114 protein-coding genes, 3 pseudogenes and 1 riboswitch (2 of these 118 only partly in view) are annotated in these 111,408 nt (G+C 66.8%); of the genes and pseudogenes, 56 read left to right on the forward strand and 61 right to left on the reverse strand.

The window, feature by feature from the left end:
• Positions 1-510: the 5' portion of a precorrin-8X methylmutase gene (locus CFB46_RS12815; protein ID WP_027784449.1), read on the reverse strand. The gene continues 117 nt to the left of window position 1, outside the view; the window shows 510 of its 627 coding nt (coding positions 1-510); its start codon is at positions 508-510; its stop codon lies off the left edge, out of view.
• Positions 503-1,873 (reverse strand): precorrin-3B synthase, encoded by a 1,371-nt coding sequence (cobG, locus tag CFB46_RS12820; RefSeq protein WP_027784450.1) that lies wholly within the window; start codon positions 1,871-1,873, stop codon positions 503-505. Before cobG ends, CFB46_RS12815 begins: the two co-directional genes overlap by 8 nt.
• Before the next feature lie 107 nt (positions 1,874-1,980).
• Positions 1,981-2,169, reverse strand: a riboswitch (cobalamin riboswitch).
• A 217-nt stretch (positions 2,170-2,386) separates the two neighbouring features.
• Between cobG and cbiE the strand changes: the two genes are divergently transcribed.
• The 4 genes from cbiE to cobM are packed head-to-tail and all read left to right on the forward strand — an operon-like array spanning position 2,387 to position 6,236.
• Positions 2,387-3,649, forward strand: coding sequence for a precorrin-6y C5,15-methyltransferase (decarboxylating) subunit CbiE (gene cbiE, locus CFB46_RS12825; RefSeq protein ID WP_089500421.1), 1,263 nt, complete (start codon positions 2,387-2,389; stop codon positions 3,647-3,649).
• Positions 3,649-4,737 carry a cobalt-precorrin-5B (C(1))-methyltransferase gene (locus tag CFB46_RS12830; RefSeq protein ID WP_089500173.1) on the forward strand — a complete coding sequence of 363 codons (1,089 nt, stop codon included), beginning with the start codon at positions 3,649-3,651 and terminating at the stop codon, positions 4,735-4,737. Before cbiE ends, CFB46_RS12830 begins: the two co-directional genes overlap by 1 nt.
• Positions 4,734-5,465 (forward strand): cobalt-precorrin-6A reductase, encoded by a 732-nt coding sequence (locus tag CFB46_RS12835; RefSeq protein WP_089500174.1) that lies wholly within the window; start codon positions 4,734-4,736, stop codon positions 5,463-5,465. The genes CFB46_RS12830 and CFB46_RS12835 overlap by 4 nt, the downstream gene beginning before the upstream one ends.
• A 42-nt stretch (positions 5,466-5,507) precedes the next feature.
• Positions 5,508-6,236 carry a precorrin-4 C(11)-methyltransferase gene (gene cobM, locus CFB46_RS12840; RefSeq protein WP_089500175.1) on the forward strand — a complete coding sequence of 243 codons (729 nt, stop codon included), beginning with the start codon at positions 5,508-5,510 and terminating at the stop codon, positions 6,234-6,236.
• A 389-nt stretch (positions 6,237-6,625) separates the two neighbouring features.
• On the opposite strand, the gene CFB46_RS12850 is transcribed toward cobM, so the two are convergent.
• Positions 6,626-7,330, reverse strand: a complete 705-nt coding sequence (locus tag CFB46_RS12850; RefSeq protein WP_089500176.1) for a glutathione S-transferase N-terminal domain-containing protein — start codon at positions 7,328-7,330, stop codon at positions 6,626-6,628.
• Between the two features lie 472 nt (positions 7,331-7,802).
• Between CFB46_RS12850 and CFB46_RS12855 the strand changes: the two genes are divergently transcribed.
• The 6 genes from CFB46_RS12855 (at position 7,803) to CFB46_RS12880 (ending at position 12,918) form a co-directional block, all read left to right on the forward strand.
• Entirely contained in the window at positions 7,803-8,969 is a 1,167-nt protein-coding gene (locus tag CFB46_RS12855) for an ABC transporter substrate-binding protein (RefSeq protein WP_089500177.1), read from the forward strand.
• Between the two features lie 49 nt (positions 8,970-9,018).
• Positions 9,019-10,098, forward strand: a complete 1,080-nt coding sequence (locus CFB46_RS12860; protein ID WP_089500178.1) for an ABC transporter ATP-binding protein — start codon at positions 9,019-9,021, stop codon at positions 10,096-10,098.
• 49 nt (positions 10,099-10,147) lie between these two features.
• Positions 10,148-11,020: an ABC transporter permease gene (locus CFB46_RS12865; protein ID WP_027784458.1), complete on the forward strand. Its 873-nt coding sequence runs from the start codon at positions 10,148-10,150 to the stop codon at positions 11,018-11,020.
• A complete protein-coding gene (locus CFB46_RS12870; protein ID WP_089500179.1) occupies positions 11,020-11,943 on the forward strand; it encodes an ABC transporter permease in 924 nt (307 codons plus the stop codon). The genes CFB46_RS12865 and CFB46_RS12870 overlap by 1 nt, the downstream gene beginning before the upstream one ends.
• A gap of 126 nt (positions 11,944-12,069) precedes the next feature.
• Positions 12,070-12,507: a hypothetical protein gene (locus tag CFB46_RS12875; protein WP_059234165.1), complete on the forward strand. Its 438-nt coding sequence runs from the start codon at positions 12,070-12,072 to the stop codon at positions 12,505-12,507.
• Positions 12,508-12,705: 198 nt separating this feature from the next.
• Positions 12,706-12,918, forward strand: coding sequence for a hypothetical protein (locus CFB46_RS12880; protein ID WP_027784461.1), 213 nt, complete (start codon positions 12,706-12,708; stop codon positions 12,916-12,918).
• A gap of 213 nt (positions 12,919-13,131) precedes the next feature.
• Here CFB46_RS12880 and CFB46_RS36400 read toward each other — a convergent pair whose 3' ends face one another.
• A complete protein-coding gene (locus CFB46_RS36400) occupies positions 13,132-13,260 on the reverse strand; it encodes a hypothetical protein (protein WP_256980656.1) in 129 nt (42 codons plus the stop codon).
• A gap of 28 nt (positions 13,261-13,288) precedes the next feature.
• Here CFB46_RS36400 and CFB46_RS12885 point away from each other — a divergent pair, with 28 nt between their 5' ends.
• The 5 genes from CFB46_RS12885 (at position 13,289) to CFB46_RS12905 (ending at position 17,910) form a co-directional block, all read left to right on the forward strand.
• Positions 13,289-14,479: a CaiB/BaiF CoA transferase family protein gene (locus tag CFB46_RS12885; protein WP_089500422.1), complete on the forward strand. Its 1,191-nt coding sequence runs from the start codon at positions 13,289-13,291 to the stop codon at positions 14,477-14,479.
• 21 nt (positions 14,480-14,500) lie between these two features.
• Complete coding sequence (locus tag CFB46_RS12890) at positions 14,501-15,466, forward strand: hydroxymethylglutaryl-CoA lyase (RefSeq protein ID WP_089500180.1); 966 nt, start codon at positions 14,501-14,503, stop codon at positions 15,464-15,466.
• A gap of 21 nt (positions 15,467-15,487) precedes the next feature.
• Complete coding sequence (locus CFB46_RS12895; RefSeq protein ID WP_089500181.1) at positions 15,488-15,871, forward strand: VOC family protein; 384 nt, start codon at positions 15,488-15,490, stop codon at positions 15,869-15,871.
• Between the two features lie 224 nt (positions 15,872-16,095).
• Positions 16,096-16,923, forward strand: a complete 828-nt coding sequence (locus CFB46_RS12900) for an alpha/beta hydrolase (protein WP_089500182.1) — start codon at positions 16,096-16,098, stop codon at positions 16,921-16,923.
• 93 nt (positions 16,924-17,016) lie between these two features.
• On the forward strand, positions 17,017-17,910 hold the full coding sequence (locus tag CFB46_RS12905; RefSeq protein ID WP_089500183.1) for a LysR family transcriptional regulator: 894 nt from the start codon (positions 17,017-17,019) through the stop codon (positions 17,908-17,910).
• 60 nt (positions 17,911-17,970) lie between these two features.
• Here the strand turns inward: CFB46_RS12905 and CFB46_RS12910 are convergent, their stop codons facing one another.
• The 4 genes from CFB46_RS12910 to CFB46_RS12925 all read right to left on the reverse strand — a co-directional run bounded on the left by CFB46_RS12910 (position 17,971) and on the right by CFB46_RS12925 (position 21,348).
• Complete coding sequence (locus CFB46_RS12910) at positions 17,971-19,440, reverse strand: MFS transporter (RefSeq protein ID WP_089500184.1); 1,470 nt, start codon at positions 19,438-19,440, stop codon at positions 17,971-17,973.
• Between the two features lie 446 nt (positions 19,441-19,886).
• The gene (locus CFB46_RS36405; RefSeq protein ID WP_227789494.1) at positions 19,887-20,081 is read right to left on the reverse strand and encodes a hypothetical protein; all 195 of its coding nucleotides are present in this window, start codon (positions 20,079-20,081) and stop codon (positions 19,887-19,889) included.
• A 3-nt stretch (positions 20,082-20,084) separates the two neighbouring features.
• Complete coding sequence (locus tag CFB46_RS12920; RefSeq protein ID WP_227789493.1) at positions 20,085-20,573, reverse strand: hypothetical protein; 489 nt, start codon at positions 20,571-20,573, stop codon at positions 20,085-20,087.
• Positions 20,574-20,583: 10 nt separating this feature from the next.
• Complete coding sequence (locus tag CFB46_RS12925) at positions 20,584-21,348, reverse strand: 5-formyltetrahydrofolate cyclo-ligase (RefSeq protein ID WP_227789492.1); 765 nt, start codon at positions 21,346-21,348, stop codon at positions 20,584-20,586.
• Between the two features lie 47 nt (positions 21,349-21,395).
• On the opposite strand from CFB46_RS12925, the gene CFB46_RS12930 reads away from it, so the two are divergent.
• The 4 genes from CFB46_RS12930 (at position 21,396) to CFB46_RS12940 (ending at position 23,673) form a co-directional block, all read left to right on the forward strand.
• A complete protein-coding gene (locus CFB46_RS12930) occupies positions 21,396-22,499 on the forward strand; it encodes an NAD(P)H-dependent flavin oxidoreductase (RefSeq protein ID WP_089500187.1) in 1,104 nt (367 codons plus the stop codon).
• A 114-nt stretch (positions 22,500-22,613) separates the two neighbouring features.
• Entirely contained in the window at positions 22,614-22,985 is a 372-nt protein-coding gene (locus CFB46_RS12935; protein WP_089500188.1) for a GFA family protein, read from the forward strand.
• Positions 22,982-23,110 (forward strand): hypothetical protein, encoded by a 129-nt coding sequence (locus CFB46_RS36410; protein WP_256122098.1) that lies wholly within the window; start codon positions 22,982-22,984, stop codon positions 23,108-23,110. The genes CFB46_RS12935 and CFB46_RS36410 overlap by 4 nt, the downstream gene beginning before the upstream one ends.
• Positions 23,111-23,217: 107 nt before the next feature.
• On the forward strand, positions 23,218-23,673 hold the full coding sequence (locus tag CFB46_RS12940) for a MarR family winged helix-turn-helix transcriptional regulator (protein ID WP_089500189.1): 456 nt from the start codon (positions 23,218-23,220) through the stop codon (positions 23,671-23,673).
• Positions 23,674-23,725: 52 nt separating this feature from the next.
• Here CFB46_RS12940 and CFB46_RS12945 read toward each other — a convergent pair whose 3' ends face one another.
• From CFB46_RS12945 to CFB46_RS12965, 5 genes are all read right to left on the reverse strand, one after another.
• Positions 23,726-24,442: a GNAT family N-acetyltransferase gene (locus tag CFB46_RS12945; RefSeq protein WP_089500190.1), complete on the reverse strand. Its 717-nt coding sequence runs from the start codon at positions 24,440-24,442 to the stop codon at positions 23,726-23,728.
• A 168-nt stretch (positions 24,443-24,610) separates the two neighbouring features.
• On the reverse strand, positions 24,611-24,940 hold the full coding sequence (locus tag CFB46_RS12950) for a DUF4148 domain-containing protein (protein ID WP_089500191.1): 330 nt from the start codon (positions 24,938-24,940) through the stop codon (positions 24,611-24,613).
• A 73-nt stretch (positions 24,941-25,013) separates the two neighbouring features.
• Positions 25,014-25,340: a DUF4148 domain-containing protein gene (locus CFB46_RS12955; protein ID WP_089500423.1), complete on the reverse strand. Its 327-nt coding sequence runs from the start codon at positions 25,338-25,340 to the stop codon at positions 25,014-25,016.
• A gap of 65 nt (positions 25,341-25,405) precedes the next feature.
• Positions 25,406-25,732: a DUF4148 domain-containing protein gene (locus tag CFB46_RS12960; protein WP_089500192.1), complete on the reverse strand. Its 327-nt coding sequence runs from the start codon at positions 25,730-25,732 to the stop codon at positions 25,406-25,408.
• Between the two features lie 64 nt (positions 25,733-25,796).
• Positions 25,797-26,216, reverse strand: a complete 420-nt coding sequence (locus CFB46_RS12965) for an organic hydroperoxide resistance protein (protein ID WP_027784477.1) — start codon at positions 26,214-26,216, stop codon at positions 25,797-25,799.
• A gap of 782 nt (positions 26,217-26,998) precedes the next feature.
• On the opposite strand from CFB46_RS12965, the gene CFB46_RS36415 reads away from it, so the two are divergent.
• The 3 genes from CFB46_RS36415 to CFB46_RS12980 all read left to right on the forward strand — a co-directional run bounded on the left by CFB46_RS36415 (position 26,999) and on the right by CFB46_RS12980 (position 28,619).
• Positions 26,999-27,496, forward strand: coding sequence for an LD-carboxypeptidase (locus CFB46_RS36415; protein ID WP_256980657.1), 498 nt, complete (start codon positions 26,999-27,001; stop codon positions 27,494-27,496).
• Positions 27,466-27,846, forward strand: coding sequence for a hypothetical protein (locus CFB46_RS36420; RefSeq protein ID WP_256980658.1), 381 nt, complete (start codon positions 27,466-27,468; stop codon positions 27,844-27,846). Before CFB46_RS36415 ends, CFB46_RS36420 begins: the two co-directional genes overlap by 31 nt.
• A gap of 69 nt (positions 27,847-27,915) precedes the next feature.
• A protein-coding gene (locus tag CFB46_RS12980; RefSeq protein ID WP_089500194.1) for an IS6 family transposase occupies positions 27,916-28,619 on the forward strand; the annotation gives its coding sequence in 2 pieces (ribosomal slippage) (positions 27,916-28,089 and positions 28,092-28,619; 702 coding nt in all).
• Positions 28,620-28,908: 289 nt separating this feature from the next.
• On the opposite strand, the gene CFB46_RS12985 is transcribed toward CFB46_RS12980, so the two are convergent.
• Entirely contained in the window at positions 28,909-29,826 is a 918-nt protein-coding gene (locus tag CFB46_RS12985) for a LysR family transcriptional regulator (protein WP_089500195.1), read from the reverse strand.
• Positions 29,827-29,961: 135 nt separating this feature from the next.
• Here CFB46_RS12985 and CFB46_RS12990 point away from each other — a divergent pair, with 135 nt between their 5' ends.
• The gene (locus CFB46_RS12990) at positions 29,962-30,804 is read left to right on the forward strand and encodes an oxidoreductase (RefSeq protein WP_089500424.1); all 843 of its coding nucleotides are present in this window, start codon (positions 29,962-29,964) and stop codon (positions 30,802-30,804) included.
• Between the two features lie 91 nt (positions 30,805-30,895).
• On the opposite strand, the gene CFB46_RS12995 is transcribed toward CFB46_RS12990, so the two are convergent.
• Positions 30,896-31,846, reverse strand: a complete 951-nt coding sequence (locus tag CFB46_RS12995) for an AraC family transcriptional regulator (protein ID WP_089500196.1) — start codon at positions 31,844-31,846, stop codon at positions 30,896-30,898.
• A gap of 101 nt (positions 31,847-31,947) precedes the next feature.
• On the opposite strand from CFB46_RS12995, the gene CFB46_RS13000 reads away from it, so the two are divergent.
• Together CFB46_RS13000 and CFB46_RS13005 are read left to right on the forward strand one after the other, a co-directional pair.
• The gene (locus CFB46_RS13000; protein WP_089500197.1) at positions 31,948-32,913 is read left to right on the forward strand and encodes an SDR family oxidoreductase; all 966 of its coding nucleotides are present in this window, start codon (positions 31,948-31,950) and stop codon (positions 32,911-32,913) included.
• Positions 32,914-33,030: 117 nt separating this feature from the next.
• Entirely contained in the window at positions 33,031-34,836 is a 1,806-nt protein-coding gene (locus CFB46_RS13005) for a CocE/NonD family hydrolase (RefSeq protein ID WP_227789490.1), read from the forward strand.
• 163 nt (positions 34,837-34,999) lie between these two features.
• Here CFB46_RS13005 and CFB46_RS13010 read toward each other — a convergent pair whose 3' ends face one another.
• Positions 35,000-35,884 (reverse strand): LysR family transcriptional regulator, encoded by an 885-nt coding sequence (locus CFB46_RS13010; protein ID WP_089500198.1) that lies wholly within the window; start codon positions 35,882-35,884, stop codon positions 35,000-35,002.
• A gap of 135 nt (positions 35,885-36,019) precedes the next feature.
• On the opposite strand from CFB46_RS13010, the gene CFB46_RS13015 reads away from it, so the two are divergent.
• Positions 36,020-37,021, forward strand: a complete 1,002-nt coding sequence (locus CFB46_RS13015) for a zinc-binding dehydrogenase (RefSeq protein WP_089500199.1) — start codon at positions 36,020-36,022, stop codon at positions 37,019-37,021.
• A 1-nt stretch (position 37,022) separates the two neighbouring features.
• On the opposite strand, the pseudogene CFB46_RS13020 reads toward CFB46_RS13015, so the two are convergent.
• The 3 genes and pseudogenes from CFB46_RS13020 to CFB46_RS13030 form a co-directional block, all read right to left on the reverse strand.
• Positions 37,023-37,208, reverse strand: a pseudogene (locus CFB46_RS13020) (helix-turn-helix domain-containing protein); the annotation flags it as partial.
• Positions 37,209-37,433: 225 nt separating this feature from the next.
• Positions 37,434-38,849: an ISNCY family transposase gene (locus CFB46_RS13025; protein WP_089500200.1), complete on the reverse strand. Its 1,416-nt coding sequence runs from the start codon at positions 38,847-38,849 to the stop codon at positions 37,434-37,436.
• Positions 38,850-39,090: 241 nt separating this feature from the next.
• On the reverse strand, positions 39,091-39,579 hold the full coding sequence (locus tag CFB46_RS13030) for an aminoacyl-tRNA deacylase (protein WP_027784485.1): 489 nt from the start codon (positions 39,577-39,579) through the stop codon (positions 39,091-39,093).
• 456 nt (positions 39,580-40,035) lie between these two features.
• On the opposite strand from CFB46_RS13030, the gene CFB46_RS13035 reads away from it, so the two are divergent.
• Complete coding sequence (locus tag CFB46_RS13035) at positions 40,036-40,329, forward strand: YciI-like protein (RefSeq protein ID WP_089500201.1); 294 nt, start codon at positions 40,036-40,038, stop codon at positions 40,327-40,329.
• Between the two features lie 7 nt (positions 40,330-40,336).
• On the opposite strand, the gene corA is transcribed toward CFB46_RS13035, so the two are convergent.
• Positions 40,337-41,314 carry a magnesium/cobalt transporter CorA gene (gene corA / locus CFB46_RS13040; protein WP_089500202.1) on the reverse strand — a complete coding sequence of 326 codons (978 nt, stop codon included), beginning with the start codon at positions 41,312-41,314 and terminating at the stop codon, positions 40,337-40,339.
• A gap of 202 nt (positions 41,315-41,516) precedes the next feature.
• Here corA and cydX point away from each other — a divergent pair, with 202 nt between their 5' ends.
• Both cydX and CFB46_RS13050 read left to right on the forward strand, forming a co-directional pair.
• Complete coding sequence (cydX, locus tag CFB46_RS13045) at positions 41,517-41,663, forward strand: cytochrome bd-I oxidase subunit CydX (RefSeq protein ID WP_089500203.1); 147 nt, start codon at positions 41,517-41,519, stop codon at positions 41,661-41,663.
• The gene (locus tag CFB46_RS13050; RefSeq protein ID WP_089500204.1) at positions 41,660-42,277 is read left to right on the forward strand and encodes an AAA family ATPase; all 618 of its coding nucleotides are present in this window, start codon (positions 41,660-41,662) and stop codon (positions 42,275-42,277) included. Before cydX ends, CFB46_RS13050 begins: the two co-directional genes overlap by 4 nt.
• 131 nt (positions 42,278-42,408) lie before the next feature.
• Here the strand turns inward: CFB46_RS13050 and CFB46_RS13055 are convergent, their stop codons facing one another.
• Together CFB46_RS13055 and CFB46_RS13060 are read right to left on the reverse strand one after the other, a co-directional pair.
• Positions 42,409-43,509 (reverse strand): saccharopine dehydrogenase family protein, encoded by a 1,101-nt coding sequence (locus CFB46_RS13055; protein ID WP_089500205.1) that lies wholly within the window; start codon positions 43,507-43,509, stop codon positions 42,409-42,411.
• Positions 43,510-44,001: 492 nt separating this feature from the next.
• Entirely contained in the window at positions 44,002-44,466 is a 465-nt protein-coding gene (locus CFB46_RS13060) for an Lrp/AsnC family transcriptional regulator (RefSeq protein ID WP_006481526.1), read from the reverse strand.
• Positions 44,467-44,715: 249 nt separating this feature from the next.
• Here CFB46_RS13060 and CFB46_RS13065 point away from each other — a divergent pair, with 249 nt between their 5' ends.
• Both CFB46_RS13065 and CFB46_RS13070 read left to right on the forward strand, forming a co-directional pair.
• On the forward strand, positions 44,716-45,267 hold the full coding sequence (locus CFB46_RS13065) for a Spy/CpxP family protein refolding chaperone (protein WP_089500206.1): 552 nt from the start codon (positions 44,716-44,718) through the stop codon (positions 45,265-45,267).
• Between the two features lie 136 nt (positions 45,268-45,403).
• Positions 45,404-45,835: a PGDYG domain-containing protein gene (locus CFB46_RS13070; protein ID WP_027784492.1), complete on the forward strand. Its 432-nt coding sequence runs from the start codon at positions 45,404-45,406 to the stop codon at positions 45,833-45,835.
• Between the two features lie 39 nt (positions 45,836-45,874).
• On the opposite strand, the gene CFB46_RS13075 is transcribed toward CFB46_RS13070, so the two are convergent.
• From CFB46_RS13075 to CFB46_RS13110, 8 genes are all read right to left on the reverse strand, one after another.
• Complete coding sequence (locus tag CFB46_RS13075; protein WP_050015466.1) at positions 45,875-46,237, reverse strand: DUF3022 domain-containing protein; 363 nt, start codon at positions 46,235-46,237, stop codon at positions 45,875-45,877.
• 13 nt (positions 46,238-46,250) lie between these two features.
• Entirely contained in the window at positions 46,251-47,039 is a 789-nt protein-coding gene (locus tag CFB46_RS13080; RefSeq protein ID WP_089500207.1) for a YhfC family intramembrane metalloprotease, read from the reverse strand.
• 55 nt (positions 47,040-47,094) lie between these two features.
• Positions 47,095-48,138: a LacI family DNA-binding transcriptional regulator gene (locus CFB46_RS13085; protein ID WP_089500208.1), complete on the reverse strand. Its 1,044-nt coding sequence runs from the start codon at positions 48,136-48,138 to the stop codon at positions 47,095-47,097.
• A 332-nt stretch (positions 48,139-48,470) separates the two neighbouring features.
• The gene (locus CFB46_RS13090) at positions 48,471-49,436 is read right to left on the reverse strand and encodes an NAD(P)-dependent oxidoreductase (RefSeq protein WP_089500426.1); all 966 of its coding nucleotides are present in this window, start codon (positions 49,434-49,436) and stop codon (positions 48,471-48,473) included.
• Between the two features lie 4 nt (positions 49,437-49,440).
• Positions 49,441-50,721 (reverse strand): MFS transporter, encoded by a 1,281-nt coding sequence (locus CFB46_RS13095; protein WP_027784497.1) that lies wholly within the window; start codon positions 50,719-50,721, stop codon positions 49,441-49,443.
• 115 nt (positions 50,722-50,836) lie between these two features.
• A complete protein-coding gene (locus CFB46_RS13100; RefSeq protein ID WP_089500209.1) occupies positions 50,837-51,829 on the reverse strand; it encodes a sugar kinase in 993 nt (330 codons plus the stop codon).
• A gap of 28 nt (positions 51,830-51,857) precedes the next feature.
• Positions 51,858-52,622, reverse strand: a complete 765-nt coding sequence (locus CFB46_RS13105) for a sugar phosphate isomerase/epimerase family protein (RefSeq protein WP_089500210.1) — start codon at positions 52,620-52,622, stop codon at positions 51,858-51,860.
• Positions 52,623-52,783: 161 nt separating this feature from the next.
• Positions 52,784-53,677 (reverse strand): LysR family transcriptional regulator, encoded by an 894-nt coding sequence (locus CFB46_RS13110; protein WP_089500211.1) that lies wholly within the window; start codon positions 53,675-53,677, stop codon positions 52,784-52,786.
• Between the two features lie 112 nt (positions 53,678-53,789).
• Here CFB46_RS13110 and CFB46_RS13115 point away from each other — a divergent pair, with 112 nt between their 5' ends.
• Both CFB46_RS13115 and CFB46_RS13125 read left to right on the forward strand, forming a co-directional pair.
• A complete protein-coding gene (locus CFB46_RS13115; RefSeq protein WP_089500212.1) occupies positions 53,790-54,866 on the forward strand; it encodes a YeiH family protein in 1,077 nt (358 codons plus the stop codon).
• Between the two features lie 103 nt (positions 54,867-54,969).
• Positions 54,970-56,703, forward strand: coding sequence for a ClcB-like voltage-gated chloride channel protein (locus CFB46_RS13125; protein ID WP_218827928.1), 1,734 nt, complete (start codon positions 54,970-54,972; stop codon positions 56,701-56,703).
• An 86-nt stretch (positions 56,704-56,789) separates the two neighbouring features.
• On the opposite strand, the gene CFB46_RS13130 is transcribed toward CFB46_RS13125, so the two are convergent.
• Complete coding sequence (locus tag CFB46_RS13130) at positions 56,790-57,410, reverse strand: TetR/AcrR family transcriptional regulator (RefSeq protein WP_027784503.1); 621 nt, start codon at positions 57,408-57,410, stop codon at positions 56,790-56,792.
• 188 nt (positions 57,411-57,598) lie between these two features.
• On the opposite strand from CFB46_RS13130, the gene CFB46_RS13135 reads away from it, so the two are divergent.
• From CFB46_RS13135 to CFB46_RS13150, 4 genes are all read left to right on the forward strand, one after another.
• On the forward strand, positions 57,599-58,708 hold the full coding sequence (locus CFB46_RS13135) for an efflux RND transporter periplasmic adaptor subunit (RefSeq protein ID WP_089500215.1): 1,110 nt from the start codon (positions 57,599-57,601) through the stop codon (positions 58,706-58,708).
• Entirely contained in the window at positions 58,705-61,854 is a 3,150-nt protein-coding gene (locus CFB46_RS13140) for an efflux RND transporter permease subunit (RefSeq protein WP_027784505.1), read from the forward strand. Before CFB46_RS13135 ends, CFB46_RS13140 begins: the two co-directional genes overlap by 4 nt.
• Positions 61,855-61,856: 2 nt before the next feature.
• Positions 61,857-63,410 carry an efflux transporter outer membrane subunit gene (locus CFB46_RS13145; protein ID WP_089500216.1) on the forward strand — a complete coding sequence of 518 codons (1,554 nt, stop codon included), beginning with the start codon at positions 61,857-61,859 and terminating at the stop codon, positions 63,408-63,410.
• Between the two features lie 122 nt (positions 63,411-63,532).
• Complete coding sequence (locus tag CFB46_RS13150) at positions 63,533-64,561, forward strand: MerR family transcriptional regulator (RefSeq protein WP_089500217.1); 1,029 nt, start codon at positions 63,533-63,535, stop codon at positions 64,559-64,561.
• 112 nt (positions 64,562-64,673) lie between these two features.
• Here the strand turns inward: CFB46_RS13150 and CFB46_RS13155 are convergent, their stop codons facing one another.
• Together CFB46_RS13155 and CFB46_RS13160 are read right to left on the reverse strand one after the other, a co-directional pair.
• The gene (locus CFB46_RS13155; protein WP_089500218.1) at positions 64,674-65,198 is read right to left on the reverse strand and encodes a M949_RS01915 family surface polysaccharide biosynthesis protein; all 525 of its coding nucleotides are present in this window, start codon (positions 65,196-65,198) and stop codon (positions 64,674-64,676) included.
• An 83-nt stretch (positions 65,199-65,281) separates the two neighbouring features.
• Positions 65,282-66,679, reverse strand: coding sequence for a sigma-54 interaction domain-containing protein (locus tag CFB46_RS13160; protein ID WP_089500219.1), 1,398 nt, complete (start codon positions 66,677-66,679; stop codon positions 65,282-65,284).
• Positions 66,680-66,933: 254 nt separating this feature from the next.
• Here CFB46_RS13160 and CFB46_RS13165 point away from each other — a divergent pair, with 254 nt between their 5' ends.
• Genes CFB46_RS13165 through CFB46_RS13175 form a run of 3 tightly spaced genes read left to right on the forward strand, consistent with a single transcriptional unit; the run spans position 66,934 to position 70,345 of the window.
• Positions 66,934-67,818: an MBL fold metallo-hydrolase gene (locus tag CFB46_RS13165; protein WP_089500220.1), complete on the forward strand. Its 885-nt coding sequence runs from the start codon at positions 66,934-66,936 to the stop codon at positions 67,816-67,818.
• Between the two features lie 34 nt (positions 67,819-67,852).
• Positions 67,853-69,520 carry a bifunctional protein tyrosine phosphatase family protein/NAD(P)/FAD-dependent oxidoreductase gene (locus tag CFB46_RS13170; RefSeq protein ID WP_089500221.1) on the forward strand — a complete coding sequence of 556 codons (1,668 nt, stop codon included), beginning with the start codon at positions 67,853-67,855 and terminating at the stop codon, positions 69,518-69,520.
• 18 nt (positions 69,521-69,538) lie between these two features.
• Positions 69,539-70,345 carry a sulfite exporter TauE/SafE family protein gene (locus tag CFB46_RS13175; RefSeq protein ID WP_089500222.1) on the forward strand — a complete coding sequence of 269 codons (807 nt, stop codon included), beginning with the start codon at positions 69,539-69,541 and terminating at the stop codon, positions 70,343-70,345.
• 104 nt (positions 70,346-70,449) lie between these two features.
• Here the strand turns inward: CFB46_RS13175 and CFB46_RS13180 are convergent, their stop codons facing one another.
• The 4 genes from CFB46_RS13180 to CFB46_RS13195 form a co-directional block, all read right to left on the reverse strand.
• Positions 70,450-71,271: an ABC transporter permease subunit gene (locus CFB46_RS13180; RefSeq protein WP_089500223.1), complete on the reverse strand. Its 822-nt coding sequence runs from the start codon at positions 71,269-71,271 to the stop codon at positions 70,450-70,452.
• Positions 71,268-72,194: an ABC transporter permease subunit gene (locus CFB46_RS13185; protein ID WP_006488137.1), complete on the reverse strand. Its 927-nt coding sequence runs from the start codon at positions 72,192-72,194 to the stop codon at positions 71,268-71,270. The genes CFB46_RS13180 and CFB46_RS13185 overlap by 4 nt, the downstream gene beginning before the upstream one ends.
• Positions 72,191-73,351 (reverse strand): ABC transporter ATP-binding protein, encoded by a 1,161-nt coding sequence (locus CFB46_RS13190; RefSeq protein WP_089500224.1) that lies wholly within the window; start codon positions 73,349-73,351, stop codon positions 72,191-72,193. The genes CFB46_RS13185 and CFB46_RS13190 overlap by 4 nt, the downstream gene beginning before the upstream one ends.
• Before the next feature lie 86 nt (positions 73,352-73,437).
• Positions 73,438-74,532, reverse strand: a complete 1,095-nt coding sequence (locus CFB46_RS13195; protein WP_089500225.1) for a polyamine ABC transporter substrate-binding protein — start codon at positions 74,530-74,532, stop codon at positions 73,438-73,440.
• 419 nt (positions 74,533-74,951) lie between these two features.
• On the opposite strand from CFB46_RS13195, the gene CFB46_RS13200 reads away from it, so the two are divergent.
• Positions 74,952-75,155 carry a DUF1289 domain-containing protein gene (locus CFB46_RS13200; protein ID WP_006493160.1) on the forward strand — a complete coding sequence of 68 codons (204 nt, stop codon included), beginning with the start codon at positions 74,952-74,954 and terminating at the stop codon, positions 75,153-75,155.
• A 75-nt stretch (positions 75,156-75,230) separates the two neighbouring features.
• Here CFB46_RS13200 and CFB46_RS13205 read toward each other — a convergent pair whose 3' ends face one another.
• The 4 genes from CFB46_RS13205 to CFB46_RS13220 all read right to left on the reverse strand — a co-directional run bounded on the left by CFB46_RS13205 (position 75,231) and on the right by CFB46_RS13220 (position 80,138).
• On the reverse strand, positions 75,231-75,872 hold the full coding sequence (locus CFB46_RS13205; RefSeq protein WP_089500226.1) for an OmpW/AlkL family protein: 642 nt from the start codon (positions 75,870-75,872) through the stop codon (positions 75,231-75,233).
• A 65-nt stretch (positions 75,873-75,937) separates the two neighbouring features.
• A complete protein-coding gene (locus CFB46_RS13210; protein ID WP_089500227.1) occupies positions 75,938-77,128 on the reverse strand; it encodes an NAD(P)H-dependent flavin oxidoreductase in 1,191 nt (396 codons plus the stop codon).
• Between the two features lie 123 nt (positions 77,129-77,251).
• A protein-coding gene (locus CFB46_RS13215; RefSeq protein ID WP_089500228.1) for an IS3-like element ISBmu5 family transposase occupies positions 77,252-78,615 on the reverse strand; the annotation gives its coding sequence in 2 pieces (ribosomal slippage) (positions 77,252-78,153 and positions 78,153-78,615; 1,365 coding nt in all).
• An 86-nt stretch (positions 78,616-78,701) separates the two neighbouring features.
• The gene (locus CFB46_RS13220) at positions 78,702-80,138 is read right to left on the reverse strand and encodes an aldehyde dehydrogenase family protein (RefSeq protein ID WP_089500229.1); all 1,437 of its coding nucleotides are present in this window, start codon (positions 80,136-80,138) and stop codon (positions 78,702-78,704) included.
• Positions 80,139-80,406: 268 nt separating this feature from the next.
• On the opposite strand from CFB46_RS13220, the gene CFB46_RS13225 reads away from it, so the two are divergent.
• Positions 80,407-80,772, forward strand: a complete 366-nt coding sequence (locus tag CFB46_RS13225) for a hypothetical protein (RefSeq protein WP_027784520.1) — start codon at positions 80,407-80,409, stop codon at positions 80,770-80,772.
• Between the two features lie 151 nt (positions 80,773-80,923).
• Here the strand turns inward: CFB46_RS13225 and CFB46_RS13230 are convergent, their stop codons facing one another.
• Positions 80,924-81,406, reverse strand: a complete 483-nt coding sequence (locus CFB46_RS13230; protein ID WP_089500230.1) for a DUF2501 domain-containing protein — start codon at positions 81,404-81,406, stop codon at positions 80,924-80,926.
• A 283-nt stretch (positions 81,407-81,689) separates the two neighbouring features.
• On the opposite strand from CFB46_RS13230, the gene CFB46_RS13240 reads away from it, so the two are divergent.
• Together CFB46_RS13240 and CFB46_RS13245 are read left to right on the forward strand one after the other, a co-directional pair.
• Positions 81,690-82,244: a hypothetical protein gene (locus CFB46_RS13240; protein ID WP_179235073.1), complete on the forward strand. Its 555-nt coding sequence runs from the start codon at positions 81,690-81,692 to the stop codon at positions 82,242-82,244.
• Positions 82,245-82,260: 16 nt separating this feature from the next.
• Positions 82,261-82,839, forward strand: coding sequence for a polysaccharide deacetylase family protein (locus CFB46_RS13245; protein ID WP_089500231.1), 579 nt, complete (start codon positions 82,261-82,263; stop codon positions 82,837-82,839).
• A 12-nt stretch (positions 82,840-82,851) separates the two neighbouring features.
• Here CFB46_RS13245 and CFB46_RS13250 read toward each other — a convergent pair whose 3' ends face one another.
• Positions 82,852-83,817: a phosphotransferase gene (locus tag CFB46_RS13250; protein WP_089500232.1), complete on the reverse strand. Its 966-nt coding sequence runs from the start codon at positions 83,815-83,817 to the stop codon at positions 82,852-82,854.
• A 25-nt stretch (positions 83,818-83,842) separates the two neighbouring features.
• On the opposite strand from CFB46_RS13250, the gene CFB46_RS13255 reads away from it, so the two are divergent.
• Positions 83,843-84,532 carry a cephalosporin hydroxylase family protein gene (locus CFB46_RS13255; protein ID WP_089500233.1) on the forward strand — a complete coding sequence of 230 codons (690 nt, stop codon included), beginning with the start codon at positions 83,843-83,845 and terminating at the stop codon, positions 84,530-84,532.
• Here CFB46_RS13255 and CFB46_RS13260 read toward each other — a convergent pair.
• Genes CFB46_RS13260 through CFB46_RS13280 form a run of 5 tightly spaced genes read right to left on the reverse strand, consistent with a single transcriptional unit; the run spans position 84,489 to position 89,397 of the window.
• Entirely contained in the window at positions 84,489-85,697 is a 1,209-nt protein-coding gene (locus CFB46_RS13260; protein WP_089500428.1) for a glycosyltransferase, read from the reverse strand. The genes CFB46_RS13255 and CFB46_RS13260 overlap by 44 nt on opposite strands.
• Positions 85,698-85,704: 7 nt before the next feature.
• The gene (locus tag CFB46_RS13265; RefSeq protein ID WP_089500234.1) at positions 85,705-86,772 is read right to left on the reverse strand and encodes an asparagine synthase-related protein; all 1,068 of its coding nucleotides are present in this window, start codon (positions 86,770-86,772) and stop codon (positions 85,705-85,707) included.
• Complete coding sequence (locus tag CFB46_RS13270) at positions 86,769-87,647, reverse strand: radical SAM protein (RefSeq protein WP_089500235.1); 879 nt, start codon at positions 87,645-87,647, stop codon at positions 86,769-86,771. Before CFB46_RS13270 ends, CFB46_RS13265 begins: the two co-directional genes overlap by 4 nt.
• A 1-nt stretch (position 87,648) precedes the next feature.
• Complete coding sequence (locus tag CFB46_RS13275; protein WP_027784529.1) at positions 87,649-88,647, reverse strand: phosphotransferase enzyme family protein; 999 nt, start codon at positions 88,645-88,647, stop codon at positions 87,649-87,651.
• Positions 88,648-89,397, reverse strand: a complete 750-nt coding sequence (locus CFB46_RS13280) for an FkbM family methyltransferase (RefSeq protein WP_027784530.1) — start codon at positions 89,395-89,397, stop codon at positions 88,648-88,650.
• Positions 89,398-89,642: 245 nt separating this feature from the next.
• Here CFB46_RS13280 and CFB46_RS13285 point away from each other — a divergent pair, with 245 nt between their 5' ends.
• Positions 89,643-90,902: an IS256 family transposase gene (locus tag CFB46_RS13285; RefSeq protein WP_027784541.1), complete on the forward strand. Its 1,260-nt coding sequence runs from the start codon at positions 89,643-89,645 to the stop codon at positions 90,900-90,902.
• A 93-nt stretch (positions 90,903-90,995) separates the two neighbouring features.
• Here CFB46_RS13285 and CFB46_RS13290 read toward each other — a convergent pair whose 3' ends face one another.
• Entirely contained in the window at positions 90,996-92,588 is a 1,593-nt protein-coding gene (locus CFB46_RS13290) for an ABC-F family ATPase (protein WP_027784549.1), read from the reverse strand.
• Positions 92,589-92,750: 162 nt separating this feature from the next.
• On the opposite strand from CFB46_RS13290, the gene CFB46_RS13295 reads away from it, so the two are divergent.
• On the forward strand, positions 92,751-93,203 hold the full coding sequence (locus CFB46_RS13295) for a lipocalin-like domain-containing protein (protein ID WP_027784550.1): 453 nt from the start codon (positions 92,751-92,753) through the stop codon (positions 93,201-93,203).
• Positions 93,204-93,209: 6 nt separating this feature from the next.
• On the opposite strand, the gene CFB46_RS13300 is transcribed toward CFB46_RS13295, so the two are convergent.
• Entirely contained in the window at positions 93,210-95,516 is a 2,307-nt protein-coding gene (locus CFB46_RS13300) for an AsmA family protein (RefSeq protein WP_089500236.1), read from the reverse strand.
• Positions 95,517-95,668: 152 nt separating this feature from the next.
• On the opposite strand from CFB46_RS13300, the gene CFB46_RS13305 reads away from it, so the two are divergent.
• Positions 95,669-96,370: an ABC transporter ATP-binding protein gene (locus tag CFB46_RS13305; protein ID WP_089500237.1), complete on the forward strand. Its 702-nt coding sequence runs from the start codon at positions 95,669-95,671 to the stop codon at positions 96,368-96,370.
• Positions 96,367-97,170, forward strand: a complete 804-nt coding sequence (locus CFB46_RS13310) for an ABC transporter permease (protein WP_089500238.1) — start codon at positions 96,367-96,369, stop codon at positions 97,168-97,170. Before CFB46_RS13305 ends, CFB46_RS13310 begins: the two co-directional genes overlap by 4 nt.
• Positions 97,171-97,433: 263 nt before the next feature.
• On the opposite strand, the gene CFB46_RS13315 is transcribed toward CFB46_RS13310, so the two are convergent.
• Positions 97,434-97,985: a DUF6013 family protein gene (locus CFB46_RS13315; protein ID WP_027784554.1), complete on the reverse strand. Its 552-nt coding sequence runs from the start codon at positions 97,983-97,985 to the stop codon at positions 97,434-97,436.
• Between the two features lie 155 nt (positions 97,986-98,140).
• Complete coding sequence (locus CFB46_RS13320; protein WP_089500239.1) at positions 98,141-99,157, reverse strand: zinc-binding alcohol dehydrogenase family protein; 1,017 nt, start codon at positions 99,155-99,157, stop codon at positions 98,141-98,143.
• 124 nt (positions 99,158-99,281) lie between these two features.
• Between CFB46_RS13320 and CFB46_RS13325 the strand changes: the two genes are divergently transcribed.
• Both CFB46_RS13325 and serB read left to right on the forward strand, forming a co-directional pair.
• The gene (locus tag CFB46_RS13325) at positions 99,282-100,223 is read left to right on the forward strand and encodes a LysR family transcriptional regulator (RefSeq protein WP_089500240.1); all 942 of its coding nucleotides are present in this window, start codon (positions 99,282-99,284) and stop codon (positions 100,221-100,223) included.
• 200 nt (positions 100,224-100,423) lie between these two features.
• Positions 100,424-101,269: a phosphoserine phosphatase SerB gene (gene serB, locus CFB46_RS13330; protein WP_027784557.1), complete on the forward strand. Its 846-nt coding sequence runs from the start codon at positions 100,424-100,426 to the stop codon at positions 101,267-101,269.
• Positions 101,270-101,356: 87 nt separating this feature from the next.
• Here the strand turns inward: serB and CFB46_RS13335 are convergent, their stop codons facing one another.
• The 4 genes from CFB46_RS13335 to rimO all read right to left on the reverse strand — a co-directional run bounded on the left by CFB46_RS13335 (position 101,357) and on the right by rimO (position 105,605).
• The gene (locus CFB46_RS13335; RefSeq protein WP_089500241.1) at positions 101,357-102,538 is read right to left on the reverse strand and encodes a cystathionine beta-lyase; all 1,182 of its coding nucleotides are present in this window, start codon (positions 102,536-102,538) and stop codon (positions 101,357-101,359) included.
• A gap of 113 nt (positions 102,539-102,651) precedes the next feature.
• Positions 102,652-103,194 (reverse strand): hypothetical protein, encoded by a 543-nt coding sequence (locus CFB46_RS13340; RefSeq protein WP_089500242.1) that lies wholly within the window; start codon positions 103,192-103,194, stop codon positions 102,652-102,654.
• A 119-nt stretch (positions 103,195-103,313) separates the two neighbouring features.
• Complete coding sequence (locus CFB46_RS13345; protein WP_089500243.1) at positions 103,314-104,240, reverse strand: sugar kinase; 927 nt, start codon at positions 104,238-104,240, stop codon at positions 103,314-103,316.
• 3 nt (positions 104,241-104,243) lie between these two features.
• Positions 104,244-105,605 (reverse strand): 30S ribosomal protein S12 methylthiotransferase RimO, encoded by a 1,362-nt coding sequence (gene rimO, locus CFB46_RS13350; protein WP_027784561.1) that lies wholly within the window; start codon positions 105,603-105,605, stop codon positions 104,244-104,246.
• 658 nt (positions 105,606-106,263) lie between these two features.
• Between rimO and CFB46_RS13360 the strand changes: the two are divergent.
• The 3 genes and pseudogenes from CFB46_RS13360 (at position 106,264) to CFB46_RS35890 (ending at position 107,756) form a co-directional block, all read left to right on the forward strand.
• Positions 106,264-106,560: pseudogene (locus CFB46_RS13360) on the forward strand (type II toxin-antitoxin system RelE/ParE family toxin).
• A gap of 3 nt (positions 106,561-106,563) precedes the next feature.
• Complete coding sequence (locus CFB46_RS13365; RefSeq protein WP_089500244.1) at positions 106,564-106,848, forward strand: addiction module antidote protein; 285 nt, start codon at positions 106,564-106,566, stop codon at positions 106,846-106,848.
• A gap of 332 nt (positions 106,849-107,180) precedes the next feature.
• On the forward strand, positions 107,181-107,756 hold the full coding sequence (locus tag CFB46_RS35890; protein WP_179235047.1) for a hypothetical protein: 576 nt from the start codon (positions 107,181-107,183) through the stop codon (positions 107,754-107,756).
• Here the strand turns inward: CFB46_RS35890 and CFB46_RS36870 are convergent.
• Entirely contained in the window at positions 107,681-108,040 is a 360-nt protein-coding gene (locus CFB46_RS36870; RefSeq protein ID WP_373558190.1) for a hypothetical protein, read from the reverse strand. The genes CFB46_RS35890 and CFB46_RS36870 overlap by 76 nt on opposite strands.
• Between CFB46_RS36870 and CFB46_RS36425 the strand changes: the two genes are divergently transcribed.
• A complete protein-coding gene (locus tag CFB46_RS36425; protein WP_256980659.1) occupies positions 107,969-108,181 on the forward strand; it encodes a hypothetical protein in 213 nt (70 codons plus the stop codon). The two genes, CFB46_RS36870 and CFB46_RS36425, sit on opposite strands and share 72 nt — an antisense overlap.
• A gap of 50 nt (positions 108,182-108,231) precedes the next feature.
• Here CFB46_RS36425 and CFB46_RS36875 read toward each other — a convergent pair.
• A pseudogene (locus CFB46_RS36875) lies at positions 108,232-108,558 on the reverse strand (D-Ala-D-Ala carboxypeptidase family metallohydrolase); the annotation flags it as partial.
• Between CFB46_RS36875 and CFB46_RS13380 the strand changes: the two are divergent.
• On the forward strand, positions 108,509-108,763 hold the full coding sequence (locus CFB46_RS13380; RefSeq protein ID WP_027784562.1) for a hypothetical protein: 255 nt from the start codon (positions 108,509-108,511) through the stop codon (positions 108,761-108,763). The pseudogene CFB46_RS36875 and the gene CFB46_RS13380 overlap by 50 nt on opposite strands.
• Before the next feature lie 147 nt (positions 108,764-108,910).
• Here the strand turns inward: CFB46_RS13380 and CFB46_RS13385 are convergent, their stop codons facing one another.
• The 3 genes from CFB46_RS13385 to CFB46_RS13395 all read right to left on the reverse strand — a co-directional run.
• Positions 108,911-109,753, reverse strand: coding sequence for a lysozyme inhibitor LprI family protein (locus CFB46_RS13385; protein ID WP_089500246.1), 843 nt, complete (start codon positions 109,751-109,753; stop codon positions 108,911-108,913).
• A 389-nt stretch (positions 109,754-110,142) separates the two neighbouring features.
• The gene (gene phaR, locus CFB46_RS13390; protein ID WP_089500247.1) at positions 110,143-110,709 is read right to left on the reverse strand and encodes a polyhydroxyalkanoate synthesis repressor PhaR; all 567 of its coding nucleotides are present in this window, start codon (positions 110,707-110,709) and stop codon (positions 110,143-110,145) included.
• Between the two features lie 119 nt (positions 110,710-110,828).
• On the reverse strand, positions 110,829-111,408 hold the 3' portion of the coding sequence (locus CFB46_RS13395) for a 3-ketoacyl-ACP reductase (protein ID WP_027784565.1). 161 nt of this gene lie beyond the right edge of the window; the window shows 580 of its 741 coding nt (coding positions 162-741); its start codon lies off the right edge, out of view; it ends in the stop codon at positions 110,829-110,831.

The raw sequence follows: 111,408 nt of genomic DNA on the forward strand, positions 1-111,408 counted from the left end.
CGATTCGGCCGCGCCGATGAAGCCGACCGGGAACCCGACGATCAGCGCGGGGCGCGGCGCGCCGGCATCGATCATGTCGAGCAGATGGAACAGCGCGGTCGGCGCATTGCCGATCACGACGACGCTGCCCGCGAGATGCGGGCGCCACAGTTCGAGCGCGGCGGCCGAACGCGTGGTGCCGAGGTGCCGCGCGAGGTCGGGCACCTCCGGCTCGCCGAGCGTGCAGATCACGCGGTTGGCCGCAGGCAGCCGCGCGCGCGTGATGCCTTCGGCGACCATCCTCGCGTCGCACAGGATCGGCGCGCCGGCCGCGAGCGCCGCGCGGCCGGCCGTGCCGGCACCGTCCGAGAAGCGCAGGTCGTACACGACGTCGACCATCCCGCACGCGTGGATCACGCGCACCGCGAGTTTCTCGAGGTCGGGCGGAACCCGCGACAGGTCGGCCTCGGCGCGAATCGTCGCGAACGACTGGCGGTAGATTTCCTGCCCGTCGCGAATGTAGTCAAGCATCGGTGGTGTCCTGGCTGTGCCGCGCGTCCATGAGTCGGACCGCGACCTGGTCAATCGTCAGATGGCGCGCGAGGGGGGCGCCGAGGCCCGCGGCCGCGTCGCGCCGGTAAAGGTCGTAATGCGCGGGCGCCACCGCGACGAGCGTATGTGCGGCCGGGTGCGGCAGCGCGCAATGGCGCTCGCATCCGGTCAGATGCACGTCGAGCGGATGGCCGACGCGCGCGGCGAGCGCGCGCGCGTCGTGTTTCGTGTCGGCGCGCGCTTTCGCGCAGCCCGTGCTGCCGGTGCAGGCGACGAGCGTCGCCAGCGGGTCGGTCGAGGTGCACACGAGGCCGAGCGACGCGAGTGCTTCGCGCGTCGCGGCCGCGCGCGCGTTCGGCACGCCGTGCATGAACACGCCTTGCCACGGCGTCATCGACAGCGTGCCGTCGCCGTCGGCTTCGGCCAGTGCGGCGAGCTGCGCCAGTTGCGCCGCGTCGAGCCGCCCGAGCGCGAATTGCGCGCCGATGCTGCAACGCGCCGTATCGCGCGACGGGTGCGCGCCGAAACGCAACGCAGGGTCGACACGCGTGCGCCGCCACGCGGCAAGCGCCGGATCGGCCGCGAGCGGGAAGGGCAGGTAGTGCCGGGCGCGCTCGAGCAGCGCGCGTTCGCCGCACGTCGCAAGCAATGCGCGCATCCGCGTGACGTCGGCCGGCGCGAGATCGAGGAACGCGAGCAGCAGCGCGCGAACCAGTGCCACGCCCTGATCGGCCGACACGTCGACCGAAGCGGGCCGGTCGCCGCGCGCCATCGGCGGACAGCCGGCCAGCCCCGCCGCGAGGCGTACCGCGCCGTCGCCGCGGCGCCACGCGGCCAGCCAGATGTCGTGCGGATGATCGAGCGCCGCGACCGTTTCGCCGCCGTCGAGCTGGATCGAGAATTTCGGTGACAATTCGCCGCGGCGCGGCTCGCTCGCCAGCATGTCGAGCAGCGGCACGGCGAGCGCGTAGCTATCGACGAGGGCGGCGGGGTCGTGCCCGGCAAGCGGGCTCACCATCACGTTGCGGACGTCGTCGCTCGCTGCGAGCGAGGCCGTGTCGACCGCATCGGCCGTGGCGTCGTCAGCGCTTGTGCGCGGGCCGAGCCCCGCATCGAGCAACGCGCGCATCAGCGCATCGGCCACGCCGTCGCGAATGCCGCGCAGCTGGAGATTCGCGCGATTGGTCGCATCGATCGCGCCGGACCCGTACAGGCGCGCGGCGGCGGCGATCGCGCGCGCCTGGCGCGCGTGGAGCCGGCCGCCCGGCAGCTTGATCCGGCACAGTCCGCCATCGGCGGCCGCGACCACGCGCGCGAGCCCCGGGCAGGCCGACGGGCGCACGACGGGCGACGCAGGAATCGAATCGGGAGCGGAACTCAACGGGATACCGGAACAGTGTGGCGCCGCGGCCAACGCATCGGTACACCCCGCCCGACGCCGACTGGCACGCACGCACTTTCTGGCCGGCAGGTCTCCTGGCTGACAGGTCGGCGCCGGCTCCCGGCCTTCCCGGTGAAACCAGTGGCATGAGGGGGATCGGCTCGCTGTCTACAGTTGCGGGGGCAGCCACAGCGGCGCGCGAGGCGCCCTGTGTTCCCTCTTCGGCCCCGAAGGGCACCGGCGAACGAACGGCCGTAGGATACCCGATTTCGGCCACGATTCGCGATCGGCTGGCGGTTCGCGGCGGGCGAAGCCGGCAACGGTCGGGCGCGAACGGGCGGGCAGATGAAACGCGGGGTGGAACACGGTACCATGCCGTTTTTTGCAATGCGGACGACCGCATCGGCGCTGGCCGCATCGGCGCTTTCACGGCCGAGCGGCGACACGATGAAATCGAACGATGGGGAAGGATGCATGACGGCGTGGCTGACGGTAGTGGGCATCGGCGACGACGGTTACGCGGGGCTCGGACGCCACGCGCGGCGCGCGCTGCTCGGCGCGACGCACGTGGTCGGCGCGAAACGGCATCTCGACATGCTGCCCGCGCGGCTGCGGGCGACGCGCGAAGCATGGCCGTCGCCGTTCGACCTGTCGGGGCTGCTCGCGCGCCGCGGCGCGCCCGTGTGCGTGCTCGCGAGCGGCGACCCGATGCTGTTCGGCGTCGGCGCGACGCTCGCCCGCGCGCTTTCTCCCGACGAATGGCGCGTGCTGCCCGCGCCGTCGTCGCTGTCGCTCGCGGCCGCCCGCCTCGGATGGGCGCTGCAGGACGTCGGCGCCGTGTCGCTCGTCGGGCGCCCGCTCGCAATGCTGGCCCGCCACCTGCTGCCGGGCCGGCGCCTGTTCGTGCTGAGCGCCGACGGCCGCACGCCGGCCGCCGTCGCGGCCGAACTCGCCGCTCGCGGCTTCGGGCCGACGCGCGTCAGCGTGTTCGAACACCTCGGCGGCCCGCTCGAACGACGAATCGATGGCCTCGCGCAAGACTGGAGCGTCGCCGAAACGGCCGCGCTCAATCTCGTCGCGCTCGACTGCCGGGCGGCCCCGGACGCGCCGCGCCGCGCGCTCACGCCCGGCCTGCCCGACGACGCGTACCGCCACGACGGCCAGCTCACCAAGCGCGACCTGCGCGCGATGACGCTCGGGCGCCTCGCACCCGCGCCCGGCGAACTGCTGTGGGACGTCGGCGCGGGCAGCGGCTCGATCGGTATCGAATGGATGCGCGCGCATCCATCGTGCCAGGCGATCGCGATCGAAGCGCATGCGGAGCGCCAGCGCTTCATCGAACACAACCGCGATACGCTCGGCGTGCCGGGCCTGCAACTCGTCGCGGGCCGGGCGCCCGATGCGCTTGCGGGGCTCGCCGCGCCCGACGCGATCTTCATCGGCGGCGGCGCGACGGCGCCCGGCGTGCTCGACGCCTGCTGGGCGTCGCTGAAACCCGGCGGGCGGCTGGTCGCGAACGCGGTCACGCTGCAGGGCGAGATGGCGCTCGCCGCGTGGCGCGATGCGCATGGCGGCACGCTCACGCGCGTGTCGCTCGCGCATGCCGAACCGCTCGGCCGCTTCGACACGTGGCGACAGCCGCTGCCGGTCACGCTGTACGACGTTCGCAAGCCCGACGCGGCCGACTCGTCGACCATGTCGAATCCGTCGAACGCAACGAACCCAATGGACGCGTGATGCGCGACGAAACCCCCGAACGGCCCGCGCCGCTGCGCTTCGGCTACACGACCGGCAGCTGCGCGACCGCGACGTCGCTCGCTGCCGCGCGGCTGCTGCTCGCGGGCCGCGCAGACGACGCGGTCGAGATCGTGCTGCCGAAGGGGCAGCGCGTGATGATGCGGCTCGAATTCTGCCGCGCCACCGTCGACGGCGCCGAAGCCGGCACGATCAAGGATGCCGGCGACGACCCGGACGTCACGCACGGCGCGCTGATCTTCGCGCGCGTCGCGCTCGCGACGGCGCCCGGCGTGCGCTTTCATGCGGGGCCGGGCGTCGGCACCGTCACGCGCGCGGGCCTGACGCTGTCGGTCGGCGAACCGGCGATCAACCCGGTGCCGCGCCAGATGATGACCACGCACCTGGAAGCGCTTGCCGCCGAGCAGGGCTACGCGGGCGGCTTCGACGTGACGATCGGCGTCGACGGCGGCGAGGCGCTCGCGCTGAAGACGATGAACCCGCGCCTGGGCATCGTCGGCGGGCTGTCGATCCTCGGCACGACCGGCATCGTGCGGCCGTTTTCGTGTTCGGCCTATATCGCGTCGATTCATCAGGGCATCGATGTCGCGCGGGCGAACGGCATCGCGCACATCGCCGCCTGCACGGGCAACGCGAGCGAGGACGCGATGCGCGCGCACTACCGTCTGCCCGACATGGCGCTGATCGAGATGGGCGATTTCGCGGGCGCGGTGCTCAAGCACCTGCGGCGCGCGCCGGTCGCGCGCCTGTCGATGTGCGGCGGCTTCGGCAAGCTGAGCAAGCTCGCGGCCGGCCATCTCGACCTGCACAGCCGCCATTCGAGCATCGACCTGCCGCTGCTCGCGCAGTGGGCGGCCGAAGCCGGCGCGAGCGATGCGCTGCAGGCCGCGATGCGCGCCGCGAACACGAGCCAGGAAGCGTTGAAACTGGCGCGGGCCGACGGCGTGCCGCTCGGCGATCTCGTTTGCGCGCACGCGTTGCAGGTGGCGCGCGACATCGTGCCGCCGTCGGTCGCGGTCGAGATGTTCGCGATCGACCGGCAGGGCCGCTTCGTCGGGGAGGCGCGATGAGCCCGCGCATCCTGCTGCTCGGCGGCACCGGCGATGCGCTGAAAATCGCGCGCGCGCTTGGTCCGCATCATGTCTATAGTCTCGCCGGCCTCGGCAAGACGCCCGACGACTTGCGCTGCGACGTGCGCGTCGGCGGTTTCGGCGGTGCGGCGGGGCTGACCGCATATCTTCGCGACGCCGGCATCGGCCTCGTGATCGACGCAACGCATCCGTACGCCGCGCAAATCAGCGCGAACGCGGCGGCGGCCACGCGCGATGCAGGCGTGCCGCTATGGGCGCTGCGCCGTGCGCCGTGGACGCCGCAACCGGGCGACGACTGGCGCATGGTCGACGACTGGGCCGGCATCGAGGCCGCGCTTGCCCCGTTCAAACGGCCGCTGTTCACGCTCGGCCGCGAACCGCTCGCGCATCTCGATGCGATTCCGCCGCACCAGTTCTGGCTCGTGCGCTGCCTCGATGCCCACCCCGGCAATGCCCGCGCGCAGGTCGTCGCCGCGCGCGGGCCGTTCACGCCCGACGGCGAGCGCACGCTGTTCGCGCTGGCGGGTATCGACGTCGTCGTCAGCAAGAACAGCGGCGGCGCGGCCACCGAGGCCAAGCTCGACGTCGCGCGCGAACGCAGGCTGCCGGTCGTGATGCTGCGCCGGCCGCCGCTGCCCGATGCCGATCGCGCGTTCGACTCGGTCACGGCGCTCGTCGACGCACTCGATCCGGCCGCGCGCGCCTGACGCGACGCAGCGGTCATTCCACGAATTGACGGAGAAATTTCGATGACGGTGTATTTCATCGGCGCGGGCCCCGGCGACCCGGAGCTGATCACGGTGAAGGGCCAGCGCCTCGTGCGCACGTGCCCCGTGATCCTGTATGCGGGCTCGCTCGTGCCGGCCGCCGTGCTCGACGGTCATTGCGCCGAGCAGGTCGTCAACACGGCCGAGCTCGACCTCGATGCGATCGTCGCGCTGCTCGCCGCCGCGCATGCGAAAGGGCAGGACGTCGCGCGCGTGCATTCGGGCGATCCGTCGCTGTACGGCGCGATCGGCGAACAGATCCGCCGCCTGAAAGCGCTCGGGATTCCATACGAAATCGTGCCGGGCGTGACGGCCACGGCCGCGTGCGCGGCGACGCTCGGCGTCGAGCTCACGCTGCCCGGCGTCGCGCAGACGGTGATCCTCACGCGCTTCGCGGGCAAGACGACGATGCCGGAAGGCGAAGCGCTCGGCGCGCTCGCCGCGCATCGCGCGACGCTCGCGATCCATCTCGGCGTGCGCCATCTCGCGCGCATCGTCGACGAAGTGCTGCCGCATTACGGCGCCGATTGCCCGGTGGCGGTGATCTATCGCGCGAGCTGGCCCGACGAGGAACGCGTGACGGGCACGCTGGCCGACATCGTCGGCAAGGTGCGGGGCACGCAGATCGGGCGCACCGCGCTGATCCTGATCGGGCGCGTGCTCGACGCCGAAGGGTTCGCGGATTCGACGCTGTACGCGAGCGCGGGCTGAACGCGCCAGCGCTCGCGCCGCTGGCCTGCACCGTGGCTCAGATGCGGCGCCGCGTGCCGCGCCAGCTTCGGCGCAAACCCTGCGGCCAGCGCGAATAGCGCGACACACAGGCACGCCATCGCGACCCATGCGGGCGTCAGGTCCGCGAGATGCTGGCGAGCGCTGCTGGCCGTTGTCGGCGGCGGAACAGGCGCAGTTGTCGCAACTGCCGGAAAAGCTGCTGGCGGGGCTGGAAAATCCTGCGCCGGAAGCGCCTGACGGAAAGTAGCGCCGCCCGATGCGTGACGTCGGCGCACCGCGCGGGCAAAAAACCGCCCGCCGCTCAATGGGGCGGGCCGGCTCGAGCCGCGCGCGGGCTCCATACGGCGAGCCCGCGTTGCTGCCCGGTCTTAACCGCGCGCCGGGATATTGAGCCCGCGCGCGACGGCCGGACGGGCGACGAACGCGTCGAGCACGCGCGCCACGTGCCGAAATTCGCCGAAGCCGACCAGATCGCCCGCTTCGTAGAAGCCGATCAGGTTGCGCACCCACGGGAAGATCGCGATGTCGGCGATCGTGTAGGCGTCGCCCATCACCCACTCGCGGTTCGCGAGATGCGCGTCGAGCACGCCGAGCAGGCGCTTCGATTCGGCGACGTAGCGCTCGCGCGGACGCTTGTCCTCGTAGTCGCGGCCGGCGAACTTGTGGAAGAAGCCGACCTGGCCGAACATCGGCCCGATGCCGCCCATCTGGAACATCACCCACTGGATCGTCTCGTAGCGGCCCGCGAGATCCTGCGGAATCAGCTGGCCCGTCTTGTCGGCCAGATAGATCAGGATCGCGCCCGATTCGAACAGCGGCAGCGGCTTGCCGTCGGGGCCGTTCGGATCGATGATCGCCGGGATCTTGTTGTTCGGATTCAGCGACAGGAATTCGGGCGACAACTGGTCGTTCGTGTCGAAGCGCACGAGGTGCGGCTCGTACGGCAGGCCGGTTTCCTCGAGCATGATCGACACCTTGACGCCGTTCGGCGTCGGCAGCGAGTAGAGCTGGAGACGGTCGGGGTGCTGGGCCGGCCACTTTTGCGTGATCGGGAAGGCGGACAGGTCGGGCATGAAGGTTCGCTCGTCGAAGTGAATGATCCGCGCCCGCCCGTGCCGCCGCGCTCGCGCACGGTTCGCGGCGCGGCGGCGGGGCGGAGCGCGCCGAAAGCGCCCACTGTAGCCGATCCGGGAAATCGATGCAGGCGCCGGTCGGCACCGGCTGCTCAGCGTGATAGCCGTGCTCGGCGCCGCTCACGATGGGTGCCGCAAGCCACGGGCGAGCAACGCGTCTCCGTCGGCTGACGGCCGCATACGGTCCGATGTGTTTTCGTCTTGCATCGAGATACGACGTCCTAACACGCTCCGCAAACGGCTCCCCGACCCCGACTCAATCAAGTCGTCACGCAATTCATCAACAAACGGAAGCCTTTTGTCAGGGAAAGTCCCGCCCCACCTTCCGCGGTTTTTTGTTGACCGACATCGTATAACGCCGTCATGATTTCCTGACAAGAAAGGTCCCATCCACCGACCGAAGTGAGGAGACATGAACACCACCCCGATCGCTCGCCGTGTCCGCCGGATTGCACTCGCACTGGGCTTCGCGCTGTCGGCCGCCGCGGCCGTTGCAGCCCCCGTATCGCTGAACATCGTCGACGTCGCAGGCAACCTGCAGCTCACGCAGAAGGCCATCGAGGCGTTCAAGGAGAAGAATCCGGGTCTCGTCGCGAACGTCACGTTCACGAACGCACCCGCGCCGCAATTGCCGGGCAAGATCAAGGCGATGCAGGGGGCGGGGCGCTCCGACATCGACCTCGTGCTGACGGGCACCGACGCGCTCGCCGCCGGCATCGAGCAGAACCTGTGGCAGAAGCTCCTGCCCGACAACGCGGCCGCGTTCCCCGGCGTACTCGACAAGTACGCGCCGGGCCCGCGCAAGATGCAGGATCTCGCGCAGGGCTACGGCCTCGAAGTCACCTACATGCCGGCCGGCCCGCTCCTCGAATACAACCCGGCGAAGGTGAGCAATCCGCCGAAGACGCCCGATCAACTGCTCGCGTGGTGCAAGGCGCACCCGAACAAGCTGATCTATGCGCGCCCGGCGAACTCGGGCCCCGGCCGCACGTTCCTGATGGGGCTGCCGTACGTGCTCGGCGACAAGAATCCGCAGGATCCGATCAACGGCTGGGACAAGACCTGGGCGTTCCTGAAGGCGCTGAACGACTGCGTGCCGTATTACCCGGGCGGCACGTCGGCGGTGATGAAGGAACTCGGCGAAGGCACGCGCGACATGACCGTGACCGTCACGGGCTGGGACCTCAACCCGCGCGCGCTCGGCATCGTGCCGGCCGAATTCAAGATCCAGGCGTTCGACAACATGACCTGGGTCAACGACGCGCACTACATGGTGATCCCGAAGGGCGTGCCGAAGGAAAAGCTCGACGTGCTGTACAAGCTGATGAATTTCCTGCTGGAGCCGGCGCAGCAGGCGATGACCTACGACGACGGGTACTTCTATCCGGGCCCGGCGGTGAAGGGCGTGACGCTCGAGATGGCGCCCGCGCACAGCCAGGAAGTCGTGCGCAAGTTCGGCCGCCCCGAATACGCGAAGCTGCTCGCCGATCGCCCGCACGTGCAGCCGCTCAGCGCGCAGGCGATGGTCGCCGCGTTCCAGAAGTGGGATCGCGAGATCGGTTCGCAGAAGTCGAAGTGACGCCTGAACCGGCGGGCGCCGCGGCGCCCGCGTCGATGGAGTTCGTGGAATGAAGCACAGTTTCGAACGGTTGCGGCTCGACGGCGTGTGCCGCAGTTTCACCAATGCGCAAGGCGCGCAGGTCGCCGCGCTGAACGGGCTCGACCTCGAGATCCGGCGCGGCGAGTTCATCGCGTTGCTCGGCCCGTCGGGCTGCGGCAAATCGACCGCGCTGAACTGCATCGCCGGGTTGCAGCCGCTCACGAGCGGCGGCATCTGGCTCGACGATACGCGCATCGACGTGCTGCCGCCCGAGCGTCGCGGCTTCGGGATGGTGTTCCAGAACTACGCGCTGTTTCCGCACATGTCGGTGCTCGACAACGTCGGCTTCGGCCTCAAGATGCGCGGCGTGCCGAGGCAGGAAACGCGGCGGCGCGCGCAGCAGGCGCTCGAGCTCGTGCAGCTCGTCGGTCACGAAGGCAAGCTGCCCGGGCAACTATCGGGCGGGCAGCAGCAGCGCGTCGCGATCGCGCGCGCGATCGTGATCGAGCCGCCGCTCGTGCTGATGGACGAGCCGCTGTCGAACCTCGACACGAAACTGCGCATCGAGATGCGCGCGGAGATCCGCCGCATCCACACGCAGCTCGAACGCGCGACGATCTACGTGACGCACGACCAGGACGAGGCGCTGTCGATGGCCGACCGCATCGTCGTGATGAAGGAGGGCGTCGTGCAGCAAGTCGCGTCGCCGAAGGACGTGTACACGCGCCCGCACAACCTGCATGTCGCGCGCTTCATGGGCTATCGCAACGTGCTGCCATTTACGCTCGAAGGAATGGCCGGCGATCACGTGAGCGTCGCGTCGGGCGGCGTGCGCCTCGCAGGCGTGCCGATGGCCGGCTTCGACGCGAAGGACGTCGTGGTCGCGCTGCGCCCCGACGACATCGAGCGCGCGGAAGAAGGCGCCGACAATGCGTTCGACGCGACCGTCGAGACGGTCGAGTACGGCGGCCGCGACTCGCTGATCCGCGCGGTCACTCCGTTCGGCGCGATCTGGGCCCGTATGGCCGGCGAGTTCACCGAAGGTGAACCGCTGCGGCTGCGCGTGGCGCCGGCACGTACGCTGGTCTATGCGGGAGACGTGCGATGAACGGGCTGCGCCAGGGGGCATGCACGTGGGCGTCCCGCCCGGAGGCCGCATGAGCACGCTCGCGACCGGCGGCGCGCCGCGCGACGCGAAAGCCTGGCTCGTCACGCCGGCGCTCGCATTCATCGCCGCGCTGTTCATCTATCCGTTCGCGTACGGCCTCGTGCTGTCGTTCCAGCCGATGAACGGCGGCGGTGCGCTCGCGAACTACGTGCAGTTCTTCACCGACACCGCGATGTGGCCGACCGTGCTCGTCACGCTGAAGCTCGCGGTGCCGGCGACGCTGCTCAACGTCGGCATCGCGGTGCCGGTCGCGTTCGCGCTGCGCCGCAATTCGCCGTACCAGAAGTTCGTCACGACGCTGCTCGTGATTCCCGTCACGCTCGGCACGGTGCTCGTCGCCGACGGGATGCTCACGTATTTCGGGCCGAACGGCTGGTTTCCGCAGGCGCTGCAGGGGCTGCACCTGTACACGGACGAAGTGCGCCTCACGCACAACTACTGGGGCGTGCTGCTGTCGCTGATCGTGTCCGGGTTTCCGTTCGCGTTCCTGCTGATGCTGTCGTACATCAGCGGCATCGACCCGACGCTCGCGCGCGCGGCCGCGACGCTCGGCGCGAACCCGTGGCAGCAGTTTCGCCAAATCTACCTGCCGCTGCTCGTGCCGGGGCTCACGATGGCCGCGTGCCTGTCGTTCGTGCAGGCGTTCTCGGTGTTTCCGTCGGCCGTGCTGCTCGGCGCGCCGGCCGGCCCGACGCGCGTGATCTCGATCGCGGCCGCCGAAGCCGCGTTCGAAAGCTACGACTATTCGCTCGCGTCGGCGATCGCGATCGTGATGGGCTTCGTGCAGTTGCTGGTGGTCGCATCGATGCTCGGCGCGCGCCGCTTCTTCTATACGGGTGCAGTGACGGGAGGCAAGGGCTGATGGCGACCGACAATCATGCCGCTCGCACGTGGCCGCCGAAGCACGGCGCACCCGACGCGCGGCCCGTCGATACGGGGAAGCCGCACCGGATGAGAAGCAACCTCGCCGGCCGCGCGTGGAAGGCGCTCGTCTGGGCGCTGATGGCGTTCTTCCTGCTGAACGTGATGCTGCTGATCGCGACCGTCGCGGTGAACTCGGTCGCGACGCGCTGGTTCGGCACGCCGTTGCCGCAGGGCTTCACGCTGCACTGGTATGCGAAAGCGTGGGAAGACTTCCAGCTCGCGAGCGTGCTGTGGGTGACCGTCGAGGTGGTCGGCGCGGTCGTGCTGCTGTCGATCGCGCTCGGCGTGCCCGCCGCGTATGCGCTCGCGCGCGTGCAGTTCCGCGGCAAGCGCTTCGCGCTGCTGGTGTTCCTGCTGCCGCTGATGGTGCCGCCCGTCACGTACGGGATCCCGATGGCGACCGTGATGTACAAGATCGGGCTCGCGGGCACGCTGCCGGGCGTGATCCTCGCGAACCTCGTGCCGGCGCTGCCGTTCGTGATCCTCGTGATGACGCCGTTCATCGAGCAGATCGATCCGAACCTCGAAGCCGCCGCGCGCATCTTCGGCGCGAACACGTGGCGCTATTTCCGTTACGTGCTGCTGCCGCTGCTGGTGCCGGGCATGCTCGCGGCCGGGCTGCTCGTGCTGGTGCGCACGATCGGGATGTTCGAGCTGACGTTCTTCACCGCGGGCCCGAGCACGCAGACGCTCGTCGTCGCGCTGTATTACGCGGTGTTCTCGACCGGCGTGCGCGCGCCGCAGTCGATCGACGCGATGGCGATGATCTACATGGCCATCACGCTCGTGTGGGTCGTGATCGCGCTGCAGTTCGTGAGTCCGACCCAGCTCGTGAGCCGCGTGAAGCAAGAGCGACAGTAGGCGAGGCGAGGGCGTCGTACGATCGCGCGAGGTCGCCAGGCAGCGTGCAATTGGTTACAAATGGATACCGCGCACGACACGCGGACGTTGCAGACTACGCGACGTTCACCCGATCGACGGATATCCATGAAGTTTCAAACGCTGCTGACACTCGCCGGCGCCTCGACGCTGCTGGCCGCCTGCAACCTGCTCCACGACGGTCCCGGATCGAGCGACGTCGATGCCGCCGTGCGCCGCGCGCTCGAAGCGGAAAACCACGGCGGCCTGAACGCGCTGTTCGGCCAGCCGCTGCCCGTGTCGGCCGACGTCGTCTCGGCGAAACCCGACGGCGACTGCAAGAAACTCGGCGATCGCACGTATTCGTGCGACGTCGTGGTCACGTGGCGCAACGCCGATTACTCGCCGTCGCGCGCGAACCTGACCTTCGTGAAGGCGGCCGACGGCTCGTGGCAGACGTCGGGCGTCGACGCGGCGCTCGTGACGGGCACCGCGAAATCGCTGATCGACCATATCGGCAAGGCGTGGCCGGGCAATGCGGCAAGCGGCGCGTCGGCGCCGCAGTGACGCGCGGGCGGTAAGCCTTCGTTCCTTTCTCCCGGATAGACGGCATCGGCCTAGCCGGTCGCACCACCGCATTTTCCGATAAAAAAGGGCGCGAGCACCGCGCCTATCTCGTTTGAACGCATCCTCGGTATGCGGGCAGGGTTATAGGGAAAACCCTTATCTCAAGGTATAATTACAGGCTGAGAGAAAGGTCAAATCATGCCTGAACGTTTCCAAGCCCTTGAAAAATTTGTGTTTTCCGTCGTCGTGATGTCCGCCGTCGTGTGCTCGGCCTTCCTCGCGTACGAGCGTCATCCCGAGATCAAGATCGCGCTGCACGAAGGCGAAGCGTTGATGCGCGAGAGCGCCAAGTACTCGGTCATCTGCTCGCCGTCCAAGGTCGATCCTTGCGTCGAGATGTCCGCTTACTGAGCGGCTTTTCCGCTGTTCGGACTTGCTCCGCGTCACCGCCGGTCCGAATGCTTGACGTAGCGTCCATCAGGTATCCGGAGCCGGCCGCAACACAGGACGGATGCACGAATCCATTACGTGCCGAGTCGCTGGCGTAAGCAGCCCCGCATTCAACAGCCTCCTTCGGTCGGCCCCGCTTCGAGCAATCGAGCGGGGCCGTTCTGTTTGTGCGTGTCACACGACATGCCGCGGCTCGCCGCCGACGTCGCGCTCGCGCCGCCGCACACCTTTTCCGTTTCGGAAAGGCTGGTTGACCATCGATCGATTTTCGCCGTGCGCGAACGCCGTCATGATCGCCGTCATCGACAACACGATTTCATCGGAGACAGTCATGACACGCCCCCTGGACGGCATCCGCGTGCTGGAACTCGGCCAATTGATCGCCGGGCCGTTCGCGGGCCGGATGCTCGCCGAATTCGGCGCGGACGTCATCAAGGTCGAGCCGCCCGGCACCGGCGATCCGCTGCGCAAATGGCGGCTGCTGCACGACGGCACGTCGGTCTGGTGGGCCGCGCAATCGCGCAACAAGACCTCGCTCACGCTCGACCTGCGCACGCCCGAAGGGCAGGACGTCGTACGCCGCCTCGTCGCCGAAACCGACGTGCTGATCGAAAACTTCCGGCCCGGCACGCTCGAAGGCTGGGGGCTCGGCTGGGACGCGCTGTCCGCGATCAACCCGGGGCTCGTGATGCTGCGCGTGTCGGGCTTCGGGCAGACGGGCCCGTATCGCGACCGCCCCGGCTTCGGCGTGATCGCCGAAGCGATGGGCGGCCTGCGCCACCTCACCGGCGAGCCGGGCCGCACGCCGGTGCGCGTCGGCATCTCGCTCGGCGATTCGCTGTCGGCGCTCCACGGCGTGATCGGCGTACTGCTCGCGTTGCGGCATCGCGAACGGCAGGGCGGCAACGGGCAGGTCGTCGACGTCGCGCTGTACGAATCGGTATTCAACATGATGGAAAGCCTGCTGCCCGAATATGCGGCGTTCGGCGCGGTGCGCGAGCCGGCCGGCAGCAGCCTGCCGGGCATCGCACCGACCAACGCATACCGCTGCCGCGACGGCAGGTACGCGCTGATCGCCGGCAACGGCGACAGCATCTTCCGGCGCCTGATGGAACTGATCGGCCGGCCCGATCTCGGCAACGATCCGGCGCTCGCGCACAACGACGGGCGCGTCGCGCAGGTCGCGCGCATCGATGCGGCGATCGGCGAATGGAGCGCCCGCCACGACCTCGACGACGTGCTCGCCGCGCTGAACGACGCGCGCATTCCGTCCGGGCGCATCTACGACGTGGCCGACATCGCGGCCGATCCGCACTACCGTGCGCGCGACATGATCGTCGACGCCGCGCTGCCCGACGGCACCCCCGTGCTCGTGCCGGGTATCGTGCCGAAACTCGACGCCACGCCCGGACGCATCGAGCGGCCGGCGCCCGCGCTCGGCGCGGATACCGATGCGGTGCTCGAATCGCTCGGCATCGATGCGGCGACGCGCGACGACTGGCGCACGCGCGGCGTGATCTGAAACAGCCCCCGGGACGAAGCCATGACCCACCCTCCGCAACGAATCCATCTCCACGAAGTCGCGACCCGCGACGGTTTACAGAACGAAGCGGCGTTCGTCGACACCGACGACAAGATCGCGCTCGTCGACGCGCTGAGCGCCTGCGGCTACGCGAAGATCGAGGTCACGTCGTTCACGTCGCCGAAGGCGATTCCCGCGCTGCGCGACGCGGAGGCCGTGATGCACGGCATCGCGCGCGCGCCGGGCGTCGTCTATACGGTGCTCGTGCCGAACGTGCGCGGCGCCGAGCGCGCGCTGTCGTGCGGCGTCGACGAAGTGAACCTCGTGATGTCGGCGAGCGAGAGCCACAACCGCGCGAACCTGCGGATGACGCGCGAGCAGTCGTTCGCGCAGTTGCGCGACGTGATCGACGCGGTGCGCGGCACGGGTGTCGCGATCAACGTGTCGCTGTCGACCGCGATGGGCTGCCCGATGGAGGGCGACGTGCCGGCCGAAACGGTGCTCGCGTGGATGCAGCGCTTCGCGGATCTCGGCGTGCACGGCTTCACGCTGTGCGACACGACGGGCATGGCGTTTCCGTCGCAGGTGCGCGAATTGTCCCGCCGCGCACGCGAGCGCTTCGGCGCATTGCAGCTCACGCTGCACTTCCACAACACGCGCGGGATGGCGCTCGCGAACACGCTCGCGGCGCTCGACGCCGGCATCGACCGTTTCGACGCGTCGCTCGGCGGGCTCGGCGGCTGCCCCTATGCGCCGGGCGCGACCGGCAACGCCTGCACGGAGGAACTCGTGCACATGCTCGAACTCGACGGCTACGATACGGGCGTCGATCTCGCGGCGGTGCTCGCCGTGTCGGCACGGCTGCCCGCGCTGATCGGGCATGACGTGCCGAGCCAGATCCTGAAGGCCGGGCGCCGCTCGGACCTTCATCCGCCGCCGCGTGTCGACGCCGGCGACATGTCCGCGCAACGCGCTTTCCGAACATGAACGGGAACAGGAGCGAATTCCATGGCGCTGATTGACCGTCTCGATCATCTCGTGCTGACCTGCGTCGATCCGGAACGGACGAAGCATTTCTACACCGAGGTGCTGCAGATGCAGCTCGAAACCTTCGGCGCGGGCCGGCTCGCGTTCCGTTTCGGCAACCAGAAGATCAACCTGCACGTGCGCGGCGCGGAATTCGAGCCGAAAGCGCATGTGCCGGTACCCGGCGCGCTCGATCTGTGCTTCATCGCGTCGGTCCCGCTCGACGACGTGATCGCGCACCTTCGGCGCGTCGACTGGCCGATCATCGAAGGGCCGGTCGAACGCACGGGCGCGACGCAGAAGATCCGCTCCGTCTACGTGCGCGACCCCGACCTGAACCTGATCGAAATCTCCGAGCTGATCTGACGAACCCGGTTCGGCCGCCCGCCCGAGCACCGGCACGCTGCGCGCACGGCGCGACAGTCCTTCGCCGAAAGCGGACAGGCGGGCGCCGCGCCCGCCGATTCCGGATAGCCGTGCGCGGCCGCGCTGCGGATAATGGCGCAACGGCGTCGGCCCGGCCGCCGCCTTCGCTGCGCGCACCGGACAAACCCGCCGCGCATCCGCAACCCGATCCAGGCGCTTCCCGAATGACGATCCTCTATCGCGGCATGGACCGCGCGGCGCTCGACGCCGCGTACCTGAACACGAAGGTTGTTCCCGATTTCCCGGCGCTGCTCGCGTCTTGTCAGGCGCGCAGCGCGGCGCTGTACGCAGCGACGCCCGGGCGCCGCGACCTGCGTTACGGCGCGCAACCCGCGCAGCGCTTCGACTGGCTGCCGTGCGGGCGGCCCGACGCGCCGCTGTTCGTGTTCATCCACGGCGGCTACTGGCAGCACTGCACGAAAGAGGATTTCGCGTATGCGGCGAGCGGGCCGCTCGCACGCGGCTACGACGTCGTGCTCGCCGAATACACGCTCGCGCCGGTCGCGACGATGACCGATATCGTCGGCGAGATCGGCGCGCTGCTCGACCATCTCGCGGCCGACCCCGCCGGCCTCGGCATCTCGGGACGGCCGATCCACCTGAGCGGCCATTCGGCGGGCGGCCACCTGACGGCCATGCATCGCGCGCATCCGGCCGTCGTGTCGGCGCTCGCGATCAGTCCGCTCGTCGATCTCGAACCGATCGCGCTGTGCTGCCTGAACGACAAACTGCAGCTCACCGCACACGAAGTCGACGCATGCAGTCCGTTGCATCACATCGGGCGCGGCGCGCCGACCGTCGTTGCGGTCGGCGACGCCGAACTGCCCGAACTCATCCGGCAAGCAGACGAATACGCGACGGCGTGCGAAGCCGCCGGCGAGCGGATCGCCCGCGCGTGGCTGCCCGGCATGCAGCACTTCGCGGTGCTCGACGATCTCGCGACGCCGGACGGCGCGATGCTCGCCGCATTGCACGCCATCGCGCCGCGCTAGCCGCGCCATATCGCACGCGCCTGGCGCGGCGTATGATCGGCGTCAGGCCGGCGCGCCGACCGCGTACCCCGCACGGCCTTCCAGGACCTCGACATGGTGAACCCGCTTCATTTCGATCTGCAGTCGCTGCGCGTGTTCGCGCTCGTCGCCGAGCACGGCAGCCTGACGAAGGCGGCCGAACACGGCCAGCTCACGCTGTCCGCGGTCAGCAAGCGCATTGCCGAACTCGAAAGCGTGACCGGCAGCGCGCTGTTCGTCCGGCATGCGCGCGGCGTCGAGCTGACGCCCGCGGGCCGCGCGCTGCTCGATCATGCGGCGAAGGTGATCGAGCAGGTCAACCGGATGGCGCACGAGATGAGCGACTACGTCGCCGGCGTGCGCGGCCACATCCACGTATGGACCAACACGTCGGCGATCGTCCAGTTCCTGCCCGCCGATCTCGCCGCGTTCCTCACCGACAATCCCGGCATCAAGGTCAGTCTCGAGGAGCGGCTGAGCCACGAGATCGTCGACGCGCTCGCGTCGGGCAAGGCCGATCTCGGCGTATTCGCCGACAACGTGCCGGCGCCCGGCATCGAACGGCGGCTGTACCGGCGCGACGAACTCGTGCTGCTCGTGCCGCGCACGCACCGGTTCGCCGCGCGCGACAGCATCCGCTTCGCGGATACGCTCGACGAGGACTACGTGGGCTTGAGCGACGGCAGCTCGCTGCTCACGCGCATGACCGACGCCGCGTTCGCGGCCGAGCGCTCGCTGAAGCTGCGGATCCAGGTATCGAATTTCGACGGCGTGAGCCGGATGATCGAAGCCGGCCTCGGCATCGGCGTGCTGCCGCGCGATGCGGTGACCGGCGAGCGGGCGGCGCGGCTCGGTGTCGTGACGCTCGACGACGCGTGGGCGACGCGCACGCTGTGGGTCGGCGTGAAGGCGGGCACGGTGCTGACGACCGACGTCGCGAAGCTGTTCGATTTCATGTCGGCGCGGTAAGTGCGCTAAAACGCGATCGCGGCGCGCATGCCTTTCGTGTGCGCCGCGCCGATCGCGGCGTTACACCGGATTGATGTCGTCCTGGCTGCGCCGCGTGGTCAGAGGCCCGAGCACGCGCAGCGTGACGGCGACGATGCCGAGCACGACCGAAATCACGCCGAACATCGCGCCCGCGCCGTAGTTGCCGAGCACCGGCAGCAACACGAACGGCAGCGCGCCGCTGACGATGCGCGACAGCGCATAGGTACTGCCGATCGCCGTCGAGCGCACGCGCGCAGGGAAGATCTCGGCCTGGTACACGTGATATGCATTGCTGAACACGTTCGACGCGCACGTCGTCAGGAATCCGAATCCGACGATCAGCACGATATTGCCCGAATACGCGAAGCACAGCCCGAACACCGCGATCGACAGGATCGACACGATCACGAGCGTGCGGCGCTCGATCCAGTTGAGCAGCGGAATCGACAGCAGCGACCCGATCGGATACCCGACGAACGACAACGCGATGAACAGCGTGCTGTCCGTCACGTCGAAACCGCGGCTCTTCACGACCGTGCCGGCCAGCGTGCCGAACCCGTAATAACCGAACCCCTGGAGCAGGTGAAAGATCGCCAGCATCAGGTAGCGCGCGCCATACGGCTGGCGGCGCAGCAGCGCGATGCGCTCGCCGAGCCCGAGCGGCCGCTGCGGCTCGACCGGTTCCGCGAAGTGTTCGGGCACGCGCACGCCCGCGCTTTCCGCGAAACGCCGCAACGCCGCGTGCGCGTCGGCCGTGCGGCCTTGCGCGAGCAGCCAGCGCGGGCTTTCCGGCAGCCGGTGCTGGACGAGCAGCACGTACACGGCGCCGAGGCTGCCGATCGCGAGGATGATGCGCCAGCCGGCCACGCCCGCCACCTGCAGCGGGTTCAGCCACAGCGCGAGAAAGCCGACGAGCGGCACCGCGACATACGAAGTCGTATAGGCCCACGCGGCGAGCCGTCCGCGCTTGTCCTTCGGCAGGATTTCGGACAGGAAGCTGTCGGCGACCGGATAGATCGCGCCGACGCCGATGCCGGTCAGGAACCGGCACGCGACGAGCATGTCGGCGTTCACCGAAAACGCACCGACCAGCGAGAACGCGCTGTACCAGCCGAGCGTAAGCAGGAACGCCTTGCGCCGGCCGATACGGTCGGCCAGGCTGCCCAGGCACATCGCGCCGACGAACATGCCGATGAACGCGGACGCCAGCAATAGCTTGAAATCGGCGCTTTGCCGACTCAGCCCGTATTCGTGCTGCAACGCGGAGCCGATCGTACTGACGAGAAAGATCTCGTACATGTCGAAGAACAACCCGATGCCGATCACCCAGACGACGAATCGATGCAACGCACCGACCGGCAGATCGTCCATGAAATCGCCGAGCGTGACGCAGCGGCCGGGAAGGGCCGCCGCGTCAGCGCCGGCGCCTGCGCCTGCGGAGGCGGCCGGTGGCCGGGCGGATTCGGATCCGCCGGCATGGTCGCCGAGGTCGAGGGATTGGCTGTTCATCGTGTCTCCTGATTATCGATAGGCGGTGGCGCGGGGCCCGGCCGCTCGCGACCGGCGTAACGCGTCGGCCGCTCGACGCGGCGGGACAGCATCGCCGGGCTCGTGCAAGAGCCGGCCATGCGGGCAGCGCCGATCGTCCGACACATGGTGGGCAAATCGGCGGCACGTGATAATTGCGGATCTTTCAAGCATCCTTTCCTGAGCAGAAAGGGTGGGGCGCGCGCGACAGCCCGACTTCGCGCGACAGGCCGTTGCAGCCTGCATGGCGGAGAGTGGCGCGCCGAACACGATGTGCTCGCGCGCAGCCGGCCGGGCCGGGAAAACCATGAGGCTCGTGTCGTCGGATCGCTTTGCGCAGCACCGCTGAAATCGTGTTCCGGGAAAACACGACGAACCTGTCGCGCACCGGTACGCCGGCCGTCACCGGCGGCGTACCGGCACGCGCATCATTTCAGTTCCGGATTCTGTTGCATCGCACACGCGCGCAGCGCGGCAACGCGCTCGTCGTGGCCGACCTTCTCGAACAGATCGGCCATCTCCATCTGCGCGACCGGGTCGCCCTCACGCGCCGCGCGCCAGCGCAACGACGCGATCATTCCCCTCATGCGTTCGCCGGGCGTATCGCCGTCGTAGCCCGACATCGCCTACATCACGTCTGCGAGCTTGTTGTATCCGGCCGGCACATGATGCGCGAGCAACCACGCGACCGCCGGCTGCGCGCCTTCCCAATCCTCGTCTTCGAGCGAACTGTTGACGAGACGGGCCGCCGCGCGCCACGAGCCGAGCGACGCGGCTTTCGCGTACGCCTTGTCGGCATCGCGACCGCGCGACGACGGCGCTGCGTCGAACGCCGCCTGGGCAGCGGCCGACGGCGGCGGCACCGCGAGCTTCGTGCAGCGGAACGCGCCGGCATCGGGTGCATTGCCGGGCAGGTCGGCCCAGTGCACCTGGTCCTTCAGTGCGTGATCGAGCGTCGGCCGCACGTCGCCTTCCTTCATCGAGGCGAACACCCAGTCGGTGCGGACATGACGAGCGGCGTCCCAGTCGTCTTCGGCGACGGCGTGTTGCGCGAATGCCAGGCAAGCGGCCATGCAGCCGATCCGGAACAGGTGTCGAGCAGGGGATTTCATCATGGGTTCCCCCTTAGCTCGCGACGATGATGAGGGCCGTCAACGCGATCGGGAACAGCGCGATGCCAAGCAGCCCCAGCGCGCCGTCCGCCGCCATCGCGATCGGCGACAGGGCGAGCTTGGCGCCCTTGCCGACGGCCGACAGCTTCTCCGTCACCGTGACGCCATACTCGTGATTGAACGCCTGCGGGACCGCCGATGGCGTGACGTCGTTCGGCAGATAGCGCTTGCCGCTGATCGTGCCTTCCGACTCCAGGTGGCCCGAGTTCTCCTTGAAACCATCGGCGACCGCACGGTTGCGAATGTCGGAGCCGACCGGCGCATCGGAATGACTCAGCCTCATCGTGTAATGACCGGTGATCGTGTCGCCACGCGCGTCGAAGTCGTCGAACGCCGTGCGCAGCTTCGGGCGATAAGGCGCGGTGAGGACGGTCGCAAGCCCCGGCGGCATCTCGAAGATGTAGTGATACCGCTTGCCGAGCACGACGAGTTGCTTGCCGTCGGAGGTAATCAGGAAGGTCGACAACGTTTCGTCGTATTTCGAATCCTTCATCCATTCCTTGGTGACGGGACCGAAATCGGCGCAGCCGGCCAGCATGCCGGACGCCGCCACGGCGGGCAGCGCGAGAAATGTTCTTCTTTTCATGAATGTTGTAATGATGTTGTTCGTTATTCGGCCAAACCGCCTGAATGTCGGCGAAGCGTTCGACGAACGCTGCACGCTGACGGCCTTGGACGCGGTTTCTCCGTCCGCTATTCTAGGGATGAAACCGGACATGCGATACGTGCGGCCGACGCTTCGGCCGCCATCAGGAGACAAGCGACGTGAATCAACCCACCGACCACCGGACAACCCTGTTGCGCACGCTCGGCATCCGCGCCCCGATCGTCCAGGCGCCGATGGCCGGCGTCAGCACGCCGGCGCTGGCCGCCGCCGTCTCGAACGCGGGCGGGCTCGGCTCGCTCGGCGTCGGCGCGACCGACGCCGACGGCGCGCGCAAGATGATCCGCGACACGCGCGCGCTCACCGAGCGGCCATTCAACATCAACGTGTTCTGCCACCGTCCGGCGCAAGCCGACGCGGCCGTCGAGCGCGCATGGCTCGACTGGCTCGCCCCCGCGTTCCGTGCGTACGGCGCGACGCCGCCCGCGTCGCTGTCGGAGATCTACACGAGCTTCGTCGCGGACGACGCGATGCAGGCGATGCTCGTCGAGGAAAAGCCGGCGGTCGTCAGCTTCCATTTCGGGCTGCCGTCCGCGGGCGTGATCGCCGCGCTCAAGCGTGCGGGCATCACGCTGTTCGCGGCTGCGACGAATCTCGACGAGGGCCGCCAGATCGCCGCCGCCGGCATCGACGCGATTGTCGCGCAGGGCATCGAAGCCGGCGGTCATCGCGGCGTGTTCGATTCGACCGCGCACGACGATCGCCTCGGCACGTTCGCGCTCACGCGCCTGATCGTGCGCGAATGCGCGCTGCCCGTGATTGCCGCCGGCGGCATCATGGACGGCGCAGGCATTGCCGCCGCGCTCGCGCTCGGCGCACAGGCCGCCCAACTCGGCACCGCGTTCGTCGCGTGCCCGGAGACGTCGATCGACGACGGCTATCGCCGCACGATCCTCGGCGATGCGGCGCGCCACACCACGTTCACGCACGCGATCTCGGGCCGCGTCGCGCGCGGCATCGCGAACCGGCTGACCGCGCTCGGCGACGCCCCGCACGCGCCGGCCACGCCCGCGTATCCGATCGCATACGATGCGGGCAAGGCGCTGCATGCGGCCGCGAAGGCGAAGGGCGAATTCGGCTATGGCGCGCAATGGGCGGGGCAGGCGGCGCCGCTGGTTCGCGCGCTGCCGGCCGCCGAGCTGTTCGCGGCGCTCGAACGCGAAACGCGCGAGGCAATCGAGCGGATGCAGCACGTGCTGGACTGATCGCGCGCCGCGGATTTGCAATGTCCTGTATCTGCGCGGATCGCCGATACAGTGCGATACAACGCCCGCGCGCGGGTTCGCTATAAAGCAGACATGACCGTTTTGGAGTCCATCATGTCTGCTACCTGGTTCAAAGGATCCTGCCATTGCGGGGCCGTCAAATTCGAAGTCCGCACGGCCATTACGCCGGCCGTGCGCTGCAACTGCAGCCTGTGCCGCCGACGCGGCGCGCTGATGAGCCCGATGTTCGCCGCCGCCAACCTGACGATCGTCGAAGGCGAGGGCGCGCTGACGTGCTATCGCTTCAATACGCACACGGCCCGTCACTATTTCTGCAGCCGGTGCGGCGTCTATCCGTTCCACCAGACCCGCAAGGACCCGGCATGCTGGCGCGTCAATCTCGGCTGCCTCGACGGCGTCGATCCGTATGCGCTCGACGCGACGGTCGCCGATGGGGCAAGCCTCTCGGTCGTGGAGGACGCATGAAACGCTGGCTGATGATCCTGCTGTTTGCCGCGGGCGGGCTCGCGACCGAAATCGCGCATCCGGTGCAGTGCACGTTGCTGTCGGTCAGCCGTCAGCAAACCGGCAAGCGCCGCAAGCCGGGCTGAACGCGCGACGCCTCAGCCTGTCGGCACCGATTATCATGCTTCCGATAAGATCGCATGCGATATATAATGCGATTGTCTGCGACCATTCGCGTCGCTGGAGGAAGTCCATGAAACCGACCGAAACCCCGTCGCCCGCCACGCCGAAGCTGTCCGAGTTCCTGTGCTTTGCGATCTACTCGGCGAACCTCGCGTTCGGCAAGGCATACAAGCCGATCCTCGACGAGCTCGGCCTCACGTATACGCAGTACATCACGATCATTGCGCTGTGGGAGCAGGACAACCAGACCGTCGGCCAGCTCGGCGAGAAGTTGTTCCTCGAATCCAATACGCTGACGCCGATCCTGAAGAAGCTCGAGGCGATGGGCTATCTGGAGCGGCATCGCGATCCGTCCGATGAACGCCAGGTGCTCGTCAGCCTGACGAAGAGCGGTCGCCGCGTGCGCGAGAAGGGGCTCGACATGAACCTGGTCGAAGCCACCGGGCTGAAGCCGGACGAGTTCGCCAAGGTGCAGAAGGCGATCGTCGCGCTGCGCGGCAACCTGATCCGGTCGACCGAAACATAAAAACACTCAGGCACGGCAAGCGGCCAACGCGTGAATCGCGCCGGCCGCGTTGTCACGCACGCGCATCGTCCAGCACCAGCAGGTGCATCTCGCGACGGACGACGAAACCGAGCGCGAGATAACGCTCGATCGCCACCTGGTTCGTCGTGAGGACGTGCAGGAAAGGCGTTTCCGCGCGCGCACCGATCGTCGCGATCAACGACCGGATCAGCCGCGCCGCCAGCCCTTGCCGCCGAAACGCGGCATCCACGCAGACGGCGCTGATCTCGGTATATCCATCGACCTGCATCCGCTGACCGGCCATCGCGGCCAGCCGGCCGTCGCTGCGCACGCCGATGTAGTGACCAAGCTCGAACGTGCGCTGGCCGAACGGGCCTGGCTGCGCGGCAGCGGTCAGCGCGAGCATGTCAGGCACGTCGGCTTCGCCGAGCGGAACATGCTCCGCTTCGTGTGCCGCATTGAGCGTCCCTTGCCAGGTCATTTGAAGCAACGTCGCGCGCCGGATCACCGACATTCCCGCGGGCGGCTCGATCTCATCCGGCGTGACGAGCGCCGCCGGCCCGTGTGCGGCGATCAGCCCGCGCAGTGCGTCGAACGACGCCGGGCTTGTGTCGTCGATCGCGGCAAACGGCGCGATGGCCGTCGGGAACCGCAGCGCGCGACCCTCGCCGAGCGCAAAACGGCGTTGCCTGCCCGTGAGCGCATTCCAGACGACCCGGTCCAGCACGTGCGCAGCGCCTGTCGCGTTTCCGGTCATGACGTCCGGCATCGGCGGCTCCTTGGGGAAAAGATGAGGTGCCGCACAGAATAATCCCGGACGGGGCGAACCGGTAGCGCTGGCGACGCAGACCAGCGCAACGCAAACAAAAAGCGCACGCGATTACATCGCATGCGCTTTATATGGCGGGCTTCGGCGACCGAATGCGTCGTACCGCGCTCAATGGCCGAAATAGATCGAGCGCTCGGCGGTGCGCACCGTATTTCGGCTGCCGGACTGCGTGGCGCCGCCGGCCTCGCTGCCGTAACCGGCTGCCTGCGTATCGGCCGCGACGGCGCCGTCGTCGCGAATCCGGTTCAGCGCGGCCTGGATATTGTCCGGGTAGTTCGGATCGTTGGGGCGATTCGGCTGGTAGCCGGCTTGCTGCAACGCGGCCAGTTCCGCACGCACCTGCGCACGCGTGACGGCGCTTTCGCCGGCAAAGGCCGGTGCGGCGACGGAGGCCGACACGGCAACGAGAAGGGCGGCAATCAGTTGGGTCTTCATCATTCACCTCGACAGGGATTCAGGAATTCAGGGGGGTGCACCGCACGCCGTCCATCGGCGCCGCTCGCGCGTTCGTTCAATGACCGAAGTAGATCGAGCGTTCGGCGACTCGCGTCGCCGGCCGGCTGCCCGACTGTGTAGCGGCAGCGGCATCGTTGCCGTAACCGGATGCCGCCGTATCGGCCGCCAACGCGTTGCTGCCATGAATGCGCGTCAACGCGGCCTGCAGGTCGTCCGGATAGTGCGGATCGTTCGCGCGGCCCGGCCGATAACCGGCCTGTGCCAACTGGACGAGTTCCGCGCGGACTTGCGCGCGGGATACGACGGCTTCGTCGGCAAATGCCGGTGCGGCGACAGAAGAGGAAACAGCCACGAGCAGGGCAGCGATCAAGCGGGTTTTCATCATTCACCTCGACAAAATGGAAACAGGGATAAAAGGAATCAGGGTTCACGTATCAGGCGTGGTGCTCAGTGACCGAAGTACACCGAGCGCTCGGCCACGCTGACGGCATGCCGGCGGCCGGATTGCGTCGCGGTGTCGCCGTCGCTGCCGTAGCCGGCAGTCGCGGCGTTAGTCGCGACGGCTGCGTCGGCGTGGATCTGCGTCAGCGCGGCCTGGAGATCGTTCGGATAAGTGGCGTCGGTCGCACGGTTCAGCGGATAGCCGGCCTGTTGAAGCTGCGCGAGTTCGGCGCGCACCTGCGCACGCGTCACGGTGGATTCGTTGGCAAACGCCGGAGCGGCAACGGCAGCCGAAACAGCGACGAGCAGGGTAGCGATCAATTGGGCTTTCATGTTTCACCTCGATGGAGAAGGAATCGGGAATTCGGGGGCGGCGCTCGGCCGCTCGATGCAACGTTCAGGCGATCCGGATGTCGACGTCGATGTTGCCGCGCGTCGCCTTCGAATACGGGCAAGTCTGGTGCGCGGCGTCGACGATGCGTTGCGCGACGTCGCGCTCGAGCCCCGGCACGCTCACGTTCAGCCGGGCTTGCAGGAAGTACGCGTTGCCCGCCGTGCCGAGATCCACTTCGGCGTCGACCGCGAGATCGGCCGGCAGCGTCACCTTCGCGGCGCGCGCCGCAAGCTGCATCGCGCCGATGAAGCAGGCCGACCAGCCGGCCGCGAACAGCTGTTCCGGGTTGGTGCCGGCGCCGGCGCTTCCCGGCGACGACAACTGAATGTCGAGGCGACCGTCGGAACTGCGCGCCGCGCCGTCGCGACCGCCGGAAGTCGTATGCGTCTTGCCCGTGTACAGCACTTTGTCGATCTTGCTCATCGTTTGCTCCGTCGGTTGGGTATTTGTCTCAGATGCGATTCGATCGCATGCGACGCAGTTTCCGCTTGGTGGCCGCTTACGTCAAGCGTGTTCGATTAAATCGCATGCGATATTTTGTATTTCAATGTATCCGGATCGTGTAGCGCGTTGCTGGGTAAGGCTTTCAGGCGATTCCAGCCCCGGTGCGCCGCGGCAGCCATCCGCCGGAGGGCGCGATGGATCCTGGCCGATGTGGATCGGGCGCTCGGCGTGATGATCGCCGCTCCCGGCCGCTGCTGCGCCTGACGCCCGCCCACTTCGCGCTGTACCGCGCGTACCTTGAGAGGCTCGATGAGGCGACGTTGCACATGCACTACGGCGCGCCGGGCACGTAAACCAGTTTCAGTGCTTCGGTAGCTTCAACCAGGTTCAGCATCTGACGCAGATGAAGCGTGCGCTGTCGTCGTTTCGCGGATTCGACAGCGATGCAACCGCCGCGGTACCGACCGACGCGTTGACGCTGGGAAGGGCCCGCAACGCGGACGGCTCCGAAGTGCATCCGCTCGACGTGCTGCTAGGTTCGTCGATCGAATGGGATCCGCAGCGATCGGTCGGCGATTTTTGCATCGACTGTGATTCTCAAGCGGCGCTGGAAGCGAATCGGATTCGCGGACGACGGAGAATGGCATCTCCCCGCCTTCAATGTCGCCTCGCAGGTGTGAGCGGTTCGCGAGTGGTATCAGGTATATTCAGCGGGCTCTTATCCTCACGGTATCCGTTCAATGGAATCAAGACGCAAGACAGTGGGCGTCGTCGCGCCCGCAGGTGTGCCCGATCCGCAAGGCATCGAGCGTGGCATCGCGCTGGTCGAGAGCTGGGGCTTCAAGGTCACGACGGGCGCTCATCTCGGCAGCCGGTACCGCTATTTCGCCGGTACCGCCGAGGAGCGCGCGGACGATCTGCGGCGCGCCTTGATGGATCCGTCAATCGATATCGTCTGGCTCGCGCGAGGGGGATTCGGTTGCGCGCATTTGCTCGAACACCTGCCCGACGAGATCGCGACGCCGAAGACGATCGTCGGTTTTTCCGACGCGACGTCGCTATTCTGCGCGCTTGCAGACCGGCCCGGCGTGCGCTTGTTGCACGGTCCGACATTCCACAGCCTGGCGACCAAGGTCAACGACGCGACGCGTGCCGACATGCGCGCCGTGCTGACCGGTGGCAAACGCGCCCCGCTGAGCCTCCGGCATCTGTCCGGCGCCCTGATACGGTGCGGGGACGTCTGTGCGGCGGCAACGTGACGGTGCTCGCGAGCGTCGCGGGTACACGCTGGTCGCTTCGCTCACGCGACGCGATCATACTGCTGGAGGACGTGACGGAATTCGGCTACCGGCTCGACCGCAGCCTGACGCAACTGCGTCTGAGCGGCGCGTTCGACGGGGCCAGCGCGTTCGTGCTCGGACAATTCACGCGCTGCCCGATCCCGGACGGCGCGGATTTCACGCTCGAGCAGATGCTTGTCGACGTGCTGGGCGGCTTCGGCCTGCCGATCTACTCGGGTCTGCCGATCGGACATGAACAACGCAACATCACTTGGCAATACGGCAACCAGGCTGCCATCGAGAACAGCGCGATCCGGTTCGTCGCGTAGCGTCGAATCGGTTCTGTCGCAATAAGACCGTCTGGTAGGGTGACGAGACGAGAGCGAGGGAGTCGAGTGATGAACCCGAAGCTGAATAACGGCCTGGCAAAAGTGTTCAAGCGCCTACATTATCCTTTCGATGTGATGTTGCTGTGCGTGCGTTGGTACGTCGCTTACCCGCTGAGCCTTCGGCATCTTGAAGAGATGATGGCGGAGCGCGGGTTGTCGGTCGACCACTCGACGGTGCATCGCTCTGGGCGCTGAAAATGTTGCCGCAGCCGGAGAGAGCGTTTCGGTGCCGCAAGCGGCCGGTCGGCGGAAATTGGCGGATGGACGAGACCTATGTGAATATCGGCAAGGAGTGGAAGTACCTGTACCGGGCCGTCGACAAGGCGGGCGACACCATTGACTTCCTGCTGAGAGCCAAGCGGGACAAGGCTGCGGCCCGCCGCTACTTCGAGAAGGCGATCGATCAGAACGGCGCACCCGAGACTGTGACGATCGACAAGAGCGGAGCGAATCTGGCCGCCTTGAAAGACATCAACGCCGAACGCGAGGAGCCGATCAGGGTTCGTCAAAGTAAGTACCTGAACAACATCGTCGAGCAGGGCCACCGAGCGATCAAACGGCGAACTCGCCCGATGATGGGCTTCAAGAATTTTCGATGTGCGAGGATAGTGCCCGGCGGCATCGAAGTAATGCATATGATCCGCAAAGGGAAAATGAAGTCGACTCGCAAGAACCAGACAGCCGCCGAGCAATTCTATTCGTTGCCGTTTTAGGGAATCCTGAGGATCCAAGGGACGTCTGTCGACCTTCGTCCTTATCGCGACAGAACCCGCCGGAGTGTCCGATCGAAGGAATCCCGCACGAAGACTGAGTGCTCGCGCCGTGGGCATCGGGTGTTCACTGTGCGGCAAGCCCGACCTTCCCGGAGTCATTCGACGCGGCGACAGGAGCATCCGAAGTCTTCTCGTCCGCCATCCTCTTCTCTGCTTTTGCGACGACTGAAACCTGATCATCAAGTGTCAGGCGTTGCAAAACCGGGGCGGGCCATGGATGCGCTTGAGGCTACGAAGGTCGTCGCGCGCGCAAAAGCGTCAGGAGTGCCGCCAGCACGGGAGAAATCTGCTTGCGGGACGGGTAGTAAAGATAAAAGCCCGGAAAGGGCGCCATCCAGTCGTCCAGCAGACGGACCAGCCGTCCAGATGCAAGCCAGTCCGCCGCCTCGTGTTCCAGGACATAAGCGACCCCGAGCCCATCCGCTGCGGCGTGAAGCATGAGGTCCGGCTCGTTGAACGTGAGCGGCCCGGAAACGGCGATCTTCAGTGGCCGGCCATCCCGCTCGAACTCCCAGGCATACACCGTATCTGCCGAGACCATCCGATAGTTGATGCAACGGTGCGTGGCAAGGTCTTCCGGCGTACTCGGCGCCGGATACCGCGCCAGGTACGCGGGCGATGCGACGACCACCATCCGGAGCGCGGGTCCGACGGGCAGCGCGACCATGTCCTTCTGCAATTTCTCTCCGAGCCGGATGCCGGCATCGAAGCGGTCTGCCACGATATCGCGAAATCGGTAGTCGATGATGACCTCCACGACCGCGTCGGGATGCGCGTTGCCGAACGTGTCGAGCACGGGCCGGATAACGGCCTCGTAAGCCTGTCTTGTCGCGGTGATGCGCAGCGTACCGGCGACCTGGTCGCGCGCCCGGCCCAACTCGCCCAATGTGGCGTCGATGGCCTGCAACGCCGGCTCGAGTGTCAGCAGCAGCTTCTCGCCCGCCTCTGTCGGCGCGACGCTGCGGCTTGTCCGTCCGAGCAATACGATGCCGAGCCGCCGTTCGAGCCGCTTGATCGTATAGCTCAGCATCGAATTCGACACCCCGAGCTCGGCCGCCGCGCGCGTAAAACTCCGCGTCCTCGCAACCGTCGCGAAGGCGGACAGGTCGTCAAGGCTTCCTCGCGCGATCTTTCCATTGGATTGCATGGCTCGTTCGAATTATCCGGGATGATCGAAAGAATAAGCGTAACTAAAATTCGGTCAAGGTGCTGCGGCAGGCCGCCGTGACACGGGATGCCGGTTGGCGGGCGAGGGCGGATGGGGCGAACGAAAGGAGCGACTATGTTGAAGAAAAATGCGGTGTGGCTGATCACAGGATGTTCGAAGGGGCTGGGACGGGCACTGGCCCGAAGCGCGCTCGAATCCGGGTATCGCGTCGTGGCAAGCGCGCGGGATGAGGCAGCCGTCGAGGACCTCGTCCGCGCGTATGGCGACGCTGTCGCGGCCGTCCGGCTCGACGTGGCCAGCCAGGAGCAGGCAGAGACCGCCGTTGCCGCCGCCCACGAACGATTCGGCGCGGTCGACGTGCTCGTCAATAACGCTGGCTACGGATATCTGGCCGCGATCGAAGAGGGCGAGGACAGCGATGTCAGGGCGATGTTCGAGACGAATGTCCATGGAACCTGGAACATGATCAAGGCGGCCCTGCCCGGCATGCGCAAGCGTCGGACAGGACATATCGTCAACATCGGCTCGGTCGGCGGCCTGACGACCTTCCCCGGCGTAGGCTTCTATCACATGACGAAGTTTGCCGTCGAAGGACTCTCCGAAACCCTGGCGAAAGAGATTGGCCCGCTAGGCATCGGCGTGACGGTCGTCGAGCCGGGCGCATTCCGGACCGATTTCCGGGGCGCATCGATGCAACAGTCCGGCATACGCCTCGAAGATTATGCGGACACAGCCGGCAAGGCTCGCGACAGTGTGCTCGCCGGGCACGGAAAACAGCAGGGCGATCCGGTGCGCGGCAGTCGAGCCATCATCGCTGCGCTGGAATCGGATCGGCCGCCGCTGCATCTCGTCCTCGGAGGCGATGCGCTCGATCTCGTCCGCGCCAAGCTCGAGGACCTGAGGGTCGACCTCGACACGTGGGAGCATCTGACGAGAAGCACGGATTACGAGGCGTGAAGGAGGCGCGGGTGGACGCGCCAGTCGGCTGCCTTGGCCCGGGCAGTCGGGCACCCCCATGTGAAGGGCGGCGACATTGAAAGCTGGTGTTCTACCCGACTCCTTCCACATCAACGTCAATATTGCCCATCCCGGCTTTTCGCTGTCGACCGTATTGGCGTGGAGAACGGTTCATCACGCGTTTGAACGCCGTGCTGAAGGACTTCTCCGACTCGTAGCCAAGGGCGAGACCGATTTCCGAAACCGAATCGCGGGAATGGGTCAATCGGTCCGCGGCCAGCATCATTCTCCACCGCGTCAAATACTCCATGGGCGAGAGCCCGACCGTCTCCTTGAATCGGAGCGCGAACGTGGTGCGAGACATCGCCGCTTGCTCGGCCATGGTCTGCAAGGTCCACCTGCGACCCGGCGAGGCGTGCATGGCGTCGATCGCAGCCCGCATACGTTTGTCGGACAACGCGAAAAGCCAACCGACGTTTTCATGGCGTTCGTTCGACAAATGAAGTCGTAGCGCCTCGACAAGGACCAGCGTCGCCAACTGCTGCGCGACGATGAAATCTCCAGGTTGCGCATCGCTCAATTCCTGCCGCATGCGCTCCACGCACCATCGCAGTGTTGCCCGATTCGTTTCTTCGCGGACATGAATGAGCGGCGGCAGCATGCCCAACAGCAGATCGGCCTGGCCTTCGGCTAGCGTGAAATAGCCGCCGATGCTCAGGAACCGGCCCCCGCCGTTGTGCGTCACGATGCGCCCATCCGGGACCTGCGGCAACAGCGTATGGACGTCGACCGGTTCGACGGCCAGATCGCTGGCGAGGCGAAACGGCTTTCCTCCCGCCAGCAGGAAGCATTCACCTGCACTCACTTTCACGGGAGAGGGCAGCCCCTCGACCAAAACCCAGCACTCACCGCGCAGCACGGCGTGAAACTTGATGCCGTCGTGCGCGCCGAATTGCACGGCCCAGTCTCCGTTCGCATCGAAGCCGCCGGACACATAGCTGCGCAGTCTCAGTAACGACAACACTTCCGATAGCGGGTCCATGAATCAATTCCGAACGATCTCAAACCAAATGCGAACTCTACGCCATAGTCCGTCCCGCACCAAATCCTTAACCTGTCGTTGAAACGATCAGGAGGTGGGTGATGCGCGTATTTGTCACGGGTGCGACCGGCTTTATCGGCTCTGCTGTCGTTCGCAGTCTCGTCGATGCCGGCCACGAGGTTAGCGGCCTTGTACGCTCGGCCAATGCCGCCGCTTCACTCGAAGCCTTGGGAGCTCGAGCCTGCCGCGGGACGATCGAGGATCTCCCTGTACTGCGCCGGGCTGCGGCAGCGGCGGATGGTGTCATTCACACCGCCTTCTTTCATGCGCTCTCGCACGCCAGCCTGGGGACTCGGGTACGCATCATGTTCGGCGGTCGCCCTGCGAATATCGTCGTGCGATTCACGACTGCGGCCGTCGGAGCGGAGCGGCGCGCCATCGACACATTCGGTGGCGCACTCGAAGCAAGGAAAGGCTCGCTGGTCATCGCGTTTCCGACGATGGCGATGGCGCCGGGGCGACCGGCACGCGAAACCGATGCCGCTGATCCCGGCACGGTGGGCGGCCTCAGGGCGCAATCCGAACAGGCGGCACTGGATCTCGTTGCGACCGGCGTGCGCGCCACGGTTGTTCGGCTGCCGCCGTCGGTGCATGACGAGACCCGGCTCGGGCTCGTCACGCGGTTGATCGAAATTGCACGGAAGAAGCGAATTTCCGCGTATCCGGGGGACGGGAACAACAGATGGGCGGCCGTGCACCGGCTCGACGCATCGCTGCTGTTCCGGCGCGCGCTCGAAAGCGGCGAGGCGGGCGCCCGCTATCACGCCGTGGCGGAAGAGGGCATTCCGTTCCGTGACATCGCCGAGGCGATTGGACGCCACCTCGACGTCCGCGTTGCGTCTTTGTCCGCCGAAGACGCCGCGCGGCATTTTGGCTGGCTGGCGCCCTTCGTCCGTGCCGATAATCCGGTTTCCAGTCAGGCCACACGGGAACGACTGGGCTGGGAGCCGCTGCATCCACAGTTGATGACCGACCTGATCGCTTCCTTGCGCGACGTACGTCGCTGACGTCTCTCGTGCCTGGGCACGGCACCGCGGCATCCGCACGTGATTGCCGTGTCCGCGGAAAACGAGGGACCGTCTGAATGGACGGCGACGTGGGTTTCACGACAACCAGGAGTGCTTATGATGGGTTTGACCAGACTGGCACCGCTCGCTGCGGCTCTTTCCATCGCGTTCGCGCCGCCGGCACACGCCGAGCGTGTCGACAGCGGCGTGCCGGGGATGCGCTTCGATCATGACGTGCCGGTGACCATGAACGACGGCGCAAAGCTGAGCATCAACATCTATCGTCCCGACAAGCCCGGCCGCTATCCGGTGCTGATGCTGATGGGGCCTTATGGCAAAGACACCAGCATGGCCGACGCGCCCGCGTACAAGACATCGTGGGCCAAGCTCATCGCAAAGTATCCGGATCTGTGCAAAAAATCGTCTTGCCGATATATCCGTTTCGAGGCGCCCGATCCGGAACGCTGGGTTCCGAATGGCTATGTCGTGATCCACGCCGACGTGCGGGGCGCCGGCGCATCGCCGGGTGTGCTCGATCCTTTTTCGCCGCGCGAAACGCAAGACTACGCGACGCTGATTACCTGGGCCGCGCATCAGCCATGGAGCACCGGCAAGGTCGGTCTGCTCGGTACGTCGTTCCACGCAATCAACCAGTATCAGGTCGCCGCGCTCAACCCCGAGGGCCTCGCCGCGATCCTTCCATGGGAAGGCGCCTTCGATCAATATCGTGAGATCGCTTACTACGGCGGCATCCTCAACGTGGCGTGGCAGTTCTGGTGGGAACATCAGGTCGTGCCCAACCAGAACGGGAACGCCGGGACACCGCTGGTCGATTCCATCGGCGGCGGCAAGGACACCGGCTCACCGCTTTCACAGGAGCGTCTGAAGGACAACCGCATCGATCCCGTCGGCGCCTTCGCCAGGCATCCGTTCGACGACGCCTGGTATCACGAGCGCACACCGGACGGCAGCCGAGTCACGGTGCCGTTGCTCGACGTCGCCAACTGGACCGACTGGAGCACGCAAGGTTACCTTGCGGCGGCCAGCAAGCAGAAGTGGCTGCGCATCCAGACCGGCGACCACTTGACGCCGTTCTATTCGGACCAGGCGCTGGCGCTGCAAAAGCGCTTCTTCGATCATTTCCTGAAAGGCATCGGCAATGGCTGGGAGCAGGAGCCGCGTGTCGCCGTGCAGGTCAGGCGCCCGGACGGCGCGACATGGCGAAACGAGAAGGCGTGGCCGTTGCCTGGCACGAACTGGGAGCCTTACTACCTAGACGCAGCGAGCGGATCGATGGGCCCTGCGCTCGAAGCCGCCGCACCGGCTGCGAAATCCTGGTCGGGCTCAGGTGAAGGGCTGACATTTACGACCGCGCCGTTTGCGGACGAAACGGAGTTCACGGGTCCCATCGCTTTGCGATTGTGGGTCGGTTCCTCGACGGCGGATATGGACATTTTCGCAGCGGTTCGGCTCATCGATCCCGAAGGCCGTGATGTCACTTTCATGGGAAACAGCGATCCGAACGTACCGCTCGATCTGGGCTATCTGCGCGTGTCGCACCGGGCTATCGACCCGGCGAAATCCGCGGCCTGGCAACCGTTTCATCCGCACCTCGCTGCCGAGCCGATGACGCCCGGACAACTGTATCCGGTCGACGTGGAGTTCACGGAGCCGACGAGCATCGTCATTCCCCAGGGATATCGCCTGGCCCTGACGATCCAGGGGAAGGACTTCGGCTATGGGCCCGGCGCGCCCACCGTGCACGCCAAAGACTACGATCTTCCGGACGACAGCCATTCCGGGCTGTTCTTCGCCGCTCATCCCAATCGCGATCCCGCTCTTTACGGTGGCACGGACACTGTCGCGACGGGTAGCAAGCATGCGTCGTACCTGTTGTTGCCGCACGTCCCGCCTCGCCGTTGAATCGATATCGTGGCGGCCTCGTCGATTCCGTATTTTGCCGTTTTCGGGACGCTGCTCGTCGCCGCATCCCTTTTTGGTTTCCATCGCGTTGACAGGTGTGCCGACGCTCTCGTCAAGAAGAGCCTTCACATGCCTTTGCGTTCGATGGGCGACTCGTTGTACGTCATGTTCCGAGTGCCGAGATCAAATAATCGATCACCACCCGGACTCGCGTCGGTACGCGTCGACCGGCTGGATAGACGAGGTGGGTTGCCATGCGTTCCGGCTGAAACTCGGGCAGGAGGACTTCGACTTGTCCGGTATCGATTTCCGCTCCGAAGAGCCATCGTGGCGCCTGGGCAATGCCGAGCCCGTGCAGTACCGCGGCACGTACCTGCTCTGCGTCACCCGTCAAAAAAGACCCCTGAGGAACGCAATGAACGATTTCTCGCCCGACCTTGAAGCGCCAAGGGCGGCGCTCATGGTTTCGGGCGAAGACGACGCCTGTATGTCCGTCCAGGTCGGCCAGCCGGGCAGGCCGGCCTTTAGCCGCGATATAGCCCGGACTGGCCACGAGCAGCGATTCCGTCTCCGATAGTTTTCTCGCTGTCAGCGAGGAATCCACCAGTGGCCCGTGGCGGATTGCCAGATCCAGTCCTTCCCCGACGAGATCGACCTGTCGCTCGGATACGGATAATTCGAGCGCAACGTGCGGATATTGTCGAAAGAACCCGGGAAGGAGCGGCGTCACGCACAGGCGGCCGTAGGCAGGCGCGGTCGTCAATCTCACCAAGCCTTGTGGAGACTGCTGTCGCGTCCCGACCGACGACTCCAGCGAATCGAAGTCTTCCATCAAGGGCTTGGCCGATTCATAGAATGCCTGCCCCGTCGCGGTGATCACCACCTGACGCGACGTTCGCAACACCAGCTGAGCGCCGAGATACTCCTCCAGCGCGGCAATCTGCTTGCTTACGGTCGGTTGTCCAATGCCTTCCTCGCGCCCGACGGCGGAAAAACTGCCGCATTCGACTAGCCGAACAAACAGGCGAATTGCGTTCAGGCGATCCATGAGTATTCGTATCGATCCATTCTGTACTGGAATCGATGGTATGCCGGGAGGCTGCGTTTCGGCAACGGGCCTACTTGTTTAAGTTACCGCCTGTGCAGTTACCGTCATCACTGTTTACCGCTGGAGAAACGCGTCATGAAAGCTATCTGCGTTACCGCTGAACGCTCGTTGGAAGTTCGTGATATCCGGCCGCCGAGCCGGCCGGAAGCAGGTCATGTGCTGATCGACATGGAGGCATCTGCTATCAACCATGGCGACAAGATATTTTTGCGTATGCGGGCCGAGGATGGCAGAGCGCTCGCGCCCAGCCAGCACGGCGTGTGGGGCGCTTCCGGCGCCGGGACGGTGGTGGCGACAGGTGCCGGTGTCCCGGCGCGTTATATGGGGAGACGCGTCGCTGTCTACCGCTCGCTGAACCGTAGCGCGTACAACATCGGGCTTTGGTGCGAAAAAGCGCAGGTGCCTTGCACGAGTTGCCTGATCTTGCCCGAACACGTCAGCGCACGGGACTATTGCGGGTCGCTCGTCAACGTGATCACAGCCTATGCGTTTCTCGAAACGATTACCGAGGCCGCGCATCGGGGCGTGATTGCCACGGCGGGGAACTCGGCAACGGGGCTGGCGCTCGCGGCACTCGCTCGTCAGAGAAATATGCCGGCGATCTCCATGGTGAGGAGCCAGGCTGCGCAGGAGGCGCTGCAACGCCACGGTATCGAGCATATCGTGCGCGCCGATGAAGACTTTGCCGACACACTCGGAAAGCTGTCCTCCGAGCTGGGAACGACGGCTGTATTCGATGGTGTGGGCGGTGCACTGACCGGCCAGATGGCAGCCTGTCTGCCGATGCGCTCGTCGGTATATTTCTACGGCACGATGGCCGGACCCGTTCCGTTTCCCGTGTCGGCGCCGCTCTTCATGATGAAAGATCTTTCGATGCAGCGTTTCAGCAATTTCGAGAGCCGCACGGTGCGAGAGCATGAAAGGTTGGTGGCTGCCCTGAGTGCGCTCGAGAGCGTGATCGTCGATCCTGTGTTCAGGACGAGCCTCGGTCAGGAATTCAGCCTTGATCTGATTGACGACGCTATGGCCTACGAATCCATCGACGGACGAAAGGCGATACTGACAAGCCAATCGTGAATCCCGATACCAATCCCGCCACGCCATGCTCCCGAAGCCGGGCAACCAGTCGGCGAATCTGCCGCGTCGTCAATTCCAGCCGTTCTGCCGCGCGCCACGGCTTGAGCCTGCCATCCGCCACGTCCTGAATGACCTTGAACCGGTCCAGTTCGCGCATCGTCATCGTGATCCGCTCCGTTGCAGCCATCGTAGCCTCCGGCGCCGGACACCCGGCGGCCGAACAGCTTACGCGGCACGAAAGCGGACATTTCTATGTAGCCAAAAGCGGACATTTCAATCTAGCCACTACAACCAATGTCATACCCGGATTCAGATGTCGTAGCGCCAGCTAAATACAGATGTCGCATGTTTCATCCGCTTTCTCGTCATTCAGCATTGAAGCGCCGAGCCTGAAGCAGCAGGGCGCTTACGCTCACCCGCGGGCCTTCGCAGACCGCCGCTCAGTTCCTGCGTTTGATGTGACCTCCAGAATCGCCGTCTCCATGTCAGCCGCCGTGAACCGGCGCGGTTTCTTGGTGCCGGGTTGCGCTTCGTTCTCCCGCACCGGAAGCCCTCGATGCGTTCGCGACGGCGCGGTCCCGATCCGCCGGCTGTCGCGCTGCGCTTGAAACGCTTGCGCCACTTGCAGCGCGTGACTCAGGCGCTTGTGGTCCACGATGGCGCCTTGATCGACTTCGGCCAGCCGGTCATACGACTGAGCTGCCAATATCTGACCGGCTGCTCGGATTTCGATCCGACCATCCGGGTACTCCCACACCTCGACGTCGCGATGGATCCACGCTCGATTCCCCGGCGTATCGTCCAGCAGGTACAGCACCCGGTCGTACTGCACCGTCAACGCCTTCGTCACCCGGCGTGTCTCACGCCAGGTCAGCAGTAGGTCCAGATCCTCGTCGGATCGCAGCGGCCGGTGCGCATCAAAGCCGCTGCGTGGCGGCTTCGCGAAGCGCTCGTTATACGTGGCGATGAAGGAGGGCGCATAAGCATTGGCATCCGCTACCGTGCTAATCCCGCGCAATCGTAGCTCCTTGACCAGTCGGTCCTGCAACGTCAGATGTGCTCGCTCGACACGGCCCTTGGCGGAGCTGCTGTTCGCGCAGAACGTGTCGATGTTCAGTTCGTACATCGCGCGGCCGAAGTGCGTGACGCTCTGGCCTGTCTTACCGGCGCTCGTATTGCGGAACACGCTGTACTTGTCGCTGCAGAACGCTACCGGCTTGCCATGGCGCTCCAGATACGTCCGCGTGGCCTCGAAGTAGCTGAAGGTCGATTCGGTCTGAGTGAAGTGCAGCATCATCAGCCGGCTCGTCGCGTCGTCGACGTACACCAGCAGCGTGCAGGCCGGCGCCCGTTCCTCGAACCATCGATGATCGCTGCCGTCGATCTGGATCAGTTCGCCCAGACACGCCCGGCGTGCTCGCGGCTGATACACCTTCGGTGGTCGTTGCCGGCGCGGGATCCAGAGCCCAGCGTCCGTCATCAGCTTCCTGACCGTTTCCTTGGCCAACCGAATGCCGTGGCATTCCCATAGCTTCTCGCAAGCCAGCGTCGGCCCGAAATCGGCGTAGCGCTCACGGATAACGGTCAGGGCACGTAACGCCAGCCCGTCGTCGAGCTTGCGGTTGCCCGGTCGGCCACGACGGCCCGAAGCTACGCCGTCGGGCCCACGCTCGCGATACCGGATAACCAGCCGTTCCACCTGGCGCACGCTCAGGCCCAGCCGTTCGGCTGCACGGCCTGGCTTCAAACCCGTGTCTACCACAGCCTGGATCACCTTGAGTCGATCAAGCTCTCGCATCGTCAGTGTCACCAATCCGGCTGGCTGCATGGTCGGCTCCCGTGCTTGCTCAACGAGCCGTCCAGCATGCCAGCAGTCAAAAACACGACATCTGTAAATAGCCAGAACACGACATTAGGATATGGCTGCTACAACCAAATCCGGTGATAATGTTGATTATGTCAAATTATAAACTTACCGAGCAGCCGTCCTCGAATCGTGGCCATACGACACCTACTCGCGCCTCACCAGCCGCCCGCGACCATCCATTTCCTCGGGCAACCGGCCCGCATCAGGACAACATCATCCCCTGCATCCTGTGCGAGAAATGCGCGCGCTCGGCGGTCTCCATCAGCATCAGGAATTCGTCCTGCGTCATGTGAATCAGCGCTTCGTGATCGCCGGCCTCGAAATAGACTTCCGGCTGCTGCGCGAGGCGTTCCTCGAGGAACGTCTTCATCCCGTACGCCATGCAGACCGGCGGCAGCGCGCCCATGTCGCAATCCTTGAACAGCTCGCGCAATTCGACCTCCCGGGCGAGCACGAGATGGCGTCCCGTCTTCACCCAGAGATCCGACAGGCGCACGGCGTGCGTCGTCGGTAATACGGCGGCGACGTAACCTTCAGCGTCCTCGAGGAGCACCGTTTTCGCGAGCCGATCGCCGGGAATGTGCGCGGCGGCGGCCGTCTCCATGCTCGTATGGCTATAGGGGTGGTACACGACTTCGTACCGCGATGACTTCTGGCGCAGGCAATCCTGCAGGGTGGCTGAGACTGGCATGGCGCACCTCGTCTGGGCGAATCGGGCGAACGGAGTTCGCTCCGGATTCGTTCAGCATAGGTCGCATTCCGGCCCAATGGAAACGCCCTCGCGCGACGCCGATCCAGATGCGCCGGCGCCGGCTCCCGGCATTTTTCATCCGCCCGCCTGCCCTCGCTGGCGTGCGGGATCCAGCCCCGCAATATGCTTGAAAAGCCCCTCATTTCTGTAGACGAATTTCAGGAAGTGCCTACGTAGAAGCGAATGAGCTTCCAATTTGCCGATGTAGAGAAACTAGACCGTTAGTTGCATTTTTAGGAAAACGGCAGGACTCTCTCGAGGATCAGTTATTCAAAAAAGCGAACCCTCGAATGCCCGCCGTCACGCGGGCAAACCCCGCCGCCAAGGCCTTTCCAGGTGCCCTATACTGAGCCGGCCGCCCACCATCACGCGGCGGAAACCGAATCCGGAGCGATCATGCATTACCAGTTGATCTACGAACTCGTCGACGATTACCTGTCGCGGCGCGAGCCGTTCCGTGCGCAGCATCTCGCACTCGCGCAGGCCGCGACCGAGCGCGGCGAACTCATGCTCGCCGGCGCGCTGGCGGACCCGGCCGACCAGGCCGTGCTCGTGTTCGAAGGCGATTCGCCGGAAGCGGCCGAATCGTTCGCGCGCGCCGATCCGTACGTGCAGAACGGCCTCGTGAAATCATGGCGCGTGCGGCCTTGGCGCGTCGTGATCGGCAAGCACGCGCCGCGTCCCGCGTGAAATCGGGCTACAGCCACCCTGCCCGCTTGAAACGCCACCACAGCGCGAGATCGGCGACGGCCATCACCGCGATGCAGCCGTAGAACCCGTATTTCAGGTGCAGTTCGGGCATGTTCGCGAAGTTCATCCCATAGATGCCGGCGATCATCGTCGGTATCGCGAACAGTGCGGCGAACGAGCCGAGCCGCTTGGTCACCTCGTTTTCCGCGAGCGAAATCATCCCGAGGTTGACCTGGATCGCCGTGACGACCATCTCGCGGCGCCCTTCGATCGTCTTCACGATCCGCTGCAGATGGTCGTACACGTCGCGGAAGTAGGCGGCCATCCCGCTGCAGACCTGCGGAACGCGTCCGCCGGTGAGCTTCGCGAGCGGCTCCATCAACGGCGCCGTGTGCTGGTACAGCAGCACGAGCCGGCGTTTCAGCGAATAGAGATCCTCGATGATCGCGCGCGACGACGCGGGCGTCGCCTTCGCGAAAATGCGATCCTCGAGTTCCTCGAGCTCGGTGCCGAGCGTTTCGAGGATCGGGAAATACCGGTCGACGACCTGGTCCATCAACGCGTAGAACACGAACGCCGACCCCTCTCGCAGCAGATGCGGCTCGCGCTCGCAACGCTTGCGCACGTCGCGAAAATCCTGCTCGGTATGGTTGCGGATCGACAGCACGTAATTCGGGCCGACGAACACGTTCAGTTCGCCGACCTTGAATTCGCCGTCCTCGTCGAGTTCGACCGTATGCAGCACCGCGAACAGCGAATCGCCGTATTCCTCGATCTTCGGCCGCTGATGGCCCTTGCGGGCATCCTCGAGCGCCAGCTCGTGCAATCCGAACTCCTCGCCCATCAGATCGATTTCCTCGGGCGTCGGATCCTTCAGCGCGACCCACACGAAGCATTCGGGCTTCGACACGTAATCGCTGATGGCGTCGATGTCGATATCGGCCAGCTTGCGGCCGTCCTGGTAAGCAGCACAGTTGATCAGCATGTTGTCCCACGATGTTGCGGTTTGCGCATCAGTTTACCGGTTTGCTGCACGGACGGCCCGGCTTGCGCGGTACGTCGATATTGGTCATGATCGGGCTGAGTGCGCCGCAGCACGCAGCCTCGGGGCACGTCGACAAGCCCGCCGGGCCTGCATTGCGCGCCGCGCAACGGCCGTGCGGCCCCATCGTCAAGGAGACGGACCTATGTGGTATTTCTCGTGGATACTCGGCATCGGCGTGGCACTCGGCTTCGGCATCATCAACGCGATGTGGCTGGAAGCGGAAGTGTTCTCGCGCGGCGACAAGCGCGGCGACACGTCGCGCCAGAAAGCGGGGAGCCGGTATTCGTGACGCATCTCGTGTTCTTCTGCGGTCACGCCGGCACCGGCAAGACCACGCTCGCGAAGCGGCTCATCGGGCCGCTGATGCGCGCGACCGGCGAAGCGTTCTGCCTGCTCGACAAGGACACGCTGTACGGCCGCTACAGCGCCGCCGCGATGGGCGCGCTCACGGACGATCCGAACGACCGCGACAGCCCGCTCTACCTCAAACATCTTCGCGATCCCGAATACCAGGGCCTGCTCGACACGGCCCGTGAGAATCTCTCGCTCGGCATCGGCGCGCTCGTCGTCGGCCCGCTGTCGCGTGAAGTGCGCGACCGGCGCATCCTCGACCGCGTGTGGCTCGGCATCGCACCCGACGTCACGCTGACGGTCGTCTGGGCCCACACGTCGGAAGACGTCGCACATCAGCGGATCGTCGCGCGCGCCAACCCGAACGATGCGTACAAGCTCGCGCACTGGGACGAATACCGGCAGCGCCGCTTCGTGCCGACCGGCCGCGAATGCGACGGCATCGTGATGTTCGACAACACCGCACCGTCCGATGCGGATATCGACGCGCTGCTGTACCGCATCGTGCCGCCGCCGCAACCGGCGACGATCGTCCCGCCGCTGCCGGCCTGATCGCGCCGCCGGGCGCCCTTCCCGCTTCCTCGACTCGACAAAAGACAACGCCGGAAGCGCTGCTGCGCTCCCGGCGTCGTACGGCCCTCGTGCCCCTCGTGCCAGAGGCTGGCGAATTCTGACAACCGCGCTCAGGCAACCGCGTGCACGCGCTCCATCGCACCGCCGTCGTACAGCTTGCCGAAGCGGTTCGACAGGAACGCCTTCAGCGACACCTTTTCTTGCGGGATAAAACCGCTCTGCGGCAGCTTCTTTTCGCGGAACAGATCCAGCACCGCGCACATCGCGCCGGCCGTCGTGATCTGGATCGCGCTCATGTGCATCCCGCACACGTCCTTCGCGAAGATCTTGCGCGTGAACACGTCCTGCACCAGTTGGCCGTCTTTCACGCCCGTCACCGTGACGAACACGAGCACGACGTCCTGCTTCGTCGACGGCACCGCGCGGCGCATGATCGACTTCAGCGTATCGCGGTCGCTCGACAGGCGCAGGTCTTCCAGCAGGAACTGGACGAGCTCGCGGTGGCCCGGGTAGCGCACCGACTTGTAGTCGAGCGTCTCGACCTTGCCCGACAGCGTTTCGCACAGCGTGCCGAGGCCGCCCGACGTGTTGAACGCTTCGTATTCGGTGCCGTCGAGCGAGAAGTGTTCGAGGCCTTCGAGCGGCTGCACCCACTGCTTGCGGCCGTCGCGGATCGCTTCGCACGGCTGGCAGTATTCGTTGATCAGGCCGTCAACGCTCCACGTCAGGTTGTATTTCAGCGCGTTGGTCGGATATTCGGGCAACGCACCGACGCGCATCTTCACGTCGCGCACTTCGCTGAAGCCGTTCACGAGTTCGTGCGCGGCGATGCCGATGAAGCCCGGCGCGAGGCCGCACTGCGGCATGAACGCGCGATCGGAGCCGTCGGCCAGTTCGCGGATCGCGTGCGTGGCGCGCACGTCTTCGGTCAGGTCGAAGTAGTGAACGCCGGCAGCCTTCGCGGCGGCGGCCACGTTGACCGCGAGGTAGTAAGGCAGCGCGTTGACGAGCGCATCGAAGCCCTTCACGGCTTCGCGAATCGCATTCGCGTCGGCCGAATCGACCCGCTGCGTCGCGATGCCTTCGCGCGACAGCTTCGCGAGCGCATCCGCGTCGCGGTCGAACGCGACGACTTCGTAGTCGCCCGTTTCGCGCAGCATGTGAGCAATGGTGTGGCCGATCAGACCTGCGCCGACGATGGCGATTTTCATGCGCTTATCTCCTGATGATGGGTTGGTGTTGTTGGCTGCGTTGAGCCATGAACACAGTGTAGGGACGCTCAAAATCAGTTCCAAGACGAAGAATGATGCGAAACGACCGATAATTTCGACGTTATGACGTTACATTTCGCCGAAATGACCTATTCGTCTAAAAATCGCGTAGAGAAGCTGTCGCAAAGCGGTCGTTGGCGGTCGCGCATCGCAACGACGAAAACGAGGACGCACGGCGCGCCGGACGCACGAACTGCCCATGCATCAGGTGCGGCACGCCGGTCGAAACGGAATAGGAAAGGAGATTCGGGAGAGATGCGCGAAGTGCGCGGGAGGACGATGGCGAATGCCCCGTGCCGATCACGATGTACGACGAAGGCCAATACGAATGCGTGCGGGCATGCACGCGGCGCCAATCCGGGCGCCGGTGACGCACCGAAGTCCGCGCCGCGCATGCGCATGCGCCGTCATGCGCGGCGCAGCGTGCAAAGGTCAGCCGCCGATCGTCCCGCGATCGATCTTGCGCGACAGGATGATCGACGTCGTCGTGCGCTCGACGCCTTCGAGCGTGCCGATTTGGTCGAGCAGATCGTTGAGCCGTTCGGGCGAATCGGCGCGCAGCCACGCGACGTAGTCGTACTCGCCGCTCACCGCGCACAGCAGCTGGACTTCCGGCATCCGGTCGAGCTTGCGCAAGACGTCCTTGCCGAACTTCGGCGTGAGGATGATGCCGACGTACGCATAGATGCTGGCGTCCAGCACGTCCTGCCCGAGTCGCACGCTGTACCCGGCGATCACGTTGGTGCGTTCGAGCCGCGCGATGCGTGCGACGACCGTCGTGCGCGCCACGTCGAGCTGGCGCGCGAGATCCGCGACGCTGGCGCGCGCATCGGCTTGCAGCAGTGCGACGAGTTGCCGGTCGAGATCGTCGAGTTGGTCGAGGCGGGGTGGACGCATGACGCTGGGCCGGTACGCACGTGCCGGCGGAGTGGAAAGTGACGCGATGATAGCGCCGAACGCCGGCGCGCCCAACCGGCATGGCCCGGATTCGAACCTTTCGATTTCGATTCGTATCGGATGTAAGCAAGTGTCGCATTCACTGCCGCGCTGCATGCGACGTGCTACTAATAGCGTGCGACGCGAGATGCGCACTGGCGGCAATGGCCGCCGCGCCCGCTCGCAAGACACCACCCCGGAGAGCCAATCATGAAGAAAATCTCGCTCACCCTCGCTACGCTCGTCGTTGCAGCCAGCGCATTCGCGCAAACCCCGGCACAGCCGCAGGCGCCCTCCCAGGCGCCGGCCACGACGGCCGGGGCATCGGCCCCGAGCGCCGAGCAGCGCGCGGCACGCCACGAAGCGCGCATCGAGCAGCGCATCAAGTACCTGCACGACCAGTTGAAGATCACGTCGGCGCAGGAGCCGCAATGGAAGACGTTCGCCGATACGATGCGCGACAACGGCGCGACGATGGGCCGCCTCTACAGCGAACGGATGGCCAAGCACGACGTGTCCGCTCTCGACGACATGAAGCAGTACGCGGAACTGTCGCAGGCGAACGCCGACGGCGCGAAGAAACTCGCCGACGCCTTCGCGCCGCTCTACGAGAGCTTCCCGGCCGAGCAGAAGACCTTGGCCGACACGACCTTCCGAAGCTGGCTGCACCACGGCGGCGAGCACCGCGGCAAGGGCAAGACGAAGGGCAAGGAAGGCACGGCAGCAGCCGCGCCGGCCGCGAGCGCACCCGCGCAGCCCTGACGCCCTTCCCCGCCGGCGCCGTGCTGCCCGTCCGGGCCGAACGGCGCCGCGCCGCGAGCGGCGACCGGCGCGTCACACGGCGCGCCGAATTCGGGATAAGCTCCCGGCTTTTCCCGCTTTCCCGCCCTTCCCCGCCATGCTCGAACTCAAGCAACTCGATCTGCGTACCGATCCGCAGGCCCGTCGCGTCGTCAAGGACGAAACCGTCACCGTCTCCTTCGCGGAGGCCGACGGCGAACTGATGAGCCTCGAAGGCCCGAACCGTTATGGTGCGGGCGACGCGCTGATCACCGGCTCGACCGGCGACCGCTGGGTCGTGTCGCGCGCGCGTTTCGACGCCAAATACCTGCCCGCCGATCCCGCGCTCGCACACGGCGCGCCGGGCGCTTACCGCAACCGGCCGGCCGTCGTGCTCGCGCGCCGGATGGACGAACCGTTTACGATCGCCCGCTCGGAAAACGGCGACACGCTGCGCGGCGTCGCCGGCGACTGGGTGATGCAATACGCGCCCGGCGACTACGGGGTCGTGCAGGCGCAGCGCTTCGCGCAGGTCTATCGCGACGCGTAACGCACCGCGACCGCGCCGGCTCAAGGCCGGCGCCGCTGCTCACGCAAAGTCTTCGTCGAGTTCGAGTTCCGCGTCGCGCTCGACGGCCTCGCCGGCCGCGTGCCGCTCCTCGAGCGACCCGAGCATCGCTTCCGTATACGCATGCAGCACCGCGTGGCTGCGCGCGCGCTGCATCGGCTTGAGCGCCAGATAGCGCGCGAGCGCGGCCGGCACGATCCGGATGTCGAGCGTCATCCGCTTCGGCGTCGCGCCGAAACGCATCGCCAGCCAGTGCACGGACAGGAAGCGCCCGCGCGCGTCGCTGCTTTCGGCGAAGCGCGTCTGCTCCGGAAACAGATCGCAGATCACGCGCGCGAGCGCGTCGAATTCCGCGCTCTGGCATTCGATCAGATAGTCGTCCATTCCGTCTCTCCCGTCAGGCCGCCGCACGCGACGGCCGGCACGTCTTCACCAGCACGGCCACCAGGATCGCGGCCAGCACGAAATACGCGACCTCGACCCACGCGGCCGGCAGCACGCGCACCTGGTACAGCAGCGTCGGCGTCGCCGCGAGCGCGTGCAGCACGATCGCGAGCGGCAGCACGGCCATTCCGCCGGCCCGCACGCCGCGCCACACCAGCACCGACAGCGCCAGTTGCACCGCGAATGCCGCGCAGCGTTCGAGCAGCAACAGCAGGATCGACTGGGGCGACAGCGTCGCGAGCATCATGTGCAGCCGCACGACGGTATCGACCGGCAGGTCGGACAACTGCGTCTCGAGCTGGCCGCGGCTCGCGAGCCATGCGAGATACGACCACTGGCCCCACACGAGCACGCCGACGAACCACGCTTCGGCGCCTGCGTGGCCGATTCCGTAGCCGATCCCGCGACCGTCGCCGGCCGATGCGCCATAGCGGCGGTTCAGGACACGCATCCCGAGATAGCGGCCGACTTCCTCGAACACGGCGGTCGCGAGCGCGCCGTACGCGACGAAGGCAAGCGGCTGCGTCAGCCAGCCGTCCTCGGGCGTATGGCTCAGCACGAGCCCGTGGAACGCGCGCTCGAGGATCATCGCGAACAGCGTGAAGACGGCGACGCCGACGATCGTGTCGCGGCGATTGAGCGCAAGCGGCTTGCGCAGGATGCGATAGAGGACGAGCGGCAGCAGCGCGATGATCAGCGTGGCGGCGATCAGCGCCGCCAGCGTGACGGGAGCGACAGTCATGTATTTCCTTGGTTCGAGGCAACGCACGTGGCGCGCTGCGTGCCCCGAATGATACTCAGCTTGCGGTCGACGCGCGCGCAATCAGCTCGCCGGGCAGCATCGCGACGCGCACGTCGCCCGCCGCGCCGTCGATCCGCTCGTGCACGAATTCGACGGCCTTGTAGCCGATTTCGTAGGTGGGCTGACGGATCGTCGTGATGCCGATCAGCTCGGCCCACTCCGGATCGTCGATCGACAGCAGCGCCGCCTGCTGCTGCCATGCGGCGCCGAAACGCGCGCGCAAGTGGCGCGCGATCGCCAGCGCGACCGGCGCATTCGCGGCGAACAGCGCCGCGCGCACGCCGCGCCGGGCCGCGTCGTCGATGCGGGCATCGACGTCGGCGAGCGCCGCAGCGGCCGCATCGGGTTCGTTCAGGTCGAGTACGACCGTCGACGGCACCACCAGCCCGCGCGCCGCCAGCGCCGCGCGGAACGCGGCCTCGCGCACGCGCCGCGAGCTGACGCGCTCGAACGGCTGCACGACGAAATGGATCGCATCGAAACCGTGTTCGACCAGGTGCGCGAGCGCCGTCTCGATCGCGTCGTCGTTGTCGAGGCCGATCAGGTCGGCCTCGAAGCCCTCGACCGTGCGGTCGACGAGCACGGCCGGAATGCCCGCGCCGCGCAGCGGGCGCAGCACGTCTTCGTCGGCGCCGAGCGCGTTGACGATCAGCCCTTCGACGCGGTAGGTCGTGAGCAGTTGCAGGAAGCGGCGCTCCATCTCGACTTCGTTCGCCGCGTGACAGATGAGCGGCATGTAGCCGAGCGCATGGCACGCGGCCTCGACGCCCTGCAGCACTTCGACGGTGTAAGGATTGGTCAGGTCGGCCGCGAGCATGCCGAGCAGCCGGTTGCGGCCGCGCTTGAGCCCGCGCGCCATCTGGTTCGGCCGGTAGTTGAGCCGCGCGATGGCCGCTTCGATCCGCTGGCGCAGATCGACGGACAGCACGTGCGTCTCGCCGTTCAGATAGCGCGAAACGCTGGTCTTGCCCGTGCCGGCCTCGCGCGCGACATCGCTGATCGTCGCCGGACGCGTCGTGGAAGGTTGCGAATCGGTCACTGTCGTGCCTCGCGACGTACGATCCGCGCCGCTTCGTGAGCAGACGGACCATTGTTGTTGGAAACGTAAGCCAACCGGCGGCCTCCCCTGTCCTGGCGCGTCGGCGCCTGCGCTGGCCCGGTGCTGCGCGCTCGAGCAGCGCCCGCCAGTCGCGTGCTACGGCAGTCGGCCGCACCGGAGCCGGCGCGGATGCCCGTCGCCCGACGCCGCCGGCCGCGCGGCCGGCCGTCGATGCGACGAGAGCGGGCGATCATAACGCAGCCGGCCCGCCGGCACCAAGACCATCGACTCTAACGGCGCCGGCGCCGCGCCAGCCGGTTGCCGCAGGCGGCTCAGGCGTGCGCCAGCGCATCCGGATTGACGAGATTCGTGCGCAGCGTGCCGGCCAGCGCGCCGACCAGGTTTTCCGCGGCGCAGCGCGCCATCGCATGGCGCGTCTCGTGCGTCGCCGAGCCGATATGCGGCAGCGCGACGACGTTCTTCATCTGCAGCAGCGGCGAATCCACCGGCAGCGGCTCCTTCTCGAACACGTCGAGCCCCGCGCCCCGGATCGTCCCCGCGCGCAGCGCGTCGACCAGCGCGGCTTCGTCGACGACGGGCCCGCGCGACGCATTGATCAGGATCGCACTGCGCTTCATCTTCGCGAATTCGGGCGCGCCGATCAGGTGGCGCGTGTCGGGCGATAGCGGCACCTGCAGACACACGAAATCCGACTGCGCGAGCAGCGCGTCGAGCGTCACGCGCCGGGCGCCGTACTGCGTCTCGGCCTCGGCATGCGCGGACCGGTTCGCGTACAGCACCTGCATCCGGAAGCCGAGCGCCGCGCGCCGCGCGACCGCGCCGCCGATCCGCCCGAGCCCGACGATGCCGAGCGTCTTGCCCTGCACGTCGGTGCCGTACAGGTCCGGGCCGATGCTGCGATCCCAGTGGCCGGCCTTCACCCATTCGGCCAGTTCGACCACGCGCCGTGCGGACGCCAGGATCAGCGAGAACACCGTATCGGCCGTCGACTCGGTCAGCACGTCCGGCGTATGCGCGAGCACGATGCCGCGCCGCGTGAGATCGGCGACGTCGAAGTTGTCGTAGCCGACCGAGATCGTCGACCACGCCTTCAGCCGCGGGGCGCGGTCGAGCATCTGCGGCGTGACCTTCAGGCTCGCGCCGATCGCGCCGTCCGCGTCGCCGAGCGCAGCGGCGAGCGCGTCGGCGCCGTCGGCCCGCACGACCTCCGCATGCTCGCGCAGGTACGCGAGAACGTCATCGGGCAGCGGCTTGTACGCGACGATACGGGGCTTCATCGTTTCATTTTCCTTGCAGCGGCGCGGCGAGCGGATGCGCATCGCGCGCCTGGGGTTTGACGGACAGCGTGAGAATCACCGCGGCGACGAGCGCGGCGCTCATGAATGCGTACGACGCGACGGGCGACCCGGTCGCACCGTTCAGATAGCCGACGAAATACGAGCCGACGAACGAGCCGAGCGCGCCCATGCTGTTGATCAGCGCCATCGCGCCGCCGGCGACGTTCTTCGGCAGCAGTTCCGGCACGATCGCGAAGAACGGGCCGTACGGTGCGTACATCGCGGCGCCCGCGACGACCAGCAGCGCATACGAGATCCAGAAATGCGACGAGCCGAGCGCGTACGACGCGGCGAACGCGGCCGCGCCGACCAGCAGGAACGGCCACACGAAACCGCGACGCGAACCGACCTTGTCGGACGCCCACGACGCGGCGAGCATCGCGATCGTCGCCGCGAGGTACGGCAGCGCGGACAGCCAGCCGGTCGCGACCATCCCGAGCTCGGAACCGTTCTTCACGATCGACGGCAGCCACAGCACGAAGCCGTACACGCCGATGCTCCAGCAGAAATACTGCGCGCACAGCTTGATCACGGCCGGCGAGCGGAACGCCTCGCCGTAGTTGCGTACCGGCTTGATCGCCGCCTGCTCTGCCGCGAGCGCGGCGTCGAGGTCGCGCTTTTCCTGCGCGCTGAGCCACGGCGAATCGGCCGGCTTGTCCTGCACGAGAAACCACCAGCACACGGCCCAGACGACGGCCGGGACGCCTTCGGCGATGAACATGTGGCGCCAGCCGAATTCATGCACGAGATAACCGGACACGATCGACATCCACAGCACGGTGACCGGGTTGCCGAGGATCAGGAACGTATTCGCGCGCGAGCGCTCGTTCTTCGTGAACCAGTTGCTGATGTAGATCAGCATCGCCGGCATCACGGCCGCCTCGACGATGCCCAGCACGAAGCGGATCGCCATCAGCGAGGGGATGTTGCTGACTACGCCGGTCAGTGCCGCGCAGCCGCCCCACAGCACGAGGCTGACGAACACGAGCTTCTTCACGCTGCGGCGTTCCGCGTAGATCGCGCCGGGGATCTGGAAGAAAAAGTAGCCGAGGAAGAACAGCGCGCCGATCAGCGACGACAGGCCCTTGCTGATCCCGAGATCCTGATTGATGCCGGCCGCCGCCGCGAACCCGTAGTTCGCGCGATCGAGGTAAGCGAGGCTGTACGTGATGAAGACGATCGGCATGATCGTCCACCAGCGACGGGCTGCGAGATTGGCTGCCATGAGAGTGTCTCCGTATATGGACCGGAGGGGGCGCCCTAGCGCCTGGCCGGCCTCGAACAAAACTACCGTGCGTCGCGCACGAAATGGATCCGCGGATTGTGCCGTGTCCGGCCTCTCATTGCGCGGTGACGGTTTCCTCTAAGCGATCGGCGCGATTGCTGACACTTTCGAGCCGGTCGAGCGCGTCGCGCGTCGGCAGCCCTTCCGAATCGCCGATCACCTGGATGGCGAGCGCACCGATCCGGTTGCCGCGCGCGACCGCCTGCTCGACGCTTCGGCCTTCGAGCAGCGCGCTGACCACGCCGACCGCGAAGCCGTCGCCGGCGCCGACCGTATCGACGACGCGGTCGACGCGCTCGCCGGCGACCGTGCCTTCGCGGCCGTCGGCCGTGCGGAAATACGCACCTTGCTCGCCGAGCTTGATCACGACGCCGCGCGCGCCCTGCGCGAGATAGAAGCCCGCGATGTCGGCCGGCGTGTCGTGCCCGGTGAGTTGCCGACCTTCGGCGAGGCCCGGCAGCACCCAGTCGGCGAGCGCCGCGAGTGAATTCAGGGTCTTCGCCATCGCCTCGGCGGACGGCCACAGCGTCGGGCGCAGGTTCGGGTCGAACGAGATCGTCTTGCCGGCCGCACGCATCTCGCGCGCAAGCCGGAACGCGAGTTCGCACGACGTCGCCGAAATCGCCGGCGCGACGCCCGTCAGGTGCAGGTGGCGCGCACCGAGCACGTAGTCGGCCACGTAGTCGTCACATGACAGGTGGCTCGCCGCCGAGCCCTTGCGGAAATATTCGACGGTCGGGTCGCTGCCGTCGTCGTTGCGCGACTTCAGCTGGAAGCCGGTCGGGTAGCGCGGATCGACGGTCACGCACGACGCGTCGATTCCCTCGCGCGCCAGCGTGTCGAGCACGTAGCGGCCGAACGAATCGCGGCCGACGCGGCTCATCCAGCCGACCCGGAAGCCGAGCCGCGACAGGCCGATCGCGACATTGAGATCGGCACCCGCAATCCGCTTCGCGAATTGCCCGGCGTGGGCGAGATGGCCCGGCTCCGTCGCGACGAACATCGCCATCGCTTCGCCATAGGTCACGACATCGAGTGCTGCTTTCATGACTGAACTCCTCAGGATCCTTCTGCGATCACGCGGTCGCAAGCCACGCGACGCGCCGGCAGGCATCGCCGGCCAGGTCGGCCGCGTCGAACGGGAACTCGATGCCGCGCGGCGCATGCCGCGGCAGCGCGGCGAGTACGCCGGTCACGAGCGGATCGTTCGGCGCCGGCGCGGCGGCGAAACGACGCGCGCCCTCGCCTTCGATGATCTTGCAATGAATGTATTCCACATGCGGCGCGAGCACCTGCGCGCAGTCGAGCGGCGCTTCGCCGCGCCACTGCCAGTTGCCGATGTCGAACGTCATGCCGAGCGCATCGGGCATGCCGGCGTCGGACAGCGCGTCGAACAGCCCGCGGAACTGCGCGAACGCGCCGCCGGCCTCGAGCTGGCCGTTCTCGACCACCACCCGGGCCCGCGCGCCGCGCGACAGCGCGACGATCTCGGCCGCGTGCGCGTCGCCGGCGAAGCCGCCGAGCTGGAGTTTCACGAAGCGCGCGCCGAGCGCGTCGGCTTGCGCGAGCGCGTCGCGCAGTGCGTCGGCATCGAGCGCGCCCGTTTCCGTGTACAGCGAGTCCGGGGTCGAATAGACGGACCACAGTCCGTGGCCGCTGATCTGCGCACCGAGCACGGCCAGCGCGCCGGGCGCCGTGTCGTCGTCCGACGAGAACAACTCGCGCCGTACCTCGAAACCGGCCGCGCCGGATTCCGCCACGGTGGTGATGAATGCACTGTGGCCCTCCTGGCGCACCCGGTCCATCCCGAATGCGCTCGCCACGATCACGATGTCTGCCATGTTGCCCTTTTCAACTGGAATGGAACCGGTTCCATTTGCTTGAGACGGATGGTGCGCCTCGCTTCAGACCCACGCCATAGAGGAAATCCCTAAGGCCGATTTGTCGCACGAATACGCGCCCAATCGCATGCAATTCGTGTTCCTGGCGCGGCTGCTAGCGTCTACGCGAGATCCTGCGCGAGGCTCATTTCGAGGAATTGCGCGGCGACCCGCGACGGTGCGCCGCCGTGCGGTACGAGAATGGAGAAATGCCGTGTGAGCGGCGCCGGCGCCAGCGAGCGCGGCACGAGCGCGGCATCCTCGTGACGCAGCGACATCGCGGAGACGAACCCGACGCCCATCCCTGCACGTACGGCCTCCTTCACCGCCTCGACCCCCGCGATCTCGAACGCGACGCGCATCGACGCGCCGCCATGCGCGAACGCGCGCTCGACGAGCTGCCGCACGGCGGAGCCCTCCTCGCGCAGCACGAGCGGATGCGCGGCGAGCGCGTCGAGCGTCACGCCCGCGTCGTAGCCAGGCGCCGCGAGCGGATGGCCGGCCGGCACGATCGCGACGATCTCGTCGTCGTGCCACGCGTGGACGGCCGTGCCCGGCGGCAACGCCTCGCCGGGCGGCCCTTCGATCAGCGCGATGTCGAGCGACGGCAGCGCCGCGACCACGTCGGCCGTATTACCGCTCATCGTCTGGATCGACACGCGCGGGGCGCGCGGCTGGAACGCCGCGATCAGATACGGCAGCAGGTAGCTCGCGGGCGTCGTGCTCGCACCGATGCGCAGCGTGCCGGCTTCCAGCCCGCGTACCGCGTCGCGAAACGCACGCGCCTGCGCGAACGTGTCGCGCTGCGCCTTCGCGTACCGCGCGAGTTGTTCGCCGACCGGCGTGAGGCGGATGCCGCGGCCGTCGCGCTGGTACAGCGGCTCGCCGAACTCGTCCTGCAGCAGCCGCAACTGGCCCGACACGGCCGGCTGAGACAGATGCAGCGCCACGGCGGCGCGGCTGATGTTCAGATGCTCGGCGACGGCGGCGAAAGTTATCAGTTGATCCGGGGTCATGAGGATGAATTATCGGATTTCCGGATAGTTTACGTCACAAATCACAATTTTTCATATCGATATAACGAAATTAGGATTACAGCATCGCCACACGCTCCATCACGGTGTTTCCATGTCCACTGCTCCGACTCCCCATCTCAGCCATGCCGCGCCGTCGATGCGCGGCCAGTTGAACGGCGTGCTGTTCGTCGCGCTGTTCGCCGCCGCCGTCACGAGCCTGTCCGAGCTTCCCGCAATCGCGGGGCTCGGCCTGTCGCCGCTGATCGTCGGCATCGTCGCCGGGGCGTTGTACGGCAACGGCCTGCGCGACGGCATGCCGGCCAGTTGGGCGGCCGGTGTCAATTTCTCCGCACGCAAGCTGCTGCGCATCGCGGTCGCGTTCTTCGGGTTGCGCGTGAGCCTGCAGGAAATCGCGCAGGTCGGGCTGCCGGGCCTCGCGGTGTCGGTGCTGGTCGTCGTCAGCACGCTCGCGATCGGCACCTGGGTCGGCATGAAGCTGATGAAGCTCGACCGCGACGCCGCGCTGCTGACCGCTGCCGGCAGCGCGATCTGCGGCGCGGCCGCCGTGCTCGCGTTCGAGTCGACGCTGCAGTCGAAGCCGCACCAGAGCGCGATGGCCGTGGGTAGCGTCGTGCTGTTCGGCACGCTGTCGATGTTCCTGTATCCGGTCGCCTATCACGCCGGGCTGCTGAACCTCGACCCGGCCGGCCTCGGCCTGTTCTTCGGCGGCACGATCCACGAAGTCGCGCAGGTGGTCGGCGCGGCGAGCGACATCAGCCCGCAGGTCGCGCACGTCGCGACGATCGTGAAGATGACGCGCGTGATGCTGCTGGTGCCGGTGCTGCTCGTGCTCGGCTGGTGGCTCGCCCGTTCTGCACGCACGGCTCACGACGCGGCCGGCGGCGCGCAAGGCAAGCGCAAGGTGGCGGTTCCCTGGTTCGCGCTCGGCTTCCTCGCCTTCGTGATCGTCAATTCGCTGAACGTGCTGCCCGCGGACGTCACGCATACGCTGAACGTGCTCGACACCTTCGCGCTGACGATGGCCATGACCGCACTCGGCATCGAAACGCGTGTCGCGCAGATCCGCGCAGCCGGCCCGCGTGCGCTGATGACCGGCCTGATCCTGTACGTGTGGCTGATCGTCGGCGGCTACGGGATCACCTGGGCCGTGCAGCACTGTCTTGGCTGAGCCGCATGTCCGTGACGGTTCTCGCGCCGCGCCCGACGGGAAGGTCCCGCGGGCGCGGCGCAGTGCTATGCTTCGCGTCGTTTTCCATCGCCCCCTTTCAGCCGTGCTCTCGTTCCTGCTGAAGCTGCGCACTCGCGCCCAAACGCTGTTCCGCCTGTCGGACGCCCATACGATGCTGATCTGGTCGGCCATCGTCGGCGTCGGCGGCGCCTTTGCCACGATGGCGTTCCGCGAGGGCATCGATCTGATGCAGCGGCTGATCTCGGGGCACAGCGGCAGCTTCGTGCAGATGGCGAAGAGCCTGCCGTGGTACCTGCGGTTCTGGATGCCGGCCGCGGGCGGCTTCCTCGCCGGTTGCGTGCTGCTGCTCGCGACGCGCGGCGACCAACAGGCCGCCAAGACCGACTACATGGAATCGGTCGCGCTCGGCAACGGCGTCGTACCGGTGCGGCAGAGCCTGTGGCGCAGCGTGTCGTCGCTGCTGACGATCGGCAGCGGCGGCTCGATCGGCCGCGAAGGCCCGATGGTGCAGCTCGCGGCGCTCGCGGCGTCGCTCGTCGGCCGCTTCGTGCACTTCGACCCGCCGCGCCTGCGTCTGCTGGTCGCCTGCGGGGCGGCGGCCGGTATCACGTCCGCGTACAACGCGCCGATCGCCGGCGCCTTTTTCGTCTCGGAGATCGTGCTCGGCACGATCGCGATGGAGAGCTTCGGGCCGATGGTCGTCGCGTCGGTCGTCGCGAACATCGTGATGCGCGAATTCGCCGGCTACCGGCCGCCGTACGAGATGCCGGTGTTTCCGGCCGTGACGGGCCCCGAGGTGCTGCTGTTCGTCGTGCTCGGCGCGCTGTGCGGCGTGCTCGCCCCCCAGTTCCTGCATCTGCTCGACGCGTCGAAGGCGCAGTTCAAGCGGCTGCCTGTACCGCTGCCCGTGCGGCTCGCGCTCGGCGGCCTCGTCGTCGGCGTGATCTCGGTGTGGATTCCGGACGTGTGGGGCAACGGCTACAGTGTCGTGAACCACATCCTCCATTCGCCGTGGACCTGGCAGGCGCTCGTCGCGGTACTCGTGTTCAAGGTGATCGCGACCGCCGCGACGGCCGGCTCGGGCGCGATCGGCGGCGTGTTCACGCCGACGCTGTTCGTCGGCGCCGTGTTCGGCTCGCTGTTCGGGCTCGCAATGGACGCGCTGTGGCCCGGCCATACGTCGGCCTATTTCGCGTACGCGATCGTCGGGATGGGCGCGTTCATGGCGGGCGCCACGCAGGCGCCGCTGATGGCGATCCTGATGATCTTCGAGATGACGCTGAGCTATCAGGTCGTGCTACCGCTGCTGGTGTCGTGCGTGTTCGCGTATTTCGTCGCGCGCGCGACGGGCACGACGTCGATGTACGAGATCACGCTGCACCACTATCAGGACGCGCAGGAGCGGCAGCGGTTGCGCACCACGCAGATGCGCGAGCTGATCCAGCCCGCGCAGACGGTCGTGCCGCTCACCGCGAGCGTCGCCGACATGACGCGCGTGTTTCTCGAATATCCGGTGAAGTATCTGTACGTGACCGACGACGCCGGGCGCTTTCGCGGCGCGGTCGCGCTGAAGGACATCACGTCGGACCTGCTCGACAAGCGCGACACGACCGACAAGACGGCCGCGCACTACGCGCATACGCCGTTTCCGCTGCTCACGCCCGACATGCCGCTCGCGACCGCGCTCGAACGCTTCATGGCGTTCCAGGGCGAACGATTGCCGGTGATCGAGAGCGAAGCCGAGCCGACGCTCGCGGGCGTCGTCTACAAGACGTCGCTGCTCGACGCCTATCGGCGGATGACCGGCGAGCGCTGACGCGCGCGGTGCGGCTAGCCTCGCACCGTTTCATCGCATCCAGCCTGCCGCGGACGAACACGACGCCCGCGTACCCGCCTCCCCGCTCAATCCGGCGCACGCCCCAGCACGACCCGCGCGAAGAACCCCCCGAGCACCGCTTCGGCCGAGTCGGCCGACACATGCTGCGGATCGGCCGTGTAGTACGACTGCACGCCGTCGCACAGGCACATCAGCCCGAACGCGAGCGTATCGGCCGGCAACAGCAGCGGCGTGCCGGCCCGCTCGGAGAAGCGCTCGATGAATTCGGCCATCTGCACGCGCTTGCCGTGCAGGAACTGGTTGAAGCGCACGCGGAACTTCGCGTCGCGCGCGGCCTGCAGTTTCGCCTCGCCCCACAGCAGCGAGTATTCGTCGTCGCGAAACAGCGTCCGGTAATACGCGAGCGCCATCGATTCCATCTGCTCGCGCGTGCCGCCCCCTTCGAAAATCGCCTCGAGGTCGGCCTCCACCTCCGCGTGATCGCGCTCCAGCAATGCCAGCAACAGGTCGGATTTGCTGCGGAAATTCGAGTAGAACGCACCGCGCGTATAGCCGGCCGCCGCCGCGATGTCCTCGACGCTCGCGGCCACATAGCCTTTCTTCAGAAAAATTCGATGCGCGGCTTTCAGCAGACGTTCGCGCGTCTGGTCCCTGCTCTGCTCGCGAGTTAAGCGCTGTGGTTTCATGACGCGCAGTCTAGCATCCCCTCCCCTTCGGATTCATCTTTGCATTCAGATACAGGTGTGTATTAGAATTCGCCACAGTTTCCGAAGATGTCGTCCGTCTGTCCGTGTGCGCCGGTACCGGCGCCGCTTGGGGCAAGCGCCCGCCGCGCTTGCCGGCTTCGTTCCGCTCCACCTCACCTGGGGGTTTCGTGAATCGCTCCGGTTCCCGCGCCGCGCTGCTGATCGGCGCCGCGCTCGTCCTTGCCGCCTGTCATCCGAAAGAATCCGCGCCGCCCGCCCCGCGCCCCGTCGTCGCGCTGCCCGCACGGGCCGACAGCCTCGCGGCCGCGCGCACGCTGCCCGGCGACATCCAGCCGCGCTACGCCACCCCGCTGTCGTTCCGCATCGCCGGCAAGATCATCGAACGCCGGGTGCGGCTCGGCGATACGGTGAAGGTCGGCCAGGTCGTCGCGCTGCTCGATCCGTCCGACGTCGAGAAGAACGCCGCGAGCGCGCAGGCGCAACTCGATGCCGCCACGCACAGCCTCGCGTTCGCGAAACAGCAGCTCGACCGCGATCGCGCGCAGGCCCGCGAAAACCTGATCGCGACCGCGCAGCTCGAACAAACCCAGAACAGCTACACGTCGGCGCTCGCGCAGCGCGACCAGGCGCAGCAGCAACTCGCGCTCGCGAAGAACCAGCTCCGCTACGCGACGCTCGTCGCCGATCATGCGGGCACCATCACCGCCGAACAGGCCGATACCGGCCAGAACGTGTCGGCCGGCCAGCCGGTCTACCAGCTCGCGTGGTCGGGCGACGTCGACGTGGTCAGCGACGTGCCCGAGGCCGCGCTCGCATCGCTCGCGCCCGGTCATGCGGCCACCGTCACGCTGCCGTCGCTGCCGGGCCGCCGATTCGCCGCGAAGGTGCGCGAAATCGCGCCGGCCGCCGATCCGCAAAGCCGCACCTACCGCGTGAAGCTCACGGTCGGCGCGCCCGATCCGGCGATCCGGCTCGGCATGACTGCGGACGTCGCGTTCGACGGCGCGCCGGCCGCCGGCGACACGCAGCCGATCACGCTGCCTGCGACCGCGCTGTTCCACGACGGCGCGCAACCGGCCGTATGGGTCGTGCGCACGAAGGACGACACGCTCGAACTGCGCCGCGTCGACGTCGCGCGCTTCAACGAGCGCACCGTGACGGTGTCGCACGGGCTGCAGCCGGGCGAGCGCGTCGTGCTGCAGGGCGTGCATACGGTCAGCGCGGGCGAGAAGGTGCGCGCGATCGCGCCGCTGCATCCGGAGGACTTCGCATCGTGAGCGTCTCCCACGAAGAAGGCCGGTTCAACCTGTCCGCATGGGCGCTGCGCCACCAGGCGCTGGTCGTCTACCTGATCGCGCTCGCGACGCTCGCGGGCATCCTCGCGTACACGCGGCTCGCGCAATCCGAAGACCCGCCGTTCACGTTCCGCGTGATGGTGATCCGTACCTTCTGGCCCGGCGCGAGCGCGCGGCAGGTACAGGAACAGGTGACCGACCGGATCGGCCGCAAGCTGCAGGAAACGCCGGCCATCGACTTCCTGCGCAGCTATTCGCGCCCCGGCGAATCGCTGATCTTCTTCACGATGAAGGATTCGGCGCCCGTGAAGGACGTGCCCGAGACCTGGTACCAGATCCGCAAGAAAGTGGGCGACATCGGCTATACGCTGCCGCCCGGCGTGCAGGGCCCGTTCTTCAACGACGAATTCGGCGACGTCTACACCAACATCTGGACGCTCGAGGGCGACGGCTTCACGCCCGCGCAACTGCACGACTACGCGGATCAATTACGCACCGTGCTGCTGCGCGTGCCGGGCGTCGGCAAGGTCGACTATTTCGGCGACCCCGACCAGCGGATCTTCATCGAGGTCAACAATGCGCAGCTCACGCGCCTCGGCATCTCGCCGCAGCAGCTCGGGCAGGCGATCAACGCGCAGAACGACATTTCGTCGGCCGGCGTGCTGACGACCGCCGACGATCGCGTGTTCGTGCGGCCGAGCGGCCAGTTCGACAACGTCGGCGCGATCGCCGATACGCTGCTGCGCATCAACGGCCGCACGTTCCGGCTCGGCGATCTCGCCACCGTCAGGCGCGGCTACGACGATCCGGCCGTCACGCAGATGCGGAGCAACGGGAAGGCCGTGCTCGGCATCGGCGTCACGATGCAGCCGGGCGGCGACGTGATCCGGCTCGGCAAGGCGCTCGACGCCGAATCGAAGGATCTGCAGGCGCAACTGCCGGCCGGCCTCAAGCTGACGCTGGTGTCGAGCATGCCGCACGCGGTCTCGCATTCGGTCGACGACTTCCTCGAAGCCGTCGCCGAAGCCATCGCGATCGTGCTGGTCGTGAGTCTCGTGTCGCTCGGGCTGCGCACCGGGATGGTCGTCGTGATCTCGATTCCGGTCGTGCTCGCGGTCACCGCGCTCTTCATGTACATGTTCGACATCGGGTTGCACAAGGTGTCGCTCGGCACGCTCGTGCTCGCGCTCGGGCTGCTCGTCGACGACGCGATCATCGCGGTCGAGATGATGGCCGTGAAGCTCGAACAGGGCTACAGCCGCGCGCGCGCCGCCGCGTTCGCGTACACCAGCACCGCATTCCCGATGCTGACGGGCACGCTCGTCACGGTATCGGGCTTCCTGCCGATCGCGCTCGCGAAATCGAGCACCGGCGAATACACGCGCTCGATCTTCGAGGTGTCGGCGATCGCGCTGATCGCGTCGTGGTTCGCGGCCGTCGTGCTGATCCCGCTGCTGGGCTTCCACATGCTGCCCGAGCGCAAGCGGCACGCACACGAAGCGCATCTGCCCGACGATCACGAGCACGACATCTACGACACCCGCTTCTACCGGCGGCTGCGCGGCTGGATCGACTGGTGCATCGAGCGCCGCTTCGTCGTGCTGCTGATCACGGGCGTCCTCTTCGTCGTGGCGATGATGGGCTTCTCGCTGGTGCCGCAGCAGTTCTTCCCGAGCTCCGACCGGCCCGAGCTGCTGGTCGACCTGCGGTTGCCCGAAGGCGCGTCGTTCGCGGCGACGCTGCGCGAGACCGAGCGTCTCGAGAAAGCGATCGACAAGCGTCCCGAGATCGATCATTCGGTGAACTTCGTCGGCAGCGGCGCGCCGCGCTTCTACCTGCCGCTCGACCAGCAGCTGCAACTGCCGAACTTCGCGCAGTTCGTGATCACCGCGAAATCGGTCGAGGATCGCGAGAAGCTCGCGATCTGGCTCGAAACCACGCTGCGCGACAAGTTTCCTGCCGTGCGCTGGCGGCTGTCGCGGCTCGAGAACGGGCCGCCGGTCGGCTATCCGGTGCAGTTCCGCGTGAGCGGCGACAGTATCGCGACGGTGCGCTCAATCGCCGAGAAGGTCGCGGCGACGATGCGCGGCGATGCACGCACGGTCAACGTGCAGTTCGACTGGGACGAGCCGGCGGAACGCTCGGTGCGCTTCGAGCTCGACCAGAAGAAGGCGCGCGAGCTGAACGTCACGTCGCAGGACGTGTCGAGCTTCCTCGCGATGACGCTGTCCGGCACGACCGTCACGCAGTATCGCGAACGCGACAAGCTGATCGCCGTCGACCTGCGCGCGCCGCAGGCCGACCGCGTCGATCCGGCGAAACTCGCGGGCCTCGCGCTGCCGACGCCGAACGGCCCCGTGCCGCTCGGCTCGCTCGGCCGCTTCACGCCGACGCTCGAATACGGCGTCGTGTGGGAACGCGACCGCCAGCCGACCATCACCGTGCAGTCGGACGTGCGCGCCGGCGCACAGGGCATCGACGTCACGCATGCGGTCGACGCGAAGCTGAACGCGCTGCGCGCGCAGTTGCCGGTCGGCTATCAGATCAATATCGGCGGTTCGGTCGAGGAAAGCGCGAAGGCGCAGACGTCGATCAACGCGCAGATGCCGCTGATGGCGATCGCCGTGTTCACGCTGCTGATGATCCAGCTGCAGAGCTTCTCGCGCGTGCTGATGGTCGTGCTGACCGCACCGCTCGGGCTGATCGGCGTGGTCGCGACGCTGCTGCTGTTCGGCCAGCCGTTCGGCTTCGTCGCGACGCTCGGCGTGATCGCGATGTTCGGGATCATCATGCGCAACTCGGTGATCCTCGTCGATCAGATCGAGCAGGACATCGCGGTCGGTCACGGCCGCATCGACGCGATCATCGGCGCGACCGTGCGGCGTTTCCGGCCGATCACGCTGACGGCCGCGGCCGCCGTGCTCGCGCTGATCCCGCTGTTGCGCTCGAACTTCTTCGGGCCGATGGCGACCGCGCTGATGGGCGGCATCACGAGCGCGACCGTGCTGACGCTGTTCTATCTGCCTGCGCTGTACGCGACGTGGTTCCGCGTGAAGCGCGACGAACGCGACCCGCAGGACGGTCCGCCGCCAGGCGGCAGCACGCCGGCCGCGGCGTCGGGAGCCTGACCATGGATCGATCGATGACCCTGAAAACGAAAGCCGTGCGGGCGCTCGCGATCGCGAGCGTCGCCGGCCCGCTCGCGGGCTGCGCGTGGTTCGCGCCGAGCGGCGAGCCGCCCGCGATGCCGTCGCCCTCGCACTACGGCGCCGCGCCGCAAGTCGAGCAGACCGTGTCCGCGCAAGGCGTCGCGCAGCAGTTCGAGGTCGGCGCGCAGCCGGTGCCGGACTGGTGGAAGCAGTACCGGTCCGATGCGCTGAACGCGCTCATCGACGAAGGGCTGCGCAACAGCCCGACGCTGAGTGCGGCGTCGCATTCGCTGGATGCCGCGCGCGAACAGCTGCGCGGGCAGATCGGCGGTTCGATGCTGCCGTCGATCGACGCGGTCGGCCAGGCCACGCGCCAGCGCGCGCTCGGCGTACCGATTCCCGCGCTCGGCCCGCCGACGCTGCTGTACGACACGTTCGTCGGGCAACTGCAGGCAAGCTACACGGTCGACCTGTTCGGCGTGTCGCGCTTCGCGAACCGCGCGCTCGCGAAGCGCGTCGACGTCAGCGCGTTCCAGCTCGAATCCGCGCGGCGCGCGCTGGCCGCGAACATCGTGACCGCGTCGATCACCGTGTCGGTGCTCAATGCGCAGATCGAGACGACCGAGCGGCTCGTCGCGCTCGCGAACGACCAGGCGCACGACGCCGAGCGCCGCCATGCGCTCGGTTCGGCATCGCGCGGCGACGCGCTGAATGCGCGGCAAAGCGCCGACACGTTCGCGGCGAGCCTGCCTGCGCTGCGCCAGCAGCGCGACTCGGCGCGCCATGCGCTCGCGGTGCTGGTCGGCCGCACGCCCGACCGGCCGCCGGCCGATCTCGCGCTCGCCGATCTGCACCTGCCCGAGCAGGTGCCCGTCGTCGTGCCGTCGGACCTGCTGCAAAGCCGCCCGGACATCCAGGCCGCCGACGCGGGGCTGAAGGCCGCCGCCGCCGAAGTGGGCCTCGCGACCGCGCAGATGTTTCCGCAACTGTCGCTGTCGGCGGCGATGGGCAAAGGCGGCTTCAGCTGGCCGACGATGCTGTCGGGCGCCGGCGCGATCTGGAACGTCGGCGCGTCGCTGAGCCAGCCGATCTTCCACGGCGGCGCGCTGCTCGCCCAGCGCCGCGCGGCGAAGGCGACCTACGAGGCCGCGGTCGACCAGTACAAGCAGGCGGTGCTCGGCGCGTTCCAGAACGTCGCCGATTCGCTCGCGGCGCTCGAGCACGACGCGGAGGCGCTCGATGCGTCGTCGCGCGCCGCGCTGTCCGCGCGTGGCGCATACGACGACGCGGCCGCCCGCGTGCGGCTCGGCGCGCTGCCGCCGTCGGCCGCGCGCGCGAGCGAGTTGCAGTACCGCAATGCGCGGCTCGACGAGATTCGCGCGACCGGCGCACGGTTCGCGGATACCGCGCGGCTTTACCAGGCGATGGGCACACCGCCGGCCGACAACGGCGACAAGTCCGGTAAAACCGCCGGCGCCGGCGGCAAGGACGCGCGCGCCGCCGCCACGCCCGAGTCCGCCCCTTCGACGCAATAAGCCTCCTTCGATCGGACGCGCGTGCGGCCTCCCGCAACGCCCGTCCGATCACCGATCTTCCGCTTGACCCTCACGTAGCGTAACGTTCGAGACTCCAGTGTGCGCACCGAACGGAGGAACCAATGCGGCTGAAAGTGGGAGAACTGGCGAAACGCACCGGGCTGACCGTCCGCACGCTTCATCACTATCACGCAATCGGTCTGCTGACGCCTTCGGCGCGCGCCGACAACGGCTACCGGCTGTACGACCGCGACGACATCGCCCGGCTTCATCAGATCCAGGCCCTGCGTCGCTTCGGACTGTCGCTCGCCGAAATCGGCGATTACCTGAACCAGCCCGGTACCCCGCTCGTCGATCTCGTCGCCAGACAGATCGCGTCGCTCGACCGCCAGCTCGCGCAAACGGCGCAGCTGCGCGAGCGGCTCGCGAGCCTGCATGCGCAGCTCGCGGCGGGCACCGAGCCGGAACTGGCCGATTGGCTCACCACACTGGAGTTGATGACCGTGTACGACAAATATTTCTCCGAGGAAGAACTCGCTCGCCTGCCGATGTACCAGAAGAGTCAGGCCGGCGACGCGGAATGGACCGCGCTCGTCGACGAGGTCCGTGCGCTGCACGACGCGGGCGTGCCCGCCGAGGACGAGCGCGTCCGTGCGCTCGCCGCGCGCTGGATGGCGCTGCTGGTGCGCGACACGAACAACGATCCGCGCTTGCTGGCGAAGCTGAACCTGATGCACGAGCACGAACCGTCGATGCAGTCGAAGATCGGCATTTCGACCGCGTTGCGCGACTATGTGCTGCGTGCTTCATCGGAAACGAAGATGCGGCTCTTCGAGAAGTACCTCGCGCGGGACGAGATCCGCTTCATGCGGGCGCACTACGGCGAACGCGCGATGGAATGGCCGCAACTGATGGCCGACGTGCGCGACGCGATCGATTCGGGCATCCAGCCCGATTCGCCGCAAGGCCGCGTGCTCGCGCAGCGCTGGCTCGAGCTGTTCTGCAGCTACGCGGGTCACGATCCGGCCACGCACGCGAAATTCCGCGCGGCGCTGATGAACGAGCCGGCGCTGACGAAGGATTCGTGGACCGACGAGACGCTGATCGGTTTCGTTCGCGAGGCGATGGCGCAACTGGCGCCCGTGCGCTGATCGCATGACGGGCGGGCGGCAAGCGGGTTTCCCGCGTGCCGCCCGTTTCACCATCGGCAGCCGGTATCCAGCATCGATCGGCCCATCTCGCACGCACCGCCCGGGCGCCGGCCTAGTCGTTGCGCCTGCTGATCCCGCGCCAGCGCTTCGTCATGTAGCGCAGAAACGCGGGTTGCGCCTTCAGGTCCGCATTCGGTACGGGCGCCGCGCCGCCGTCGACGAACTTGCCGTTGACGGTGACGGTTTCCTCGCCGCGCAGCACGTATTTCGTGCCGGCGTCGATCAGGAAGTACTTGACCTGATCGGCGCTCACGTCGCCGCGGCAACCGATCTTGTACGCGAACAGGAACTGCTTGCGGCCGTTGCCGAGCAGATCGCGCATTTCGATCGACTTCGGTACGACGTCGAGGATCACGTCGACCGGGCAGGCTTTCACATAGTCGCGCACCGTCCAGTCGGGGTGGCCGTCGAGCGTCGCGGACACCTTGAGTTCGACGTCGTCGCCGGACGCGGTTCTGGCGAGCGTCACCGCGTGTGCGCCGGCCGCATCGGTCCACGTGTAGTCGGCGGCGTGCGCCGGGCTGGCCAGCGCCGCGAAGGCAAGCAACAGGCAACGCGAGAGGGCAGTTTTTTTCATCGACGATGGCGGGCGCGCTGGAATCGGAAGCGCCATTATCGGCAAAGCCACGTGCCGCCGCCAGCCGCGCACGACATGCCCGTTCAGCGCTCGCGCGAGCCGAGGCCGAGCGCCTTCATCCGCCGGTACAGCGTCCGTTCGCTCAATCCGAGCTGCTCGGCCAGCGCCTTGCGCGTGCCGTCGAACGCGCGCGCGATACGGACCAGCTCCGCATCGGACACGCCGCGCGCGGCCACCGCCTGCGCGTGCGGCGCCGCCGCTGCCGCGACGAGCTCGGCCGGCAGATGTTCGACGCGAATCGTCCCGTCGTCCGCGAACAGGCACGCGCGTTCGAGCACGTTGCGCAGCTCGCGGATGTTGCCGGGCCACGCATACGCGTCGAGGCACGCCCGCGCGCGCTCGGTCAGAACGAACGGTCGGGCCGCGAGTGGTCGGGCATTCGCGTCGCCCGCGTTGCCGCGCGCGTTCGCGATCCGCCGCAGGATCGATTCGGCCAGCAGCGCGATGTCGCCGCGCCGCTCGCGCAACGCCGGCAGCGGAATCGGGAACGCGTTGATCCGGTAGTAAAGGTCCTGCCGGAACCGGCCGTCGTCGATCATCTCGCGCAGCGGCTTGTGCGTGGCCGCGACGAGCCGGAAATCGGCGCGCAGCGCCTCGACGCCGCCGACGCGCCGGAACGTGCCCGATTCGATCAGCCGCAGCAGCTTCACCTGCATCGGCAGCGGCACGTCGCCGATCTCGTCGAGAAACAGCGTGCCGCCCTGCGCGGTTTCGACGAGGCCCGGCTTGCGCTGGTTCGCGCCGGTGAACGCGCCCTTCTCGTAGCCGAACAGTTCGCTCTCGAACAGCGTCTCGGCGATCCCCGAGCAATCGACGACGACGAACGGCCCCATCGCGCGATCGCTCGCTTCGTGCAGCGCGCGGGCGAACAGCTCCTTGCCGGTGCCCGATTCGCCGAGCAGCAGCACCGGCAGCGTCGACGGCGCGACGCGCTGCAGCGCGCCGAGCGCCGCGTTGAACGCGTCGGCGCCGCCGACGAGCCCTTCCGCGCTCGGCTGCGCGGACGCACTGCGCACCGTCGTCAGCCGCTCGACATACGCGATCACGTTGCCGTCCGCATCGAAGATCGGCCGCAGCTCGACGTCGACATGCTCGGGGCCGCGCGGCGTGTGGTGGATGTGCAGCACGCGGTTCAACCCGCGCGATTCGAGCGCCTGCTTCATCGGGCAATGCTCGCCGGCCTGGTCGCACGGCACGTCGTAGTGATGCGAGACCTGGAAACAGTGCCGGCCCACATGCTCGACGCCGGCCACACCGAACTGGCGCCGGTACGCATCGTTCGCCGCGAGGATGCGGTAGTCGGGGTCGACCACGATCATCGGCTGCGGGTCCTGCTCGAGATATGCGACGAGCGCGCGTACGTCGGGCATCGCGTCACGACGCGGGGCGGGGACGATCGGAATGGTGTCGTGCGGATTCATGCGGAGGCTCGCTCGGCGAAGGGGCGCCCGGGCGGACTGCCAGGCTGACTGCCAATTCTGCCACGACACTGCCAGTCGTGGCAGTTCTCGTTCGCCACCGGATGTCGCGGCCGCCCACACGGGGCCGCCGGACGCACCGAAAACCCGAGCCGAATCAAGTCCCTGGCGTATCGGTCGGTGCCGCGCCGCAGGCTGGCATGCTTCTTGAGATAAAGATCGCGATTGCAGATGAAGAACCCGATCGAGGACACCCCGTGAGCAACGCCCCCGCCCTGTCGGTCGAAGGCTTTTTCGACCCGGCGACCCACACAGTGAGCTATCTCCTGCTCGATACGGCGAGCCGCGCGTGCGCGCTGATCGACAGCGTGCTCGACTACGACCCGAAATCCGGCCGCACGCGCACCGCCAGCGCCGACCGGCTGATCGCGCGCGTCGCCGAACTCGGCGCGACCGTGCACTGGCTGCTGGAGACGCACGTGCATGCCGACCACCTGTCGGCCGCGCCGTACCTGAAAACGCAGGTCGGCGGCCGGATCGCGATCGGCTCGCACGTGCGCCGCGTGCAGCACGTGTTCGGCACGCTGTTCAACGCGGGCCCCGGCTTCGCGGAAGACGGCCGTCAGTTCGACCGGCTCGTCGACGACGGCGACACGCTCGCGCTCGGCGCATTGACGATCCGCGCGCTGCACACGCCGGGCCACACGCCCGCGTGCATGACCTACTGCGTGGCCGATGCGACGCAGCGCGCGGCGTTCGTCGGCGACACGCTGTTCATGCCCGACTACGGGACGGCCCGCTGCGATTTCCCGGGCGGCGACGCGCGCACGCTGTACCGCTCGATCGCGTGCGTGCTCGCGCTGCCCGCCGACACGCGCCTGTACCTGTGCCACGACTACCAGCCGGGCGGCCGCGACGTGCAGTTCGTGACGACCGTCGCCGAGGAGCGCCGCGCGAACGTGCACGTGAAGGACGGCGTGAGCGAGGACGATTTCGTCGCGATGCGCACCGCGCGCGACGCGACGCTCGACATGCCCGTGCTGATGCTGCCGTCCGTGCAGGTCAACATGCGCGCCGGCCATCTGCCCGAACCCGAGAACAACGGCGTGCGCTACCTGAAGATCCCGCTCGACGCGATCTGAGCCGCGCGCCCCGCCCCATCCGGAGAACCCCGACATGACCATCCGCAAGCTGACCGACGCGCTGTCGGTCTCGCCGCAGATCGCGGCGGCCGACCTGCCCGCGCTTCACGCGGCGGGCATCCGCGCGATCATCTGCAACCGGCCCGACGGAGAAGGCGCCGACCAGCCGACCGTCACCGAGATCCGCGCGGCCGCCGCGCCGCTCGGCATCGACGTGCATTACCTGCCGGTCGATACCGGCAAGGTCACCGACGACCAGGCCGCGCAATTCGGCGCGCTCGTCGCGTCGCTCGAAGGCCCCGTGCTCGCCTACTGCCGCAGCGGCACGCGTTCGGCCGCGCTGTGGGCGCTGTCGCAGGCGCGGCTGCGCCCGCTGGACGACCTCGTCGCCACCGCCGGCGCGGCCGGCTACGACCTGGGCGCGCTCGCATCGCGTATCGCGCAGGGCGGCCGCCAGGCGCCGCCCGCCGTGGACGCGCGGCACGACATCGTGATCGTCGGCGCCGGTGCGGCCGGCATCGCGGTCGCGTCGAGCCTGCTCGCGCGCGACGCTTCGCTCGACATCGCGGTGATCGATCCCGCCGACGTCCATTATTACCAGCCCGGCTGGACGATGGTCGGCGCGGGCGTGTTCCAGCCCGGCACCACCGCGCGGCCGATGACCGACGTGCTGCCGCACGGCGTGCAGCGGATCCGGGCCGCCGTCGCGGGCTTCGAGCCCGACGCGCACGCGATCGTGCTCGACGGCTGCCGACGCATCGGTTATCGCAAGCTCGTCGTGTGCCCGGGGCTCAAGCTCGACTGGCACGCGATCGACGGCCTCGCCGACACGCTCGGCCGCAACGGCGTCACGTCGAACTACCGCTACGATCTCGCGCCGTACACGTGGGAGCTCGTGCGCGCGTTCCGCGGCGGCCGCGCGCTCTTCACGCAGCCGCCGATGCCGATCAAGTGCGCGGGCGCGCCGCAAAAGGCGATGTACCTGTCGTGCGACCACTGGCGGCGCACGGGGCGCCTCGACGCCGCGAACGTCGAATTCCTGAATGCGGGCGGCGCGCTGTTCGGCGTCGCCGATTACGTGCCCGCGCTGATGGAGTACGTGAAAAGCTACGACATCGCGCTGTCGTTCGGCCACAACCTCGTCGCGATCGACGGGCCCGCGCGCCGCGCGACGTTCTCTCGCGCGCTGCCGGACGGCGGCAAGGAAACCGTCGAGCGTTCGTTCGACATGATCCACGTCGTGCCGCCGCAGACGGCGCCCGACTTCGTGCGCGCGAGCCCGCTCGCCGACGCGGCCGGCTGGATCGACGTCGATCCGGCGACGCTGCGGCACAAGCAGTTTCCGGACATCTACGCGCTCGGCGACGTCACCAACACGACCAATGCGAAAACGGCCGCGGCCGCGCGCAAGCAGGCGCCCGTCGTGGCGCACAACCTGCTCGCGTCGCTCGGCCGCGCACGGGGCGCCGCCGCGTACGACGGCTACGGCTCGTGCCCGCTCACCGTCGAGCGCGGCAAGATCGTGCTCGCCGAATTCCTGTACGGCGGCAAGGTCGCCCCGACCTTCCCCGCCTGGCTGATCGATGGCAAGCGGCCATCGCGGCTCGCGTGGCTGCTCAAGGAGCGCGTGCTGCCGCCGCTCTACTGGAAGGCGATGCTCAAGGGCCGCGAATGGCTCGCGAAGCCCGCGATCGCACGTTGACCGGAGCGCGATGACGTCATGCTGATTTCCCTCGTACTGGGCGGCTTCGTCGGCGCCGTGCTCGGCCTGACCGGCGCCGGCGGCGGCATTCTCGCGGTGCCCGCGCTCGTCGTCGGGATGAGCTGGCCGATGCAGCAGGCCACCCCCGTCGCACTCGTCGCGGTAGCGGGCAGCGCCGCGCTCGGCGCGCTCGAAGGCTTCCGCCGCGGGCTCGTGCGCTATCGCGCGGCGCTGCTGATGGCCGTGACCGGCGTGCCGCTGACCACGCTCGGCGTGCGGCTCGCGCACGTGCTGCCGCAGCGCCTGCTGCTCACGCTGTTCGCGCTGACGATGCTGGTCGTCGCCGGCCGCCTGCTGCGACAGGCGCTGCGGCGGCAGGCGGCCGATGCGGACGCGTCGCCGCTGTGCGTCGGCCGCGTGAATCCCGATACGGGCCGGCTCGTGTGGTCGTGGCCCGTCGGCATCGCGCTGGCGTCGACCGGCGCGGTCACGGGCCTGATGACGGGGCTGCTCGGCGTCGGCGGCGGCTTCGTGATCGTGCCGATGCTGCGCAAGTTCACGAACGTGTCGATGCATGGGGTGGTCGCGACGTCGCTGATGGTGATCGCGCTGGTCGGCACCGGCGGCGTGCTCGCGACGCTCGTGTCGGGCACGCGCGCGCCGCTCGACGTGACGCTGTGGTTCACCGTCGCGACCGCGCTCGGCATGGCCGCCGGCCGCGGCGCGTCGCGCCACCTCGCCGCGCGGCACGTGCAGGCCGGCTTCGCGGCCGTGCTCGTATGCGTCGCGCTCGGGCTGCTGGCGAAGGCGGCGTTCGGCGCGTGAACGCCAGCGACGGGCCGGCGATCGTCACGCACCGCCAAAACGAAACGCCCGGCCCGACTCGTCGTCGGCACCGGGCGTTTTTCATGACGGCCGCAACCGGCGTGTCAGGCCGCGAACCCCGCCAGCCGCTTGCGTTCCTGACGCAGCATCACGAAGTTCGCGATCACGACGCCGGCCGTCACCGCGATGATGAACAGCGTCGCGAGCGCGTTCATTTCCGGATTCAGGCCGAGACGCACGCGCGAGAACACGACGAGCGGCAGCGTCGTCGAGCCGGGACCCGACAGGAACGCCGACAGCACGAGGTCGTCGATCGACAGCGTGAACGACAGCAGCCAGCCCGCGATCAGCGCCTGCGAGATCAGCGGCAGCGTGATCGTGAAGAACACCTTCAGCGGCGTCGCGCCGAGATCGAGCGCGGCTTCCTCCAGTGACGGATTCAGCTCGCGCACGCGCGACTGCACGATGATCGCGACGTACGAGATGCACAGCATCACGTGGCCGAGCCAGATCGTGAACACGCCGCGCTCGGCCGGCCAGCCGATCCACTTCGCCAGTTCGATGAACAGCAGCAGCAACGAGATCCCCTGGATCACCTCGGGAATCACGAGCGGTGCGTTGATCATCCCGCTGAACAGCGCGAAGCCGCGAAAGCGCCCCATCCGCGCGAGCACGAAGCCGGCCCACGTGCCGATGAACACCGACGCGAACGCGGTCAGCACGCCGATCTTCAGCGACAGCCACGCGGCCGTCAGCAGCTCGTCGTCCTCGACGAGCGCCTCGTACCAGCGGAACGAAAAACCCGACCACACGGTGACGAGCTTCGACTCGTTGAACGAATAGACGATCAGGCTGATGATCGGGATGTACAGGAACGCGAAGCCGACGAACAGCGCCGCGAACTGCAGGTAGCGGTTCGGCTTCATCGGCGGCCTCCCTGTTCCTTCGCCTGGAAGTGCTGGAACATCGCCATCGGCACGAGCAGCAGCAACACCATCGCACACGTCACGGCCGATGCCATCGGCCAGTCCGCGTTGTTGAAGAACTCGTTCCACATCACGCGGCCGATCATCAGCGTATTCGCGCCGCCGAGCAGCTCGGGAATCACGTACTCGCCCACCGCCGGGATGAACACCAGCAGGCAGCCCGCGATGATCCCGTTCTTCGACAGCGGCAGCGTGATCTGCACGAATGCCTTCCACGGCTTCGCGCCGAGGTCGTACGCGGCCTCGAGCAGGCGCAGGTCCATCTTCACGAGGTGCGCGTAGAGCGGCATCACGAGGAACGGCAGGTACGAATACACCATCCCGATGTACACCGCGTAATTCGTGCGGTACAGCTCGATCGGCGTATGGGTGAGCCCAATCCACATCAGGAAGTTGTTCAGCAGCCCGTTGTTCTTCAGGATCCCGATCCATGCGTACACACGGATCAGGAACGACGTCCAGAACGGCAGCATCACGCCCATCATCAGCAGGTTGCGGGTGGCCGGGTTCGAACGCGCGATGTAGTACGCCATCGGATAACCGAGCAGCAGACACAGCAGCGTCGTGATCGCGGCGACCCACACCGAGTTCACGTAGGTCGCGAAATACAGGCTGTCCGTGAACAGGAACGCGTAGTGCGACAGGTTCAGCGCGATGTGCACGACGCCGTCCGCGTACGACGCGAGCTCCGTATACGGCGGGATGCCGAGCTGCAGCTCCGCGAAGCTGATCTTCACGACCAGCACGAACGGCACGAGGAAGAACAGCACGAGCCACGTGAACGGCCCGGCGACGACCGCCGTGGCGCCCGTCAGGTTGAAGCGCCGCACCGGCCACTCGAGCAGGGACTTGAACGCGTTCATGACGTCAGCACCACGCCTGCGGTCGCGCTCCAGCGCACGTAGATCTCGTCGCCGAGCGACGGCGTGTCGAGCTCGGAAATCGCGAGGCTCGACACGTTCGCGATCACCGTCTTGCCCGCGTCGAGCTTGACGTGATACAGCGAATAGCCGCCCATGTACGCGGCGTTGCTGATCCTGCCGCGCGCCCAGTTGAACGCGCCTTCGGGCGGCTTGCGCGTGAGCGCGATCCGCTCGGGGCGCACCGACACCGTGACCGGCATCCCGAGCGGGCCCGAGATCCCGTGGCTCACGTACAGCCGGCTCGGCAGTTCCGGCGATTCGATGTACACGTGATCGGGTTCGTCCTCGACGGTCACGCCGTCGAACAGGTTCGTCGAGCCGATGAATTCGGCCGAGAAGCGGCTGTTCGGGTATTCGTACACCTCGTTCGGCGAGCCGATCTGCACGATCTGGCCTTCGCTCATCACCGCGATGCGGTTCGCCATCGTCATCGCCTCTTCCTGGTCGTGCGTGACCATGATGCAGGTGACGCCGACCTTGTTCAGGATGTTGACGAGCTCGATCTGCGTGCGCTGGCGGATCTGCTTGTCGAGCGCGGACATCGGCTCGTCGAGCAGCAGCAGTTTCGGACGCTTGACCAGCGAACGCGCGAGCGCGACGCGCTGCTGCTGGCCGCCGGAGAGCTGGTGCGGCTTGCGCTTCGCGTACTTGCCCATCTGCACGAGTTCGAGCGCGGAAGCGACGCGCGCCTTCAGCTCGGCCTTCGGCGTGCCTTCCTGCTTCAGCCCGAACGCGACGTTCGACTCGACCGACATGTGCGGGAACAGCGCATACGACTGGAACATCATGTTCACGGGCCGCTTGTACGGCGGCATCTGCGCGAGGTCCTCGCCGTCGATCAGGATCTTGCCCGACGTGACCGTCTCGAGGCCCGCGAGCATCCGCAGCAACGTCGACTTGCCGCAGCCCGAGCTGCCGAGCAGCGCGAACAGCTCGCCCTGGCGCACGGTCAGATTGACGCTGCGCACGGCTTCGGTGTCGCCGAATTTCTTGACGACGTCGACGATCTGGACAAAGTTCTCGGCGCGCGCATCGGCGCCGGAGGAGGAAACGGAGAACGGCGCGCCCGCGACCGGCGCGCCCGACTGGCTATTCATGATGTGCTGCTTCTCTCCTGCGTTAGACGAACAAAGCCCCCGGGGGCACCAGGGGCTTCATGACTGCGGGTTCACTTCGGCTCGTGTCAGCGGCCCGACTTCAGCTCGGTCCACAGACGCGTCTGCAAACGCTGGATTTCAGGCGGCAGCGGCTTGAGCAGGAACAGCGTCTTCACGACGTCGGCCGGCGGGTACACCGCCGGGTCGTTCGCGACGTCGGGGCGCACGTACTTGCGTGCCTCGGCGTTGGCGCTCGGGTAGTACACCGCGTTGGTGATCGCCGCGTGCACCTTCGGATCCTCGATGTAGTTGATCCACTGCAGCGCGGCTTCCTTGTTCTTCGCATCCTTCGGGATCGCCATCACGTCGAACCACACCGGCGCGCCGCCCTTCGGAATGTAGTACTCGATCTTGTACGGCTTCTTCGCCTCGATCGCGCGATGCTTCGCGATCACGACGTCGCCCGACCAGCCGTACGCGAAGCAGATGTCGCCGCCGACCAGGTCGTTGATGTAACCCGACGAGTTGAATTGCGTGATGTACGGACGGATCTTCTTCAGCACTTCCATCGCGGCCTTGTAGTCGGCCGGGTTCGTGCTCATCGGATCCTTGCCGATGTAGTGCAGCGCGGCCGCGAACATCTGGTCGGGCGCATCGAGCACCGACACGCCGCAGGCCTTCAGCTTCGAGAGGTTTTCCGGCTTGAACAGGATGTCCCAGTTGTCGAGCGGCACCTTGCCGAGCGCCTGCTGCGCCTTCGTCAGGTTGTAAGCGAGACCGCTCGTGCCGTACGCCCAGGGCACCGAGTACTTGTTGCCCGGGTCCGCGCCGGCGACGAGCGCCATCAGTTGCGGATCGAGGTACTTGAGGTTCGGCAGCTTCGACTTGTCGAGCGGCGCGAAGATGCCGGCGGCGATCTGCTTGCCCGCGTAGTTGCTGGTCGGCACGACGATGTCGTAGCCCGAGCTGCCCGTCAGCAGCTTCGCCTGCAGCGTGTCGTCGCTGTCGTAGTTGTCGTAGCGGACCTTGACACCCGCCTGCTTCTCGAAGTTCGGGATCGTGTCCTTCGCAATGTAGTCCGACCAGTTGTAGACATTGAGCTGCGTATCCTTCGCTGCTGCCGCCGATGCACCCACGCACAGCGCGAGCGCCGCGAACCGGCCCACTACCTTTGCTTTCATCCCGTTCTCCCTCCGGCCGGACGCATTGCCCGGCTGCCGTCTGCCTCGTCATGGCAGCGCATTCTGGCGCGCCGCCCCTCGAAAACCCCGAAAACTACCATCATTCGCGCCCCGTCACAAAAAAATCATGCCGGTGTCGCGCAAACGGAACAGATTCCCGCTGCCGGCCGCTCGGGCCGCCCGTGCGGCGGGGCGTTCCGGGGGAATTCTATCGGGTAATCGGCGGCTGTCCACCGGGAAAAACGGACGGTGACGAACCCGCGTTCGCATGCCGGGTGCGCCCGCTCGGCGAGCGCGCCCGACACCCGCCCGAACCGTCACGCTCCCGCGCCGGGACAACACGCCGGTGCCGGCGGCCGGCCGGGCCGCCGCGATGCATTAAAATGGCGGCTGACGATTCAACTGCGCGAACCCTCCCGATGGCCTCCAATCTTCACGACCTCCCCGACAGCCCCTGCATCGGCGTGTGCTCGACGCTCTTCGACGAAGTCTGCAAGGGCTGCGGCCGCACGGCCGCCGAAGTCTCGAACTGGGTGTTCCTGAGCGACGACGAAAAGCGCGCGGTGTGGGAGCGCATCACGCGCGAAGGCACCGCGATGCGCTTCCAGTACGACAAGCTGTAAATCGGCCGCGCAAAAAAAGAGCGGCATGCCGACCGCCATGCCGCCAACCCCAACTCTGTTCTTTTTCCGTCGCGTCTAGAACTTCATCCCGACGCCCACGCCGACGATCAGCGGATCGATGTGCAGCGTGCCGATGCCCTTGTCGCCGAGTGTCGCATCGGTGCTCATCCAGATCTTCTTCACGTCGACGTTCATGAACACCTTCTTCGTCAACTGCACGTCCACGCCGAACTGCAGCGCGGGACCGAAGCTGCTCTTGTCGATCGATACGCCCTGCCCGCCGACGTTGAGCCCGTTGTTGTAGAAGTACGTGTAGTTCAACCCGGCGCCGACGTACGGCCGCACCTTGCCCGCATGGTTGAAGTGATACTGCAGCAGCAGCGTCGGCGGCAGCACGCCCACGCCGCCGAGATTGCCGAGGCTTGACGTCAGTTGATGCCGCGACGTGCCGAGGATCAGCTCGACCCCGAGGTAGTCGCGGATCATGTACGTGAAGTCGAGCTCGGGCACGATCGCGTTGTTCACGCCCGTGTTGATGGCGCCGAGCGTATCGCTCGCGCGCTCGTTCGGCTGGATGCTGATCGCGCGCAGCCGGACCAGGACGTCGCCCTGGTTGATGCCGTCGCCCGGCGACGCCGCATGCGACAGCGACGGCATCGCGACGACGCCGGCCGCGACGGCGGCTGCGGTGACACAAGTTCGAATCGTTTCATGCATGGTACGGACCCCCAAAGAATGGTTTCCATTCTCCCTGTAGGGTCTTTTCGTCATCTTGATATCCGTCAAGCCAGCGTAAACGCAGGACGGTTTGTCGCAGGCTCGGTCGCACTGCCCGTCAGCAGCAGGTCGAGCAGATCGCGCACGCTGCGGATCGCGCGGCCGAACGGCAACACTTCGCGGCCGCGGAAGAACAGTCCGTTCGCGACGTCGCCGCGCAGCGCGGCCGCGAGCCGCGTATCGATGCAGAAGTGGCCGAATTTCTCGATGCCGTCGCGCAGCCCGCATACGCTCAGGCATTCGAGCGCGGTCGGACAGCGCTGCTTCAGCGCGCCGAGCTTGTTGCGAATGCGCGTCTCGTTGCGCAGGTAACGATCGAGCCAGGGCGTCTTCACCGCGCGTGCCGGCAGCCCCGTCACGCTGACGAATTCGACGATGTCGTCGGGCGTCGCCTCGGCGAGCACGCGCTTGAATTGCGGATGCGCATCGCCTTCTTCCGTCACCGCGAACGGCGTCCCGACCTGCACGCCGTTCGCGCCGGCCGCGAACGCCGCGCGCACCGTATCGTGACTGTTGATCCCGCCGGCCACGATCAGCGGGATCGTGTCGCGGGCGAGACCGAGCGACGCCATCACCTGCGCGGTTTCGTCGAGCACGCGCGCGAAATCGAAACGGCCGTCGTGCATGTCGCCGATCTGCGTGACGCCGAGGTGCCCGCCCGCGTGCGCCGGATGCTCGATCACGATCGCATCGGGCAGGCGCCCCTTCTTCATCCATTTCTTCAGCACCAGCGCGATCCCGCGGCTGTCCGACAGGATCGGGATCAGCGCGATGTCGTGCCCTTGCGTGAGGTCGGGCAGATCGAGCGGCAGGCCCGCGCCCATCACGATCGCGTCCGCGCCCTCGTCGCACGCGACCCGCACGTAGTCCGCATGCGCGCTCACCGCCTTCATCACGTTGACCGCGATCATTCCGCGCCCTTCGCTGTAGGTCTTCGCGAGACGGATCTCGCGCGCGAGCGCGTCGAGGTTCGCCGCTTCGAGCGTCGCGCGATCGGGTTGCGCGCGGCAACGCGCGAGCAGATCCGCATGATGGTGGCGCAGGTCGATGCTCGCGATCGTGCCGACCGCGCCTTCGCGCGCGACGCTGCCCGCCAGCCGGTGCGCGGAGATGCCGACGCCCATGCCGCCCTGCACGACGGGCAGCAAGGTGCGGCCGCGAATCGTCAGCGGCGGAAAGGAAGTGCGTACGGTCATCTGAAACCTCGTCGGAACATCGGAACCGCGATGATCGACGATCCAGCGCCGCGCACCTTGACGGCCGTCAATAAAAAAACGGCACGCGAATGAACTGACCCCACGAAGTTGGACGGTTAAAATCTAAGCGGCCGAGGGCTGAGTCCTGTATTGCACGGGACTCAGCCCGTTTAATTTGAGCTTGATGCGTTCGTGGTTGTAGTAGTGAATGTAGCGGCTCAACGCATCTCGCAACTGCTCCACGTTCGTAAAGCGCGCCAGCCGATAGCACTCGGATTTCAGCGTGCCGAAGAAGCTCTCCATGGCTGCGTTATCAAGGCAGTTACCTCTGCGCGACATGCTCTGGGTGAGCGCATGCTGCTTCAACAACCGACGGTAGGCGGGCATCTGATACTGCCAGCCTTGATCCGAATGCAGTAACGGCCGTCCTTCATCATCGAGCTTGGCCACCGCCTTCTTCAACATGCCGCTGACCAACTCGAAGCTCGGGCGCTCATCCATTTGGTAAGCGACGATCTCCCCGTTGTACAAGTCCATTACCGGCGACAGATAGAGCTTTTGGCCCCCTACATTGAATTCGGTCACGTCGGTCACCCACTTCTGATTCGGGCGTTCAGCATCAAACTGCCGCCGCAGTAGATTTGGGGCAACGCGGCCGACTTCGCCTCGCCAGGAACGATATCTCTTCGGGCGTACCAGAGATTTCAACTGCAGTTGTCCCATCAACCGCTGCACGGTCTTGTGATTGATCGCGTGTCCCGCTTGCCGGATCACTGTCGTGATTCGCCGATAGCCGTAACGGCCCTTGTGGTGGTCGTACACGCTCCGGATCTTCACTTTGAGATCCGCATACCGATCGCCAGCATCCAATACCTTGAGTTGGTAATAGAACGTGCTGCGTGCCAGACCTGCCGCCTTCAGTAACGCGGCTACCGGATGGCATTGCCTAAGCTCACGTATTATTTGCGTTTTTTCCTGGGCGCTGTCTGCTTCTTTGATTGCAGCAGCGCATCGAGCTTTTTTAGGTATGCCACCTCCGCGCGCAAATACACGATTTCCTTGAGCAGTTCCTCGCGGCTCGGCTCTTTCTGCGCGGCATCATCGGTAGGCTTCGGTGGCGGCAAGGTGGTCATCTTCGGGGGACGTCCTCGGCGACGAGGCATCAAGGCTTCTATACCGCCCTCATGATACAGGCGCTCCCAAACCGGGATGCTCCGTTCATTGCGAATGCCGAATACCACCGCCACTCGGGCATATGACAACTCATCGCGCCACATCCGTTGGAGCACCGATAGCTTGAATCGCGCGTCGTAGTGGCTGTGCTTCTTGCTCAGTCCGTCTTCGCCATGCTCTCGATAGCTCGCCACCCAACGTCGGACCATCGTGCTACCCACGCCGTAACGATGCGCAAGTGTCTTGGTCCCAGCCTCTCCAGCCAGGTATGCCTGAACCACCTGACGTCGGAAACGTTCGTCGTACTTCGTCATGAAAAACACCCCAAAGGTTGGATCTAGTCCAACTTTTGGGGTGCAGTTCAGAACGTGCCGTTTCCGGTTCGGGCCGCGAGCGGCGTTCAGGCCGGCTTCGCCGGCTTCAGCTGCATCGACTTGTATTCGAGATACTCTTCGAGCCCGTACACGCCGTTCTCGCGGCCGTGCCCCGACTGCTTGAAGCCGCCGAACGGCGCCGCGCCGTTCCACGTACCGCCGTTGATGTCGACCTGCCCCGTGCGGATGCGGCGCGCGACGCGCATCGCACGTTCGTCGCTGCCGGCCCACACCGCGCCGCCGAGCCCGTACGGCGAATCGTTCGCGATCCGCACGGCCTCGTCTTCATCGCGATACGTGATGATCGACAGCACCGGCCCGAAGATCTCTTCCTGCGCGATCGTCGATTTCGGATCGACGCGGCCGAACACGGTCGGCTTCACGAAGAAGCCCTTCGCGAGCCCTTCCGGCAAACCGGTGCCGCCCGTCACGAGTTCCGCGCCTTCGTCGATCCCGCGCTGGATGTACGCCTGCACGCGCTGCTGCTGCGCGGCCGACGCAAGCGCGCCGAGGCGCGTCGCGTCCTGCCGAGGGTCGCCCGCGACGTACGTTTCGGCCGCGGCCTTCGCGATTTCGCGCGCTTCGTCGTAGCGGGCTTCCGGCACCAGCATCCGCGTATGCGCGGAGCAGGTCTGACCGGCGTTCAGATAGCACGCGTTGACCGTGCCCTTCACCGCCGTCGCGAAATCGGCATCGTCGAGGATCACCGACGCCGACTTGCCGCCCAGCTCCAGCGCGACGCGCTTGACGCCCGCGGCCGCCAGCTCGGCCACGCGCTTGCCCGCACGCGTCGAGCCGGTAAACGACACCATGTCGACGTCCGGGTCGGTCGCCAGCACCTCGCCGACGACCGGACCATACCCGCACACGAGGTTGAACACGCCGGCCGGCAGCCCGGCCGCGTGGATCGCTTCGGCGAGCATGAACGCGTTGAGCGGGGCGACCTCGGACGGCTTCAGCACGACCGTGCAGCCGGCCGCGAGCGCCGGCGCGACCTTCAGCGTGATCTGGTTGAGCGGGTAGTTCCACGGCGTGATCGCCGCGACGACGCCGACCGGCTCGCGCACCACCAGCGAATTACCGACGCGCGCCTCGAATTCGAACGATTCGGCGAGCTTTGCGTACGCCTTCCAGTTGTAGATCGGGCCGCCCACCTGGATCGCGCGCGACAGCTTGATCGGCATGCCGACTTCGCCGGTGATCGACTGCGCGAGTTCCTCGCTGCGCGCCTGCAGATGCTCGACGATCTTGCGCAGGTAACCCGCGCGCGTCGCGGCCGGCGTGGCCGCCCATGCGTCGAAGGCCGCGCGCGCCGCGCGAATCGCGTCCTGCGCGTCGGACGCGACGCCCTCGGGAATCCGGCCGATCACGGCTTCGGTGCCCGAATCGATCACGTCGATCGTGCCGGTGCCGGCCGGTTTGCGCCATGCGCCGTCGATGTAGAACTGGTCGTAGATTTTCATCGTTTTCCGCCTCCAGGGAAGCCGACATTCTAGCGAGCGTTTCGGTGGCTGGTGTGACGAATGACAGCCATTCGAAAGAACCGGAGCGCCCTCGCGCCGGTGCTCCGCCGGCCGCCGCGCATGGCCGGCTACGCATTCGTCGGGCCGCCGCCACGTCGGCATCGACCCGGTTGCGCGGCCGGGCCTGCATCGTGCTATGTTTTTATTATCGGCACCGGCCCGTTGCGGCCGGCGCCGCCCGGAATCGACGCACTTCGTGAGCGCTGCCATGTCCGACGCATCCCATACCCTCGGCTCGCAAGACCGCCTGGAGCTGCTTTGCTGGCTCACCTGCGGCAACCTCGGCGCGTTTTATCTCAACGAATCATGGCCGGACGCCGCGTTCCAGGTCCAGGCCGCGCATCGCTGGCTCGACCGTCATCACCGCCAGGCCGACTGGCTCGCGGTCGCCAGGCTCGCGGCGCTTGCGCAGGACATCGCGAAGCGGCATGCGGGGTTCGTCGACGCGTCGTGGGCGCGCGACGCGGTCGAGGAAATCGTCGATACCGACGATCTCGACTACCGGGCCAAACTCGTGCAATGGGTGTACGAAGACTGCTGCAAGGCGCTCGCGGACAAGCGGCTGGCCGATTGAGCCGTCCGGGGGCCCGCCTGTGTACGGGTCGCGGCATCGCAGAGCGCGACGCGCTTTTCGCCGTGACCAACGTAACGGCCGGAATGATCGACGGGGTACGGTGCGTGCGCACCGCCCCCGGCACCAGTACGCGCGATGCGTGCCGATGCGTTTACAGCAGCGACTTGGCCTGCGTCAGCACCTTGTCGCAAACCTGTTTGGTCACCTGCTGCTTCAGGCCGCCGCCGCTCAGGTCGAGCTTGCTGCCGTTGCCTGCGTCGAGGATCCCGCTCGCGCCGCTCGTATAGCCGCTGTCGGACGACGCGTTGCCGCCGAGCTTGCCCATCAGCGCATCCTTCACCGACGACGCGCCGCCGCCGGTTGTGCCGCCGAGATAGTTGTTCTGGATGCAGAACTGCAGCAGGCCCGCGACGTTGCCGGTGCTACCCGGCGTCAGCGACGCACCGCCGCCGCCCGTCAGCGCGCCGCCGAGTCCGCCGAGGTTGCCCAGCGCTCCGCCCGCGCTGCCGCCCGAATCGCCGCCACCGCCGACTTGCTTCAGGACATCGCCCAGTTGCGCATGGGCGACCGAAAACGGCGCGAGCAATCCGATCAGCGCGCCGGCAACGGTCGCGCGATAAAGACGTGCATTCATGTAAAGCCTCCCGGTTGTGACTGCGTAAATACCGCGAATCGCATCCAAGGATACTCAATCGACCGGCGCGTGACAGCCTTCGGAGCCGCATGAAACGTCAGGCATCGTGATATCGCGGCGATTTGACAATGCTTGACCGGCGATTCCGCGCGGCATCGCCGGCGCGACACGCGGGCGACCGCCATTCCGTATCGCCGGCCCGCGCGAAGCGTCATAGAATCGTCGTCGCCGGCCGTTCGGCCGCTGCGGCCCGACATCAATCTCGAACATGAAGGACACTCGCGTGGCGCTTGCCCATCGACTTCTGCTGATCGCCGGCGCATCGACCGCGCTGATGGCCGGCGCCGGTGCCGCCGGTGCCGCGCCCGCAGCCACGGCGGCCGCGGCCTGCGCGTCGCCTTCGTTCGACCGCTATCCGGCGCCGGCCGCCGCCCGCGCGCCGCGCAAACCGGCCGCGTCGCCTCGGCTCACCAGCAGCGAAGCGCGCCTGTATCGCACCGTCATTCGCGACGAATTCGCGCAACCGGCCAATTTTGCCGGTCACTACCGCGTCGCGATCTGGGGTTGCGGAACGGATTGCCGAAATTTCGCGATCGTCGACAAGGACACGGGCGCGACGTACACGATGCCCGGCGTGAAATCCGTCTCGGGCGTGATGGGCAACGACGACGAGCGCGTCGACTTCCGTGCCGGCAGCAAGCTGCTGATCGTCGCCGGCTGCTTCAACGACGATTGCGGCGACGGCAACGCGAAAGCGGCGCGGTTCTTCTACGAATGGACCGGCGGCCGGCTGCGTCCGGTCGGCACGTGCCCGCTGGCCATCGAGCCGGTTCAGTGAGCGGCCCGGACGACTCATGACATCCATCCACCTCAGTTTCGACGACGGCCCCGGCCCGTCCACGCCCGCGCTGCTCGACGTGCTGCGCGATGCATCGTGCACGGCGACCTTCTTCGTGCTCGGCAAGCACCTGGCGGCCGCGCTCGACGTCGCAACGAGAATCGCGCGCGAAGGCCATCGGCTCGGCAATCACACCCATTCGCATGCGAGGCCGGGTGCGCTCGCGGACATCGCACTGATCGACGAAATCCACACGACCGATACGCTGATTCGCGACATCTACCGCCGCGCCGGCCTCGCCGCGCCGGACGCGATCCCGCTGCGTCTTCCGTACGGATTGATGCCGCAGGACGATCGCGCCGCCGTGCTCGCGCGCCTGCAACGCGAACACACGGGCTGGACCGCGATACTGGACGACTGGCAGCGGCCGGCGCCATCGCCGCAGGCGCTGTTCGACGCGATGTGCGCGCACGCCGATGCCTGCGCGGCGCAGCATCGCGACGCGCTGTTCTGCCTGCACGACGGATCCCGGCACGGCGACGCACGGCCCAACACGGTCGAAGCCGTGCGGCTGTTCCTGAACCGGCAGCGCTGACGCGACGGCCGGCTAACCCGCGGGCACCGCCCCGTCCAGCAACTGATGCCAGCCGCCGAGGAAGCCGATGCCGGGCCCCGGCATCCACAGTCCGCGCTGCGCGGCTTCGAGATGGATCAGCGTCTGGTCCGCGCAGAACAGCGCCATCAACGGCTCGCGGTTGTCGCGCAGCCACTCGGGCGCCGCATCGGGCCGCGTCGCCGCATAAGCCTGCAGGCAGGCCGCCCATCGCCCACGGTCGAAGACGAAGCAGTCGTCCCGGCCCGCATCGCGCGACAGCGCGAACGACGCAAAGGCCGCCTCGAGCCATTGCGCCCCCTGCCCCACATCGTCGAAATCCAGCACGCCGTTCACCGCGTTGCCGACATACAGCAGGTTGCCCGCGTGATAGTCGCCGTGCAGCCAATGCGCCTGCCCCGTGAGCCACGCCGACGCCGCGTCGAGATGCGCGCCGATCCGCCGGATCACCGTGTCGTAAGCGTCGCGCAGGTCGCGCGGCAGCGACGGCATCGCGCGCGCCGCGACGCGCGCATGGCGTGCGGACAACCATGCCAGCGGCGCCGCTTCGCTTGCGGGTATCGCGGCCAGCGCCATATGCAGATGCGCGAGCGTGCGCATCGCATCGGTCGCCCCCGCATGCGGGTCGTCCGGCAAGCCGGGACGGCCGTCGATATGCTCGAACAGATGCAGCCAGCTTCCGTCGGACGTCTGCACGCCGGTTTGCGCATCGATGGTCGGCCGCAATCGAGGCAGCGCGGGCAGCGTCGACGCGGTGCCTGCATCGCCGAGACGGCCGAGGATCGACGCCTCGCGCCGCATCTGCCCGAGCGGCTTGCCGGCCCACGACACACGCAGTACCGTGCGCCCCGCATCGCACTCGACGAGATACGTTTTGTTAGTATGGCCCGACGCCAGCGCCTGCAGGCGCGCCGGCCCGATGTTCCAGTACCGGTGCAGCCACGGTTCCAGCGTTTTCACGTCACTCCTACTCGTTCCATTGACCATGTCAGAGCGTCCTTCGGCCCGCATGCGGGACATCAACATCGAATGGCTGACGCAAGCCGCCGAATTCGGCCATCTGTTCCAGACGCGCTGGCTCGGCGAGCGCTTCTTCCATTTGCCCGGCGACATGCTCGCGCTGCAGGAACTGATCTGGCGCGAGCGCCCCGACTGCATCGTCCAGACCGGCATCGCGGCGGGCGGCGGCGTGGTGTTCACCGCGTCGATGCTCGAGCTGGCGGGCAACCAAGGCCGCGTCGTCGCGATCGAACCGCGCCTGCGCGACGAGGTCAGGCAGCGCCTGCACTCGCACCGGCTCGCCCACCGCATGGTGCTGATCGAAGGCGAATCGTGCGCGGCCGACACACTCGCATCGGTGCGCGCGCAGATCGGCGACGGCGCGCGCGTGATGGCGATCCTCGATCTCACGCATACGCACGCGCACGTGCTGCGCGAACTCGAATGCTATGCGCCCTTCGTGACGCCCGGCAGCTATGCGATCGTGATGGACACCATCATGGAGCACCTGCCCGAGTCGATGTTCGACGGCAAGCCGTACGGTCGAGGCAACAACCCGGCCACGGCAGCACGCGAATTTCTTGCCCGCGACGATCGATTCGAAGTCGACCACGACATCGAGGACCGCGTACTCATGACGCTGTCGCCAGGCGGCTTCCTGAAGCGAGTGCGCTGATCAGGCGGCCGGCTTGCGCGGAGCCGTCGCACGCGGCATAGCTGTCGCGAATCCGCGCCGCCTGCTCGCGCAACGATCCGGCACGCAACAGGCGTTCGAGCGCGTCGGCGATTTCCGCGACGCCGGCCTGCTGCAGATCGAGCACACAGCCCGCACCGGCCCGCTCGACGAAGTGCGCCGAATGGAACTGGTCGTTGCAGAACGGCGACAGCAGCATCGGCACGCCGCACGCGAGCGACTCCATCACCGAATTCGCGCCGCCGTGGCTGACGAACGCGTGCGTGCGCCGCAGCAGCGCCAGTTGCGGCGCGTACCGTACCGCGATCACGCGTTCGTCGCCGGCCGGCAGCAGATCCGAATCGACCAGTTCGCCGACCGACAGCACCAGTTGCGCGGACGCCGCGCGCGTCGCATCGATCACCTTCGCGAACACCTCCGGATGGTAGTAAAGCTGGCTGCCGAGCGACATATAGACGAGCGGGCGATCCGCATCGAGGCGTTCCCACGGGAACGCCGTCTCGTCGCCGCGCGGGCCCGACGGCATCGCGGGGCCGACCAGTTCGACACCGGGCGGCGGCGCGCCGACCAGCGCGTCGGTCGTAAACGCGAGCGTCAGGTGCGGCGACAGCACGTCGCAACCGCGAAAGCGTGCCTCGAGGCCGTAGCGCGCGAACAGCCGCGTGCGTTCCGGTTCGAGCCATCGCACCGTGCGCAGCAGTTCCGAATCCAGATCGTCCGGCAACACCGGATTCAGCGAATTGGACATCGAGACCCACGGCAGCCCTTCCAGTTCGGCGGCGATCGCCGCGGCATAGAGCAGCGGATCGATCACGACCACGTCGGGCTGCCATTCGCGCAGCATCGCGCGGATGCCGTCCACCTGCGCGGGCGCGAGGTCGATCAGCAGTGTGCGGATCCAGTGCCGCAGCCAGTCGGCGTCGCGAATGTTCGCGGCGAAGCTCGCGCCGCGCGACAGGTCGTGGCGCTCGGGCGTCTCGCGCGGCCCGACGAACGTGAAGCCGCCGGCGCCGTCGAGCTGTTCGCTGATGTCGGCCGGCGCATAGAACGCGACGTCGCAACCGGCGGCGCGCAGATGCTGGGCCGGGCCGATGCAAGGATTGACGTGGCCCTTCTCGGGCACCACGCAGAACAGGATGCGTTTCATGAGCGGCTCAGCTTGGGCGATGCGCGGCATCGGGATGAAGGCGATCGAGATGATCGAGAATCAGTGTCAGCGTCGTCCACAGCACGCGTTCGGTATCCGTCTGCAAAGCGGGCGCGGCCAGGCCGAGCATGTCGGCGAGCGCATGCGTGCGGTCGCGATCGAGCAGCGTCGCGAGATCCATCGCCGGCGCGAGTCGCCCGCGCTTGGGGCCGTGCACGAGACGGTCCGGCAGGTTCAGGCGCGCACCGAGATCGCGCAGGCACTGCTTGTCCGGGTCGGGCGCGAGGCTCGTCAGATGCGCGACGACGGCGGTATCGACGAACGGCGGATGCAGCTCGACCGATGCGGCGTCGAACAACGCGTGGCACAGCGGCAGATAGTTGGCCGACCGGTCGCGGCGCAACACCTGATCCGCGCCGTCGCCGGTGATCGCCACCTCGACGCCGTCCGCCGCCATCGCGTCGGCCAGCAGCAGCTTCGCGACCGGATGCAGGTTGAACATCGGCTCCTCGACCGCACGGGTCGTCCTCGGCAGCGCCGCGATGAAATCGGCCTCGTTCGCGCGCACGATCTTCACGTTCGCCTGCATCAGCGTGGCGAGTTCGAGCGCCGCGTCGAGTTCGCAGTAATCGGGCATGTCGGTCGCGAGAATGTAGGCCGTCACGTGCCGCAATGCGCCGAGCTCGCGCAGCAACGCGAGCAGCAGCGCCGAATCGAGCCCGCCGCTCAGGGCCAGCGCGACGCGCTTGCCGCTGTCGAGCGCGCACTGCAGCGACGCGCGCAGCACGGTGTCGAGGTCGGCATGCCGCGGCCGCTCGGGCGCCGGCTGCACCGTCAGCCCTTGCGGCGACCGGATCAGTGCATGACCGGGCGGCACCGCGAGCACGTCGCGCAGCACGGTGCGGCCGACGAGGCGCTCGCCGCTCAGGTAGCCCGCGATGGCGGCCGCGTCCGGCGCGCCGGCCGGTTGCCCCGACGCCCGCAATACGGCGCGGATGCCGGACGCCGACACGCCGCTGCGCGGATGGTAGTGCAGACGATCGAAACCGAACGGGTCGCGCGTGCCGGCGATCATGGATAACGAGCCTTCAAGGTGTCCACTTCAATGCGTTTGAGGATGCGATGCGGCGCCACCGGCGCGCTGCCGCCCTGGCAATGCAGGCACGCTTCGAGCGGCGTCTCGCGTTGCAGATAGGCGAGCATCGCGTCGAGCATGCCCGCGTCGTCGCGCAACGGCAGGCCGTCGGCCTGGAAATCCTTCTCGCCTCGGTACAGCGTATGGAAATGCGCGGGACGCGTGCACGTGTAGAACATGCCGTCGCGAATCATATGGCAGCGCTCGCGAATCCAGCAATCGTGATAGATGCGTCGGGCTTCGTCGCGATCCGTGCCCGGCTGGGCGCGGTTCATCGTCGTGAATACGTCCTGCACCTTCCAGTTCAGACGCACGTCGAAGCGCGCGGCCTGGTGCTCGACATGCGCGACCAGGCCGGCGGAAAGCGCCGGCTTCGGATAGCGCGAGATCGTCAGCGCATCCACCGCTTGCCAGAACGCGTCGGGCATCTCGCCGAGTTTCAGGCCGTTCGTCGTGACCGAGATCACGGGCGCGATGCCGGTGTCGCGCACGCGTTCGATCAGTTCGACGAGTGACGGATGCAGCAGCGGTTCGCCGCCGACCAGCTTGAACATGCGCGGGCGCAACACCTTCGCGGCGTGGCGCAGATCGGCTTCGATCGATTCGGGGCTGGCATGCCACTCGGGCAAAAGCGGCGACAGCGAGCAGCATTCCGCGCAGGTCAGGTTGCAGTGATCGACGATATGCGCTTCCAGCGAGCGCGTCTGGATGCGCCCGTCCTCGACGCGGTAATCGCGATCCAGCGGCGGCGGAAACACGTGCTGCCGCTCGCCGGGTCGCGGCGGATTCGGGATCTTGTTCGGATTCGCACTCACATCAGCTTCCTGCTTCCATGCAACGGGAAAAGAAATCGACCAGATGGCCACGCGCGTCCACCATCGCGGACGCCATCGTCACCGCGCCGTTCAGGTGCGACGCGAAGCGCGATGGATCGTCGAGCCAGCCTTGCACGATCCACAGCTTGAGCGCGTGCTGCAAGCATGCGGCATCGACCGCCCATGCGATGTTGGCCAGGTTCACCGGCCGCACGCGCCGGTAGGCGCGCACGAACGCTTGCGCGAGGTGCGGCGCTTCCAGCGGCAAATGATTCAGGCATCGCACCAGCTCGTATTCGCGAGGCGCGCCGATCGACGCTTCCCAGTCGAGGATCAGCGGCGGCAGCGTGCCCGTGAACAGATAGTTGAACTGGTTGTAGTCGTTGTGGATCGGGTGCTGCGGATCGTCGGCCGGAAACGCCTCGATACTGCCCGGATAGTAGCGATCGAGCATGCGCAGCGCGAGATCGACATAGCGGCGCAGGTTCGCGGCGGCGGTGGCGTTCGCATCGGCTCGATCGAGTGCATCCAGCAGACTGGCGCGTACCGCATCCGCGTCGATCGAGGCCAGCCGCGCGCGGATCGTATCGAGCGACGGCAGATGCAGGGGTTCGAGGCTCAGGTGCAACGCGGCCAGACTCGCGCCGAGCGCCTCCCATTCGGTTGGCGAGAACGTATCGTAGGTTCTGAATTGCCCGGCTTCCCACCGCGTCAGCATCGCGTGCGAATGCTGCCCCGACCACAGCGATTCGCCGGACGCCGTACGCTCGAGCGTCTGCACATGGAAACGGCTGTCGCCATGCGTTTCCAGATGCGCGAGGACGGCGGTTTCCTTGACTGCGCGCGCGTGGTGTTCGAACGCATAGAGCTTGACCGCCACATCTGTACCGCCGGCAGCCGGCAGATGCCACACCCGTTCGCTGACCTGCGTCGGCGGGCCGCTGCGATGGAGCCCATAGGCGTCGCGAATCTCGTCGAAGGTGACGGCGAGCGAATCCATTCAGATGTGCTCGGCCGGCCCGTGCCGATACGGATGACCGGTCAGGAACGTGTTGTGTCCGACGTAGCGCAGCTTGTACATCGCAGGCCGGAACAACACCGACGGATCGTTGTTCGCGATGCCGAGCAGCGGGTACAGGTCGCGCCGCACGAAGAATGCGTTGTTGCCCATGTCGTCGCAGCAGACGAGCTCATAGCCCTTCTGCCGGCCGAGATGAACGAGCGATTCGAGGCTCGCGCCGTAATAGGTCGAGCCGTCCCATTCGTGGTCGGGATTGAAGCACATGACCCAGCGCTCGGGCGGCGTGTAGTACGGGTTGTATTCGATCACGACGATGCGCGGCTCAAACGCTTGCAGGCCGCGCCACACCCAGTAATCGTTGCCGTCGATGTCGATCGACAGCAGGTCGAAGTCGGTCGGTACGTTCGCGTCGGCGAGCAACTGGTCAACCGTGTCGGGCTGCACGCGATCGTGATGCAGGCGGACGCGCTCCACGCCCGCGTAGTGCGCGGCAAGCTTGCCGAACCGGTATGCGCTGCCTTCCACGAGTACGCCGGCCCAATCCTGCTCGCGCAGCAACCGCGCGGTATTGCTGTTGCGCAGGCCGTCGCTCGCGCCGATATCGACGCAGAAGCGGTTGGTCGGCGCGATCCGCTCCATCAGGCGCGACAGGATGCCCTCCTCGGTGCCCTGCGCGTACAGGCTGGGCGCGAGGCCGGACAGGTCGAGCGGGAGAGGATGATCCTGCATCGAGGGCGGCTCCGGGGCGAAATGGGGAATGATGGGTGGCGTTGGATGGGTAATTTACCCGAAGTCGATTGAGCAGAGGAAACTGGAATGGGCGCGTGGCCGGGTTTTGCCGCGGCAGATATGAAAAAGCCCGCATCGACATGGCTGTCGATGCGGGCCTGTAGCGCTTCCGGCTGTTCGCCCCGGGGCGAACCTATCCGAATGTTTGTGTGTGAGGCATAAACTGATGGCCAAGGAGCCACTTTATGCCACGCAAACGCAAGGAAGAAGTGACGATTGAACCGGGCAAGGGCTTGAACCTGGACCCGGAACTGATCAAGCAACTGGTACCCGGCACGCTGGATCGGGCGACGATCAACGAGCAGCTTGCGGCGCTCAAGAAGGCAATCTTCGAACGCGCGCTGGGCGGTGAACTGACCCACCACCTCGGCTACGAGAAGGGCGATGCCAAGCCGGCAGGCCGCACGAACCATCGCAACGGCACCAGCCGCAAGCGCATCGCGACCGACGATGACCTGCTCGACGTCGAGATTCCGCGCGATCGAGAAGGTACCTTCGATCCGGTGCTGATCGCCAAGGGCGAGCGACGCTTCACCGGCTTCGACGACAAGATCATCGCGATGTACGCACGCGGCATGAGCGTGCGGGAGATTCAGGGTTTCCTGCTGGAGATGTACGGCATCGAGGTGTCGCCGGACTTCATCAGTACGGTGACCGATGCCGTGATCGACGAAGTGCGCGAATGGCAGCAGCGGCCGCTCGAGCCGATGTACCCGGTCGTGTTCTTCGACGCCTTGCGAGTCAAGATCCGCGACGAAGGCGTCGTGCGCAACAAGGCGATCTACCTGGCGCTGGGCGTGCGCCGCGACGGCACACGCGACGTGCTGGGCCTTTGGATCGAGCAGACCGAGGGGGCCAAGTTCTGGCTGCGGGTAGTGAACGACCTGAAGCTGCGCGGCGTGCAGGATATCCTGATCGCCGTGGTCGACGGCCTGAAGGGCTTCCCGGAAGCGATCAACACGGTGTTCCCGGAAACGACGGTCCAGACCTGCATCGTGCATCTGATCCGGAACTCACTGGACTTCGCCAGCTGGAAAGACAGGAAATCGGTCGCAGCGGCGCTCAAGGAGATCTATCGGGCACCGTCGGCCGAAGCCGCCGCCGTGGCGCTGGACGCGTTCGATACGAGCCCGTGGGGTACGAAATACCCTCCGATTGCCGCGCTCTGGCGCCGAGCCTGGGATCAGGTGATTCCGTTCTACGCCTTCGCGCCTGACATCCGGAAAATTGTATATACGACCAACGCGATCGAGTCGCTGCACATGCAGCTTCGGAAGATCATCAAGGCGCGCGGCCACTTCCCGTCGGACGAGGCCGCGCTCAAACTGATCTGGCTGGCGCTGCGCAACGTCGTTGCCAAGTGGACCGGCTCCCGGCACGATTGGAAGAGCGCGATGACGCAGTTCGCACTGCTTTACCCGGAACGATTCAACATTGGAGTCTGAATATCAACCCGCCTCACACACGGAATTCCGGATACCTCCCCCGGGGCGGTAATGGCTAACCTGGACCCACGACCGGACAAAACCTCAGGACACTTACTCCTGCCCCTGACTCGTCAGGAACTCCTCGTAATTCCCGCCGAAGTCGAACAGCGTGCCGTCCGTGCGCACTTCGATGATCCGGTTCGCCAGCCCGCTCACGAACTCGCGGTCGTGCGACACGAAAATCAGCGTGCCTTCGAACTGCTCGAGCGCGATCTGCAGCGACTCGATCGATTCCATGTCCATGTGGTTGGTCGGCTCGTCCATCAGCAGCACGTTGTGGCGGCCGAGCATCAGCTTGCCCCAGATCATGCGGCCCTTCTCGCCGCCCGACAGCACCTTCACCGACTTCTTGATGTCGTCCGACGAGAACAGCAGACGGCCCAGCGTGCCGCGCACCATCGTTTCGTCGTCGCCGTCCTTGCGGTACTGGTCGATCCAGTCCATCAGCGTGATGTCGTTCGGGAATTCCTCGTACGTGTCCTGCGGCATGTAGCCGACATTCGCGTTCTCGGACCACTTCACCGTGCCGTGATCGAGCGGCAGCGTGCCGAGCAGCGAGCGCAGCAGCGTCGTCTTGCCCGCGCCGTTCTCGCCGATGATCGCGATGCGCTCGCCCGGCTGCACCGACAGGTTGAAGTTCTGGAAGATCGTGCGATCGTACTTCTTCGTGATCTCTTCGGCGACCACCGCGACGTTGTGGAGCTTCTTCTCGAACTCGAAGCGGATGAACGGGTTCTGTCGCGACGACGGCTTGAATTCCTCGATCTTGATCTTGTCGATCTGCTTCGCGCGGCTGGTTGCCTGGCGCGCCTTCGACTTGTTCGCCGAGAAGCGGCGCACGAAATCCTGCAGTTCGGCCACGCGCTCCTTCGCACGTGCGTTCGCCGCGGCCTGGCGTTCGCGCGCCTGTGCCGATGCGAGCATGTAGTCGTCGTAGTTGCCCGGCCAGACCTTCAGCGTGCCGAAGTCCATGTCGGCCATGTGCGTGCACACCGAGTTCAGGAAGTGACGATCGTGCGAGATGATGATCATCGTCGAGTTGTACTCGTTGAGCGTATGCTCGAGCCAACGGATCGAGTTGATGTCGAGGTTGTTGGTCGGTTCGTCGAGCAGCAGCACGTCCGGCTTCGAGAACAGCGCCTGCGCGAGCAGCACGCGCAGCTTCCAGCCCGGCGCGACGTCGGCCATCGTGCCGTTGTGGAACTTCTCCTCGATGCCGATGCCGAGCAGCAGCGCGCCCGCGCGCGCTTCGGCGTCGTAGCCGCCGTATTCGGCGAACTTGCCTTCGAGCTCGGCCGCGTGCATGTAGTCGTCGTCGGTGGCTTCCGGGTTCGCGTAGATCGCGTCACGCTCGGTCATCGCGGCCCACATCTCGGTGTGGCCCATCATCACGACGTCGAGCACGCGCACGTCCTCGTACGCGAACTGGTCCTGGCGCAGCTTGCCGAGGCGCACGTTCGGCTCCAGCGCGACGTTGCCGCCGCTGGGCTCGAGGTCGCCGCCGAGGATCTTCATGAAGGTCGACTTGCCACAGCCGTTTGCGCCGATCAGACCGTAGCGGTTGCCCTCGCCGAATTTGACCGAGATATTCTCGAACAAGGGCTTCGGCCCGAATTGCATCGTGATGTTGGCAGTAGAAAGCACGGCAGGTCCCGTTAAGAGAGAAATCGACGGAAAACCGTGTATTTTAGCAGGTGTCGGCGAAACTGCCGATCGCACCGCCCCGGCAGCCCATTCCAGGCCCGCCGCCCGGCGGCCCGTCAACACGACGGCACGCGCTCCACCGCCGTCTTACCGGAATCCCGCATGCTCGCCAGCCAGCTTCGCGAACAACTCGTCGGCGCATGGCGCCTCGTGTCCTACGAAGTCCGTCCGTGCGACGGCGGCGCGGTCGCCTATCCGCTCGGCCGCGACGTGCGCGGCTGGATCCTCTATACGCCGGACGGCTACATGTCCGCCCAGCTCATGGCCGCCGGTCGGCCGCGCTACTCGAACGGCGACCTCCAGGGCGGCACCGACGACGAATGCGCGGCCGCCGCGCGCGGCTATATCGCCTACTCCGGCCCCTTCCGGGTCGCCGACGACGGCACGCTGACCCACGAAATGGACGTCAGCCTGTTCCCGAACTGGATCGGCAACGTCCAGCAGCGGGCCGTCATGCTCGACGGCGATCGCCTGCAGCTCGGCACCGTCGCGCCGGTGCGGATCGATGGCCGCGAAGGCAACCCCGTGCTGCTGTGGGCGCGCGCGGGCCGCTGACGCGCATTACTTGCCGGCCTTCCTGGCCGCCTTCTGCGCCGCCTGAGCCTTCATCTGCCCGAACAGTTCCGAGCACGGCACGTCGCGGTTGTTGCTCGGCGCGATCAGCGGGATCAGCGCCGCGAACGGGTTGATCAGCCCGAGCCCGATCATCGCGCCGGCGCGCAGCGCGAGCGCGCCCGCATCGACGCCGACCTTCGGGTTCTTGAACGTGCCCTTCGCATACAACGGCGAGCGCAGCGAGAAGATCCGGAAGCCCTTCGTGTGCGGATGGATCTTCAGGTCGAGCGATTCGTCGCGCAGGTTGACCGGGCCGTCGACGTTGATGAGCGCATCGTCGGTATCGAGCGCGAAGACCTTCGGATCGAGCATGCCGTCGGTCGCCACGAAATCGATTGCCGCACAATTGATGTTGACGTCGCGGTTGCCGAACAGCTTCTCGTAGACGACGTTCGCGACGTTCAACCCCGCAGCCTCCATCAGCAAGCGGCTGATGCGGCCATTGGTGATCAGCGCCTTCACTTCGCCGGTGGACGTGGCCGCGAGCGCGGCCGGCGAATTGCCGGTTGCCGACAGCGACGCGTCGCCGTTGATTTCGCCGAACGCCGTCTGCATCACCTTCTGCGTCGGGAACAGCTGCTTGAGTTTCAGATGCCGCGCGGCCAGCGTGAAGCGGCCCTTGAGTGGCGTGCGGCTACCGTCGAGACGCGCGTTCGTCGCGAGCGTGCCGCCCGCGACGCCGAACTGCAGCGGCTCGAGCGACAGCACGCCGTCCTGCAGCAGGATGTGCGTGTACAGGTTGCTGATCGGCAACTGCGCGCTCTTGATCAGCTTGCGGCCGGTGAACTTCACGTCCGCATCGATCGCGCTCCAGCGTTCGGTACGGAACGTCTCCACCGGCAGCACGCGGTCCGGCGGCTGGCGCGTCGTGTCGCCGCGCTTGGCCTTGCTTGCGGCCGTATCGGCGCCGATCACCGGCGCGAGATCGGAGAACTGCAGCAGGTTCGACACGAGTTCGCCCGACAGCTTCGGCCGCGGCTCGCGCTGCGCCCACGTGAGCGTGCCGCCGAGATCGCTGCCGCCGACGCGGCCGTTGAAGTTCTCGTAGCGGAAGGTGCTCGCATGCGGCTTGAAGTTGCCGATCAGGCGCCCTTCGGTCGCGTAAGGCGGCGTATCGGGCAGCGTGATGCCGGTGAGCTGGTAAAGGTGCGACATCGACGTGCCCTGCAGCCACAACCGCAGGTCGAGCGACGCAAGATGCATCGGATCGGTCAGCGTGCCGACGATCGCGAGCCGCGTATCGCCGGCCTTCACGTCCGCCTGCAGCGGGAACGGCCGCGACGTATCCTGGATCGCGAGCACGCCGCCGACCTTGCCGGTGCCGTTGATCGGCACGTTCTTGTAGCGGCCGCCGACCTTCAACCCGAAGGCATAGGTCGGGCCGGACGGCTTCGCGGGCGCCGCGGCCCCGCTCGCGCCGGACGCGGCAGTGGCCGCCGGCGCGGAACGTTCGGATGAAGCGGACGAAGCGGATGAACCCGACGAACCGGAAGCCGCCGACGCAACGACACTCGCGGCCGACGCGCCCGAGGCCGCGGCCGCACTCGCCCCCGACGCGCTCGACGCGGCTTCCGCATCGGCCTTGGCACCCAGTTGTGCGGCGCCATGCTTGCCGACGCGCTGCGCCGACGCCGCACGCGACGTCTGCTCCTGTTCCTTCAGCACGTCGCCGAGCGGGATCGGCTGGCCGAGCGTATCGATCGCGACGGTCAGGTCGGCCTTCGTGATCGCGTCGCGATACGTGACGGTGCCTTTCGCGAAACCGAAGCTGTCGAGCCGCACCTTCCACCGCGACGGCTGCGACGATTGCTTGAACTGGAAGGTCCACGTATTGCTGCCGTCCGCGCGCCGCTCCAGATCGACGGCCGGATTCACGACGTCGATCGACGGGATGACGATTTCATGCGCGAGCAGCGGCAGGATCGCGAGATCGAAGTGCGCGGCATCGAGCGTCACGAACTTGGGCGCCTTCGCCCAGTCGGGATTGCCGATCTCGAGCTGCGTGGCCGAGAAGCTCGGCCAGGGCACCCACGCGCGCCAGCCGGTCTCGCCATCGGGGCGACGCCAGCCGACCTTGAGATCGCCGTTGATCGCGAACGGACGGCCGAGTGCGGTACTCACCTGTTCGTTGACCCACGGCTTCGCGCGATTCCAGTCGAACGTGAAGAGAAAGACGCCGGCCGCCGCGATGAGCACCGCGACGATACCGACGATCCATGCAGCCGATTTGCCGATGGCTCGGGTTAGCGTCATGGCGGTTCCGTTGTTGTTCTGAAGCGTTGCCGCACCATGCCGGTCCGCTTGCGTGGACGAACGGCGCACGACAACGGCGGCTTTTCAATCGGTATTATGACGCACGACATGGCGGCCTTCCGGCGCCATTAACGCTTTTTTTCATTTGTGACATGACATCCCCCACCGGCCTCATCGAAGCGCAGCACATCACGCGGCGCGATGCCAGCAGCGGCAAGACGCTGCTCGCCCCGACCGATTTCAGCCTCGCCGCGGGATCGAGAATTGCTGTGACGGGCCCGTCCGGGTCGGGCAAGAGCGTGCTGCTGCGCGCGCTCGCGTTGCTCGATCCGCTCGACGGCGGCCGCCTCCTGTGGCGCGGCCGCGGGATCCGGCGCAGTATGATTCCGCGCTACCGGCGCAGCGTCGCCTATGTCCGCCAGCGCCCCGCCCAGATGGACGGCACCGTCGAGTCCCAGCTGCGCTACCCGTACTCGCTCGCGATCTATCGCGACGTCGCGTTCGATCGCGCGCGCGCCGAAGCGCTCGCCGCGCAGGCCGGCCGCGGCGCCGACTTTCTCGACAAGCGCGCGAGCGACCTGTCCGGCGGCGAGGCGCAGATTACCGCGCTGCTGCGCGTGCTGCAGCTCGATCCCGACGTGCTGCTGCTCGACGAGCCCACCTCCGCGCTCGATCCCGAATCGGCGCGCGCGATCGAAGCGCTCGTCGGGGCGTGGTTCGACGCGGCGCCCGACGCACGCGCCTACATGTGGATCTCGCACGATCCGGCCCAGGCCGCGCGGATCGGCGCGATGCGGCTCGTGATGCAGGCCGGCGTATTGCGTGCGGCCAACTCGACGGAGGCTGTGCAATGAGCCCCGCCCTGCAGGACCTGAGCCTCGTCGACGTCGGCATCGCCGCCGCGCTCGTCGCCGTCAACGGCGCGATCTCGGCGGCGCTGTCGCTCGGCCTCGGCCGCAAGCTCTCGCTCGCGGCGGTGCGCACCGTCGTGCAGTTGCTCGCGATCGGTTACGTGCTCGGCTGGGTGTTCGGCCATCCGCACTGGTACGTCGTGCTGCCGCTCACCGCGCTGATGACGCTGATCGCCGGTTTCGCCGGCGCGGGGCGCGGCAAGCGCACGTACCGCGGCCAGCGCATCGACAGCATCGCGTCGATCTGGTTCAGCAGCTGGTTCGTCGCGGCGGTCGGCCTGTTCGTCGTGATCCGTATCCATCCGTGGTTCGCGCCGCAGTACGCGATCCCGATCCTCGGCATGATTCTCGGCAATACGCTGACGGGCGTCTCGCTCGGTGTCGAGCGGATGATGGAAGAGCTCACGGCGCGCCGCGATCGCGTCGAAACCGCGCTCGCGCTCGGCGCGACGCGCTGGGAAGCCGCGCAGGACGCCGCGCGCCAGGCCGTGCGTGCGGGCATGCTGCCGACGCTGAACCAGATGGCGGTGGTCGGCGTCGTGAGCCTGCCGGGGATGATGACGGGCCAGGTGCTGGCCGGCCAGTCGCCGCTGCAGGCCGTGCGTTACCAGATCGTGATCATGTTCCTGATCGCCGCGGCGTCCGCGCTCGGCACCGTCGGCGCGGTGCTGATGACCTATCGCCGGCTGTTCTCGGCCGATCACCGCTTTCTCGCGTCGCGGCTCGAGGAGCGCACGCACTGACGCGGCGGCAGCGCGCGCATGCGAAGTTTCATCGGGATGTCATGAGCGGAAGGACAGGATGCGGGCGAGCATGACGTGACATCCGCATGACGTCACGCATCGCGGTTGCACGGCCGTGGCGCCGTACTGCGGGGCACGCAGCGGACGCCTTACGACGGCGACACGGCACGGCGTGCTCGCCGTGCTCGCGTGCCGCCCTGCCCGCTCCCCGCCAATCGAACCGGTTGCGCGCGCACCGGACGAAACGCCGGCCCGCGCACCGCTCAATGCTTGATCGACACCGTCACCTTGGTGCCGTCGCTCATCGTCACGGACTTCGACCCGCCGTTGGTCGGAACCGACACCCACTTCACCTGGCTCACCGACACGACGTCCGGACATTGCAGCGACTTGCCGCCGGCCGTCACGCTGCGCGTGCCCTTCGGCGCGGCCGCCTGAAAGCTCAACTGCACGTTGGCGACACCCTTTGCATCGACCGACGGTGCGAGCCGCACCTGGGTCTGCCGCACCATCGCGCCGTTTGCGTCGCGCGGCAGATTGCCGGCGTTCGGACAGCCGTCCGGCATCGCGACCGCACCGCTCGGCGGCACCGACTTCCAGTTGAAATCGTCCGTCTCGCCCGAGCGGATCTTGCGGGTTTCCTGCGTATTGCCGAAGGTCTTCGAGTCGACCTTGACGGTGTATTCGAGCTGTCCCGTCCCGCCGCCCTTCAGGCTGCCCTTGACCGGCGGCGCCGCGAATACGCTCGCGCTGACGCACGCCGCCGCGAACACGACCGACCACGATGCGGCGACCGATAAGCTGCGTTGGCTCATGCTGACCTCCTTGTAATGCGGCGGCACGCGCGTGCCGCGCGGTTTTCGATGCATGATGCGCTGCCAGTCTACCGCCAAGCGGGATGCAATGCGCCGCAAACGCATCGGGTGTTACCCCGCTTGCGTTCGCGGCGCCGCAACCTTACGCGCTGCCCTCAGAAGCCGCTCAACACCAGCTTGCCGATCGCGCGTCCGCCCTCGAGCATCTGGTGCGCGCGCCGCACGTTCTCGGCATTGATCGTGCCGAGCTGTTCGCCGAGCGTCGTGCGCAGCGTGCCGCCGTCGACGAGCCGCGCCACCTCGCTCAGGATCTTGTGCTGCTCGATCATGTCCGGCGTCTCGAACATCGCACGCGTGAACATGAACTCCCAGTGAAACGCGGCGCTCTTCGCCTTCAGCAATTCGACCGGCACCGGCTTCGCGTTCTCGACGATCGTGCAAATGCCGCCCTGCGGCCGGATGACTTCCGCGGCAGCCGGGAAATGATGGTCGGTATCGTTGAAGATCAGCACGTAGTCCACGGCCGGATGGCCGGCCTCGCGCAATTGCGCCGGCAGATCGCCGAAATGGTCGACCACCGCATCCGCGCCCAGCGCACGCACCCATTCGGCCGACGCCGGCCGCGACGCGGTCGCGATCACCTGCAGCTTGCCGAGCGTCTTCGCGAGCTGGATCGCAATCGAGCCCACGCCGCCCGCGCCGCCGATGATCAGCACCGACTTGCCGGCGTCCGCGCCCTGCGGCGACACGCGCAACCGGTCGAACAGCGCTTCCCACGCGGTCAGCGCGGTGAGCGGCAGCGCGGCCGCCGCCGCGAAGTCGAGCGTGCGCGGCTTCAGCGCGGCGATCCGCTCGTCGACCGCGTGGAATTCGCTGTTCGCGCCGGGCCGCGTGATGCTGCCCGCGTAGAACACTTCGTCGCCGGGCCGGAACAGCGTGACCTCGGCGCCGACCGCGACGACCGTGCCGGCCGCATCCCAGCCGAGCACGCGCGGCGTCTCCTCGATCTGCGGCTTCGGCGCACGCACCTTGGTGTCGACCGGGTTCACGGAAATCGCGTCGACCTTCACGAGCAGATCGCGCGGGCCCGGCACGGGCTGCGGCAGTTCGACGTCGAGCAACGCTTGCGGGTCGTCGATCGGCAGATAACGGGTCAATCCAACGGCTTTCATCTCGATACTCCTTTCAGGGAATCCGGCAGGCTGCGGCGCAACCTCCATGCGTGCCATCGTAGGCGCCCCGATCATTCGAGAAAACCGCTATATTTCCTGAAACATTTTCAGGAATTTCAGAATAATGAGGTCCGAACCAATTTCGGCGCCCGACAAGCCGCTCGACCTGCTCGACGTCGCGCTGTTCGTGCGCGCGGCACTGCTCGCGAACGTCAGCGCCGCCGGGCGCGAATTCGGCGTGTCGGCCGCCGTCGCCAGCGCGCGCATCGCGCAGCTCGAACGCCAGCTCGGCGCGCGGCTGCTGCACCGCACCACGCGCCGCATCAGCCTCACGCAGGATGGCGAAGTCTTCATGGCGCGCGCCGACGCGCTGCTGGCGGCCGCCGATGCCGCGCGCGCATCGGTCGGCCACGGCCGCAGCGAGCCGTACGGGCGGCTGAAGGTGTCGATGTCGTCGTCGTTCGGCCGCCAGCACGTCGCGCCGGTGATTCCGGCGTTCCTGCGCCGCTACCCGTCCGTGTCGCTCGATCTGCGGCTGTCCGACGAGATCGTCGATCTGGTCGACGACGGCTACGACGTCGCGATCCGCCTCGGCGCGCTGAAGGATTCGACGCTCGTCGCCCGCAAGCTCGCCATCAATCGCCGCGTGCTGTGCTGCTCGCCCGCCTATCTCGCCGAACGCGGCACGCCGCGCCATCCGGCCGACCTGACGCAGCACGAATGCGTGATCCTCGGCGACCAGCGCGACTGGTCGTTCGCGACGCCGCAGGGCCCGTTCACGGTGCGGGTCGGCGGGCGGCTCGTCGCGAGCAACGGCGAGGCGATCCGCGAAGCGCTCGTCGACGGCTTCGGGATCGCGATCAAGTCGACCTGGGACGTCGGTCCGCTGCTCGCCAGCGGCGCGCTCGTCACCGTGCTCGACGACTACCCGTTCGCCGAGGACGTCGCGATCTGGGCCGTTTATCCGAGCCGCGCGCACGTGCCGCTGAAAACGCTCGCGTTCATCGCGTTCCTGGCCGAGCATTTCGGCGATCCGCCGTACTGGGACCGAGCGGACGGGCGATAGCGGCGGCGTTCGATTCGCGCAGCGGGCGTGCCGGTTCGAGTCCGGCCTCAGGATTCGTACCTGCCGCGATCGCCCGTCCCGGCCAACCGGCTACAATGGCGCGTTCGCGACGCAATGGCCTGCAGCCGCACGGGGCCCGCGTTCGCAAGCGGCCGCCCGTGGGCCGCGCGCGTCATTCATTCGTCTTCCTACCACTCGTCATGACCCACAATCTCGTCATCCAGAGTCTTTCGCCGCTGTCGGACGCCCATCACAAACCGCTGCTCGCGCTGTCGCGCGGCACCCGCATCGTGCAGACCGACGATCACGCGCTGCGCGTCGAAAACGCGAGCCCGGCGCAGCGCCTCGACATCGACGCATACTGCGGCACGCATGCGCTCGACTTCGGCTTCGTCGAGGCCGGTCTCTCGCTCGGCGATTTCGGGCTCGCGGTGATGGACATGGATTCGACGCTGATCACGATCGAATGCATCGACGAGATCGCCGATTTCTGCGGACTGAAAACGCAGGTCGCCGAGATCACCGAAGCGGCGATGCGCGGCGAGATCCGCGATTTCAACGAAAGCCTCACGCGCCGCGTCGCGCTGCTGGCCGGGCTCGACGCGCACGCGCTCGAACGCGTGTACGAGGAACGGCTGCAACTGTCGCCGGGTGCCGAGACGATGCTGGCCGGCGTGAAGGCCGCCGGCATGAAGACGCTGCTCGTGTCGGGCGGCTTCACGTTCTTCACCGAGCGGCTGAAAGCCCGCCTCGGTATCGACTACGCGCATGCGAACACGCTCGAGATCGTCGACGGCAAGCTCACCGGCAAGGTGCTCGGCGAGATCGTCAACGCCGACGTGAAGGCGCGCCTGCTGCGCGAGACGTGCGCGTCGCTCGGCCTCGAGCCGCGCCGTGCGATCGCGATGGGCGACGGCTCGAACGACCTGAAGATGATGGCCGAAGCCGGGCTGTCGGTTGCGTTCCACGCGAAGCCCGTCGTGCGCGACGCGGCGACGGTCGCGTTCGACCATGTCGGCCTCGACGGGCTGCTGCGGCTGTTCTGATCCCGCCGCACCCTCAATGAAAAACGCCGGCGCGATAAGGCATCGCGCCGGCGTTTCATTTTTGTGCCGGACGTTGCCGGCCGGCGATCAGCCGAGTGCGGCCTGCATCGCGCGCTCGATGTCCGCGCGCAAATCGGCTTCTTCTTCCAGACCGACGTAGAAACGCACCAGCGTGCCGCGATGCGGCCAGTCCGGACGCATCGACGCGACGTCGTAAGGCATCGCGAGGCTGCATGCGCCGCCCCAGCTCCAGCCGATCGCGAACAGCTCGAGCGACTCGACGAAACGGTCGACCTGCTCCGCGCTGTAGCGTGCGTCGAACACCACCGAGAACAGCCCGCCCGCGCCGGTGAAATCGCGCATGAACGACGCGTGCCCCGGGCAGTCGGCGATCTGCGGATGCAGCACCGCCGCGATCTCCGGCCGCGCCTTCAGCCATTGCGCGAGCGCGAGCGCGCTCTTGCCGTGCGCGTCGAAGCGCACCTGCATGCTCGGCAGACTGCGCAGCACGAGCGAGCAATCGTCGACCGACACGCCGATCCCGCAGCGCATCCGCGCGAGCTTCAGCTTCGCGTGAAGTTCCGCGTTCGCGGTGATCGTCGCGCCCATCAGCACGTCGCTGCCGCCCGACTGGTACTTGGTCAGCGCCTGCACCGAAATGTCGATGCCGTGCTCGAACGGCTTGAACGCGAGGCCCGCCGAATAGGTGTTGTCGATCGCGGTGACGATGCCGCGCGCCTTCGCGGCCGCGGTGATCGCCTGCACGTCGGGCACTTCCATCGTCACCGAGCCGGGCGCCTCGATCCAGATCAGACGCGTGTTCGGCTGGATCAGATCGGCGATGCCGGCGCCGATCAACGGATCGTAAAAACGCACGACGATGCCGAAATCGTTCGCGAGCCAGTTGCCGAAATCGGCGTTCGGGCCGTACACGTTATGCGGAATCAGCACGTCGTCACCTGCTTTCACGAGCCCGAAGTAGACGTTCATGATCGCCGCGAGGCCCGACGGCTGCAGCAGCGCGTGCGTGCCGCCCTCGATCTCGGCGAGCCGCTGCGCGAGCGCGAGCGACGTCGGCGTCGCGTGCAGCCCGTAGCGCCACTGGTTGTCGTCGTGCCAGACCAGCGCGCGCATCGTCGCGAGATCGGGGAACACGACCGTCGACGCGCGCGCGACCGGCGGCACGAACGAACGGAAGCCTTCGGGAACGACGTCGTCGGGTTGCACGATGCGGGTTTGCAGCGCGCGCTTGGAAGTGGATGCAGTCATGACTGGAGGCCGGGCACGAGGCCGTTCGGTTGCGGAATATGTCGCTAGAGTAGCCAAAATCGGCGCGCTTGGCCCGGTACAATGCGCGCCGCGCGCACCGAGCCAGCACGCACTCAGTCGTCGGTACGCAGGTTGACGACGCCGCCCACCGTCTCGATTTCGCGCACGCGGCCGTCGCGCACCTGCAGCGCCGCGCGCTTGCCCGGCGCCAGACGCAGCACGACCGGCTGCGGATCCGATTCGTCCGAATTCATCCGGTCGGCCTTCAGGTCGCCCGTCGCGTCGAAACGGCCGATCCACACACCGGTGATGTTCGTGCCATCGTTCGACTCCTCGATCTCGAGCGTATCGCCGTCGCGGTCGCCCGCGAGCAGCACGACCTCGCCCGTGTCGGCGAACTGGTATTCGCCGTGCACGCCTTCCTCGTCCGTCTTGGGGCCGAGATGCACCACGATCGGCCGATCGCCGAGCGTGCCTTCGTAGCGCGGCAGACGGGCGAACTCGGGATTCGGCTTCAGCGGCCGCGCCGGCGCCGGTTCATCCTGCTGCACGCCGGGTGCAACCGCCTGCGCCGCGACCACCGTCGGCATCGCGATGCCCGCTGCGAGCGCGCCCGCGACGACGAGCGCTCGTTGCCATTCCGAATATCGACCCACCTTGTGTTGCTCCTTGCTTCAGATTCGCCCGACCATCGCGGACCCTGCCGGGTCGAGACCCGGCGCTTGCGTCACCGCGCAAGCCTGCGCCGTGAATGCGTCGGCGTGCGCGTTTCGCGTCAGCCCTGCATCAGGCTTTCCACCGCATCGCGGCGCGGAATCGGCGCGACCGCGCCGTAACCGGTCGTCGACAGCGCCGCCGCCGCGTTCGCATAACGCGCGGCCGCGAACGGATCGTCGCCCGCGACGATCCGCGCGACGAACGCGCCGCCGAAGCAGTCGCCCGCGCCGGTCGCGTCGACGGCATCGACCGCGAAGCCCGGCACGACGCGCCGCTCGTGCGGCGTCGCGACATACGCGCCTTCCTTGCCGAGCTTCAGCGCGACGACCTGCGGGCCGTGTTCGAGCATCGCGTCGACGATCGCGTCGCGATCGTTCGCGCCCGTGAGCGCCGTGACGTCGTCCCAGCTCGGCAGGCAGATGTCCGTCTGGCGCAGCGCCTCGCGCATCACTGCACGGGCACGCGGCAGCGGCCACAGCTTCAGGCGCAGGTTCGTGTCGAAGCTGACCTTCGCGCCGTTGCGACGCGCGTGGTCGATCGCCGCGAATGCCGCGTCGCACGCGGACGTGCTGATCGCAAGACTGATGCCCGACAGGTGCACGGCCTTCGCGGCCGCCAGCGCGTCGAGCGGCAGGTCGCCCGTCGCATAGCGGCTCGCGGCCGACCCCGCGCGCAGATAGTCGAACTGGTGGCCGCCGACGCCGTGCGTGACGAAATACACGCCGGTCGGCGCCGTGCGGTCGATTCGCACGTACGTCGTGTCGACCTGCTCCGCCGCCCACATGTCGGCCAGCAGGCGGCCGAACGGATCATCGCCGATCGCCGATACGAAGCCCGTCGATGCGCCCTGGCGCGCCGCCGCGATGCAGAAATTCGACGTGTCGCCGCCGAAGCCCTGCAGGAATTCAGGGCGCCCCGGCTGCGACTGGTTGAATTCGATCATCGCCTCGCCGAGCGCGAGGATCTCCGGAAATGCAGCGGTCATCGCTTACACCTCGCCCCACAGATCGTGGCCGTCGGCGCCCGTGATCTTCACGGACACGAAATCGCCGACCTTGTAGCGCTTCGATGCCTTCGCCGCCGGCTCGACATAGACGACGCCGTCGATCTCCGGCGCATCGGCTGCCGTACGGCCGATGCCGCCCTCTGCGCCGACTTCGTCGATCAGCACCTTGAGCGTCTTGCCGACCTTGCGCTGCATGCGGTTCGCCGACACTTCCTCGGCCACTTCCATGAAGCGCGCACGACGTTCCTCGCGGACCTCGTCCGGCAGCGCGCCGTCCAGGTCGTTCGCGGTCGCGCCTTCGACCGGCGAATACGCGAAACAGCCGACGCGATCGAGTTCCGCTTCGCGGACGAAGTCGAGCAGCGTTTCGAACTGTTCTTCCGTCTCGCCGGGGAAGCCCGCGATGAACGTGCTGCGGATCGTCAGGTCGGGGCAGATCTCGCGCCACTTCTGCACGCGCTCGAGCACCTTCTCGGCGTTCGCCGGACGCTTCATGCGCTTGAGCACTTCCGGGTGCGCGTGCTGGAACGGCACGTCGAGATACGGCAGCACGTGGCCCTTGAACGGACCTTCGGCCATCAGCGGAATCACTTCGTCGACGCTCGGATACGGATACACGTAGTGCAGGCGCACCCAGGCGCCGTACTGCGCGGCGAGTTCGCCCAGCGCGGCGACCAGGTCGGTCATGCGCGTCTTGATCGGCTTGCCGTTCCAGAAGCCCGTGCGGTACTTCACGTCGACGCCGTATGCGCTCGTGTCCTGCGAGATCACGAGCAGTTCCTTCACGCCCGACTTGAACAGGTTCTCTGCTTCCAGCATCACTTCGGCGACCGGGCGCGACACGAGGTCGCCGCGCATCGACGGGATGATGCAGAACGTGCAACGGTGGTTGCAGCCTTCGGAGATCTTCAGGTATGCGTAGTGACGCGGCGTGAGCTTGATGCCGGCCGCGGGCACGAGGTCGACGAAGGGATCGTGCGGCTTCGGCAGGTGCGAATGCACGGCCTGCATCACTTCGCCCACCGCGTGCGGGCCGGTGACGGCGAGCACCTTCGGGTGGACTTCCTCGATCAGGTTCGAGCCGCTCGCGCTCGACTTCGCGCCGAGGCAGCCGGTGACGATCACCTTGCCGTTCTCGGTCAGCGCTTCGCCGATCGCGTCGAGGCTTTCCTGCACGGCTTCGTCGATGAAGCCGCAGGTGTTCACGACGACGAGGTCGGCGCCGTCGTAGGTGCCGGAGATTTCATAACCTTCGGCGCGCAGTTGCGTGATGATCTGTTCGGAATCGACGAGCGCTTTCGGGCAGCCGAGGGATACGAACCCTACTTTGGGGGATTGAGACATCTGGAATGTGGGGGCCTGGCAGCAAAAGCGTGAGTTTACAGCGATTTAGGGGCGGCGAGCCAAAATGAGCGAGCGGCGGCTCGCGTCGATCGGCGGTTCGAGTATGCGGCGCGATGGGCAATCGACAAGGACAGGGAGCTTGATGCGTCCCTTTCACTCCGGGACGAGGGATTGTCTGCTTACCATCAACGGCACGTCAGCAGGAGCGCGCAGCATGTTTCTGCGCGTGGTCGCGGACGGTCAGGTGCCAGCCGGCTCTGTGCGGGTTGCTGACGGCTTGATGGATTGAGCCGGATCGCGCCTGCAAGCTCAGGCGCGGCACGCCCAGATCGGGAACGCCGGAATCCAGCGACGGCCGCGAGCACAACCGCGAGCGCTTCAAAGCTCAGTCGATGGACTCCTCTCGTTTACAGCCTGCTGGTGACGATCCGCGCGCATGAAGAATCGGACACGAAGAGCAAGCGCGTTAAGGCGGCAATCCGCCGACAATGCCAGGGCTGAATCGCCGGTATGTGACGAGCGCCGATCCGCATCAGGAAGGATGCTCATTGGGCGGCCGCCCAGGTCAACCCAAGAGGCGCAGCACGACGCCATCGAGAACGAATCTGCCCCGTTGATCCGCTTGCGAATTTGTACCCAATTGGGTACATTTCTTCGCATGATTACTTTGCTGCGTTCCGACGAATTTAACGACTGGCTTGCCAGCCTCCGCGACCAACGCGGCAAGGCCCGGATCACTGCCCGACTGGTCAGCGCGCAACTCGGCAACTTCGGCGAGTACCGTGTGCTCGACGAAGGCGTCTGGGAAATGAAGATCGATTTCGGGCCGGGCTAGCGGGTCTATTACGTTCGACAAGGCGAAGTCGTCTACTTCCTTCTGTGCGGCGGCGACAAGTCGACGCAGAAGAAGGACATCAAGCGCGCGGTGCAGATGGCGCGCGAACTGAAGGAGTAACCCATGACCAACTACACCGAATTCGATGCGGCCGACTACCTCGACAACGACGAGGCGATCGCGGAATTCCTCGCCGTTGCAGCCGAAGATCCGAATCCCGACGTGTTCCTCGCGGCCGTTGCGGCCGTCGCGCGAGCGCGCGGCATGACGAAGGTTGCGGCGGCCGCCGGCGTCGGTCGCGTCGCGCTGCACAAGGCGCTGACGCCAGGGGCGCATCCGCGCTACGAAACCGTGCAGAAGATCTTGCGTTCGCTCGGCCTGCGAATGAGTTTCACCGTCGCGCATTGATCCCACGAAAAGACGAGCGATGCGCTTATCGTGTTTGTTAACACCACTCGCCGGAGGTGTCACATCTGCGTGAGTAGTAGTGCTTGATAAGGCTCAATATTCCGACCAATCCTATCGGAAATAGAGCTGTACATCGCTACTATTACCCCATGATCGAAAACCGTAAGAAAAATCGACTGATCGGCGAGTTCGGTCTCTTTGTGCAGCAGCATGGCCGAAAAGCCCAGCGGCGCTGCCCCCGAATGATCGACAGTACTGTCACCGACTCGTAAAGAAATTGAAGCGCCTTTTTGCCGATCGAGCTATCCGCCCTACTTGCTGGCGACGGAAACATGGAATCGGAAGTCACCGAAATCAATCGTGTATGGTCTGCCGTCTATGCGCATCCAGCTTGGTCTGTAAAGCAAGGGCACGGTAGCTTCCTTACTATCGAATTTGGACAACCAGAACTGCAAATTCGAGAGCCGATGGACGCCCGACCGGAAGCCTCTCCAAAGGTCCGCGAGAGCCTAGCCCGGAGACTCGTAACCGTAACGGGCAACTGGCACCTGTGGATCTACTGTTGCAAATGGGTAATCTCAGCGAATGGCACTGACATCGCGCGCAGCGAGTCGTCGGACAGTGTTATCGCTTTGGCGACGCAAAAAATCGATGGCCAAAAGATACTGTCAGTCACACAGGGGGCGAGCCCCGGATCATGGGTATTTAGTTTTGACTTGGGTGGAGAAATACGAACGCACCCTTACAATGAAGATCCGCTGGTAGAACAATGGTATCTGTTTGAGCGCGAATCCGGCAAAGTCCTTGCAGTACGAGCAGACGATCGATTCTCCTACGAGCACGGCAACATCGCCCCAGATAATAAAATATGGAATCCGATCGATAAGAACGCACGATGTTCAAGATGAACGACTAACTGTTCCCTCTGCTGCCCCCCGGTTCGGGAGCACGACCAATGAAGCGCTACGCTGCCGCCTCGAGGACCGACTGCCCGAGGATGCCGATCGCCGACGCTACCCCCAACAACCAACGTGGCTGGGCGACAGTTCCTTGAACATGATAAGAATCCCCCGGCGCTGGTCGACAACCCCGCACCGAGGATCATTCGGCCGAGCAGCAGGTGAAGCGTGAGCCTATCGCCACCGACCAACAGCTTTCCCATCCCAATCACGGCGCCGATGGAGATGAGCATCAACAGTTCTTTGTCGTGGTCGTTCAACTGCATCTCTTCCTCCTACGACGACAGGCCCGTCGGATAGACCGTACGCTGAGCGAGCGGGCCGTTATCACCCGCCGCCTCGGCTTCACGACATCGGCCGCGACGCTGACGTGAACTAAGCGGTCGAACTCGTTGATGAACTGGTCGAACGGAAGATCGGACGCCGCAATACGGCGCGCAACCTCACGCGGCGCGCCGCACATCGAACAGCCGAAGTCGGTCGCACGTCCCGTGAGGTAATCGCTGTTCAGCACCCCGCCGACGGCGCAACTCAGCGCCGGGCCGCGGTATCCCAACGTGATAGTGACCGCGTTTGCGCCGAGCAGGGCGCGAACGACACCACTGCCCCGACCCGTCGAACAAGAATCGACACGAATTCGAGCACCCGCTATGCGAAAATGCGGCATCCGCTCTCTCCAATCGATACCCAACGGGGCCCGCATGACCACCCACATCACGATCGAATTCACCGAGCACGCCGCGGAAACCATCGGCGAGCAAACCAGCACCAGTTTTTCCTACGATCAAGGTGCGCACGTGCCGCAACCTGGCGATTTCGTCGAGCTCGAGAATTCGCATCAGACTTTTCTCGTGATCGGCCGCGTGTTTTCGCTCAAAGCGAACTACAGCGCCGTCAAGCTCGTGCTCGACCTTCCTCCGTCGGACGACGATCAGGATTTCGGTTCGGCGCACTGAGCAGCGACGGAACGCGTCGCGCTCATCCGCACCGCCGACCGTTGCGCGTCGCGCAACGCGGCTGCGCCAGCCCGCGGCGCCGCAGGCCAGCCTTAGCCCGTCGATTCGAACGCCAGGCCGTGTCCGAACAACCCGAAACGCTGCGCGTCAGTGCGCATCCGGAAACACCGGCGCCTTCAGACACCGATCGAACCACGCGGCATCGCTGCCACCTCCTAGCGGCCACAACTCCGCGTCGAGTTGCGGCAGGCCGGTCACCGGCACCGGCGTACGGTTCTCGCCACCGGACGCCGCGGCACGCACCCATCCCGCCTGCGCGCTGTCGCCGTCGCATGCATGCGCGCCTTGCGCTTCGCAGAACGCCACCGGATGCACCTTCCCGCCGTCGGCCGCGCTCACCAGGCGGTACTGATAGACCGCGCCGGTCGCCCAGTCCTCGCTCTGGCTGCACACCCGTGCGTGATGCTGCACATGAATCGCGCCGAAACACGCATAGGAAACGCGCGCGCCGCTCGCATCGTCGGGGATGAAATCGCAGTTTGCATCGAAGCCGGCCAGCGGGCCGCCGCTGTATTTCGCGAGCCACTGCCGCTCGGCCAGTGCGCGCCCGATCAGCCCTTCACCCGATCGGTCGGCCAGCACCGCGGTGCGCCGATCGAAGGCCTTGCGCACTTCGTCGACGGCCAGCCGATGGCCGTCGTAATCGGTATCGAGCCGTTTGTTGCGCGCGTCGAGCCAGCGGCGCTGGCTACGCACCAGCATGTCGCGGACGGCGGTATCCGGCGCGGCCTGCAGCGCGCCCGCATAGGCCGTGTTCAACCGCGCATCGGCCGCGCGCAGCGCGGGGCTCGCGCAAATGCGCTTCTCGATCGGCTGGACGGCTTTCGCGCAATCCATCGCAAAGCCCGGCACGGCCAGGCCGACACCCATCGTGAACATCGCAGCAAGACCGGCCAGCCTGCCGGTCGATGCCGTTCGAATCCGTCGCATGCTCTCTCTCAGTCGGTTTGTTTTTCTCGGCCGCCCGCATCGACGCGGCATCGCACATCTCGCCATGCATGGCACCCGCCAGCGCATTTCGCGCAGCGCCGCTCATGGTACGACAGGCAAGCGCCCGCGCGGGCACGAGCGCGCACCATCACGCGCGGTGCGGCGCGGCTTTCATTCGTATGGACTGGATCTCGATCGACTGGACAACGGCAATGCCCGCGCACACGGGGCACGGGCATTCGGTGCCGACGATCCTGAACGACCGTCGGCGATCTTTCGGCAGGCGGCGGCGCATCGTCGTCCGAATGCACGACGGCGACCGGCCGCCCCGCTTCGCGGCGCCGACGCCCGACGGCTCGCGCCGCCCCGGCCGGCCTGCCGCGAATCCGTTACTTCTTTTCGGGCTCCGATGCGCCCGGCTGCTTGAACGGGAACGTGCTGAACATCGACTTCGCCTGGTTCTGCATCTGCTCCTGCATCTGCACGAACATGTTCTTCGACTGCTCGATGTAGCTCGTCATCATCCCTTGCATCATCGGCGCCTGCATGTTCATGAACTGCGACCAGACTTCCGGATTCATCGCGTTACCTTCGTAGAGGTTCTTCGATTGATCGGTGAGCTTGTTCTGGATGTCGATGAATGCCTGGATATTCTTTTCCAGGTACGTGCCCATCATGCCCTGCATCGCATGACCGTAGAAACGGATGATCTGCGACAGCATCGACGACGAGAACATCGGCACGCCACCGCTCTCCTCCTCGAGGATGATCTGCAGGAGGATGCTGCGCGTCAGGTCTTCGCTGGATTTCGCGTCGACGACCTTGAAATCCTCCTGCTCGAGCACGAGCTGCTTCACGTCGGTGAGCGTAATGTACGTGCTTGTCTCGGTATCGTAGAGCCGGCGGTTCGGGTACTTCTTGATGAGCCGTTCGGCCGTCTTCTTTGTAGTAGTCATGTAACGCCTTTGAGTGCAGCGTAGCGCAAGTGACGAATCCCCGCCGCCCGAATCCGGGAGGCGGGGGCCTTCGGAAAACGTCCGGCTGCGCGGCCACCCGGCCCGCGCAGCCCGGACGCTCAGCCCATGTGCAGGCCGCCGTTCAGCGAGAAGTCGGCGCCCGTCGCGAAGCCGGAATCGTTCGACGCGAGCCACGCGACGATCGAGCCGATTTCCTCCGGCCCGCCGAGACGCCGCACCGGAATCGTCGCGACGATCTTCTCGAGCACGTCGGGGCGGATCGCCTTCACCATGTCGGTGCCGATGTAGCCCGGCGACACGGTGTTGACCGTCACGCCCTTCGTCGCGACTTCCTGCGCGAGCGACATCGTGAAGCCGTGAATGCCGGCCTTCGCGGTCGAGTAGTTCGTCTGGCCGAATTGCCCCTTCTGGCCGTTCACCGACGAAATGTTGATGATGCGGCCCCAGCCACGTTCGACCATCCCGTCGATCACCTGCTTCGTCACGTTGAACAGGCTCGTCAGGTTGGTGTCGATCACGGCGGTCCAGTCTTCGTGCGTCATCTTGCGGAACACGACGTCGCGCGTGATGCCCGCGTTGTTGACCAGCACGTCGATCTCGCCGACTTCCGCCTTGACCTTGTCGAACGCTTCCTTGGTCGAGTCCCAGTCGCCGACGTTGCCTTCCGACGCGATGAAG

This window comes from Burkholderia sp. HI2761 (genome assembly GCF_002223355.1).
In the GTDB taxonomy this organism is placed as follows: domain Bacteria; phylum Pseudomonadota; class Gammaproteobacteria; order Burkholderiales; family Burkholderiaceae; genus Burkholderia.

Coding starts and splice junctions, on each gene's coding strand:
- CFB46_RS13075 (WP_050015466.1), bottom strand. CDS start 46,237: ATGGACGACTATCTGATCGAATGCCAGAGCGCGGAATTCGACGCGCTC.
- CFB46_RS13185 (WP_006488137.1), bottom strand. CDS start 72,194: ATGAACGCGTTCAAGTCCCTGCTCGAGTGGCCGGTGCGGCGCTTCAAC.
- CFB46_RS12965 (WP_027784477.1), bottom strand. CDS start 26,216: ATGAGCAAGATCGACAAAGTGCTGTACACGGGCAAGACGCATACGACT.
- CFB46_RS13205 (WP_089500226.1), bottom strand. CDS start 75,872: ATGCATGAAACGATTCGAACTTGTGTCACCGCAGCCGCCGTCGCGGCC.
- CFB46_RS12900 (WP_089500182.1), top strand. CDS start 16,096: ATGACGATCCTCTATCGCGGCATGGACCGCGCGGCGCTCGACGCCGCG.
- serB (WP_027784557.1), top strand. CDS start 100,424: ATGACCCACAATCTCGTCATCCAGAGTCTTTCGCCGCTGTCGGACGCC.
- CFB46_RS13030 (WP_027784485.1), bottom strand. CDS start 39,579: ATGCCAGTCTCAGCCACCCTGCAGGATTGCCTGCGCCAGAAGTCATCG.
- CFB46_RS13160 (WP_089500219.1), bottom strand. CDS start 66,679: ATGAATCCGCACGACACCATTCCGATCGTCCCCGCCCCGCGTCGTGAC.
- CFB46_RS12990 (WP_089500424.1), top strand. CDS start 29,962: ATGTTGAAGAAAAATGCGGTGTGGCTGATCACAGGATGTTCGAAGGGG.
- CFB46_RS12875 (WP_059234165.1), top strand. CDS start 12,070: ATGAAGTTTCAAACGCTGCTGACACTCGCCGGCGCCTCGACGCTGCTG.
- CFB46_RS12945 (WP_089500190.1), bottom strand. CDS start 24,442: ATGCCGGACGTCATGACCGGAAACGCGACAGGCGCTGCGCACGTGCTG.
- CFB46_RS12865 (WP_027784458.1), top strand. CDS start 10,148: ATGAGCACGCTCGCGACCGGCGGCGCGCCGCGCGACGCGAAAGCCTGG.
- CFB46_RS12920 (WP_227789493.1), bottom strand. CDS start 20,573: ATGATGAAATCCCCTGCTCGACACCTGTTCCGGATCGGCTGCATGGCC.
- CFB46_RS13315 (WP_027784554.1), bottom strand. CDS start 97,985: ATGAGCCAACGCAGCTTATCGGTCGCCGCATCGTGGTCGGTCGTGTTC.
- CFB46_RS13190 (WP_089500224.1), bottom strand. CDS start 73,351: ATGAATAGCCAGTCGGGCGCGCCGGTCGCGGGCGCGCCGTTCTCCGTT.
- CFB46_RS13180 (WP_089500223.1), bottom strand. CDS start 71,271: ATGAAGCCGAACCGCTACCTGCAGTTCGCGGCGCTGTTCGTCGGCTTC.
- CFB46_RS13015 (WP_089500199.1), top strand. CDS start 36,020: ATGAAAGCTATCTGCGTTACCGCTGAACGCTCGTTGGAAGTTCGTGAT.
- CFB46_RS12835 (WP_089500174.1), top strand. CDS start 4,734: ATGAGCCCGCGCATCCTGCTGCTCGGCGGCACCGGCGATGCGCTGAAA.
- rimO (WP_027784561.1), bottom strand. CDS start 105,605: ATGTCTCAATCCCCCAAAGTAGGGTTCGTATCCCTCGGCTGCCCGAAA.
- CFB46_RS12905 (WP_089500183.1), top strand. CDS start 17,017: ATGGTGAACCCGCTTCATTTCGATCTGCAGTCGCTGCGCGTGTTCGCG.
- CFB46_RS13225 (WP_027784520.1), top strand. CDS start 80,407: ATGTCCGACGCATCCCATACCCTCGGCTCGCAAGACCGCCTGGAGCTG.
- CFB46_RS13230 (WP_089500230.1), bottom strand. CDS start 81,406: ATGAATGCACGTCTTTATCGCGCGACCGTTGCCGGCGCGCTGATCGGA.
- CFB46_RS13170 (WP_089500221.1), top strand. CDS start 67,853: ATGACCATCCGCAAGCTGACCGACGCGCTGTCGGTCTCGCCGCAGATC.
- CFB46_RS13305 (WP_089500237.1), top strand. CDS start 95,669: ATGACATCCCCCACCGGCCTCATCGAAGCGCAGCACATCACGCGGCGC.
- CFB46_RS13300 (WP_089500236.1), bottom strand. CDS start 95,516: ATGACGCTAACCCGAGCCATCGGCAAATCGGCTGCATGGATCGTCGGT.
- CFB46_RS36405 (WP_227789494.1), bottom strand. CDS start 20,081: ATGTCGGGCTACGACGGCGATACGCCCGGCGAACGCATGAGGGGAATG.
- CFB46_RS12850 (WP_089500176.1), bottom strand. CDS start 7,330: ATGCCCGACCTGTCCGCCTTCCCGATCACGCAAAAGTGGCCGGCCCAG.
- CFB46_RS13255 (WP_089500233.1), top strand. CDS start 83,843: ATGTCAGAGCGTCCTTCGGCCCGCATGCGGGACATCAACATCGAATGG.
- CFB46_RS13155 (WP_089500218.1), bottom strand. CDS start 65,198: ATGAAAAAAACTGCCCTCTCGCGTTGCCTGTTGCTTGCCTTCGCGGCG.
- CFB46_RS13150 (WP_089500217.1), top strand. CDS start 63,533: ATGCGGCTGAAAGTGGGAGAACTGGCGAAACGCACCGGGCTGACCGTC.
- CFB46_RS13060 (WP_006481526.1), bottom strand. CDS start 44,466: ATGCGTCCACCCCGCCTCGACCAACTCGACGATCTCGACCGGCAACTC.
- cydX (WP_089500203.1), top strand. CDS start 41,517: ATGTGGTATTTCTCGTGGATACTCGGCATCGGCGTGGCACTCGGCTTC.
- CFB46_RS13145 (WP_089500216.1), top strand. CDS start 61,857: ATGGATCGATCGATGACCCTGAAAACGAAAGCCGTGCGGGCGCTCGCG.
- CFB46_RS13010 (WP_089500198.1), bottom strand. CDS start 35,884: ATGGATCGCCTGAACGCAATTCGCCTGTTTGTTCGGCTAGTCGAATGC.
- CFB46_RS13175 (WP_089500222.1), top strand. CDS start 69,539: ATGCTGATTTCCCTCGTACTGGGCGGCTTCGTCGGCGCCGTGCTCGGC.
- CFB46_RS13385 (WP_089500246.1), bottom strand. CDS start 109,753: ATGCGACGGATTCGAACGGCATCGACCGGCAGGCTGGCCGGTCTTGCT.
- CFB46_RS12855 (WP_089500177.1), top strand. CDS start 7,803: ATGAACACCACCCCGATCGCTCGCCGTGTCCGCCGGATTGCACTCGCA.
- cobM (WP_089500175.1), top strand. CDS start 5,508: ATGACGGTGTATTTCATCGGCGCGGGCCCCGGCGACCCGGAGCTGATC.
- CFB46_RS13115 (WP_089500212.1), top strand. CDS start 53,790: ATGTCCACTGCTCCGACTCCCCATCTCAGCCATGCCGCGCCGTCGATG.
- CFB46_RS13035 (WP_089500201.1), top strand. CDS start 40,036: ATGCATTACCAGTTGATCTACGAACTCGTCGACGATTACCTGTCGCGG.
- CFB46_RS12910 (WP_089500184.1), bottom strand. CDS start 19,440: ATGAACAGCCAATCCCTCGACCTCGGCGACCATGCCGGCGGATCCGAA.
- CFB46_RS13295 (WP_027784550.1), top strand. CDS start 92,751: ATGCTCGCCAGCCAGCTTCGCGAACAACTCGTCGGCGCATGGCGCCTC.
- CFB46_RS13195 (WP_089500225.1), bottom strand. CDS start 74,532: ATGAAAGCAAAGGTAGTGGGCCGGTTCGCGGCGCTCGCGCTGTGCGTG.
- CFB46_RS13210 (WP_089500227.1), bottom strand. CDS start 77,128: ATGACCGTACGCACTTCCTTTCCGCCGCTGACGATTCGCGGCCGCACC.
- phaR (WP_089500247.1), bottom strand. CDS start 110,709: ATGACTACTACAAAGAAGACGGCCGAACGGCTCATCAAGAAGTACCCG.
- CFB46_RS13325 (WP_089500240.1), top strand. CDS start 99,282: ATGAGGTCCGAACCAATTTCGGCGCCCGACAAGCCGCTCGACCTGCTC.
- CFB46_RS13055 (WP_089500205.1), bottom strand. CDS start 43,509: ATGAAAATCGCCATCGTCGGCGCAGGTCTGATCGGCCACACCATTGCT.
- CFB46_RS13365 (WP_089500244.1), top strand. CDS start 106,564: ATGACCAACTACACCGAATTCGATGCGGCCGACTACCTCGACAACGAC.
- CFB46_RS12830 (WP_089500173.1), top strand. CDS start 3,649: ATGCGCGACGAAACCCCCGAACGGCCCGCGCCGCTGCGCTTCGGCTAC.
- CFB46_RS13310 (WP_089500238.1), top strand. CDS start 96,367: ATGAGCCCCGCCCTGCAGGACCTGAGCCTCGTCGACGTCGGCATCGCC.
- CFB46_RS13265 (WP_089500234.1), bottom strand. CDS start 86,772: ATGATCGCCGGCACGCGCGACCCGTTCGGTTTCGATCGTCTGCACTAC.
- CFB46_RS12925 (WP_227789492.1), bottom strand. CDS start 21,348: ATGTCCGGTTTCATCCCTAGAATAGCGGACGGAGAAACCGCGTCCAAG.
- CFB46_RS13000 (WP_089500197.1), top strand. CDS start 31,948: ATGCGCGTATTTGTCACGGGTGCGACCGGCTTTATCGGCTCTGCTGTC.
- CFB46_RS13080 (WP_089500207.1), bottom strand. CDS start 47,039: ATGACTGTCGCTCCCGTCACGCTGGCGGCGCTGATCGCCGCCACGCTG.
- CFB46_RS13065 (WP_089500206.1), top strand. CDS start 44,716: ATGAAGAAAATCTCGCTCACCCTCGCTACGCTCGTCGTTGCAGCCAGC.
- CFB46_RS12880 (WP_027784461.1), top strand. CDS start 12,706: ATGCCTGAACGTTTCCAAGCCCTTGAAAAATTTGTGTTTTCCGTCGTC.
- CFB46_RS12950 (WP_089500191.1), bottom strand. CDS start 24,940: ATGATGAAGACCCAACTGATTGCCGCCCTTCTCGTTGCCGTGTCGGCC.
- CFB46_RS13200 (WP_006493160.1), top strand. CDS start 74,952: ATGGCCTCCAATCTTCACGACCTCCCCGACAGCCCCTGCATCGGCGTG.
- CFB46_RS36870 (WP_373558190.1), bottom strand. CDS start 108,040: ATGCTCATCTCCATCGGCGCCGTGATTGGGATGGGAAAGCTGTTGGTC.
- CFB46_RS13005 (WP_227789490.1), top strand. CDS start 33,031: ATGATGGGTTTGACCAGACTGGCACCGCTCGCTGCGGCTCTTTCCATC.
- CFB46_RS13345 (WP_089500243.1), bottom strand. CDS start 104,240: ATGACCGCTGCATTTCCGGAGATCCTCGCGCTCGGCGAGGCGATGATC.
- CFB46_RS36400 (WP_256980656.1), bottom strand. CDS start 13,260: ATGACGGCGATCATGACGGCGTTCGCGCACGGCGAAAATCGATCGATG.
- CFB46_RS12995 (WP_089500196.1), bottom strand. CDS start 31,846: ATGGACCCGCTATCGGAAGTGTTGTCGTTACTGAGACTGCGCAGCTAT.
- CFB46_RS12890 (WP_089500180.1), top strand. CDS start 14,501: ATGACCCACCCTCCGCAACGAATCCATCTCCACGAAGTCGCGACCCGC.
- CFB46_RS36410 (WP_256122098.1), top strand. CDS start 22,982: ATGAAACGCTGGCTGATGATCCTGCTGTTTGCCGCGGGCGGGCTCGCG.
- CFB46_RS13100 (WP_089500209.1), bottom strand. CDS start 51,829: ATGAAAGCAGCACTCGATGTCGTGACCTATGGCGAAGCGATGGCGATG.
- CFB46_RS13070 (WP_027784492.1), top strand. CDS start 45,404: ATGCTCGAACTCAAGCAACTCGATCTGCGTACCGATCCGCAGGCCCGT.
- CFB46_RS13275 (WP_027784529.1), bottom strand. CDS start 88,647: ATGGATTCGCTCGCCGTCACCTTCGACGAGATTCGCGACGCCTATGGG.
- CFB46_RS12935 (WP_089500188.1), top strand. CDS start 22,614: ATGTCTGCTACCTGGTTCAAAGGATCCTGCCATTGCGGGGCCGTCAAA.
- CFB46_RS12960 (WP_089500192.1), bottom strand. CDS start 25,732: ATGAAAGCCCAATTGATCGCTACCCTGCTCGTCGCTGTTTCGGCTGCC.
- CFB46_RS13025 (WP_089500200.1), bottom strand. CDS start 38,849: ATGCAGCCAGCCGGATTGGTGACACTGACGATGCGAGAGCTTGATCGA.
- corA (WP_089500202.1), bottom strand. CDS start 41,314: ATGCTGATCAACTGTGCTGCTTACCAGGACGGCCGCAAGCTGGCCGAT.
- CFB46_RS13380 (WP_027784562.1), top strand. CDS start 108,509: ATGACCACCCACATCACGATCGAATTCACCGAGCACGCCGCGGAAACC.
- CFB46_RS13320 (WP_089500239.1), bottom strand. CDS start 99,157: ATGAAAGCCGTTGGATTGACCCGTTATCTGCCGATCGACGACCCGCAA.
- CFB46_RS12885 (WP_089500422.1), top strand. CDS start 13,289: ATGACACGCCCCCTGGACGGCATCCGCGTGCTGGAACTCGGCCAATTG.
- CFB46_RS13105 (WP_089500210.1), bottom strand. CDS start 52,622: ATGGCAGACATCGTGATCGTGGCGAGCGCATTCGGGATGGACCGGGTG.
- CFB46_RS13260 (WP_089500428.1), bottom strand. CDS start 85,697: ATGAAACGCATCCTGTTCTGCGTGGTGCCCGAGAAGGGCCACGTCAAT.
- CFB46_RS12895 (WP_089500181.1), top strand. CDS start 15,488: ATGGCGCTGATTGACCGTCTCGATCATCTCGTGCTGACCTGCGTCGAT.
- CFB46_RS12870 (WP_089500179.1), top strand. CDS start 11,020: ATGGCGACCGACAATCATGCCGCTCGCACGTGGCCGCCGAAGCACGGC.
- CFB46_RS12860 (WP_089500178.1), top strand. CDS start 9,019: ATGAAGCACAGTTTCGAACGGTTGCGGCTCGACGGCGTGTGCCGCAGT.
- CFB46_RS35890 (WP_179235047.1), top strand. CDS start 107,181: ATGGAATCGGAAGTCACCGAAATCAATCGTGTATGGTCTGCCGTCTAT.
- CFB46_RS12985 (WP_089500195.1), bottom strand. CDS start 29,826: ATGCAATCCAATGGAAAGATCGCGCGAGGAAGCCTTGACGACCTGTCC.
- CFB46_RS13130 (WP_027784503.1), bottom strand. CDS start 57,410: ATGAAACCACAGCGCTTAACTCGCGAGCAGAGCAGGGACCAGACGCGC.
- CFB46_RS13245 (WP_089500231.1), top strand. CDS start 82,261: ATGACATCCATCCACCTCAGTTTCGACGACGGCCCCGGCCCGTCCACG.
- CFB46_RS13335 (WP_089500241.1), bottom strand. CDS start 102,538: ATGACTGCATCCACTTCCAAGCGCGCGCTGCAAACCCGCATCGTGCAA.
- CFB46_RS12955 (WP_089500423.1), bottom strand. CDS start 25,340: ATGAAAACCCGCTTGATCGCTGCCCTGCTCGTGGCTGTTTCCTCTTCT.
- CFB46_RS13285 (WP_027784541.1), top strand. CDS start 89,643: ATGCCACGCAAACGCAAGGAAGAAGTGACGATTGAACCGGGCAAGGGC.
- cbiE (WP_089500421.1), top strand. CDS start 2,387: ATGACGGCGTGGCTGACGGTAGTGGGCATCGGCGACGACGGTTACGCG.
- CFB46_RS13110 (WP_089500211.1), bottom strand. CDS start 53,677: ATGACCCCGGATCAACTGATAACTTTCGCCGCCGTCGCCGAGCATCTG.
- CFB46_RS13095 (WP_027784497.1), bottom strand. CDS start 50,721: ATGGCAGCCAATCTCGCAGCCCGTCGCTGGTGGACGATCATGCCGATC.
- CFB46_RS12940 (WP_089500189.1), top strand. CDS start 23,218: ATGAAACCGACCGAAACCCCGTCGCCCGCCACGCCGAAGCTGTCCGAG.
- CFB46_RS13280 (WP_027784530.1), bottom strand. CDS start 89,397: ATGCAGGATCATCCTCTCCCGCTCGACCTGTCCGGCCTCGCGCCCAGC.
- CFB46_RS13090 (WP_089500426.1), bottom strand. CDS start 49,436: ATGAAGCCCCGTATCGTCGCGTACAAGCCGCTGCCCGATGACGTTCTC.
- CFB46_RS13220 (WP_089500229.1), bottom strand. CDS start 80,138: ATGAAAATCTACGACCAGTTCTACATCGACGGCGCATGGCGCAAACCG.